This window comes from Arthrobacter sp. SDTb3-6 (assembly GCF_013376095.1).
Lineage (GTDB): Bacteria > Actinomycetota > Actinomycetes > Actinomycetales > Micrococcaceae > Specibacter.
The window spans coordinates 1-98,665 of record NZ_JAAMFN010000012.1 but is presented as its reverse complement, the minus strand read 5'-3'; the positions used below and the strand labels follow the sequence as shown (position 1 = coordinate 98,665).

79 protein-coding genes, 4 tRNA genes and 1 pseudogene are annotated in these 98,665 nt (G+C 68.5%); 47 read left to right on the top strand and 37 right to left on the bottom strand.

What is annotated here, in order from left to right; genetic code table 11:
* Nucleotides 1-11 precede the first annotated feature (11 nt).
* The gene (locus G6035_RS08145; RefSeq protein ID WP_371130917.1) at nucleotides 12-707 is read right to left on the bottom strand and encodes a DedA family protein; all 696 of its coding nucleotides are present in this window, start codon (nucleotides 705-707) and stop codon (nucleotides 12-14) included.
* Between the two features lie 129 nt (nucleotides 708-836).
* On the opposite strand from G6035_RS08145, the gene G6035_RS08140 reads away from it, so the two are divergent.
* Complete coding sequence (locus G6035_RS08140; protein WP_176616574.1) at nucleotides 837-1,832, top strand: exonuclease domain-containing protein; 996 nt, start codon at nucleotides 837-839, stop codon at nucleotides 1,830-1,832.
* A 117-nt stretch (nucleotides 1,833-1,949) separates the two neighbouring features.
* Complete coding sequence (locus G6035_RS08135) at nucleotides 1,950-2,495, top strand: DUF4395 domain-containing protein (protein ID WP_176616573.1); 546 nt, start codon at nucleotides 1,950-1,952, stop codon at nucleotides 2,493-2,495.
* 27 nt (nucleotides 2,496-2,522) lie between these two features.
* Here G6035_RS08135 and G6035_RS08130 read toward each other — a convergent pair whose 3' ends face one another.
* A complete protein-coding gene (locus G6035_RS08130) occupies nucleotides 2,523-3,632 on the bottom strand; it encodes an ADP-ribosylglycohydrolase family protein (RefSeq protein WP_176616572.1) in 1,110 nt (369 codons plus the stop codon).
* A 103-nt stretch (nucleotides 3,633-3,735) separates the two neighbouring features.
* Between G6035_RS08130 and G6035_RS08125 the strand changes: the two genes are divergently transcribed.
* From G6035_RS08125 to G6035_RS08100, 6 genes are all read left to right on the top strand, one after another.
* Nucleotides 3,736-4,092, top strand: coding sequence for a YidH family protein (locus G6035_RS08125; RefSeq protein ID WP_176616571.1), 357 nt, complete (start codon nucleotides 3,736-3,738; stop codon nucleotides 4,090-4,092).
* A 2-nt stretch (nucleotides 4,093-4,094) separates the two neighbouring features.
* The gene (locus G6035_RS08120; RefSeq protein WP_176616570.1) at nucleotides 4,095-4,499 is read left to right on the top strand and encodes a DUF202 domain-containing protein; all 405 of its coding nucleotides are present in this window, start codon (nucleotides 4,095-4,097) and stop codon (nucleotides 4,497-4,499) included.
* An 88-nt stretch (nucleotides 4,500-4,587) separates the two neighbouring features.
* Nucleotides 4,588-5,550: an aquaporin gene (locus G6035_RS08115; RefSeq protein ID WP_176616569.1), complete on the top strand. Its 963-nt coding sequence runs from the start codon at nucleotides 4,588-4,590 to the stop codon at nucleotides 5,548-5,550.
* Between the two features lie 60 nt (nucleotides 5,551-5,610).
* Complete coding sequence (locus G6035_RS08110; RefSeq protein WP_176616568.1) at nucleotides 5,611-6,780, top strand: exonuclease SbcCD subunit D; 1,170 nt, start codon at nucleotides 5,611-5,613, stop codon at nucleotides 6,778-6,780.
* Nucleotides 6,777-10,001 (top strand): AAA family ATPase, encoded by a 3,225-nt coding sequence (locus G6035_RS08105; RefSeq protein ID WP_176616567.1) that lies wholly within the window; start codon nucleotides 6,777-6,779, stop codon nucleotides 9,999-10,001. Before G6035_RS08110 ends, G6035_RS08105 begins: the two co-directional genes overlap by 4 nt.
* A gap of 110 nt (nucleotides 10,002-10,111) precedes the next feature.
* Entirely contained in the window at nucleotides 10,112-11,443 is a 1,332-nt protein-coding gene (locus G6035_RS08100; RefSeq protein WP_176616566.1) for an MFS transporter, read from the top strand.
* Between the two features lie 52 nt (nucleotides 11,444-11,495).
* Here the strand turns inward: G6035_RS08100 and G6035_RS08095 are convergent, their stop codons facing one another.
* From G6035_RS08095 to G6035_RS08075, 5 genes are all read right to left on the bottom strand, one after another.
* Nucleotides 11,496-11,801, bottom strand: a complete 306-nt coding sequence (locus G6035_RS08095; RefSeq protein ID WP_176616565.1) for a hypothetical protein — start codon at nucleotides 11,799-11,801, stop codon at nucleotides 11,496-11,498.
* A 253-nt stretch (nucleotides 11,802-12,054) separates the two neighbouring features.
* Complete coding sequence (locus G6035_RS08090) at nucleotides 12,055-12,732, bottom strand: phosphoribosylanthranilate isomerase (protein WP_371130915.1); 678 nt, start codon at nucleotides 12,730-12,732, stop codon at nucleotides 12,055-12,057.
* 43 nt (nucleotides 12,733-12,775) lie between these two features.
* Nucleotides 12,776-13,462, bottom strand: a complete 687-nt coding sequence (locus G6035_RS08085; RefSeq protein ID WP_176616564.1) for a phosphoribosyltransferase — start codon at nucleotides 13,460-13,462, stop codon at nucleotides 12,776-12,778.
* Between the two features lie 16 nt (nucleotides 13,463-13,478).
* Nucleotides 13,479-14,297: an alpha/beta fold hydrolase gene (locus tag G6035_RS08080; protein ID WP_176616563.1), complete on the bottom strand. Its 819-nt coding sequence runs from the start codon at nucleotides 14,295-14,297 to the stop codon at nucleotides 13,479-13,481.
* Between the two features lie 150 nt (nucleotides 14,298-14,447).
* Nucleotides 14,448-15,842: an amino acid permease gene (locus tag G6035_RS08075; protein WP_176616584.1), complete on the bottom strand. Its 1,395-nt coding sequence runs from the start codon at nucleotides 15,840-15,842 to the stop codon at nucleotides 14,448-14,450.
* 485 nt (nucleotides 15,843-16,327) lie between these two features.
* On the opposite strand from G6035_RS08075, the gene G6035_RS08070 reads away from it, so the two are divergent.
* The 5 genes and pseudogenes from G6035_RS08070 to G6035_RS08050 all read left to right on the top strand — a co-directional run bounded on the left by G6035_RS08070 (nucleotide 16,328) and on the right by G6035_RS08050 (nucleotide 22,373).
* A complete protein-coding gene (locus tag G6035_RS08070; protein WP_256127833.1) occupies nucleotides 16,328-17,095 on the top strand; it encodes an NUDIX domain-containing protein in 768 nt (255 codons plus the stop codon).
* Between the two features lie 55 nt (nucleotides 17,096-17,150).
* Nucleotides 17,151-18,473: pseudogene (gene nadA / locus G6035_RS08065) on the top strand (quinolinate synthase NadA); the annotation flags it as partial.
* 77 nt (nucleotides 18,474-18,550) lie between these two features.
* A complete protein-coding gene (locus G6035_RS08060; RefSeq protein ID WP_176616561.1) occupies nucleotides 18,551-20,317 on the top strand; it encodes an L-aspartate oxidase in 1,767 nt (588 codons plus the stop codon).
* On the top strand, nucleotides 20,314-21,216 hold the full coding sequence (gene nadC / locus G6035_RS08055) for a carboxylating nicotinate-nucleotide diphosphorylase (RefSeq protein ID WP_176616560.1): 903 nt from the start codon (nucleotides 20,314-20,316) through the stop codon (nucleotides 21,214-21,216). Before G6035_RS08060 ends, nadC begins: the two co-directional genes overlap by 4 nt.
* Before the next feature lie 2 nt (nucleotides 21,217-21,218).
* Complete coding sequence (locus G6035_RS08050) at nucleotides 21,219-22,373, top strand: cysteine desulfurase family protein (protein ID WP_176616559.1); 1,155 nt, start codon at nucleotides 21,219-21,221, stop codon at nucleotides 22,371-22,373.
* A 28-nt stretch (nucleotides 22,374-22,401) separates the two neighbouring features.
* On the opposite strand, the gene G6035_RS08045 is transcribed toward G6035_RS08050, so the two are convergent.
* Together G6035_RS08045 and G6035_RS08040 are read right to left on the bottom strand one after the other, a co-directional pair.
* On the bottom strand, nucleotides 22,402-22,932 hold the full coding sequence (locus G6035_RS08045; RefSeq protein ID WP_176616558.1) for a GtrA family protein: 531 nt from the start codon (nucleotides 22,930-22,932) through the stop codon (nucleotides 22,402-22,404).
* Nucleotides 22,933-23,018: 86 nt separating this feature from the next.
* Nucleotides 23,019-23,852, bottom strand: coding sequence for a fumarylacetoacetate hydrolase family protein (locus G6035_RS08040; RefSeq protein ID WP_176616557.1), 834 nt, complete (start codon nucleotides 23,850-23,852; stop codon nucleotides 23,019-23,021).
* Between the two features lie 51 nt (nucleotides 23,853-23,903).
* Between G6035_RS08040 and G6035_RS08035 the strand changes: the two genes are divergently transcribed.
* The gene (locus G6035_RS08035; RefSeq protein ID WP_256127831.1) at nucleotides 23,904-25,409 is read left to right on the top strand and encodes a M20/M25/M40 family metallo-hydrolase; all 1,506 of its coding nucleotides are present in this window, start codon (nucleotides 23,904-23,906) and stop codon (nucleotides 25,407-25,409) included.
* A gap of 113 nt (nucleotides 25,410-25,522) precedes the next feature.
* On the top strand, nucleotides 25,523-26,302 hold the full coding sequence (locus G6035_RS08030) for a hypothetical protein (RefSeq protein WP_176616556.1): 780 nt from the start codon (nucleotides 25,523-25,525) through the stop codon (nucleotides 26,300-26,302).
* On the opposite strand, the gene G6035_RS08025 is transcribed toward G6035_RS08030, so the two are convergent.
* The 6 genes from G6035_RS08025 to G6035_RS08000 form a co-directional block, all read right to left on the bottom strand.
* A complete protein-coding gene (locus tag G6035_RS08025) occupies nucleotides 26,277-26,786 on the bottom strand; it encodes a MarR family winged helix-turn-helix transcriptional regulator (RefSeq protein ID WP_176616555.1) in 510 nt (169 codons plus the stop codon). The genes G6035_RS08030 and G6035_RS08025 overlap by 26 nt on opposite strands.
* Nucleotides 26,783-27,907 carry an LLM class flavin-dependent oxidoreductase gene (locus tag G6035_RS08020; protein WP_176616554.1) on the bottom strand — a complete coding sequence of 375 codons (1,125 nt, stop codon included), beginning with the start codon at nucleotides 27,905-27,907 and terminating at the stop codon, nucleotides 26,783-26,785. The genes G6035_RS08025 and G6035_RS08020 overlap by 4 nt, the downstream gene beginning before the upstream one ends.
* Nucleotides 27,908-28,109: 202 nt before the next feature.
* Complete coding sequence (locus G6035_RS08015; protein ID WP_256127830.1) at nucleotides 28,110-29,045, bottom strand: endonuclease domain-containing protein; 936 nt, start codon at nucleotides 29,043-29,045, stop codon at nucleotides 28,110-28,112.
* Nucleotides 29,046-29,206: 161 nt separating this feature from the next.
* On the bottom strand, nucleotides 29,207-32,449 hold the full coding sequence (locus G6035_RS08010) for an efflux RND transporter permease subunit (protein ID WP_176616553.1): 3,243 nt from the start codon (nucleotides 32,447-32,449) through the stop codon (nucleotides 29,207-29,209).
* A gap of 55 nt (nucleotides 32,450-32,504) precedes the next feature.
* Nucleotides 32,505-34,004, bottom strand: coding sequence for a malate:quinone oxidoreductase (locus G6035_RS08005; RefSeq protein ID WP_176616552.1), 1,500 nt, complete (start codon nucleotides 34,002-34,004; stop codon nucleotides 32,505-32,507).
* A gap of 121 nt (nucleotides 34,005-34,125) precedes the next feature.
* Nucleotides 34,126-35,907 (bottom strand): ABC transporter substrate-binding protein, encoded by a 1,782-nt coding sequence (locus G6035_RS08000; RefSeq protein WP_371130912.1) that lies wholly within the window; start codon nucleotides 35,905-35,907, stop codon nucleotides 34,126-34,128.
* Nucleotides 35,908-36,028: 121 nt separating this feature from the next.
* On the opposite strand from G6035_RS08000, the gene G6035_RS07995 reads away from it, so the two are divergent.
* Nucleotides 36,029-36,110 (top strand) — tRNA-Leu (locus G6035_RS07995).
* A gap of 78 nt (nucleotides 36,111-36,188) precedes the next feature.
* Here the strand turns inward: G6035_RS07995 and bcp are convergent.
* Nucleotides 36,189-36,662, bottom strand: a complete 474-nt coding sequence (gene bcp / locus G6035_RS07990; protein WP_176616551.1) for a thioredoxin-dependent thiol peroxidase — start codon at nucleotides 36,660-36,662, stop codon at nucleotides 36,189-36,191.
* Between the two features lie 226 nt (nucleotides 36,663-36,888).
* Nucleotides 36,889-36,961: transfer RNA gene (locus G6035_RS07985), tRNA-Lys, on the bottom strand.
* Nucleotides 36,962-37,282: 321 nt separating this feature from the next.
* Between G6035_RS07985 and ilvD the strand changes: the two genes are divergently transcribed.
* The 6 genes from ilvD to metG all read left to right on the top strand — a co-directional run bounded on the left by ilvD (nucleotide 37,283) and on the right by metG (nucleotide 46,370).
* Nucleotides 37,283-39,022, top strand: a complete 1,740-nt coding sequence (gene ilvD, locus G6035_RS07980) for a dihydroxy-acid dehydratase (RefSeq protein ID WP_176616550.1) — start codon at nucleotides 37,283-37,285, stop codon at nucleotides 39,020-39,022.
* Between the two features lie 334 nt (nucleotides 39,023-39,356).
* Nucleotides 39,357-41,246, top strand: coding sequence for an acetolactate synthase large subunit (locus G6035_RS07975; protein WP_176616549.1), 1,890 nt, complete (start codon nucleotides 39,357-39,359; stop codon nucleotides 41,244-41,246).
* A gap of 2 nt (nucleotides 41,247-41,248) precedes the next feature.
* On the top strand, nucleotides 41,249-41,761 hold the full coding sequence (gene ilvN, locus G6035_RS07970) for an acetolactate synthase small subunit (protein WP_176616548.1): 513 nt from the start codon (nucleotides 41,249-41,251) through the stop codon (nucleotides 41,759-41,761).
* A 96-nt stretch (nucleotides 41,762-41,857) separates the two neighbouring features.
* Nucleotides 41,858-42,883: a ketol-acid reductoisomerase gene (gene ilvC / locus G6035_RS07965; RefSeq protein WP_176616547.1), complete on the top strand. Its 1,026-nt coding sequence runs from the start codon at nucleotides 41,858-41,860 to the stop codon at nucleotides 42,881-42,883.
* 177 nt (nucleotides 42,884-43,060) lie between these two features.
* Complete coding sequence (serA, locus tag G6035_RS07960) at nucleotides 43,061-44,656, top strand: phosphoglycerate dehydrogenase (RefSeq protein WP_176616546.1); 1,596 nt, start codon at nucleotides 43,061-43,063, stop codon at nucleotides 44,654-44,656.
* Nucleotides 44,657-44,795: 139 nt separating this feature from the next.
* Nucleotides 44,796-46,370 carry a methionine--tRNA ligase gene (metG, locus tag G6035_RS07955; protein WP_176616545.1) on the top strand — a complete coding sequence of 525 codons (1,575 nt, stop codon included), beginning with the start codon at nucleotides 44,796-44,798 and terminating at the stop codon, nucleotides 46,368-46,370.
* A 29-nt stretch (nucleotides 46,371-46,399) separates the two neighbouring features.
* Here the strand turns inward: metG and G6035_RS07950 are convergent, their stop codons facing one another.
* The 6 genes from G6035_RS07950 to G6035_RS07925 form a co-directional block, all read right to left on the bottom strand.
* Nucleotides 46,400-46,774 carry a hypothetical protein gene (locus G6035_RS07950; RefSeq protein WP_176616544.1) on the bottom strand — a complete coding sequence of 125 codons (375 nt, stop codon included), beginning with the start codon at nucleotides 46,772-46,774 and terminating at the stop codon, nucleotides 46,400-46,402.
* On the bottom strand, nucleotides 46,728-47,309 hold the full coding sequence (locus tag G6035_RS07945) for a hypothetical protein (RefSeq protein WP_176616543.1): 582 nt from the start codon (nucleotides 47,307-47,309) through the stop codon (nucleotides 46,728-46,730). The genes G6035_RS07950 and G6035_RS07945 overlap by 47 nt, the downstream gene beginning before the upstream one ends.
* A gap of 243 nt (nucleotides 47,310-47,552) precedes the next feature.
* Complete coding sequence (locus tag G6035_RS07940; RefSeq protein ID WP_176616542.1) at nucleotides 47,553-50,144, bottom strand: ABC transporter permease; 2,592 nt, start codon at nucleotides 50,142-50,144, stop codon at nucleotides 47,553-47,555.
* A gap of 3 nt (nucleotides 50,145-50,147) precedes the next feature.
* The gene (locus tag G6035_RS07935; RefSeq protein WP_176616541.1) at nucleotides 50,148-50,900 is read right to left on the bottom strand and encodes an ABC transporter ATP-binding protein; all 753 of its coding nucleotides are present in this window, start codon (nucleotides 50,898-50,900) and stop codon (nucleotides 50,148-50,150) included.
* Nucleotides 50,901-51,136: 236 nt separating this feature from the next.
* Nucleotides 51,137-51,841 carry a response regulator transcription factor gene (locus G6035_RS07930; RefSeq protein ID WP_176616540.1) on the bottom strand — a complete coding sequence of 235 codons (705 nt, stop codon included), beginning with the start codon at nucleotides 51,839-51,841 and terminating at the stop codon, nucleotides 51,137-51,139.
* Nucleotides 51,842-53,098 carry a sensor histidine kinase gene (locus tag G6035_RS07925; RefSeq protein WP_176616579.1) on the bottom strand — a complete coding sequence of 419 codons (1,257 nt, stop codon included), beginning with the start codon at nucleotides 53,096-53,098 and terminating at the stop codon, nucleotides 51,842-51,844.
* A 152-nt stretch (nucleotides 53,099-53,250) separates the two neighbouring features.
* Between G6035_RS07925 and G6035_RS07920 the strand changes: the two genes are divergently transcribed.
* From G6035_RS07920 to G6035_RS07905, 4 genes are all read left to right on the top strand, one after another.
* Nucleotides 53,251-54,303 carry a 3-isopropylmalate dehydrogenase gene (locus G6035_RS07920; protein WP_176616539.1) on the top strand — a complete coding sequence of 351 codons (1,053 nt, stop codon included), beginning with the start codon at nucleotides 53,251-53,253 and terminating at the stop codon, nucleotides 54,301-54,303.
* A gap of 164 nt (nucleotides 54,304-54,467) precedes the next feature.
* Nucleotides 54,468-55,577 (top strand): branched-chain amino acid aminotransferase, encoded by a 1,110-nt coding sequence (locus tag G6035_RS07915; RefSeq protein WP_176616538.1) that lies wholly within the window; start codon nucleotides 54,468-54,470, stop codon nucleotides 55,575-55,577.
* A gap of 434 nt (nucleotides 55,578-56,011) precedes the next feature.
* A complete protein-coding gene (locus G6035_RS07910) occupies nucleotides 56,012-57,853 on the top strand; it encodes a cell wall-binding repeat-containing protein (RefSeq protein ID WP_176616537.1) in 1,842 nt (613 codons plus the stop codon).
* 1,106 nt (nucleotides 57,854-58,959) lie between these two features.
* On the top strand, nucleotides 58,960-59,736 hold the full coding sequence (locus tag G6035_RS07905; RefSeq protein WP_176616536.1) for a fumarylacetoacetate hydrolase family protein: 777 nt from the start codon (nucleotides 58,960-58,962) through the stop codon (nucleotides 59,734-59,736).
* Between the two features lie 51 nt (nucleotides 59,737-59,787).
* On the opposite strand, the gene G6035_RS07900 is transcribed toward G6035_RS07905, so the two are convergent.
* Complete coding sequence (locus G6035_RS07900; protein WP_176616535.1) at nucleotides 59,788-60,051, bottom strand: hypothetical protein; 264 nt, start codon at nucleotides 60,049-60,051, stop codon at nucleotides 59,788-59,790.
* A gap of 295 nt (nucleotides 60,052-60,346) precedes the next feature.
* Here G6035_RS07900 and G6035_RS07895 point away from each other — a divergent pair, with 295 nt between their 5' ends.
* From G6035_RS07895 to G6035_RS07865, 7 genes are all read left to right on the top strand, one after another.
* Nucleotides 60,347-61,786 (top strand): amino acid permease, encoded by a 1,440-nt coding sequence (locus G6035_RS07895; protein ID WP_176616534.1) that lies wholly within the window; start codon nucleotides 60,347-60,349, stop codon nucleotides 61,784-61,786.
* 196 nt (nucleotides 61,787-61,982) lie between these two features.
* Nucleotides 61,983-63,482, top strand: a complete 1,500-nt coding sequence (gene gltX / locus G6035_RS07890; RefSeq protein WP_176616533.1) for a glutamate--tRNA ligase — start codon at nucleotides 61,983-61,985, stop codon at nucleotides 63,480-63,482.
* Between the two features lie 69 nt (nucleotides 63,483-63,551).
* Nucleotides 63,552-64,271, top strand: a complete 720-nt coding sequence (locus tag G6035_RS07885; RefSeq protein ID WP_176616532.1) for an HAD family hydrolase — start codon at nucleotides 63,552-63,554, stop codon at nucleotides 64,269-64,271.
* Nucleotides 64,272-64,399: 128 nt separating this feature from the next.
* A tRNA-Gln gene (locus G6035_RS07880) sits at nucleotides 64,400-64,471 on the top strand.
* Nucleotides 64,472-64,562: 91 nt separating this feature from the next.
* Nucleotides 64,563-64,638: transfer RNA gene (locus tag G6035_RS07875), tRNA-Glu, on the top strand.
* A 105-nt stretch (nucleotides 64,639-64,743) separates the two neighbouring features.
* Nucleotides 64,744-66,528: a dynamin family protein gene (locus tag G6035_RS07870; protein ID WP_176616531.1), complete on the top strand. Its 1,785-nt coding sequence runs from the start codon at nucleotides 64,744-64,746 to the stop codon at nucleotides 66,526-66,528.
* A complete protein-coding gene (locus tag G6035_RS07865; RefSeq protein ID WP_176616530.1) occupies nucleotides 66,525-68,135 on the top strand; it encodes a GTPase in 1,611 nt (536 codons plus the stop codon). The genes G6035_RS07870 and G6035_RS07865 overlap by 4 nt, the downstream gene beginning before the upstream one ends.
* A 32-nt stretch (nucleotides 68,136-68,167) precedes the next feature.
* Here the strand turns inward: G6035_RS07865 and G6035_RS07860 are convergent, their stop codons facing one another.
* From G6035_RS07860 to G6035_RS07845, 4 genes are all read right to left on the bottom strand, one after another.
* Nucleotides 68,168-68,698, bottom strand: a complete 531-nt coding sequence (locus G6035_RS07860; protein WP_176616529.1) for a DUF1697 domain-containing protein — start codon at nucleotides 68,696-68,698, stop codon at nucleotides 68,168-68,170.
* A 58-nt stretch (nucleotides 68,699-68,756) separates the two neighbouring features.
* On the bottom strand, nucleotides 68,757-69,884 hold the full coding sequence (locus G6035_RS07855; protein WP_256127829.1) for a S1C family serine protease: 1,128 nt from the start codon (nucleotides 69,882-69,884) through the stop codon (nucleotides 68,757-68,759).
* A 152-nt stretch (nucleotides 69,885-70,036) separates the two neighbouring features.
* A complete protein-coding gene (locus G6035_RS07850) occupies nucleotides 70,037-70,405 on the bottom strand; it encodes an SPW repeat protein (protein ID WP_176616528.1) in 369 nt (122 codons plus the stop codon).
* Between the two features lie 182 nt (nucleotides 70,406-70,587).
* The gene (locus tag G6035_RS07845; protein WP_176616527.1) at nucleotides 70,588-71,307 is read right to left on the bottom strand and encodes an IclR family transcriptional regulator; all 720 of its coding nucleotides are present in this window, start codon (nucleotides 71,305-71,307) and stop codon (nucleotides 70,588-70,590) included.
* Nucleotides 71,308-71,539: 232 nt separating this feature from the next.
* Here G6035_RS07845 and leuC point away from each other — a divergent pair, with 232 nt between their 5' ends.
* The 9 genes from leuC to G6035_RS07800 all read left to right on the top strand — a co-directional run bounded on the left by leuC (nucleotide 71,540) and on the right by G6035_RS07800 (nucleotide 84,361).
* Complete coding sequence (gene leuC / locus G6035_RS07840) at nucleotides 71,540-72,982, top strand: 3-isopropylmalate dehydratase large subunit (RefSeq protein ID WP_176616577.1); 1,443 nt, start codon at nucleotides 71,540-71,542, stop codon at nucleotides 72,980-72,982.
* An 11-nt stretch (nucleotides 72,983-72,993) separates the two neighbouring features.
* The gene (gene leuD / locus G6035_RS07835) at nucleotides 72,994-73,593 is read left to right on the top strand and encodes a 3-isopropylmalate dehydratase small subunit (RefSeq protein ID WP_176616526.1); all 600 of its coding nucleotides are present in this window, start codon (nucleotides 72,994-72,996) and stop codon (nucleotides 73,591-73,593) included.
* 420 nt (nucleotides 73,594-74,013) lie between these two features.
* Nucleotides 74,014-74,562 (top strand): MarR family winged helix-turn-helix transcriptional regulator, encoded by a 549-nt coding sequence (locus G6035_RS07830; protein ID WP_176616525.1) that lies wholly within the window; start codon nucleotides 74,014-74,016, stop codon nucleotides 74,560-74,562.
* Entirely contained in the window at nucleotides 74,559-78,530 is a 3,972-nt protein-coding gene (locus G6035_RS07825) for an ABC transporter ATP-binding protein (protein ID WP_371130911.1), read from the top strand. The genes G6035_RS07830 and G6035_RS07825 overlap by 4 nt, the downstream gene beginning before the upstream one ends.
* A gap of 151 nt (nucleotides 78,531-78,681) precedes the next feature.
* On the top strand, nucleotides 78,682-80,019 hold the full coding sequence (gene murA / locus G6035_RS07820; protein ID WP_176616524.1) for a UDP-N-acetylglucosamine 1-carboxyvinyltransferase: 1,338 nt from the start codon (nucleotides 78,682-78,684) through the stop codon (nucleotides 80,017-80,019).
* Nucleotides 80,020-80,057: 38 nt separating this feature from the next.
* Nucleotides 80,058-80,879 carry a 1-acyl-sn-glycerol-3-phosphate acyltransferase gene (locus G6035_RS07815; protein WP_176616523.1) on the top strand — a complete coding sequence of 274 codons (822 nt, stop codon included), beginning with the start codon at nucleotides 80,058-80,060 and terminating at the stop codon, nucleotides 80,877-80,879.
* A complete protein-coding gene (locus G6035_RS07810) occupies nucleotides 80,876-81,913 on the top strand; it encodes an NAD(P)H-dependent glycerol-3-phosphate dehydrogenase (RefSeq protein WP_176616522.1) in 1,038 nt (345 codons plus the stop codon). The genes G6035_RS07815 and G6035_RS07810 overlap by 4 nt, the downstream gene beginning before the upstream one ends.
* A 3-nt stretch (nucleotides 81,914-81,916) precedes the next feature.
* Entirely contained in the window at nucleotides 81,917-83,065 is a 1,149-nt protein-coding gene (locus tag G6035_RS07805; RefSeq protein WP_176616521.1) for a D-alanine--D-alanine ligase family protein, read from the top strand.
* Nucleotides 83,066-83,197: 132 nt separating this feature from the next.
* A complete protein-coding gene (locus G6035_RS07800; protein WP_176616520.1) occupies nucleotides 83,198-84,361 on the top strand; it encodes a methyltransferase in 1,164 nt (387 codons plus the stop codon).
* On the opposite strand, the gene G6035_RS07795 is transcribed toward G6035_RS07800, so the two are convergent.
* The gene (locus tag G6035_RS07795) at nucleotides 84,358-84,855 is read right to left on the bottom strand and encodes a DUF3515 domain-containing protein (RefSeq protein ID WP_176616519.1); all 498 of its coding nucleotides are present in this window, start codon (nucleotides 84,853-84,855) and stop codon (nucleotides 84,358-84,360) included. The genes G6035_RS07800 and G6035_RS07795 overlap by 4 nt on opposite strands.
* 79 nt (nucleotides 84,856-84,934) lie before the next feature.
* Between G6035_RS07795 and G6035_RS07790 the strand changes: the two genes are divergently transcribed.
* Together G6035_RS07790 and G6035_RS07785 are read left to right on the top strand one after the other, a co-directional pair.
* Entirely contained in the window at nucleotides 84,935-85,417 is a 483-nt protein-coding gene (locus G6035_RS07790; RefSeq protein ID WP_176616518.1) for a hypothetical protein, read from the top strand.
* A gap of 104 nt (nucleotides 85,418-85,521) precedes the next feature.
* Nucleotides 85,522-86,559, top strand: a complete 1,038-nt coding sequence (locus G6035_RS07785) for an LCP family protein (RefSeq protein WP_176616517.1) — start codon at nucleotides 85,522-85,524, stop codon at nucleotides 86,557-86,559.
* Between the two features lie 35 nt (nucleotides 86,560-86,594).
* On the opposite strand, the gene G6035_RS07780 is transcribed toward G6035_RS07785, so the two are convergent.
* The gene (locus G6035_RS07780) at nucleotides 86,595-87,773 is read right to left on the bottom strand and encodes a CaiB/BaiF CoA-transferase family protein (protein WP_176616516.1); all 1,179 of its coding nucleotides are present in this window, start codon (nucleotides 87,771-87,773) and stop codon (nucleotides 86,595-86,597) included.
* A 140-nt stretch (nucleotides 87,774-87,913) separates the two neighbouring features.
* On the opposite strand from G6035_RS07780, the gene G6035_RS07775 reads away from it, so the two are divergent.
* Nucleotides 87,914-88,756: an IclR family transcriptional regulator gene (locus G6035_RS07775; RefSeq protein WP_176616515.1), complete on the top strand. Its 843-nt coding sequence runs from the start codon at nucleotides 87,914-87,916 to the stop codon at nucleotides 88,754-88,756.
* Between the two features lie 69 nt (nucleotides 88,757-88,825).
* On the opposite strand, the gene G6035_RS20065 is transcribed toward G6035_RS07775, so the two are convergent.
* From G6035_RS20065 to G6035_RS07765, 3 genes are all read right to left on the bottom strand, one after another.
* On the bottom strand, nucleotides 88,826-89,389 hold the full coding sequence (locus tag G6035_RS20065; protein ID WP_256127828.1) for a VOC family protein: 564 nt from the start codon (nucleotides 89,387-89,389) through the stop codon (nucleotides 88,826-88,828).
* A 6-nt stretch (nucleotides 89,390-89,395) separates the two neighbouring features.
* The gene (locus G6035_RS20060) at nucleotides 89,396-89,710 is read right to left on the bottom strand and encodes a VOC family protein (RefSeq protein ID WP_256127827.1); all 315 of its coding nucleotides are present in this window, start codon (nucleotides 89,708-89,710) and stop codon (nucleotides 89,396-89,398) included.
* Nucleotides 89,711-89,911: 201 nt separating this feature from the next.
* Nucleotides 89,912-91,369, bottom strand: coding sequence for a cytosine permease (locus G6035_RS07765; protein WP_176616514.1), 1,458 nt, complete (start codon nucleotides 91,367-91,369; stop codon nucleotides 89,912-89,914).
* Nucleotides 91,370-91,586: 217 nt separating this feature from the next.
* Here G6035_RS07765 and G6035_RS07760 point away from each other — a divergent pair, with 217 nt between their 5' ends.
* Together G6035_RS07760 and hutU are read left to right on the top strand one after the other, a co-directional pair.
* A complete protein-coding gene (locus tag G6035_RS07760) occupies nucleotides 91,587-92,765 on the top strand; it encodes an acyl-CoA dehydrogenase family protein (RefSeq protein ID WP_176616513.1) in 1,179 nt (392 codons plus the stop codon).
* Between the two features lie 143 nt (nucleotides 92,766-92,908).
* Complete coding sequence (gene hutU, locus G6035_RS07755; protein WP_176616512.1) at nucleotides 92,909-94,588, top strand: urocanate hydratase; 1,680 nt, start codon at nucleotides 92,909-92,911, stop codon at nucleotides 94,586-94,588.
* Between the two features lie 85 nt (nucleotides 94,589-94,673).
* On the opposite strand, the gene G6035_RS07750 is transcribed toward hutU, so the two are convergent.
* The 4 genes from G6035_RS07750 to G6035_RS07735 form a co-directional block, all read right to left on the bottom strand.
* The gene (locus G6035_RS07750; protein WP_176616511.1) at nucleotides 94,674-95,663 is read right to left on the bottom strand and encodes an Lrp/AsnC family transcriptional regulator; all 990 of its coding nucleotides are present in this window, start codon (nucleotides 95,661-95,663) and stop codon (nucleotides 94,674-94,676) included.
* A 62-nt stretch (nucleotides 95,664-95,725) separates the two neighbouring features.
* Nucleotides 95,726-96,973, bottom strand: coding sequence for an amidohydrolase (locus G6035_RS07745; protein WP_176616510.1), 1,248 nt, complete (start codon nucleotides 96,971-96,973; stop codon nucleotides 95,726-95,728).
* A gap of 37 nt (nucleotides 96,974-97,010) precedes the next feature.
* Entirely contained in the window at nucleotides 97,011-97,736 is a 726-nt protein-coding gene (locus G6035_RS07740) for a hypothetical protein (RefSeq protein WP_176616509.1), read from the bottom strand.
* 21 nt (nucleotides 97,737-97,757) lie between these two features.
* Nucleotides 97,758-98,492, bottom strand: coding sequence for a DUF5058 family protein (locus G6035_RS07735; protein WP_176616508.1), 735 nt, complete (start codon nucleotides 98,490-98,492; stop codon nucleotides 97,758-97,760).
* Nucleotides 98,493-98,665: the final 173 nt, after the last annotated feature.

Genomic DNA, 98,665 nt, shown 5'->3' with positions numbered 1-98,665 from the left:
CCGGGCGGGCGCTAGGCCTTGGACGCCCTGCGGTTGGCGAGGAACGCCTTGGTGAGCTCGGTGATGATGGGGATGACGGAGACCAGCACGATGGCGATGAAGATCAGGTCGATGTTGTCCCCGACCCAGCTGTACTGGCCAAGCCAGAAACCGAGCAGGGTCACCCCGATGCCCCACAGCGCGGCGCCGATGGCGTTGAATCCGATGAAGGTGCGGTACGGCATTTTCGCCACCCCGGCGATGACCGGGACAAAGGTGCGCACGATCGGCACGAACCGGGCCAGGATGACGGCGCGGCCGCCGAACCGTTCGAAGAAGGCATGGGCGCGGGCCACATGGCTTTGCTTGAAAAGGCGTGAGTCCGGCTTGTTGAAGATGGCGGGCCCGGCCTTGTGCCCGATGAAAAATCCTGTCTGGTCGCCAATGAAGGCCGCCACGAAAATGCACAGGGCGAAGAACGGAAGGGGGATGTCCAGGGCGCCCGTAGCGACGAGCAGCCCGGCCGTGAACAACATTGAATCGCCCGGCAGGAAGAACCCCACCAGCAGGCCGGTCTCGGCAAAGACAATGCCGCAGACCAACAGGATGATCCAGGGCGCCAGCGCCGGGTCGCGCAGGAAGACGTCCGGGTTGAGCCAGGGGGGAAGGATGCTCAACGTGGGGGCAGGGCCGTGGCCCATAAGGGCGGGCAGGGCGAAGTCACCCAAGGCTGAAAGTATCATCGTTACAGATTACGGTACGGGCCGCACCGGGGCCCCGGTCCGTGGGCGGGAACACACCGCAGGCGCGCAGGAGGCGCGTCGGGCACCGGGCTCCGGGAGCGGTAGCCTTGAAGGGTGCCTGTGGACTTTACTGCCATCGATTTTGAGACCGCCAACGGATTTCGGGGATCGCCCTGTTCGGTGGGGGTGACCAAGGTCCGCGACGGGGTGGTGGTCGACGAGGCCTATTGGCTCATGCGCCCGCCGGCCGGCCACGACCACTTTGATGCGCGCAACATCGCCATCCACGGCATCACGCCCGACGACGTCCTGGGCGCCCCACGCTTCAAGGACGTGTTCGGCGAGGTGCGCGACTTCATTGGCGGCGATGCCCTGGTGGCGCACAACGCGGCGTTTGACCTTGGCGTGATCCGGTCCGCCTCGGAAGTGTCAGCCATGCCCGCCCCGGCCTTTGACTACGCCTGCACGGTGGTGCTCTCGCGGAAGAACTATTCGCTGCCGTCCTATTCGCTGCCTTACGTGGCCGAGGCGGCCGGCGTCCCGCTGGTCAACCACCACGACGCCACCGAGGACGCCCGTGCCTGCGCCGGGATCATGGTGGACATTGCCGCCCGGCAGGAGGCGTCGTCCGTGGCCGGGGTCTTTGCCGCGATGAAGCTTTCGATGCCGCACGTCGATTCCTGGGACCCCGCCACCGACCAGGTGTCCAAGGCGACCAGGTCGGCCCTGGAGAAACTGGCGGCGGGCGGTGCGGCGGCAGCCTATGGCGGCCGGCCCGGCCGCTCCGGCTGGTCCGTGGAAGGCCCCAACCCGGAACCCAACGCGGCCGCCGATCCGGCGCACCCGCTCTACGGGCAGACGGTGGTGTTCACCGGCAACCTGGGCCTGCAGCGGCCGGAGGCGAAGCTGCGGGCCGCACACCACGGTGCACGGTGCGCCAGCAGCGTGACCCGAAATACGACCGTCCTGGTGGTGGGCAGCGGCTTCGCAGCGGCCGACCTGCGCAGCGGCCGCGTGACGTCGAAGGCGGCGCGTGTGCTGGAACTGCAGCGCCGCGGCCAGGGCATTGAGGTGCTCTCCGAGGGCGAGTTCATGCAGATGGTGGGCTGAGCACGTGGCGGGGCGGGACCGGCCTGCGCCCCACGGGGAACGGCCGGGATGGACCGGTTCCGTCATGCTGCGCAACAATGCTGGAGCGCGCGGGACGGCTGGCCCTAGCCTTGAAGGATGACCGCCTTCAATGACCACCTTCCGTCCGCAACCGAATTCATCCAGGTGCCGCGGGCGGGGGGCCTGCGCCGGTTGTTTGCCTTCCCCAACCCGGTCAACGAATATGCCGCACGGTCCACAGCGGGAATCGTGGTGGCCCTGGCCCTGGCAGCATTGGTCTCCGGCCAGGCGTGGCTGGTGGCCGTCATCGCCGCGGGCTTCGTCCTGCGGCTGGCCTTCGGTCCGCGCATTTCGCCGGCGGCGCTTCTTTCCGTCAAGGTGCTCGCGCCGCGGTTCGGCCGGCCGAAACTCGTGCCGGGCCCGCCCAAGCGCTTTGCCCAGGGCATCGGCGCCGTACTGTCCATCGGCGCCATCGCGCTGTTGCTGTCCGGGGCGTCCCTGGCCGGCTGGACGCTGATTGTACTGCTCCTTGTGGCGGCCTCCCTCGAGGCGTTCGTGGGCCTGTGCCTGGGCTGCGCCATCTTTGGCATCCTTCAACGCCGGGGGCTCATTCCGGCCGGCATTTGCGAGGAATGCGCCAACTTCTCCTTCCGGAAGGCGTAGCCGGGCCCGTCGAAGCCAGGCTGCGCCTCAGGCGCCCACCGTCAGCTTGACCAGCTGCCCGGCCAGGTGCTGGATGAGCTGCGGGTCCTCGCACAGCTTGAGCCAGGCCAACGGAAGCGCCTCCTCCCCGTAAAACGCCCCCAGGATGTTCCCGGCGATGTGGCCGGTGGAGTCGCTGTCCCCGTCGTGGTTGACGGCCAGGCGCACGGCGGCCAGAAAGTGCTCCGGGGGTGACACGGCGCCGGGAGCCGTGGCCAGCACGGCATAAAGGGCGACGGCGAGGGCCTCCTCCGCCACCCATCCCAGCCCCAGCGCATCGGTGAGCTGCACGCCGGAGAGGGGAACGCCGTCGTGCGCGGCAAGGACGTCCGGGGCGGACAGGGCCAGGGCGGCGTCGAGCCGGGACAACAGCTCGGGGTCGGCGCCGGGCTCGGCATGGGCCCGGACGCCTGCGGACGCGGCCGCCTCGCGCAACCCCAGCCCGGCCACGGCCAGCATGTGGATCAGCCAGCTGAACGCGCCCGAACTTTGCCGGGCCGACGGGTGGCCGTGGGTCAGGGACGCGGCCTCGGAACTGATCTTGTACACGGTTTCCGCGGGGATGTTGGGGATCAGCCCGTAGGGGGCCGAACGCATGACGGTCCCGCAGCCCTTGGAATCGGGGTTGACCGGGCGGTGGACGGTGCCCATCTCGCCGCCGGACAGCCCCGTGATGCAGGCATTGCCGGGGTGGCGCCGGTGGTGGAGCACGCTTTGGGTGTCGATCCAGCGCGGCTGGGGCTCGGGGGCCGGCCCCGTGGCCTGGATGCCCTGGGTCTTCAGCCAGCGCAGGTAGGCCAGCCACTGGCAGGCATTGATGTCCGCGCCCACGCCGTCGTTGGCCCACTCCAGCACTTCCAGGAGCCCGTCCAGGGTGTAGAGGGTCATCTGCGTGTCGTCGGAGAAGTGCAGCGGCGGAGTTTCCTGGGACAGGTCCACCAACCCGGCGGCGCCGTATTTGGCCTGGATGTCCGCCAGCGAATCGAATTCCACGAGGTAGCCCAACGTGTCGCCGAGGGCGCCGCCCATGATCGTGCCGTGGACGCGGCGCCCGAAGTCGGCCGGGGGAGCGTTGGTGGGTTGCGGCTGGGAAGTCATGGTTCCAATTTACCGTCACCGGCGGCACGCGCACGGCCGGGGTGAGGTGTTGCGTTCAACAAGAGCCGGTAGAATTGGCCGGACCCCCAAAATTAGGAGACACATGCGCGAGCCTGCTTGGCGACGGACTGGAAAGACCCCCGACTACAGGTTTTCGCTGGCCAACGAGCGCACCTTTCTGGCCTGGGTCCGCACGGCCCTGGCGCTGCTGGCCGGGGCCGTGGCCATCGACCAGCTGGCGCCGGAAATCGCCCCCACGGTGGTGCGGATCATCCTGTGCCTGGTGCTGGCGCTGATCGGCGCCTCCCTGGCCGTTGTCAGCTACCGGCGCTGGGCGCACCAGGAACAGGCCATGCGCAACGACCAGGAACTGCCGCATTCCTGGCTGATGCTCGGGATGACGGTGGTGGTGTCGGCCGCCGCCCTGGTCTTTGCGATCCTGATCCTGACCCGGACCTGACCGTGGCGGAAACCACTGAACGGGCAACCCGGGACCCGGGGCTGCAGCCCGAGCGCACGGCACTGTCCTGGCGCCGGACCATCATGAGCATCATCGTCGCCGACCTCCTGATCTGGCGCGGCTTTTTTCACGCCCTCACCCATGAACACAGCGAGCCCGGCGGGCTCTTTCTCTCCGCCCTGCCCGCCCACGTCACGGGTCTGGGGGTGTGTGCCGGAGTGGCCAGCCTGACCACCGTCGTGCTGGTGTGCTGTGCGGTGGGCCGGATCAAGTCGCTGCACGCCGGCGTGGACCGCCACGACCACGAGGGCGGCATCGCAGCACCGGCACTTACCTTACGCACAGCATCGGCCGCTATAGTGGCTCTGGCGGTCGCGGCGATCTTCGCCATTGTCCTGGGGATGTAATTTTTCGATGGCGTGCATGGCCCGGGGCGGCGCAACCGCAGAACCGATGAATCCCACCGACGTTTCCCACCGAAGGACCTTCTTCACCATGAGCACTTCCGGTACGGCCCCGGCCACCGTGCAGCCCCGCCCGCTGAGCACCCACGTCTTCATTGAGGCGCTGGGCAGCTTCTTCATCGTCTTCGCCGGCATGGCCACCGCGCTGTTCAGTGCGTCAACGTCCACGGTGGCGTTTGGCTACGGGCTGGCCATGGTGGCGGCCCTGGTTGCCTTCGGCAGCGTCTCCACCGGCTATTTCAACCCCGTCTTTTCACTGGCGATGGCCGTTGCCGGCCGGATCAAGTGGCTGCACATGGTGGTGTTCGTGTTGGCGCAGGCCGTCGGCGCCGTGCTGGCCTCGGGCGTCATTTACGCGCTGGTCAATGTGCTCCCGTCAGAGTCCACGGGCGGCGTTTCCAAGGTGTTCGCAACCCTGTCCAGCGGCTTTGACTCGCACTCCCCGCTGAAGGTGCCCATGGTGGGTGTCATGATCGTCGAGCTGGTGGCCGCGGCCGTCCTGGTGGCCATCATCCTGGGCGCCACCCACGCACGCAATGCGACCGTCCTGGCCCCGGTCGGCATCGGCCTGGCCCTGGCCGTCACCATCACCATTGCCCTGCCCGTGGCCAACAGCTCGCTGAACCCGGCTGCCTCCACCGCGGCGGCGTTCCTGACCGATTCCTGGGCTGCGGGGCAGCTGTGGCTGTTCTGGCTGGCACCGCTGTTCGGCGCAGCGCTGGCCGCGGCCATCTACCGCACCTTTGCCCCGCAGTCCGCCGCCGCGTCCGCTGGAGCCGCGGATGAGGCGGCAGCGGACAATGCCGCTGGCGCCGACGCTGCAGCCAAGCCGGGGGCCATCGACTACAGTGCGCCTTCCGCCAGGGGCGTGGACGCTGCCGTGGACGGCGGCGTCCCGGCACCGGTTCCCGCAACGCCTGCCGCCGCCGCGGCTGTGGAGCCGGCCGCCGCAAAAAGTGACGCCCAGGACTTCTTTGACGCACCCAGCAAGTAGCGCCCTGCGCTGAACGGCGCACCGGCACCCGATGTCAGTGGCGTCGGCTAGCTTTGAACCATGAAGCTTTTGCACACCTCCGACTGGCACCTGGGCCGTTCCTTCCACGGCGTGGGCACCCTGCCGGCCCAGCGCCGCTTTGCCGACCAGCTGCTCGCCACCGTTGCGGCGGAAGGCGTGGACGTGGTCCTGCTGGCCGGGGACGTCTACGACCGCGCACTGCCCAATGTGGACGTGGTCAACCTCTTTGACGACATCCTGGCGCGGCTGAATGAGGCCGGGGTGCCGATCGTCATCACCAGCGGCAACCATGATTCCGCCACCCGGCTCGGCTTTGGCGGGCGCATCATGGAACGGGCCGGCGTGCACCTGCGTACCCGCCTCGCGGACCTCGCCACCCCGGCGCTTTTCCCGCTCGACGCCACCGGCCCCGCCGGACCGCAGCTGGCCGTCTACGGCATCCCGTACCTGGAACCCAGGCTGGTGGCCGTGGCGCTCGACGCCGAACCCGCCTCCCACTTCAGCGTCACCGAGGCGGCCCTGAAGCTGGTCCGCGCGGACCTGGCGGCGCGCCCGGAAGGGACGGCCGCCGTCGTGCTGGCCCACACCTTCGCCAGCGGCGGCATCACCTCCGCAAGCGAACGGGACCTGGCCGTGGGAGGGGTGGGCGCGGTGCCGCTGGACCTCTTTGACGGGTTCACCTACACAGCACTCGGGCACCTGCACGGGCGCCAAAGGCTGAGCGAAACCGTCCGGTATTCCGGCTCGCCGCTGCCGTACTCCTTTTCGGAGGCCGCCCACACCAAGGGGGCATGGCTGGTGGAGGTCACGGCGGACGGGCTCAAGGAGGTGCGGCGCGTCGACTGGCCGGCGGAACGCCCGCTGTCCGTGCTGCGGGGCACCCTGGCGGATCTGCTGGCGGACCCGCAGTGGGACGCCGCGGAGGCGCACTTCTGCCAGGTGACCCTGACGGACAACGACCGCCCGGCCAACGCCATGGAAGCGCTTCGCACACGCTTTCCAAACACGCTCGTGCTCATGTTTGAGCCGGAAAATGCGCGCGACCGGGGCTCGGAATCGTATAGCCAGCGCGTCTTGGCCGCCGTGGACGAGCTGGATTTGTGCTGCGGATTCCTTGACCACGTGCGGCACCGGCCCGCCAACGACGACGAACGAGGGCTCCTGCGCGATGCGCTCGCCTCCGTCCATGCCCAGGAGGCCGCACTGTGAGAATCCACCGTCTGGAAATGCAGGCGTTCGGCCCCTTCGCCGGCCGCGAGGTGGTTGACTTCGACGCGCTGGGGGCGCAGGGGCTGTTCCTGCTCAACGGGCCCACCGGCGCGGGGAAGACCAGCGTCCTGGACGCCGTGGCCTACGCCCTGTACGGCAGCATTCCGGGGGCGCGGAACAATGCCGTCAAGAGCCTGCGCAGCCACCACGCCGCCGAGGGCGTAGGCCCGGAAGTCGTGTGCGAATTCAGTGCCGGCGGCCGCCGCCTGGAGGTGCGGCGCAGCCCGGAATGGATGCGCCCGGCCAAGCGCGGCTCCGGCACCACCCGGGAACAGGCGAGCACGCAGCTGCGTGAATGGGCCGACGGCGAATGGGTCCCGCTGTCCCAGCGCAACGACGAGGCCGCCGGCGAGATCCAGCGGCTGCTGGGCATGAACATGGAACAGTTCACCAAGGTGATCCTGCTGGCACAGGGCGAATTTGCGGCGTTCCTGCGCGCCAACGCCAAGGACCGCGAGGAACTGCTGGAGAAACTCTTTGGCACCGAGGTCTACCAGGACCTGGAAGCGCAGCTGGCCGCCGAGTCCCGGGAGGCCGCAGCCCAGCTTGCCTCGGGCCTGGCAGCGCTGGCGGCCCAGGAGGCCCTGGCCCGCAGCCAGGCCGCCGCGGCCCTGGCGGAGGCGGGGCTGCCGGCGGATTCGGGCCAGGCTGCGGAAACGGGCCTTGCGGCCGGGACTGAGGGGGAAGCCGGGGGTGCCGCCGCGGAAGTCGGGCCTGCGGCGGCGGACGACACCGGGGACGATGCGGGGGAAGCCGCGGACGGGCGCAGCCTGGCATCCTCCGGTGCCGAGCTCTTTGGTTGGCTGGCCGAATCGCTGGAGGTTGCCGTCCGGAAGGCCAAGGCGGATGCGGAGGCGACGGCCGATGCCGCCCGGGCGGCTGCCGAGGCGGTCGCCACGGCGAAACAACGCCAGGACAGGCACGCCCTGCGGGACGCGGCCCTGGCCGGGCAGGCACGGCTGGCCGCCCTGGCCGGTGAGGCCGGCCAATGGCGGGAGTCGCTCAAGCGCCACCACGAGGCGGAGGTCCTGGCCCCTGTGGTGGCCGCTGCCACCACCACGGCCCGCACCCTGATGGCCGCCGACGCCGCCGGCGCGGCCGCCCGGGACGGCTTTGCAGCCAACCCGCTCGCTGCCCGACTCGCCGAGGACCTGGCCGGACAAGCCGCCACCGGCACCGGAACACAGGGTGCAGGGACGGACGCGGGCGAGGTGCCTGGCGCCGTGCCGGACCTTGCCCTGCCGGCACACGTGGAAAAGGCGCTGGCCGGGCAGCTGGCAGCCGTCACGGCGGCACTGCCCGGCGAACAGCGGCTGGCCCGCGTCACGGCAGACCTTGCCGCCGGGGAACAGGCACTTGCTGCCGCCACGGCGGAGGTCGCCCAACAACGCGATGGCGAAGCCGCCGGCAAGTCCCGCCTGGCTGAGGCCAAGGCAGAACTTGCCGCCCTGCGCGGCAGCGCAGTCCCCGTCGAACAGGCCCGGGAGCGGCATGAGGCAGCCGCCCGGCTCGTGGCCAGCATCGCCGCCCATGCAGCGCAGTCCGAGGTGGTGGCACGCCGCGCCGCCGACGACCTCGAGGTGCGCGAGGCGGCGCTGCGCGCCCGGCAGGCCTGGCTGGACGCCGTCGAACTGCGCCACTCCATGGCGGCCGGGGAACTGGCTATGCTGCTGGTGGACGGCGAACCGTGCCAGGTCTGCGGCAGCACGGCGCATCCGGCGCCGTCGGCCCTGGCCGGTTCCGGCCCGGAGGCAGCCAACCAGGAAAAGGCGGCCAAGGCCGCGAGCGACAAGGCCGACAAGCGCGCGGCGGCGTCGCACGCCGAACTCTCGCAGGCCCGGGAGGCGCTCGCCGTCCTGGCCGAGCGCGGCGGCGGCGGCGAGGCAGGGGAGGCCCGTGCCGCCGTCGTCCGGGCCAGGGAGACGCTGGACGCCGCCGCCGCCGCGGAGGCGCGGATTGTGGGGCTGGCCCGGGAAGCCGACACCGTGGAAACCGCCGTGGCCGCGGCGCAGGCGGCGCTGCTGGCCGGCACGCAGCGTGTTGCGACGCTTGCTGCGGGGAACGCCGCACTGGCTCGGGAAGCCGGGCAGCTGGAAGACGGGCTTGCCGCAGCCCGGGCCGGGTATGCGTCGCTGGCCGATCGGCAGCAGGCGGTGGAGGGGGCCCAGCAGGCCGCGTCGGCACTGGCGGAGGCACTGCGGCGCCAAATTGCTGCGGCGGAGGCGGCCGCCTCGGCCGGCCGGGCACTGGAGGCGGCGCTCGCGGAAGGCACCTTTACCGACGCGGCGCAGGTGCGCGGGGCGCTGCTGGCGAAGGAGGAGGCGGCCGCCCGTCGGGAGCGGCTCACCGCCTTTGACCGGGACGGCGCGCTCAACACGGCACAGCTGGAGCGGGCCGAGGTGGCCGAAGCCGCGCTCGAGGCGGCGCAGGGGCTTCAAGCCCCGACGGCGGGTGACCTGGCCGGACTGCAGGAAGAGGCGCAGCGCCGCGGCGACCTGGCCCAGACGGCGGCCGTGCGGCTGGGCCTGGCACGCCAGGCGGGGGAGCAGGTGGCTGAAACCGCCGCGGCCTTCGCGGCCCGGGAAGCACTCGTCGCGCCGCTGCGCGAGCGGGCCGCCCTGGTGGCCGGCCTGGCCGAGGCGGTCCGCGGCGGCGGGGACAACCAGCTGAAGATGACGCTGACCAGTTACGTGCTGGCCGCCCGGCTGGAGCAGGTGGCCATCGCCGCTTCGCTGCGGCTCTCCACCATGAGCGGCCAGCGGTACACCCTCAGCCACACGGATGCGAAGGCGGGCGGGAACCGCAAGTCGGGCCTGGGGCTGGAAGTGGTGGATGAATGGACACAGCGCAGCCGGGACACCGCCACGCTCTCGGGCGGTGAGTCCTTCATGGCCTCACTCTCGCTGGCGCTGGGGCTCGCCGACGTGGTCCAGCAGGAATCCGGCGGCCTGGACATCGAAACGCTGTTCGTTGACGAAGGCTTCGGCAGCCTGGACGAGGAGTCCCTGGACCAGGTCATGGATGCCCTCGAAGGGCTGCGGGACGGCGGCCGCGTGGTGGGCCTGGTCAGCCACGTGGCCGAGATGAAGACGCGCATTCCCGTGCATTTGCAGGTCACGAAGGGACGCAACGGCTCAACGCTGGCCCTCGGCGTGGTGTGAGCCGCCTGCGGGCGCCCGATGGTTGGCGGGGCCGGTAGAATGGGGCACGTATCTGGGTCGGGTGCACCGGGTGGCGGGACGGTGCACGCCCTTTGCTGACCGGATAAACCATGACCACCCCACACCCCTCCTCCACCGGCGCCCTGGCCGGGCCCCCGCCGGTGCCTCCCCACCAAGGGGGACCGGCCGGCAGCGGCCCCGCGAAAAAAGTGGGCCGCTACGGCATGCTGCCGCACCTGGCCGGAAACTCCTACATCCCCCTGGGCCTGTTTGCCCGCGTTCCGCTGGCGATGCTCACCATCGGCGTTCTCACGCTGGTGACGGCCATCAGCAATTCCTATGCCATCGGCGGTTTTGCCGCCGGCTCGGTGGGGGTCGGCGCCGCGATCGGCGCCCCGCTGCTCGGCTACCTGGCGGACCGGCTGGGCCAAAAACCGGTCCTGGTCGTCGCGGCGGTGGCGAACGCCGTGATCGTGGGTGCCGCCGTCGTCCTGGTCTATGCCACGGGGCAGTTCACGCCCGCCGCCACCTGGGCGGTCCTGGGGACCACGTTGCTGGCCGGGGCCAGCTCGCCGCAGGTGGGGCCGCTGTCCCGCGTGCGGTGGATGGCGCTGAGCCGAAGGCTGCCTGCGGAGCAGCGCGGGGCCATGGTGGACACCGCCCTGTCGCTGGAAGGCACCGCCGATGAGGTCACGTTCGTGCTCGGGCCCGCGCTGGTGGGACTGCTGGCCTCGCTGGTGGCGCCGTGGCTGCCGCTGGTGCTGGCCGCCGCCATGACCCTGGTGCTCGTGACCCTTTTTGCCGTCCACCCCACCCACGCAGCCGTGGCCGCCCGGAAGTCCGCGTCCGCCGGCAACGCCGGGTACGTCCCACAGGAATCGGTGAACTGGTTCAAGGTGGCCGTGCCGGTGGCGGGCATGCTCTGCATGGGGACGTTCTTCGGGGCCTCCCAGACAGCCTTGGCGGCCTTCACCGGCGTGCACGGCTCCGTCGACCAGGCCGGGCTCATGTACTCGGTCCTGGGTGCCAGTTCCGCCGTGGCCGCGTTGTCCGTGGCCTACTGGCCGGCCGCCTTCACGCACGCCTGGCGGTGGGTGCTGGCTGCCCTGCTCATGGCCGCTGCCTCGGCCGCCTTCTTCCTCCCGGACAGCCTCGGGATGATGATCGTCGTGTTGCTGCTGGTGGGCCTGCCGGTGGGTCCCACCATGGTGACCATCTTCACCGTGGGCAGTGTCATCGCCCCGCCCCAATGGATGGGCACGGTCATGACGGCGCTGGCCAGCGGCATTGTGGCCGGGACCGCGGTGGGTTCATCCATTGCCGGGGCGCTGGCGCAGTCCTCCGGGTATGCGGCCGCATTCATTGTGCCGGTCTCCGCGGCCGGAACGCTGCTGCTCCTGGGCCTCGTGACGGCCATGGTGCTGCGCCGCGGGAAGAAATAGCCCGCCCGTAATGCGTCGGGGTGCGCGCCGCCCGGAACTCCGGCACCGTGCGTCAGGAAGCCTCGTCGTAGCCCGTGTACTCGGCCATCGGGTGTGGGCGGGCGGCCACGGCGATGGCCGCCATGAATTCCGCCTTGAGGTCCGCTTCACTGACCAGATGGCCATAGATGGCGTTGCACTTGGAACAAAAGTACGTAATGTCAAGATAGCCGGCCGGGGCCCAGTGCTGGCGGCGGGCGGACTCGATCAAGATGAACGCGTCGGAGCCGCAGCGGTCGCACCAGATCGGATAGGCCGTCTCTTCCTCGACCATCCCGGCCAGCTTCGGACGGCCGGTTTTTTGGTTGTTGCCTCCCATGGTTCCTCACCCTTTTCCGGCAGGCGCAGGCATTTTTGGTGTTGATCATTTTAGACCTCCCGCCCCCCGGGGTCCATCGAAAATCCCTGCGGGCCCGAGGACAGCGCACACAGGATTTGCGAACCTGGTGCTGCGCCGGACGAAAGCATCCCGCATTCAGAGGTTCGGGCCGCCCTGGAAACCGGCCGGCGTCACGACGGTGGCCGGCGTGGACGCCGGCCGGCCTTCAGTGCAAAGCATGGGCGGCAATTGCCTAGGCCCCGGCCCGCACGGCCTCGATGAAGTCCCGGATGAGCCCGGTGTCCTTCACGCCGCGGCTGGATTCCACGCCGCTGGAAACGTCCACGCCCGCCGGCCGCACCACGGAGACCAGGTGCGCAACATTTCCCCGGGTGAGCCCGCCGGCCAGCAGCCAGAAGCCGCCGGGCGCCCCCGTTGCCAGGAGGCTGGGGTCAAAGGCCACGCCGGCCCCGGGTTCGACGGCGTCCAGCAGGATCCGCTCCGACTCCCACGCCCGCTTCTCCTCCGGGGCGAGGGCGCCGTACGCAGCGGCCGAAAACGCCCGCAGGGTGCGGAATCCTTCATCCTGGAGCCGCCGGATGTCGGCCAGCGATTCGTCGCCGTGCAGCTGCACGGAGGTCAGCCCCGCCCGGCGCGCCGTCGCAACGACGTCGTCGATGGGCTGGTTGCGGAACACGCCCACGGTTTCAACCCCGGGAGGCACGTCGCGGCCCAGCTGCAGGGCAGCGTCGGCGGTGACCGTCCTCGGGCTGCCGGGTGCAAAGACGAAACCCACGGCGTCGGCCCCGGCCTGCGTTGCCGCGGCAACGGTCTCGGGCGTCTGCAGCCCGCAAATCTTGATGTACATGCCTGGCATGGGCGAGGTCTCCTCCACGGTCCCCGGGGTGCCCAGTGCAGTCCGCGGGGTCACTGCCATGCTAGCGGGCCGGAGGGCAATGGAATGCCCGGGGCCGTTACCAGCCGCCCAGCAGTGCCAGGACCCCGGCGTCGCCCAGCTGCCCAAAGCGCAGGTAGGCCTCGCTGACGGCACGGAGGCCGGGCCACGGCTGGAGGCAGGCCACGCGGTCCGCAACCGTGAGAAGTTCAGCACATACTTTCTCCGGCGCCGCCGGGATGCAGGCCAGCACTTCCGCGGCACCCGCGTTGCGCATGAGGGTGACGGCGGCACGCATGGTGGCACCCGTGGCCAGCCCGTCGTCGCACAACAGAACGGTCCGCCCGGCGGCGGGATCCTGCGTTTCGGGGGCGTACAGCGCCTGCCGACGTGCCAGTTCGGCGCGTTCCTCCTGCTCCACCTGTTCGAGTTCCCGTGCGCCGTAGCCGTGGCGCCGCAACTCGTGGACGGTCTGTTCCAGGTGCACGGCTGCCGCGGCGCCGGCATAGGTGGCTACGGCCCCGAAGGCCACCTCGGGAGAGCCGGGCACCCCGAGCTTGCGGACCACCAGCACGCCCAGCGGCACCCCGAGCGCCCGCGCCACCCCTGCGGCCACCGGGACCCCGCCACGCGCCAGCCCCAGCACGAGGGGGCGGTCCAGGCCTTTCCCGCCCGGCGCCTCCAGCAGGGCCCGCCCCAGCCGGGTGCCGGCGTCGTCCCTGTCGAGGAACGGCTGCCACGGCTTCGGTTCTGCGGTGTAGTCCATGGCGGCGGTGCCCCGGCTACATCAGGAAGGCGATGGCGGCGTCCTTGAATTCGCGCGACGTCACGGCGTTTTCATGGGTCCGTCCGGCAATGATGCGCTGCTCGGCGCGGCCGCTGAGCCTGGCCAGCAGCGACATGGACTTGGCGCGTTCGTCCAGGTCGCCGGCCACCAGCAGGATGGGCATTTTCGGCACGGCGTCGGTGGGGTCGAACGGTTCCAGCTTGATGGCCTGGATCATGGCCAGCAGCGCGAAGATGTCATTGGAGGGGACCAGCTGGGCCATGTTCAGCAGCCAGGCAGTGGATTCGTCGGCGATGGGGGTGCCGTCGTTGAGGAAGTTTTGCGCGGCGGCCAGGTCAAAGTCGGCCAGGGGGTCGTGCGGGTTGGGGCCGCCGAGCACCATGCGGCGGACCAGCTCCGGCTGTGTGGCGCCAAACTCCCAGGCCAGCCGGGCGCCGAGCGAATACCCGATCAGGTCCACCCCGGAGGTGGGGTCGCCGTCGCGCAAGGGGCGCACGCCCTCGTCAATGAGCACCTGCAGCAGGTCCGCGCGGACCTTCCCCGGCGTGTAGGAATCCAGGTCCACCGGGGCGGTGCTCTGCCCGTGGCCGGGCAGGTCCACCGACAGCACGCGGCGCCCGGCGCGGTTCAGGGCGGCAACCCAGCCGCTTTTGACCCAGTTCAGGTCAATCGAGGAGGCGAAGCCGTGGATCAAAAAGACCGGGGGCAGGGGTGCCGGGGAGTCGGGGTCAAAGACGGCGACGTTCAGGCCGGCGCTGGCGCCTTCGATGTTGTGCAGGGCCGCAGCGGCCGGGTGCTTGCCAGGGGCGGACATGGTGACCTTTCCCGCGGTGGCGCGTGCCGCCGTCGTACCTCCACAGTAGCGAACCAAGGGACCCAATTTCGGAACGGCATGCGCACCGTTGAGCACACCGTCCACCTGAGACGGTAGTCACATTCCCGGGCGGAAGCAATCTCGGCCCGGTCAGCGGCGTGCCGCCACCGCCTGGCGGCGCCCCGCCAGCCAACAAACGACGGCGATTCCCGCCACGAGGGCGAATGTCCCGATCAGCTGCATGCGGCTTTGGGCGCCGAAGAAGCCGACGGCGAAAATGGCGGCGAGCAGGGCCAGGCCGATCCCGGTCAGGACGGGGAAGCCCTTCATGCGCAGGGGGAGCGCGGTGCCGTCGCGGTCGGCCCGGCGGCGAAGGACCAGCTGGGAGACCAGGGCGGTGCCCCACACGATCAGGCAGGTGGAGCCCACCAGGTTCAGCAGGGCGTCCAGCACCCGGCCCGGGAAGAGCAGTTCCAGGACGACGGCGGCGAATCCGAAGGCCACGGAAACCGCGACGGCGGCGAGCGGGACCCGGCGGGCACTGGTGCGGGCAAAGAACCGCGGGGCCTCGCCACGCTCCGCCAGGGAATAGACCATGCGGGAGGCGCCGTACAGGTTGGCGTTCAGGGCGGAGAGCAGGGCGGCGACGGCCACCAGCGTGATGGCGGTGCCGGCCCAGGAGACGCCGGCGGAGTCCAGCACGCCCGCGAACGGCGAATCGAGGTGCGTGGAATTCCAGGAGAGCACGGCGGCAATGACAAAGATGGATCCGATGTAAAAAACCAGGATCCGCCAGACCACGGTCCGCACGGCGATGGCCACGCTGCGGGCCGGGTTGGCCGTTTCGGCGGCGGCGACCGCCACAATTTCCGTGCCGCCGAAGGCAAACACCACCACGAACAGGCCCGTCGCTATGCCGGTGAGCCCGTTAGGGGCAAAGCCGCCGTGACTGGTGAAGTTGCCCAGGCCCGGGGACGTGGCACCGGGGATCCAGCCCAGCAGCAGGGCTGCGCCAAAGGCCAGGAACAGGACGATGGCGGCCACCTTCAGCAGCGCAAACCAGAACTCGAATTCGCCGTAGTTCTTCACGCTGGTCAGGTTGACGGCTGTGAACGCCACCATGAAGACGAGCGTCAGCGCCCAGACGGGGAGCACGGGCCAGACGGTGACCAGCAGGGATGCGGCGCCCAGGGCCTCGGCGGCAATCACCACCACCAGCTGCAGCCACCAGAGCCAGCCCACCGTGGATCCGGCCACGCTGCCCAGCGCCTTTTGTGCGTAGACGGAAAACGCGCCGGAGTTGGGGTTGGCCGCGGCCATTTCGCCCAGGGCCCACATGACCAGGATGATCAGCGTGCCGGCGGTGAGGTAGGAGATCAGGACGGCGGGGCCGGCCGCCTCGATGCCCTTGCCGGAGCCCAGGAACAGCCCGGCGCCGATGGCGCTGCCCAACCCCATCATGGTCAGCTGCCGCTGTTTGAGGGAATGGCCCAGGCCGGTGGTCGGTGGTGCGGTTTGCGTATCAGCGGTCGGCTGGGTGCTCATGGACGGGTCGGCCTTCTTCGGGGTGCTGGTTCGGTGCGGCACGGGCGGTGCCGGGTTTACGGGGCCGGCGTCACCGGTGCAGCAGTTTTGGTGGGGGCCGTTGGGCGGCCCTGCGCGGGCGGCCGGGCGGTGCCCTGCCAAGGGGTCATTATCCACCGGCCACCTGCCTGCTCCCAAGTCCGCGGGACGGGCGCGCCCCCGGACCGGTTGCCGCCGGTCCGGAAACCGCGGTGGCCGAAGCCACCCACACCCGCCCCGTGGGACGGAAGCCCTTTGATCACGGCGGCCCGCTGCCTGACGCCTGGGGGACGGTTCGACGGCGCACGTAAAACGGGCTGGCGGGGCTCAAACGCGCGTTAAATCCGCACAAGCAGCGCCGCCGAACTCCTGGTCCGGCCGGTGCCAGGCCGGCTGACAGGCAGCGACTTTTTCGCCAAAAAGTTTGTTTCAGCCGGCACGAGGCCGTAGAATCAGTTGTAGTCAACATGACTTTAACTAAGGAAGCGGGGCGCTACGGCATGGAACGGCAGCCTTTTGCCAGTGCGGCCAACGTCAGCGAACGGCTGGCCCAGCCACCGGCATTGGCAATATCGACCGTCATCTTTGCCCTGCGCCCCAGCGAAGCCAGCGGCCGGCCCACCCTGTGGCTGCCGCTGGTGCGCCGGATCCGCGAGCCGTTCCAGGGTTTGTGGGCGCTGCCTGGCGGGCCGCTGACCCAGGCGGAATCGCTGCAGGATGCGGCGGCACGCAACCTGCAGGACACCACCGGGCTGGCCCCGAGCTACCTGGAACAGCTGTACGCCTTTGGCGGCCTCCACCGCTCGCCGAGCCAGCGCGTTGTCTCGATCGTGTACTGGGCCATGGTGCAGCCCACCGAGGCGGAGATGGCGCAGGAGTCGGAAAACGTGAAGTGGTTCCGGGCCGACGGGCTGGAAACGCTCGCCTTCGACCACAACCAGATTGTTGACTATGCCCTTTGGCGGCTGCGCAACAAGATGGCGTACGGCCCCATCGCGTACCACCTGCTGGGCGAAACGTTCACGCTGGCCCAGGTGCGCGAGGTGTACGAGGCAGTCCTGGACCGCACCATGGACCCGGCAAACTTCCGGCGCCAGCTCAAGCAGACCGCCCACATTGAACCCACCGGCGAATACCTGCAGGGCGGCAAGCATCGCCCGCCCCGTCTCTACCGCTACACCGGAAACATCGCCGAAGACTCCCCGGCCCCCCATCCCCGCGCAGACAATGCGTGACTTGCGCCGTCCCACCCCTCCTTCCACGTTCCCGTCCCACCCCTTGGAGCACACCATGCCATCCGTCAACACCACCATCCAGCTCATCACCCGCAGCCAGGCCGAAGCGCCGGGCTCCGGGGCCAAAGGCAAGCCGGGCCGGGCCCAGGAAAGCTGCGACGACGCCCTGGCCCAGGGGCCCTGGGAGTTCGACCTGGCGGAGGCGCTCGCCGGCACGCCGGGTTACGGCCCCGGCGCCTCCAACGCGGACACCGCCCCGGCGGCCACCCCGCGCCAGGGCCAGCTGCCGCAGGAGTACAAGGACGCGTCCGACGACGAACTCACCGCGCGCATCCTGGCCGCCAAGGCCGAACTTGGCGACCGCGTTGTCATCCTGGGCCACTTTTACCAGCGCGACGAGGTGGTCAGGTTTGCCGATTTCCTGGGCGACTCCTTCCAGCTCGCCAACGCCGCAAAGGCCAGGGACGCCGCCGAGGCGATCGTGTTTTGCGGTGTGCATTTCATGGCAGAGACCGCGGACATGCTCTCCGGCGCGCACCAGTCGGTGGTCCTGCCCAACCTGGCCGCCGGATGCTCCATGGCCGACATGGCGGACGTGCCGTCCGTGGAGGCCTGCTGGGCCGAGCTGGAGAAGTTGTACGGCACCGAGCCGGATGCCGACGGCCGGGTGCCCGTCATCCCCGTGACCTACATGAATTCCTCGGCGGCCCTGAAGGCATTCTGCGGCGAGCACGGCGGGATCGTGTGCACATCGTCCAACGCCGCCACCGTGCTCGAATGGGCCTACGAACGCGGCCAGCGCGTGCTGTTCTTCCCCGACCAGCACCTGGGCCGCAACACGGCCAAGGCCATGGGCATCCCGCTGGAGCAGATGACGCTGTGGAATCCCCGCCTGCCCCTGGGCGGCAACACCGCCGACGTCATGGATAACGCCAAGGTGGTGCTGTGGCAGGGCTTCTGCTCCGTGCACAAGCGCTTCACGACGGCGCAGATCGACCAGGCGCGCGCCGACTTCCCCGGCGTGCGCGTCATCGTCCACCCCGAATGCCCCATGGAGGTGGTGGACGCCGCCGACGAATCCGGCTCCACCGACTACATCCTCAAGGCCGTCCAGGCCGCCCCGGACGGCAGCACCTTTGCCATCGGCACCGAAATCAACATGGTGAACCGGCTGGCCGCCCAGTACCCGCAGCACACCATCTTCTGCCTGGACCCCGTCATCTGCCCCTGCTCCACCATGTATCGCATCCACCCCGGCTACCTGGCCTGGGTGCTTGAGGGGCTGGTGCGCGGGGAGGTCCTGAACCAGATCACCGTCCCCGAGGCCACGGCCGTCAACGCACGGGTGGCGCTCGAACGCATGCTGGCCGCCAAGCCGCGGTCGGTGCAGGAACGCTCCGCGCGGCAGGCCGCATCCAGGACCCGGCAGCCCGCCACACAGGGAGCCCCGCGCGCATGAGTGCCCGCAATTCGCACCTGGCCGTGGTGGGCAGCGGCATCGCCGGCCTGTTCAGCACCCTGCTGGCTGCCGAAGCCGGGCTGCGCGTCACCCTGGTCACCAAGGGTGCGCTGGCGCAGAGCAACACCCACTTCGCCCAGGGCGGCATCTGCGCAGTGCTGGGCCCCGGCGACGCCGCCCCCGGGGACACCGTCGAGGCGCACATCGCCGACACCCTCAAGGCCGGTGCCGGCCAGTGCAACCCCGACGCCGTGCGCATCCTGTGCGGCGAGGCCCGCGCTGACATCGCCGCACTGGAGCGCTTCGGCGTGGTTTTTGACCGCGATGCGGGGACCGGGCGCCGGGCGCTGGGGCTTGAGGGCGCCCATTCCGCCGCCCGCATCCTCCATGCCGGCGGCGACGCCACCGGCGCGGCCATCGCCGACGGGCTGATCCGCGCCGTGCGTGACGCCCAGGAACTGGGCACGGTCACCATCCTTGAGTATTCCTTTGTCAGCGACTTGGTGCTCGACGCCGGTCGCGTCGCCGGGATCTCGCTGCTGACCCAGGACGGGGGGCGCCGAAAACTCCCGGCCGACGCCGTGCTGCTGGCCAGCGGGGGAGCCGGGCAGCTGTTCGACTTCACCACCAATCCGGCCGTGGCCACGGCCGACGGGCTCGCCGCCGCCTGGCGCGCAGGGGCGGCCGTTGCCGACCTGGAATACTTCCAATTCCATCCCACGGCCCTTGCCGTTGGTGGTCACTTCCTGGTCTCCGAGGCCGTCCGCGGTGCGGGTGCCGTGCTGCGTGACAGCACCGGGACCGCGTTCATGTCCCGGTACCACCCCGAGGCAGACCTGGCCCCGCGCGACGTGGTCTCCCGGAGCATCGCCGCGCACCTGTCAAGCATGGGTGCAGCCGCCGGCGAAACCGTCTTCCTGGATGCCACTGGCGTGGAGGACGTACACGGGGCAGGCTACCTGGCGCGGAGGTTCCCCACCATCGCCGCCCGGACCCGCGAACTCGGCTTTGACTGGACCAGCCAGTGGCTGCCCGTCACGCCCGCAGCCCACTACTGGATGGGCGGGGTGGCCACCAACCTTGACGGGCAGACGTCCCTGCCGGGGCTCTACGCGGCCGGCGAAGTGGCCTGCACCGGTGTCCACGGCGCCAACCGCCTCGCCTCGAACTCGCTGCTCGAAGGCCTCGTGTTTGGCCGGCGCGCAGTGGACTCCTTCGTGCAGTCCACGGCGCCTGGATTCGGCAGCGCGTGGGATGGTGCCAGCCCGGTGCCCGTGGGCCGCCCCCCGCGCCAGGAAGAAGTTGCCGTGGAAGTGCCAGACGGGGGAGGCCCGCCCGGCTGGCCCGGGCCGGCCCCTGTCCGGACCGCCGGGGCCCGGCCGGCGCCTTTGACGCGGCAGGCGCTGCAGCGCCTCATGGGAGCCCATGCCGGGGTGGTCCGCAATGCTGCCGGCCTCCAGGAGGCCGCGCGGCAGCTTGCCGCGTGGCGGCAGGAGGCAGCCGGCCTGGCCCGGCAGCCCGCCACTCAAGCCGAAGCCGAACTGGCCAACCTCCTCCTGGCGGCCGAACTGCTGGTCCGCGCGGCCCTGGCCCGCAGCAATTCAGCCGGCGCCCACTGCCGCAGCGACTTCCCCCAGGCCCCGGCGCCCGGGCGGAGCCCGCACCCCCAGGTCCAGGGCCCGCACGCCCCGGTGCGGCCCGCCAGCGGCGACGATGCCCACCTTCCCACCAGCCTTCCCGTCCTTGAAAGCGAAACAGTATGAACGCCGTCGACCTTGCCCCCACCGCCCCGGCCCCGCTGCCAACCCTGCCCGGCGCGATTGTGGACAACATCCTGCGCACGGCGTTTGTGGAGGACGCACCGTACGGCGACATCACCTCCGCCACGCTCCTGCCCGCCACGGCACGGGCCACAGCCTGGCTCGTGGCGCGGGAACCGGGCATCTTTTCCGGCGGGGACGTGTTCACCGCGGCCATGGTGATGCAGGATCCGGCTGCCGAGGTGGAACAGCTGGTCGCCGACGGCCAGCCGTTTGTGAAGGGCCAGCGGATCATGTCCGTCACCGGCCGGGCGCGGGCCGTGTTGACGGCCGAACGCATCGCGCTGAACCTCACCCAGCGGATGAGCGCCATCGCCACCCAGACCGCCGAATATGCCAAGCTCATCGAAGGCACCAGGGCCCGCGTCACCGACACCCGCAAGACCACCCCCGGCCTGCGCGCGCTGGAACGCTACGCGGTGCGCTGCGGCGGCGGGCACAACCACCGCTTCTCGCTTTCCGACGCCGTGCTGGCCAAGGACAACCACCTGGCGGTGCTCACCGGCGGCGACCCCGCCAAGTTGACGCAGGCGCTCGCCGGCGTCCGTGCGCAGCTGCCGCACACCGTCCACTTCGAGGTCGAGGTGGACAACATGGAGCAGATCGAACCGGTGCTCGCCGCCGGGGTGGACACCATCATGCTGGACAACTTCAGCAACGAAGAACTCGCGGCAGGTGTGGCGCTCGTGAACGGCCGGGCGCTGGTGGAGGCCAGCGGCAACGTCAACCTGGCCACCATCGCCGCGATTGCGCGCACGGGCGTGGACATCATCTCCGTCGGCGCCCTGACCCACAGCGTACGGGCCCTGGACCTGGGCCTGGACATCGCCATCGAGGCCTGACCATGATCTTCCTCGACGCCGCGGCCACCACACCGGTGCGCCGCGAGGTGATTGAGGCCATGTTCCCGTTTTTAACCAACCAGTTCGGCAACCCGTCCAGCCACCACGAACTGGGGGAGCAGGCCGCCTCCGCCCTGGCCGGCGCCCGCACCCAGGCGGCAGCCGTGCTGGGCTGCCACCCGGGCGAACTCACCTTCACCTCCGGCGGCACCGAGGCGGACAACCTTGCCCTAAAGGGCATTGCCCTGGCCGGCCGCGCCGCCGACCCGTGCCGGACCCGTATTGTCATCAGCTCCATCGAGCATCCGGCCATTGCCGAGTCGGCCGACTACCTCCGGCGAGTCCACGGCTTCACGGTGGACATGGTGCCCGTGGGGGCCGACGGCCTGGTGGACACGGCCGGCTTTGTGCGCCTGCTGGCCGGCGACGTGGCGGTCGCCTCGGTCATGTATGCCAACAACGAGGTCGGCACCGTCCAGGACATCCCGGCGCTGGCGTCGGCCGCCCGCGGGCTGGGCGTGCCGTTCCACACCGACGCCGTGCAGGCCGCAGGCTGGCTGGACCTTGACGTCCAGCGGCTGGGCGTCGATGCGCTGGCCCTTTCCGGCCACAAGCTTGGCGCGCCGAAAGGCGTGGGCCTGCTGTACCTGCGCGCCGGCGTGCCCTGCGAGCCGCTGGTCCACGGCGGCGGGCAGGAACGCGGCACGCGCTCCGGCACGGAAAACGTGGCGTTCGCAGTGGCCCTGGCCACCGCGCTGAGGCTCACGGAAGCCGGCCGCGACGCCGCCGCCGGCCAGGCCACGGCCCTGCGGGACGGCTTCATCGACCAGGTCCTGGCAAGGGTTCCCGGCGCGCAGCTGACGGGTCACCGAACCCGGCGGCTGCCGTCCGTGGCGTCGTTTTGCTTCCCCGGCACCAGCGGCGAATCGGTGCTGCTGGAACTGGAGCGGCGGGACATCGTGTGTTCGTCCGGCTCGGCCTGCGCGGCAGGCTCCGACGAGCCGTCAGCCGTGCTCACGGCCATGGGGTACGCGCGCGGGGTGGCCCAGACAGCGCTGCGGTTCAGCTTTGGGGCGGAGACCACGCAGGCCCAGCTGGCCACGGCCGCCCAGGAGCTCGAAGCCGCCATGGGGCGGATCAAGCGGCTGCGGGCATAAGCCGCGATGCCGCGGCAGCCCAGCCGGGTCAGTTGTGCAGCGGCACGGCGGTGGCGCCGTGGCGCAGCCGACGGAAAATCCAATAGCGCAGCAGCACGAACCGGGTCACGGCGGAGGCCACATTGCCCAGCACGATCACGGCAAGCTCAGTGGCCAGGGACGCTTTGGGCGAAACCGCGTGGAGGACCAACAGGCTGCCGCTGGTGATGCCGAGCGCCAGCAGCATGATCCACAGCCCGCGCCGCTGGTCCCGCCACCACAGGTGCAGGCCGGTGATGCCGAAGCTGATGCGCCGGTTCAACTCCGTGTTGAGCACCGAGCACAGCACCAGGGAGATGGCATTGGCCCACTGGGTGCCGAGGGGGTGGCGCAGCGCGGCAAAAATCAGCATGGAAACCACTGTGCAAATCACGGCAACGATGCCGAATCCGCGCAGCTGGTCGAGCAGGACGATGTGCTTCATCGCCGCCGGTGACATGGCCACTGGCGCTGTCCCGCCGGCTCCAGTGTTGGGACCTGGTTCCAGGGCTGCAGGTTCGCCCGGAGGTGTAGTTGCCATTTGTCACCAATACTGCCACTTGAGGTTGGGGCTGCCCAAAACGTTGCTTGTGTATTCGCTGTGAGAACGCCCTGCACAGGGCGCGGTCAGAGGCCGGCCACCACCGGATTGCACAGCTCCCCGATGCCGCCAATCCGGCACGCCACCTCGTCGCCGGGCACGATCCGGCGGCATTCGGCGGGGAATCCGGTGAGGATGGCGTCCCCCGGCTGCAGGGTCATGAAGCCGCTGAGGTAGACGAGGATCTCCTCCACACCCCAGCCGAGGTCGTCGGTGGACCCCTGCGCCAGTTCGGTGCCGTTGTGCACGATGCCGATGGGCTGGCCGCGGTCCTGGAGGCCGACCACGATCCACGGTCCCAGCGGGGTGAACGTGTCGGGGCTCTTGGCGCTCAGCCACAGTTCGTCGCTCTTCTGGGCGTCGCGGTCGGAGACGTCGTTGCCGATGGTGAAGCCCAGGATGGCCTCACGCGCATTGTCCAGGGTCAGGTTCCTCGCCGGCCTGCCGACGACGGCGGTCAGCTCGGCTTCGGGGTCCACGTACCCCGCCCCGGGGCGCAGCCTGATCGCCTCGCCGGGGCCGACGACGGAGCTGGCCGCCTTGTGGAACGCCTGCGGCGGCAGGGCCCGGCCGGGTGCCCCCGTGTTGTGGGCCATCCCGAACACGTTGGAGGGGGAGCACGGGGCCAGGAAGGTGAACTGGCTCTCGACAACCGTCGCCCCGGTGGTCCAGCCGGCCCGGGCCCGGCTGTTTTGGTTGGCGGGCGACGTGGGGAAGGGGGACTCGACCACGGTCCAGACGCCGCCTTCGGCGCTGGCGAAGTCCGCGGCATCATTGCGGACAAAGAACTGCTCCGGCAGTGGTCCCGCCTCTGCATCGAGGGGGCGGACACGGGCCAGGCGGTACGGGACGAAGGTCATGAGGACATCCTACCTCCTGTCGGGACGGGGACCGTGACCTAGACTTTGGCCATGGGACGCGTCAGCGCAAAGTCAGTGAACCGTGCCGTCGCCGCAGCGCTCGCGGCCGGTGCCGCCGGAACCGCAGCCGTCATGGGCGCGCGTGCCGTGCGCGCGGGCGCCGAAGCCCAGGCGGCAAAGACGGGGGAGCGTGCCGGGACTGCGCACCCGGACGCCATCGGAGCGGACTTCGCCCGGGCCGCCGCAGACCGGCTGGGCGAACTGATCCGCTTCCGCACGGTGTTTTCCCGCCGGCGGGACGAGATTGAACTGGATGAATTCACCGGCTTCATCGACGCCCTGGCCCGCCTCTTCCCCGGTGTGCACGCGCACCTGGAACGCGAGTTCGTCAATGGCCACGCCCTGCTCTTCAAATGGCCGGGTGCGGGGCCGGGGGCCGATGCCGCGCCGGCGGTGCTCATGGCCCACTACGACGTGGTGCCTGTGGACGCGCGCGACGCCTGGACCCATCCGGGGTTCTCCGGCCACCAGGACGGGACCCACGTGTGGGGGCGCGGCGCGCTCGACGACAAGGGCGCCGTCGTACTCATCCTCAGCGCCGTGGAGTCGCTGGTGCAGGAAGGCTTCACCCCGGCACGCGACGTGTACCTGTCCTTGGGCAACAACGAGGAAACCGCCGGGGACAGCGCCGCGGCGGCGGCATCGCTGCTGAACGGCCGCGGCGTCCGGCCCTGGATGGTGCTCGATGAAGGCGGTGCCGTGGCTGAAAACGCGTTTCCGGGGCTGGCGCCGCCGGCCGCGGTCGTCGGGGTCGCGGAAAAGGGTGTCCTGGACCTTGAACTGCTCACGCGCAGCCCGGGCGGACACGCCTCGACGCCGCCGAAAATGGGTGCCACAGCGCGCCTGGCCCGTGCCATCATGGCCCTGGAGGAAAACCCGTTTCCGCAGTCCATGCCGGGGCCGGTTGTGGAAATGCTGCGCAGGACCGGCGCCAACAGCGGCCTGGGCTTGCGGCTGGTGACGTCGAACATGTGGGCGTTCAAGGGACTACTGACGAAACTGTTTGACGCCCTCGGCGATGAAACCCGCGCCATGACGCGCACCACCGTGGCCATCACGGAACTTGAAGGCAGCCACGGCGCCAACGTGCTTGCGGCCACGGCCCGGGCCCATGCCAACATCCGCATCGCCGTCGGGGAGACCGTGGAAGGCACCCTCGAACGCGTGCGGCGCACCATCAACGACCCCGCCGTCGAGCTGAGGTTCCGCAGCGGCCACAGCCCTTCGCCGGTCTCCTCCTTCACCAACGCCCAGTTTGCACTCATTGCGCGCAGCGTCGGCGTCTCCTATCCGGAGGCGGTGGTTACGCCGTACGTGCAGACCGGCGCCACGGACTCCCGACATTTCGCCGCCATCTGCCCCGCCGTCTACCGCTTCTCCCCGCTGTTGATGGACGACGCCGACCGGGCCAGCCTGCATGGCATCGACGAGAAGGTGCGCATCGCCTCCCTGGGCGCCGGCGTGGTGTTTTACCGGGAGCTGGTCAAGGGCCTGTGAACCGACCCGGGCCTCCCCGGACGGCGACCAGGATGGCGCGCCGCCGACGCGGCCACGGCCGTGATGGCTAGTGTTGGTCCCGAAGGGGGGAAACGGACCTTTGAGGGGATGCAATGCAACGTTTTAGTGGAGGCAGGCAATTGCGGGCGTGGTTCCTGGCGGCCACGGGGCTGGCGGCCGCCCTGTCACTGGCAGCCTGCGGGGTGACGATCACCGCGGCCAGCCCCGCAGCGTCGGCCGGCGGAGACACCCAGGCCGGCCCGGCGCCGTCGTCCGCGGAAACCACGGGTGGCGCAGCCACGGGCAGCGCCACGTCAACGGCGGGGTCCACCGCCGCGCAATGGAAGACGTATACGGACCCGGCCCGGACCGTCAGCTTTGACCTGCCCGCCGCCTGGACCACGCAGCTGGTGCCCGGGAAGCCCGGCAAGGGCATCCGGGTCGAGGTGCGCGGCGGTTCCGGCGACCTCATGGCCACCCTGCAAACGCACCTCCCGGCGCCGGGCGGGACCTGCCCGGCCGCGGCGAAGCGGCCCTACACCGTGCTGGCCAGCATCCCGCTGCAGATTCCCTCGGACAACACGGGCGCGGCCGCCGTGGCCCCGCGCTTCGTCTACCGCGTGATCCAGGGCGGCACGCACTTTTACGCGTCATATGGCATCACCGACCAGGCGGGCGGGGCCGACAGGAAGGCCTGCCTGGTCCACAACACCGTCCAGTCGAACGCCCTGGGCGCCTACATGTTCGGCGACGTCCGGCAGTTCACCAGCGCCCTGGACGGGTCCGCCGGATTGCGTGCCTTTGCCACGATCGCGGACGCCCAGGCCTACATGCGCACCGGCGGCTACCTGGACATCCAACGGATGGTCACGTCGCTGAAGGTGCTGGACTGACCGCAGCGGCGGCCGCAGCCGTCCCGCCGGCCCGGAGTGCCACGGCGGAGCGCAACTTGCCGGTCAGCTCCAACAGCGTCTGCATTTCGGCGTCGCTGAGGGCCTCCTCCATGAGCTGCATGATGTTTTGCACATGCGCCCGCCCCACCTCCTTTTGCAGGGCCGCGCCCGCCTCGGTGAGCCCGATCAGCACACCCCGCCGGTCGTCGTCGGGCGTCCGGCGCTGCACCAGGCCGCGCGCCTCCAGCCGCTCCACGAGGCGGGAGATGCTCGGCTGGGTCAGCAACACGTTGTCGTTGAGTTCATTCAGGCGCAGCCAGCCCGTGGGGCAGCGCGAGAGGTTGAACAGGACGTCGTACTCGCGGCTGCCCACCTTCTTGAATATGGGTTCCTTGTGGAGTTCGCGCATCACGGCCACCTGCGAGCGCAGCAGCGATTCCCACGCCTCGGTGGCGAGGCGCCGGTGGGCTGCGGCGGAGATCATGCGCCCACACCGCCAGCCGTTTCATGCTCGAGGCCGGCGGCCTCCTTGGCTTCCTTTGCCGCCTTCCGGGCGGCGAACGTCGGGGCCTCCGGGATGTTGGCCGGGCGGTTCGCCGCAAACTCCTTCCGGAGCGTGGGGAGCACGTCCGAGCCGAAGAGGTCCAGCTGTTCCAGCACGGTCTTCAGCGGCAGGCCGGCGTGGTCCACGAGGAACAGCTGGCGCTGGTAGTCGCCGAAGTAGTCGCGGAACGCCAGGGTCTTTTCAATCATTTCCGCAGGGCTGCCAACGGTCAGCGGGGTCTGGGAGGTGAAGTCCTCCATGGACGGGCCGTGGCCGTAGACGGGGGCGTTGTTGAAGTACGGGCGGAACTCGTTGACGGCGTCCTGCGAGTTCTTCCGGATGAAGAACTGGCCGCCCAGGCCCACAATGGCCTGTTCCGGGGTGCCGTGGCCGTAGTGGGCGAAGCGATCCCGGTAGAGGTTGATCAACTGGATGTAGTGTTCCTTGGGCCAGAAGATGTTGTTGGCGAAGAAGCCGTCGCCGTAGTAGGCGGCAATCTCGGCAACCTGGGGCGTGCGGATGCTGCCGTGCCAGACAAAGGGGGCAACGCCGTCGAGCGGGCGCGGTGTGGCGGTGAAGCCGCGCAGCGGCGTGCGGAACCTGCCCTCCCAGTTCACCACTTCCTCATCCCAGAGGCGGCGCAGCAGGGCGTAGTTTTCCACCGTCAGCTCCACCGAATCCTGGATGTTCTTCCCAAACCAGGGGTAGACGGGGGCGGTGTTTCCACGGCCCAGGACCAGGTCCACGCGGCCCTCGGCAAGGTGCTGGAGGGTGGCGAAGTCCTCGGCGATCTTCACGGGATCGTTGGTGGTGATCAGCGTGGTGGTCGTGGAGAGGATGATCTTCTCCGTCTGCGCAGCGATGTAGCCCAGGATGGTGGTGGGGGAGCTGGGGTAGAACGGCGGGTTGTGGTGCTCACCGGTGGCAAAGACGTCCATGCCGACGTCCTCGGCATGCTTGGCGATGGTGGTGATGGCCTTCAGGCGTTCGTGCTCGGTGGGCGTCCGGCCCGTGGTGGGGTCCATGGTGATGTCGCCAACACTGAATATTCCGAACTGCATGGTGTGCTCCTTGGTCTCCCGGACGCGACCCGGGATATATATGCGTTTGCATCTAATATACGGTCCAACCCGGGGAAGGCCCAAAATGTTCCCGGGCCTCCTCCTGCAGCGGTTGGCACCTCCCCGCAGCATCCATGTTGCAGGTCCTGGACCGATTTCGGCGCAAATGGCCGGTTTTGACCCAAGAGCTGCAACACAGATCTTAGGAGGGCCGCCAGCCGCGTTCGTGGAGGGCCGCACGGACCTTGCGGACGGCTTCCTGGGCGTCGTTGGCCATGTGCCTCCTCATGATGCGCACTTCCTTCCAGCCCGCCCGGGCATAGTCCTCTTCCCGGGCGACGTCCCTTTCCACCTGCCGTGGATCGGCGTGCGTTGCTCCGTCGTATTCGACAGCGACCTTGTAGTCCCGGTAGGACTGGTCGGGTGTCCGTTCCACCCCGTCGGTGAGCCGGACGGCAACGTTGAGTTGGGGTTCCGGAAGGCCTGCCTGCCCACACGCCAGGCGGAGCCTGGTTTCCTGGGGCGAGTCGGAGCCGGTCCGGGCCAGGTGCAGCGCCTCACGTGCCTTCACGATGCCCGGCGTTCCCGGATGCCGTTCCAGGAGAACGGCGAGTTCCGTAAGGGTTGCGTAGGGCTCGCTGCGGCCTTCAAATACGGGCCGCGGGATACGGACAAGGTGGTCGGCAGCCACCACCAGTTCAGCAACTGCCATCTTGCGGGCGCAGTCCAGCCAAGTCCTTGTCCTGGTGGTGATCCACAGGCCGTCGAGAATGCAGACTTCGTCGTCTCGGAACATGGTGCGGTGGCCGGCCACCCCGCGCCGCCGCGCCGGGACGCGGGGGTACTGGCGGGAGATATGGATCGCCTTGCCGTCCTGACCGGGAAGGAACCCCGGAATGTCCCAGATGGCCAGCGCAGTGCCGTGGGAGGCGGCCGAATATCCGGTGACCACGGTATAGGGGCGCGTGAGGAGCGCCAGGGGGAGGTCGGCGTCGTTCTTCAAGGTCTTGATGCCGCGGCTGAGCGTGACCACGTCGCGGTGACACAGCTCGCCGTAGCTGCTTCCGGCCGCGCGCGCTTCCTCGAGGGTGAACGGGGCGGCCCGGAACATTTCGGGAAGACGGTCAAGCGCTGCCATGCCCCCAAGCATGGCAATTTCCGGCAGTGGGCGTTTAAGTTATCCACAACCGGGCCCCACCCGCCATCCATGTTGCAGCTCTTGGACGAAAATCCGCTGAAATGTCCCTTTTTGGGCCAGGATCTGCAACAAGGACAGGGGAGGGGCGGCCCGGGCGGGGTTTAGTCGAGGGCGGCGCGGCGGCCGCGGACCTTCGGGATGGCACCCGTGGTCCAGTCCTCGAACGCGGGCTGCGCCGGCGACGACGGGCCGCCGGGGCCGCGGCCGGGACCGGCAGCCGGCCGGTGCACCGTCTTCAGCGCCTTCAGCAGCTCACGCCTTTCCTTGCGGCCCTCCACGAGGCGGTACAGCACCGGCACCAGCACCAGCGTCAGGAGGGTGGAGGACACGAGTCCGCCCACCACCACGATGGCCAGGGGCTGGGAGATGAACCCGCCGCCGCCCGTCACGCCCAGCGCCATCGGCGTCAGCGCGAAAATGGTGGCCAGCGCCGTCATCAGGATGGGGCGCAGGCGCTGCCGGGCGCCGTGCTCAATGGCGTCGGCCACGTTCATGGCAGGCCGGTCGCCGGAGGGACGGCGGTACTGGTTGATCAGGTCAATGAGCACAATGGCGTTGGTGACCACGATGCCCACCAGCATCAACATGCCGATCAGGGACGCCAGGCCCAGCGGCACGCGCGTGATGAGCAGCAGCCCGATGGCGCCCGTGGCCGCAAAGGGAATGGAGACGAGCAGGATCAGCGGCTGCACCAGCGACTTGAATGCGGCCACCATGATCACGTACACGATGGCGATGGCAGCGAGCATGGCCAGCCCCAGCTGCCGGAAGGAATCGGCCTGCTGCGTGGCCGCGCCGCCGATCGTGGCAATGGCACCGGCCGGCAGTGTCACGGCATCGAGCTTCTTTTGCACCTCGGCGCTCAGCGAGCCCAGCGAGTTGGCTTCCGGCACCACGGAGACCGTGGCCGTCCGCTGGCCGTTGGAGGAGGTGATGGTCAGCGGCGTGTCCACCTGCTTCACCGTGGCGACGGAACCCAGCGGCACGGGCCCGGCGGCGGTGGGGATGACGGCCGCGGCGAGGTCCGCCACGGAGTCAAAGGTCCTGCCGGTGCCCACCTGGACCTTGTAGTCGGTCGTGTCGATGCGCACCGTCCCGGCCGGGATGGGGCTGACGGTGGCCGCCAGCAGCCCGGTGATCTGTGCCTCGTCCAGCCCCGCCGCGGCGGCCTTGGCCCGGTCCACGCTGACCTGCACCACTGGCTGCGCGCCGGAGAGGTTGCTGGAAACGGACTGCGCACCGGGCAGGCCGGCCATGGCCTTCACCAGGGTGTCGGACGCCGCCTGGAGTTCGGCGCCGGTGCCCGCCTTCACCATGACGTCCACCGAGTTTGAGGTGCCAAAGCCGCCGCCGGAGGCTCCCAGCGCAATGGTCCCGGCATCCTTGATGCGGGCCACGGCCTTCCGGACGGTGTCCTGCAGCTTCACCTGGTCGGCGTCGGGGTTCGTGATGACCTGGAAGGAGGCGCTAGATGCCCCCGAGGAAAGTAGCGAGGAGAAGCCGCCCGAGGCGTTGCCGACCGTGACCTGCACGTCCTGGACGCCGTCGATGCCAGCAAGCACGGCCTCGACCTTTTTCGCCGCGGCGTCGGTGACGTCCAGGCTGGTGCCCGCGGGCATCGCCTGGTTGACCGTCATGCTGTTCTGCCCGGTGTCGCCGAGCAGGTTGGTGGGCAGCAGCGGCGTCATGGCCAGCGTTGCTCCCAGAATGACGGCCCCGGCCAGCAGCGTGTAGACGGGGTGCTTTTGCGTCTTGGCAAGCACAGGCAGGTAGCCGCGCTGCAGCCAGGAGCTGCGTTCCTTCCCTTCCACGGCGCGAAGGAGCGCCTGCCCGGCGAGGGCGGTGCCGGCGTCGTCCGCGGTGCCGGCGGGGGACTTCAGGAACCAGTAGGCCAGCACCGGGACAATGGACAGCGACACCAGCAGCGAGGCCAGCAGCGCAAACGTCACGGTGAGGGCAAACGGGCGGAACAGTTCCCCGGCCAGGCTGCCCACAAACGCGATGGGCAGGAACACCGCCACCGTGGTCAGCGTGGACGCCGTGATGGCGCCGGCCACCTCGCGGATGGCGGAAAGGATGGCTGCCTTCTTGTCCTCGCCGTAACCCATGTGCCGCTTGATGTTTTCAATGACCACAATGGAGTCGTCCACCACCCGGCCGATCGCGATGGTCAGGGCGCCCAGGGTCAGGATGTTCAGCGAATAGCCCGTGGCCCACAGTCCGATGAACGTCACCAGCAGCGAGAGCGGGATGGAGATCGCCGTGACCAGGGTGGAGCGGACGGACAGCAGGAAAACCAGGATCACCACGACGGCGAAGCCGAGTCCCAGCAAGCCCTCCTGGGTGAGGTCGTGGATGGACTTTTCAATGAACGGCGCCTGGTCCAGGACGGTGGTGAACTTCGTGTTGTGGCCCAGGGAGGCCTGGATCTGGGGCAGCTGCGCGGCGATCTCATGCGAGAGCGTCACGGTGTCCGCCCCGGGTGTCTTGGTGATGGACAGTGCCAGCGTGGGCTTGCCGTTGGTGCGCGTGATGGAGGTGGTGGGATCATCCGCCAGCGCCACGCTGGCCACGGAGCCGATCGTGGGGGCCGTGGCCGCCTTGCCCCCGGACAGCGGCAGGGCCTTGATGGCGTCGAGCGAATCGACGGGGCTGCCGGCCTGGATGGGCAGCGTCAGCCCCTGGTTGCCCAGCGACCCGACGGGCACCAGCGTGCCGTTGTTCTTCAGCGCCTTCGTGATGGAGCCGGGGTTCAGCCCGGCCGCCGACAGCCTGGCTGCATTGGGCAGGATGGCAATGTGCTGGGTGTTGGCGCCGGTGACGTCGGCGCTGCGCACGCCGTCGATCTTCAGCAGCGCCGGCACCGCCAGGCGTTGCAGGCTGGTGTTCAGGGCTGCCAGGTCCTGGTCCGAGGACACGGCAAGGAACACGATCGGGAAATCGTCGATGCTGCCGGAAATGGGCTGCGGCTGCACACCATCCGGCAGTTTGGGGGCGACATTGGAAATGGCCCGGTCAATCTGGTTCCGGGCCCGGTCCAGGTTGGTGCCGTAGGCGAAGGACAGGTTGATCGTTGAGACGCCGCTGCGGGAGGTCGACGTGCTGCTCTCGAGGCCTTCGACGCCGTTCAGGGCAGCTTCCAGCGGGGCGCCGACCTGCTTGTCCACCACTTCCGGCGACGCGCCCGGCATGGCCGAGACCACGGTGATGCGCGGGAACTCGATGGAGGGGATCAGTTCCTGCTTGAGCGAACCGAGCGTGATCACGCCGAACACCACGGCGAAGACGGTGATCAGGGCAATCAGCGCCCGGCTGCCCAGCGACATCCGTGCCAAGCGAAACATCAATACACTCCCACTGCGTTATGCCTGGTCTGCCCGGCCCTGCCGGGCGGGAACGCTAGGCTGCGTCGGTCTGCAGCTGGAGGGACTCGGCCGTGGCGGCGAGGGTCTGCGCAAACAGCTCCGCGTTCTCATTGAGCTTGGTGCCGTAGGTGGGCATCATGCCACGCAGCGAATCCTGCCATTCGAGCTTGAACTTGCGCGGGAAGCAGCGCTGGAGCAGCTGCAGCATGATCGGCACGGCCGTGGACGCACCCGGGGATGCGCCCAGCAGGGCGGAGATGGTTCCGTCGGCCGAGGTGATGACCTCGGTGCCGAACTGCAGCACGCCGCCCTTCTTGGCGTCCTTCTTGATGATCTGCACGCGCTGGCCGGCTGTGATCAGCTCCCAGTCGTTGCCGTCGGCACCGGGGAAGTACTCGTGGAGCGCCTCCACCTTGCCGGCGTGGGACTTGGTGACCTCGCTGACCAGGTACTTCACCAGGTCCAGGTTGTCCTTGCCCACGGCGAGCATGGGGATGATGTTGCCGGGGCGGATGGAGCCGGGCAGGTCAAGGTAGCTGCCGGTCTTCAGGTACTTCGTGGAGAAGCCGCCGTACGGGCCGAAGAGCAGGGAGCGCTTGCCGCCCACGTACCGGGTGTCCAGGTGCGGGACGGACATGGGCGGGGCCCCCACGGAGGCCTGGCCGTAGACCTTGGCGCTGTGCTTGGAAGCGATGGCCTCATCCGTACAGCGGAAGAACTGGCCGGAGACGGGGAAGCCGCCGAAGCCCTTGCCCTCGGGGATGCCGGACTTTTGGAGCAGGTGCAGGGCCCCGCCGCCGCCGCCGATGAACACGAACTTTGCCTTGATGCGGCCGCGCTCCCCTGAGGAGGGGTGCTTGGTGTCGATGTCCCACTGGCCGTCGCCGGTCCGCTGGACATCGGTGACGGAGGTGTTGAAGTTCACCTCGACGCCGTTGTGGTCCATGTAGCCGATGAGTTCGCGGGTCAGGGCGCCAAAGTCGACGTCGGTTCCTTCGGCTGCACGGGTTGCGGCCACCACCTGCTGCGGGTCGCGGCCCTTCATCACCAGCGGCGCCCATTCGGCGATCTGTGCCGGGTCCTCGGTGTACTCCATGGAAGCAAACAGCGGGTTGCCGGCCAGGGCCTGGTGCCGGGTCTTGAGGAACTTCCGGTGCGGCTCGCCGATGACAAAGCTCATGTGCGGGACGGTGTTGATGAAGCCCCTGGGGGAGCCGATCATGTTGTTGTCCACCATGTGTGCCCAAAACTGGCGGGAGAGCTGGAACTGTTCGTTGATGTTCAGCGCCTTCGCCGGATCAACGGAGCCGTCCTTGGCCATCGGTGAATAGTTCAGCTCGCAGAGCGCGGAGTGGCCGGTGCCGGCGTTGTTCCAGGGACTGGAGGATTCCAAACCTGGCGAACCGAGCTGTTCAAACAGCACAATCTTCCAGTCTGGTTCGAGTTGCTTGAGCATTGCACCCAGAGTGGCGCTCATGATGCCGCCTCCGATGAGTACGACGTCAGCGTCTTTGGTGGTCGAAATGAAGGTCACAGTCAACTCCGAATAGAGGCTCTTCCTAGCGGTAGAAGCGTATCGCGGCAGGTGCTCCCAGCGTAAATCAAGGGAGCTGGGTCACACGGGAGGGGCCGGGCGCCGTACCCCACGCGGGGCGCTATTTGCCGGGGGCCAGCGTCACCTGGTTGAAGACTTCGTTCAGGACAGGGCTGAGCGGGTAGCTGGCAACCTTGTCGGAAAGGGCGATCGCGGAGATCGGGAACGCAATGGGGACGGCGGGGACGGAGGGGGCGATCAGTTTGTTGATGGCGTCGTAGGCGGCGACGCGTTCGGGCCCGTTGGGCAGGCTCCGGGCGCGGGTGATTTTTGAGACGAGTTGGGGGTCCTGCAGGCCGAGCTCGCCATTGGGGGCGCCAAAGAGCGGGCCCACGAAGTTGTCCGGGTCGGCGTAGCCGCCGTTCCAGCCCATGAGGCTCAGTGCGTGGTCGCCCGGGCGGGTGACGGCCTGGACGTAGCCGGCGTTCCAGGCGATCGGCACGGGCTTGATGTTGAAGCCGATGGCCGTCAGCTCGCGCGCAATTTCCGCATACACCTTTTCGGGGGTGGCCAGGTAGGTGCGGGTGGCGTCGGTGGGGTAGTAGAACTTGATTTCCTGGCCCCGGTAGCTGGATTCCTTCAGGAGCGCCTTGGCCTTGACGGGGTCGTAGGGGATGCCCGCCACGGCGTTGTTGAAGCCGCTGAGCTTGGGCGGGATGAACTGGCCCGCGGTGGCCGTGCCGGCGATGAAGAACTTGCCCACGATGGTGGTCTTGTCGATGCCGGCGGCGATGGCCTCGCGCACCTTGTCGTCCTTCATCACGGGGATGGCCTGGTTGATGCCCAGGTACATCACGGAGAACGGGTCGCGCTGGAGCACCTGCTTGCCGGCCTTGACCAGTTTGTCAAAGTTGCTTGGCGTCACCGGGTCGAACCCGTCCAGGGTGCCGTCCTCCAGTGCGGCGAGCCGGCTCACCGGTTCGTTGTAGGTGGTGAAGATGAGGGTGTGGATCTGGCCCTTTTTGCCCCAGTACTTCGGGTAGGCGGTCATGGTGACGCTGCCCTTGGCCGAGGAGGTGAACATGAACGGTCCCGTGCCGACAGGGTGCAGGGCGTACCGGGACACCTTGTTGCCGTTAAGCGTCCGGTCCAGGATGTTTGCCGTGCCTTTCGCCAGTGCCGTGGGGGAGGAGATCGCAAACGAGGGAAGCGTGAGGGCCTGCAGGAAGCCTGTCAGCGGCCGCTTCAGCTGCAGGGTCATCTCCAGCGGCCCGTCCACGGTGCAGCCGCCGTACAGCGAGTCGTTGGGCTGGTCTGAAAAATCGCGGAAAACCTGCTTGAACATGGTGCCGGAACCGTCGCCGCGGACATTTTTTGGGAAGGTGTACCAGCGCTGGAAGTTCTTGCAGACGGCCTCCGCGTTGAACGCCGTCCCGTCCTGGAACGTGACGCCGGGGCGCAGCTTGAACTGGTAGCTGAGCCCGCCGTCGGACTCCTTCCACGACGTCGCCAGGCTTGCCGCCGGCGCCCCCGTGACGGGGTCGACCGTCACGAGCCCCTCCAGGACCTGCCGCGTCACCCGGTAAGATTCCGTGTCCGCCACCAGCGCCGGATCCAGGCCCGCCGGGTCCGCGCCCGTGCCGAAGCGGAAGGTCACGGGGGCCGCATTGGCGCTGTCTTGCCCCGTGGCGCTCGGGCCCGGTGACGGCGCCCCCGAGCAGGCAGTCATGCCCAGCAGGACGACGGCGGCCAGCGCCGCCGCGAGCAGGCCTCGCGTGCGCGGGTGCTGACGCCCCGCCCTGCCCGCGGCCCGGTGCGGCGTGCGTCGGCTCGGCGTGCGTTGCGTGCGGGCCTGAAGTGGCACGTGGGGGTTCTCCTTGCCGCAGGGTGTTCCGTCAGCCACTCATCCTAGTTGCTCAAGCCCGGCAGCGGCAGGCTGCGGGCTGGAGCCGTGGTTGCGGGTGTGACGGGCCGGGGGGATTGCCGGGTAGTATTGTGCAGGTCTTTACCGCATGTATTTGCCGGCGCGAGTGGTGGAATTGGTAGACACGCAGGTTTTAGGTACCTGTGCCTTCGGGCGTAGGGGTTCAAGTCCCCTCTTGCGCACACATTGATCACTGCCGTTGCCGGCCTTGCGGCCGCGCCAGGATCGCGAAACGGGCGGGCCGGAGGGCCGATTTTCGATCAGGCGTCGATCTTCAAGTCACGGCGCAGCTTGGCGACGTGGCCGGTGGCGCGGACGTTGTACTGTGCCAGTGCCACCTTCCCGCTGCCGTCGACCACGATCGTGGAGCGGATCAGCCCCTGGTACGTCTTCCCATAGTTCTTCTTCTCACCCCACGCAGCGTAGGCGTCCGCAACGGCATGGTCCTCGTCGGACAACAGCGGGAACGTGAGTTCCTCCTTGGCTGCGAACTTGGCCAGCTTGGCGACGGGATCGGGGGAGATGCCCAGCACCTGGTAGCCGGCCGACTTCAACGACGCCAGGTTGTCGCGGAAGTCGCAGGCCTCCTTGGTGCACCCCGGCGTTGCCGCGGCGGGGTAAAAGTAGACCACCACGTTCTGGCCCGTGAAGTCCTGCAGTGCCGTGGTGCCGCCGTCGGCATTGGGCAGGCTGAAGGCCGGGGCGGTGTCGCCGGGGACGAGGCGTTCGGTCATGGTGGCTCCTGGGGCGGTGTGTGGACGGGCGCCGCAAGGGAACGCGGCGGGATGTTCACTTCAGCCTAGGCCAGTTGCCGTGGACCCTTAAATTCGCGGCGGGCCCCGCGTTCGGCGGCATCGGAGGCCACCTGCCCGGGCAGCGGCCGGGCGGCGCTCGCGCACCTGGCGGGGAAAACAAAACGGCCCCGGTCCGCCTAAGCGGACCGGGGCCGTCTTTCAACTGTGCACCCCTCGGGACTTGAACCCGAAACCCATTGATTAAGAGTCAATTGCTCTGCCAATTGAGCTAGAGGTGCATCTTCTGGCCGCAGCGGTTCACGCCGGTTTGTGTCCGTTGTGTTCCCTGCAACGACATGAAACACTACATGGTTTTTGGGCGGGTGTGAAATCGAAAAGTCCGTTTGCGGCACAGATCACAGGCGGCCGGGTCAAAATCCCGGGAAAGACGCGGTTTTTTGGCGGCCAGGACACGAATTTCCGCGTTGAAACCGGCACGGCCGCCCCATGTCCCCTCCCGAGCCCTTCCGGCGGTCTTCCCTGCCCTTCCCCGGCCCTTCCTGAGGGACGACCCGCGGCAAAGGCTGGCCGGGACGTGATCCCCGTCATAGACTGCCCCCATGAGCGTGGATGCCAATTCAGCAGAAGAAGTTGTCCGGACCGCAGAGGGCAAGCCGGACATCAAGCCCCGCAGCAGGGTCGTCACCGACGGGATCCACGCCGCCCCGGCGCGCGGCATGTTCCGCGCGGTGGGCATGGGCGACGACGACTTCCGCAAGCCCCAGATCGGCGTCGCCAGCTCCTGGAACGAAATCACCCCCTGCAACCTGTCCCTGAACCGGCTGGCCCAGGGCGCGAAGGAAGGCGTCTTCGCGGCGGATGGCTTCCCCATGCAGTTCGGCACCATCTCCGTCTCGGACGGCATCTCCATGGGCCACGAGGGCATGCACTTCTCCCTGGTCTCCAGGGAGGTCATTGCCGACTCCGTGGAAACGGTCATGATGGCCGAGCGCCTGGACGGCTCGGTGCTCCTGGCCGGCTGCGACAAGTCCCTGCCCGGCATGCTCATGGCCGCGGCCCGCCTGAACCTGGCCAGCGTATTCCTCTACGCCGGCTCGATCATGCCCGGCTTTGCCAAGCTGGAGGACGGCACGGAAAAGGAAGTCACCCTGATTGACGCCTTCGAGGCGGTCGGTGCCTGCGCCGCCGGCAGGATGAGCATGAAGGACCTGGACAGCATCGAACGGGCCATCTGCCCCGGCGAAGGCGCGTGCGGCGGCATGTACACGGCCAACACCATGGCCTGCATCGGCGAGGCCCTCGGCATGTCGCTGCCGGGCTCGGCCGCCCCGCCCAGTGCCGACCGCCGCCGCGACATGTACGCCCGCAAGTCCGGCGAGGCCGTGGTCCACCTGCTGGAGAAGGGCATCCGTGCCCGCGACATCATGACCAAGGAAGCCTTTGAAAACGCCATCGCCGTGACCATGGCCTTCGGCGGCTCCACCAACGCCGTCCTGCACCTGCTCGCCATTGCCCGCGAAGCCAGGGTGGACCTGACCCTGAAGGACTTCAACCGCATCGGCGACAGGATCCCGCACCTGGGCGACCTGAAGCCCTTTGGCCGCTACGTCATGTTCGACGTCGACAGGATCGGCGGCGTCCCGGTCATCATGAAGGCACTGCTCGACGCCGGGCTCCTCCACGGCGACGCCCTCACCGTCACGGGCAGGACGGTGGCGGAAAACCTTGCCGACATCAACCCGCCGGACCCCGACGGCAAGGTGCTGCGCGCCCTGGACAACCCCATCCACAAGACCGGCGGCATCACCATCCTGCACGGCTCGCTCGCCCCGGAAGGCGCCGTTGTCAAGAGCGCCGGCTTTGACCTGGATGTGTTCGAGGGAACCGCCCGCGTGTTTGAACGCGAGCAGGGCGCCCTGGACGCGCTGGACAGCGGCGAAATCCAGGCCGGGGACGTCGTCGTCATCCGTTACGAAGGCCCCAAGGGCGGCCCGGGCATGCGCGAGATGCTCGCCATCACCGGCGCCATCAAGGGAGCCGGGCTCGGCAAGGAGGTGCTGCTGCTGACGGACGGGCGCTTTTCCGGCGGCACCACCGGGCTGTGCATCGGCCACGTGGCCCCGGAAGCGGCCGACGGCGGACCCATCGCCTTTGTGCGCGACGGCGACAGGATCCGCGTGGACATCGCCGCCCGGTCGTTCGACCTCCTGGTGGAGCCCGTCGAACTGGAGGGACGCAAGGTGGGGTGGCGGCCGCTGCCGGCCAAGTTCACCACGGGCGTGCTGGCCAAGTATGCGAAGCTTGTCAACAGCGCCTCCACCGGCGCCTACTGCGGGTGATTCCACAGAGTGGACCATGCGTCCACATGCTGGAATCACGGGGTATGCTGTTTGACACCTCCGGCGGCAAAAGGAAAGACTACAGACATGAACATGTTGCTCGTAGTCGTCATTAGCTAGCGCGTGACGCAAAATGGCCACACCATAAGGCCATGACCCTCTGACAAACCAGTGAAGAGAACGTCGCAACACGTGCAAACCCCTCGATGAGAGCCTGACGGCTGAGGGGTTTTTTTGTTTCCACCACAGTATGGCAACTCGTAACACTGCGTAAGCGACCCGAAACGCAAGCCATGGAAGTACCAAGAACACGAGTTCCGCAAAGGAAGAACCGATGAGTAAAGGAAAGCCCGCCAGCCCTGCGCTGATGGCCACCAAGTCCCACGGACATGGTGCCACGGCAGGAAGCAGCTCAGGAGCAGTCAGCCCGGCCAGCCCGGCCACCGCCGTCGTCGGCCCCAACAACGTTGTGGCGCCCGTACAAATGACCGGCTCCGAGGCACTTGTCCGTTCACTTGAAGAGCTGGGCGTCAAGGACGTCTTCGGGCTTCCCGGCGGAGCCATCCTGCCCACCTATGACCCCCTCATGGCCTCCTCCCTCAACCATGTCCTGGTCCGCCATGAACAAGGTGCCGGGCACGCGGCCCAGGGCTACGCCATGGTCACCGGCCAGGTCGGCGTGTGCATCGCGACCTCCGGTCCGGGCGCCACGAACCTGGTCACACCCATCATGGACGCCCACATGGACTCGGTGCCGCTCGTGGCCATCACCGGCCAGGTCTCCAGCTCCGTGATCGGCACGGACGCCTTCCAGGAAGCCGACATCGTCGGGATCACCATGCCGGTGACCAAGCACTCCTACCTCGTCACCGACGCCCAGGACATTCCGCGCATCCTGGCGGAGGCGTTCCACCTCGCCTCCACCGGCCGGCCCGGCCCCGTCCTGGTGGACGTCTCCAAGGACGCCCAGCAGGGCCAGATGACGTTCTCCTGGCCGCCGGTCATCGACCTGCCCGGGTACCGGCCCGTGTTCCGCGGCCACTCCAAGCAGCTGCGCGAGGCCGCCAAGCTGATCCGCGAGGCCAGGAAGCCGGTGTTGTACGTGGGCGGTGGCGTCATCAAGGCGCACGCCGCCAAGGAACTCATGGAGCTGGCCGAGCTGACCGGTGCGCCCGTGGCCACCACCCTGATGGCCCGGGGCGCGTTCCCGGACTCGCACCCCCTGCACGTGGGCATGCCGGGCATGCACGGATCCGTCTCGGCCGTGACGGCGCTGCAGCAGTCGGACCTGCTGATCACCCTGGGCGCCCGTTTTGACGACCGCGTTACCGGCGTGCTGAGCAGCTTCGCCCCGCATGCCAAGGTGATCCACGCAGACATCGACCCGGCGGAAATCTCCAAGAACCGCACGGCCGATGTCCCGATCGTGGGCTCGGTCAAGGAGATCATCCCGGACCTCACCGCCGCGGTGAAGGCCGAGTTTGAGGCCGGCGGAACCCCGGACCTCAGCGACTGGTGGGCGTTTTTGGGAAACCTGCGCGAGACCTACCCGCTGGGCTGGACCGAACCGGAGGACGGCCTCATGTCCCCGCAGCGGGTCATCTCCCGCATCGGCGCGCTGACGGGCCCGGAGGGCGTGTACGTGGCCGGCGTCGGGCAGCACCAGATGTGGGCCGCACAGTTCATCAAGTACGAGCGCCCGCATTCCTGGCTGAACTCCGGCGGCGCCGGCACCATGGGGTATTCGGTGCCCGCAGCCATGGGCGCCAAGGTCGGCAACCCGGACCGCGTGGTCTGGGCCATTGACGGCGACGGCTGCTTCCAGATGACCAACCAGGAACTGGCCACCTGCCGGATCAACAACATTGCGATCAAGGTTGCCGTCATCAACAACTCCTCGCTCGGCATGGTGCGCCAGTGGCAGACCCTGTTTTACAACAGCCGCTACTCCAACACCGACCTGAACACGGGCCATGACTCCATGCGCGTGCCGGACTTCGTCAAGCTCGCCGACGCCTACGGCTGTGTGGGCCTGCGCTGCGAACGGGTCGAGGACATTGACGCGACGATTGAAAAGGCGCTCGCCATCAACGACCGCCCCGTCGTCATTGACTTCGTGGTCAGCCCCGACTCCATGGTGTGGCCAATGGTCCCCTCAGGCGTCAGCAACGACCAGATCCAGGTGGCCCGCAACATGACCCCGGTGTGGGAAGAAGAGGACTAGACATGACACGCCATACCCTTTCCGTCCTGGTTGAGGACAAGCCCGGCGTCCTGACCCGCGTGGCCAGCATGTTCGCCCGCCGCGCCTTCAACATCAATTCCCTGGCCGTCGGTCCCACCGAGGTCTCCGGGGTGTCCCGGATGACCGTCGTGGTCGACGCCGACGGGGACCTGATTGAACAAGTCACCAAACAGCTGAATAAACTGGTCAACGTCATCAAGATTGTTGAACTCGTTTCAGAGAACTCCGTGCAACGGGACCACATCCTGGTCAAGGTACGTGCGGATGCCGCCACGAGGCTGCAGGTCACCCAAGCCGCAGACCTCTTCCGTGCCTCGGTCGTCGACGTGTCCACCGACTCGCTCACCATCGAAGCCACCGGCCACCCGGACAAGCTCACGGCACTGCTCAATGTGCTCGAGCCCTTCGGCGTCCGCGAGATTGTGCAATCCGGCACCTTGGCCATCGGACGGGGATCCCGTTCCATGAGCGACCGGGCACTTCGCGCCTCCTAGCGCAGCGCTTCCCAGCGCACCGGCGGCCGTCCGCGGCCGCCACGCAAACGTAGTGAAAACACAGCAGCACCCAACAATTATTCAAGGAGTTACACAGTGACCGACATGTTCTACGACGACGACGCAGACCTCTCCATCATCCAGGGTCGCAAGGTCGCCGTCATTGGCTACGGCAGCCAGGGCCACGCACACGCACTGAGCCTGCGCGATTCCGGCGTCGACGTGCGCGTCGGCCTCAAGGAAGGCTCCAAGTCCCGCGCCAAGGCCGAGGCCGAGGGCCTGCGCGTCCTCAGCGTTGCCGACGCCGTCAAGGAAGCGGACCTGATCATGATCCTGACCCCGGATCAGGTACAGCGCTTCGTGTACGCCGAGGAGATCGCCCCGAACCTGAACGCCGGCGACGCACTCTTCTTCGGCCACGGCTTCAACATCCGCTACGGCTACATCCAGCCGCCGGCCGACGTCGACGTCGCCATGGTCGCACCCAAGGGCCCGGGCCACATTGTGCGCCGCGAGTTCGAGGCAGGCCGCGGCGTGCCGGACCTGATCGCCGTCGAGCAGAACCCGTCCGGCAAGGCCCGCGAACTGGCGCTGTCCTACGCCAAGGGCATCGGCGGAACCCGCGCCGGCGTCATCGAGACCACCTTCACCGAAGAGACCGAAACCGACCTGTTCGGCGAGCAGGCAGTTCTCTGCGGCGGCGCCTCCCAGTTGGTGCAGTACGGTTTCGAGACCCTTACCGAGGCCGGCTACAAGCCCGAAATCGCCTACTTCGAGGTGCTGCACGAGCTCAAGCTCATCGTTGACCTGATGGTTGAGGGCGGCATCGCCAAGCAGCGCTGGAGCGTTTCCGACACCGCAGAGTACGGCGACTACGTCTCCGGCCCGCGCGTCATTACCCCCGACGTGAAGGAAAACATGAAGGCGGTCCTGGCGGACATCCAGAACGGCGCCTTCGCCAAGCGCTTCATCGACGACCAGGACGCCGGCGCCCCCGAGTTCAAGGCGCTGCGCAAGAAGGGTGAGGACCACCCGATCGAGGCCACCGGCCGCGAGCTGCGCAAGCTGTTCTCCTGGATCAAGTCCGCGGACGACTACACCGAAGGTTCCGTCGCCCGCTGACACGCATCCTCCGGGCGTGTGACGTGCATCGCTTGCGTCGCCGCCACCGCCGAATGTTACGGCCAAGGAAGCCGGACTCCCATAAACTGGAGTCCGGCTTTTTTGTTGATTCGCTTCGCAAAAAACCAGCCACCAAAATCCCCACCAGAACATACCCGAGAGCTAAAGAGGTCACAGGTGAGCGCCACCAAGCCAGTCGTACTCCTCGCAGAGGAACTTTCACCCGCCACGGTCGAGGCACTGGGCCCCGACTTTGAAATCCGCCAGACGGACGGGTCCGACCGGTCCCAGCTGCTCACCGCCATTGAGGACGTGGACGCCATCCTGGTCCGCTCCGCAACCCAGGTCGACGCCGAGGCCATTGCGGCCGCCAAGAAGCTGAAGGTCATTGCCCGTGCCGGTGTGGGGCTGGACAACGTGGACATCAAGGCCGCAACGCAGGCCGGGGTCATGGTGGTGAATGCGCCGACGTCGAACATCGTCTCCGCCGCCGAACTGACCATCGGCCACATCCTCTCCCTGGCCCGCCACATCCCGGCCGCCAGCACCGCCCTGAAGAACGGCGAGTGGAAGCGCTCCAAGTACACCGGCACGGAACTGCTGGAGAAGAAGCTGGGCATCATCGGCCTGGGCCGCATCGGCGCCCTGATCACCGAACGTGCCAAGGCCTTCGGCATGGAGATCATTGCCTACGACCCCTATGTGACCTCCGCCCGCGCCGCCAGCCTCGGCGTGCAGCTGATGGGCCTGGACGAGCTGCTGGAGCAGTCCGACTTCGTCACGATCCACATGCCCCGCACGCCGGAGACGCTGGGCATGATCGGCACCGAGGCGTTCGCGAAGATGAAGAAGAGCGCCTACGTCATCAACGTCGCCCGCGGCGGCCTGGTGGACGAGGCCGCGCTCAACATCGCCCTGCGCGACGGCGAAATTGCCGGTGCCGGCATTGACGTCTTCGTCAAGGAACCTGCCACGGACGTCGACTTCCTGGGCCTGGACAACGTCATTGTCACCCCGCACCTGGGCGCCTCCACCGGCGAAGCCCAGGAAAAGGCCGGCGTCTCCGTGGCCAAGTCCGTGCGCCTGGCCCTGGCCGGGGAACTGGTGCCCGACGCCGTCAACGTCGCCGGGGGCGTCATCGCCGCCGACGTCCGCCCGGGCATCCCGCTGATCGAGAAGCTGGGCCGGATCTTCACCGCCCTGACCCACGCCTCCGTGACCCAGATCGACGTCGAGGTGGCCGGCGAAATTGCCGCCCTGGACGTCAAGGCCCTGGAACTCTCCGCGCTCAAGGGCGTGTTCAAGGACGTCGTCTCCGAGCAGGTGTCCTACGTCAACGCCCCCGTCCTGGCCGAACAGCGCGGCATCAACACCCGCCTGATCACCACGCTGGAATCCGGCGACTACCGCAACGTGCTCACCATCCGCGGTGCGCTCTCCGACGATTCGCAGATCTCCGTGGCGGGCACCCTGACCGGGCCCAAGCAGGTCCAGAAGATCGTGGGCATCAACGGCTACGAGCTGGAAATCCCGATGAGCGACCACCTGCTGGTCATCTCCTACGCGGACCGCCCGGGCGTGGTCGGCACCCTCGGCCGCCTGCTCGGGGAAAACAACGTCAACATCGCCGGCATGCAGGTGGCCCGCCACAGCGAAGGCGGCCAGGCCCTGGCCCTCATCACCGTCGACAGCGCCGTCCCCCAGGGCGTGCTGGAGGCCATCAAGGAAGGCATCGGCGCCACCGTGGCCCGCGAGGTCGACCTGGAAGACTGACGCCGGGCCTGCCGGGACCCGTACGACGGCGGCACCCGGGTGGGACGAACATCCCACCCGGGTGCCGCCGTCGCACGTTAACGCCCCGGGCGCCGGACACGAAGCGGCGAAACCGGCTGCTTCACGGTAAATTCGTAGGGTGACATCTACTGACTCGGCCAAGACGCCTTACTACCTCACCACCGCCATCACGTACCCGAACGGCGTCCCGCACATCGGGCATGCCTACGAGTACATCGCCACCGACGCCATGGCACGCTTCAAGCGCCTGGACGGGTTTGACGTGATGTTCCTGACCGGCACGGATGAGCACGGCATGAAGATTGCGCAGGCGGCCGAGAAGGAGGGCATCACGCCCAAGGAGCTCGTGGACCGCAACGCGGCCATCTACAAGGCGGCGCACGCGGCGCTGGGCATCACCTACGACCGCTTCATCCGCACCACGGACGCCGACCACTATGCGGCGTCGCAGGCCATCTGGAAAAAGATGGAAGAGGCCGGGGACATCTACCTGGGCAAGTATGAGGGCTGGTACTCCGTCCGCGACGAGGCCTACTACGGCGAGGACGAGACCGAACTGCGCGGGGACGGCAAGCGCTACTCCAAGGTCACCGACACCGAGCTGACCTGGACGGAGGAGGAAAGCTACTTCTTCCGCCTCTCCAACTACCAGGACCGGCTGCTGGCCCTGTACGCCGACCAGCCCGACTTTGGTGCCCCGCGCACCCGCTTCAACGAGGTCATCAGCTTCGTCAAGGGCGGGCTGGAGGACCTCTCCGTCAGCCGCACCACCTTCGACTGGGGCGTCCCCGTGCCCGGCAACGACAAGCACGTCATGTACGTGTGGGTCGACGCGCTGACCAACTACCTCACCGGCGTCGGCTACCCGGACACGGAATCGGAATCGTTCAGGAAGTACTGGCCGGCGGACGTGCACGTCATCGGCAAGGACATCTCCCGCTTCCATGCCGTGTACTGGCCGGCCTTCCTGATGTCCGCCGGGATCGAACTGCCCAAGCGCGTCATGATCCACGGCTTCCTGCACAACAACGGCGTGAAGATGTCCAAGTCGCTGGGCAACGTGGTGGCGCCGGCCGACTGGGTGGCCCAGTACGGGCTCGACGCCGTGCGCTTTTTCCTGCTCCGCGAGGTCCCGTTTGGCGCGGACGGCTCCTACAACCACGAAGCCGTGGTGGGCCGCATGAACCACGACCTCGCCAACAACCTGGGCAACCTGGCCCAGCGGTCCCTGTCCATGGTGGCCAAGAACTGCGGCGGTGTGGTGCCGGTGCCCGGTGCCTTGACCGAGGCCGACGAGGCGATCCTCGCCGCCGCCGGCGCCCTGCTGGAACAGTCCCGCGCCGCGTATGGGGTGCAGGACTTCCACGGCTCACTGGAGAAGATCTGGCACGTCCTCGGCGACACCAACGCCTACTTTGCCGACCAGGCGCCGTGGGTGCTGCGCAAGACGGACGTCCCCCGCATGGAAACCGTGCTGTACGTGACCCTGGAGGTGCTGCGGATCGTCTCGATCCTGGTCCAGCCGGTCATGCCGGACGCCGCCGCGAAGCTGCTGGACATGTTGGGCCAGGGCACTGCCCCGGACGACGCCGTCCGCCAGTTTGCTGCCATTTCCGTGCCCTTGGTGCCCGGTACCGTCCTGCCCGCCCCGGCGCCGGTCTTCCCGAAGTACGAGGAGCCGGCCGAGGCCTAGTGTCCGCCACCCGGAATTGCCGTGGCACGTCATTTCCGGGGCAGCCCGGCTCGGCGCAACAAGTGGATGAACTGCTGACGGTTCATCATTTCGTCCCATTCCCAACGGACAAACCCGACGCCCTGGGCGCGGATCTGGTCCTCACGGGCCTTTTCCTTCATCACCCGTTGCTGGATGGACAGGCCTGCACCCCCGTCGGCGCGGAGATACTTGCCCTTGCCTTCGAATTCGCCGACGACCCGTTGTTCCTCAAACCAAAAGTCGACTTTTGCCTTTCTGCGGTCACGCAGGACAAACGGCTGTTGGAGCACTGGTGCGGGAAATCCGAATTGGAACATCTTGGCGCGACTGATGGATTCACCTGCAGACCCGGACAGGTCCGAGGCGAAGTTGATGACCGCCAAGGTTCGTTCGCGGGCAGCCCTGCTGCCGAGACGGCCGGCGGCCGCGCAGATCGTCCACCGAAACGGCCTGTCCCTGTGGACCGTCAGTTTCCCGTGACAGCCCATGGAGGTCGGGCACGGAGCCGGCGGCCATGAATTCGTTGACAGCCTGGCCGGCCTCGGGGGATCGCCGGGCGGAGTCGCAGACAGCGACCGCAAAAGGGAACGACAGCCCCTTGACCAGTGCCACGGTGGTGGTCAGCTTGTCGGTGGGCAGGAACGGACCGCACTGGACGACGCCGTTGGTCAGCGATCCAAGGTGACGGATGACCCCGTTGTTGTTGCGTCCGCTGGTGGCGGTCTCCGTCACCACGTGCAGCTTTGACGGCAGTCCGACAATCCACAGTCCCCCTAGGCGTGCTGCGGTTGCATGACACAGGACGGGTTGGCGCGGTGCCAGCGCCTGGAACGCCGCAGCCCGGAGCCCATATTGCTGCGCCGGACTGGAACTGTTCCAGTCGTCGGATTTCGTGTAGACGCCCCGACGGATGCGCACCGGCTATCCCTTGTTCTTTAGCTGGGCGAGCTTCCTGGAGTCCTGTCCCACCAGTCTCAAATCCGCCGGAAGGATCAGGCGCGGTTTGTTCATGCCTCCCAGCGTGTCATCAGGGTCTGCGCCACGAAAGGGGCAATCCGGGATCTGTGGATAACCCTCGGCTCGCCTGCACCAGCTGAAATTTGGTCCAGCTGCAGTAATTGCCGCGGTGACAGGCGGCCGCGGGCACCCCCGCCGCCCGCGTCAGTCCACGGCCAGGCCTTCGACGGGGGAGAGCCGGGCCGCGCGGCGGGCCGGAACCACCGAGGCCAGCAGCCCCGCGGCGGCGGCCACGGCCACCACCAGCAACACCTGGGCCCATGGAACCACCGGCACCACGGTGGTGAAGCTGCCCAGGGCGGACTGCGCCCCGAGCCAGCCGTACACCACGCCCAGGACGGAGCCGATGACGGCGGCCACCCCGGCAATGAGCACCGCCTCCAGCGCCAACATGCCGCGAAGCTGGCCCCGGGTCAGGCCCAGCGCCCGCAGCAGCGAGTTCTCGCGGGTCCGTTCCAGCACTGACAGCGACAGCGTGTTGGCTACCCCGATGAGGGCGATGACAATCGCCACGGCCAGCAGGCCGGTCACCACCAGCAGCAGCGTGTTGATGACCTGGTTGAACATGACCTTCTCGAGCACGGCCCCGTCCACCTGGTTTTCGTCAACGTGCAACGCCGAGGCGATGTCCGCGCGCAGGGCCGTGATGGCGGTCCCGTCCAGTGAGGGGGACACCTTGATCCATACCTGGTCGGCAGCGCCGGCCAGTACAGGGCTGCCGGCGGCCGCGGCGGGGAAGTCGCTGAGCGGGACCAGTGCGGCGATCCCGCCGGTGGTGGAAGTGTGCACCGTGAGCCGGGTGGTCGTTTTGCCGTCCACCAGCGATGCGCCCGCAGCCTTGGTGCCCTTGGGCAGCACCACGGTGCCTGGTGCGGGCCGGTTCGCCGGGTTGCCGAGCAGCCGTGCGGCGTCCGCGGCGGAGATGCCATAAGCCGGGTATTGCCGGCCGCCGGCTGTGACGGTGCCCACCACCTTCAGCTGGGCCACGGCCTCAACGCCGGGGAGGGTGGCCGCCTTGGCCAGTTCGGCGCCGGTGAATGCCGGCGCGCCCGGCACCGCCGCGGCTGCCATGTCGACGGGGAAATGGTCGGCCAGCTGCGATTCGAAGGCCTGCCGCGCGGTGGCTGCGCCCGTCATCATCATGGTCACGAGCGTGACGCCGATCAGCAGTGCGGAGGCCGTGGCGGTGGTCCGGCGCGGATTCCGCACCGCGTTCGCGGAGGCCATGGTGCCGGGGACGCCCGCGGGCCGGGCCAGCCTGCCGGCCATCGACACCAGGCGCGGCACAAACAGCGTCGCCGCCAGGATGAGCCCCACGAATGACGCCGCCCCGGCAGGCACGGCCAGCAGCAGGTTGGAACCGAGCCCGCCGGCCACCAGTCCCGCACCTCCGACCAGGATCAGCGCGATGCCGATCCCGAGGCGCACCCGCCCGGCCGCGTTGTGGACGGAGGCGTCGTCGGCCGGCCGCAGCGCCGCCAGCGGCGCCACCCGCGTGGCCGAGCGGGCGGGGACCAGCGAGGCCGCCACCGTCAGCAGCGTCCCCACCACCAACCCGGCAATGATGGACGACGCCGGAACCCCCAGGGTGGCAAAGGCGTAGTCGGGGTTGTGGCGCAGCAGGCCGACGACGACGGCCATGGTCCCCACCGCGGCCAGCACGCCGAGCACCGATGCTGCCAGGCCCACCACGAGGGCCTCGAGGATGACGGAGGAGCGAACCTGCTTCCGGCTTGCGCCCACGCAGCGCAGCAGCGCCAGCTCGCGGGTGCGCTGGGCGACGAGGACGGAGAAGGTGTTGGAAACCACCAGGCCGGAGACCAGCAGGGCGACGGCGGCAAAGGCGAGCAGCACGATCGTGAGGTGGTCGGTCCCGCCCGTGAAGGACTTGACGGTGGCCGTGGTGAGCTCCTGCGGGGTGACCACCTGGCCGGCCGGCAGCCTCAGCGCCTGCTCCAGCGCGGTGGTGGCAGTGGCCGTGTTGGTGCCCGGCACCAGCTTGACCGCAATGGTCGTGTAGTGGGTGTCGGGGCCGGATACGGCGTCCAGGGTGGCGGCCGTGGCCGCAAACTGCGCCAGGCCGGAGAGCTGGGGATCGGCGGAGGCCGCCATGACCCCGGTGACGGTCGCCTTCACCGCGTGCGAGGCGGCGGGCAGGGCGGAGTCCGGCTCGGCGGAACGGGCTGCCCCGGACGTGCCGGAACCGGAGACGCCGGAACCGGACGCTCGGGCCTCGGCCTTCAGGCGGCCTTCCTGGTGGGCCGCCGCGACGGGGGTTCCGCCCAGGGTCACGGTGCTGCCCACGGCCAGGTGGCGGGCCGCTGCGGTCTTGGCGTCGACCGTGACCTGGCCGGCCGCCGTCGGCCATGAGCCGCTGACCAGCGCCAGGGGCTCCAGGGCAGGGGAGGCGGGGAGGTTGCGCAGCACGCCCGCCAGCGTGGCGGTGCCGGCCGAGACCGGCACCATCTCCTGGCGGAGCGGGTAGCTGGCGGCGACGCCGGGCGTGCGGGCGGCTGCTGCGGCGGACGCGGCGGTCAGCGGCACGGAGGCGGTGGCGGAGGCGACCAGGTCCGCCTTGGCGTAGGACTGTCCCAGGCTCGCGGTCAGGGAGGCCGTGGCGGAGGAGTTTACCATGAGCGTGGCGGAGAGAAAGGCGACGGCCAGCAGCACGGCCAGCATGATGGCGATGAACCGCCGTGAATGGGTCTTGAGCTGGCTAAAGGCTACCTGCAGCATGTCCTATGCCCCCAGGGATGCGAGGGAGGCAAGCACGGTCTCGGCCGTGGGGTTCTCCAGCTCGCCCACCAGGGCGCCGTCGTTCATCAACACCACGCGGTCGGCGTAGGAGGCGGCGACGGGGTCGTGCGTGACCATGATGATGGACTGGCCCATCTCGCGGGAAGAGCGGCGCAGCATGCCCAGCACCTCGGCGCCGGAGCGGGAGTCGAGGTTGCCGGTGGGCTCGTCGCCGAAAATGACGTCGGGGCGGGTGAGCAGGGCGCGGGCCACGGCGACACGCTGCTGCTGGCCGCCGGAGAGCTCGTGCGGCTTGTGCGCCAGCCGGTCGGTGAGGCCCAGCGTGGAGGTGACGGAGGTGAACCATTCCTTGTCCACCTTGCCGCCGGCGAGCGCCACGGGCAGGGTGATGTTGGCTTCCGCGGTGAGCGTGGGGACCAGGTTGAAGGCCTGGAACACGAAGCCGATCCTGTCCCGGCGCAGTTGCGTCAGCGCCTTGTCGTTGAGCGCCGTGAGTTCCGTCTCGCCGAGGTGGATGGTGCCTGCCGTGACGGAGTCGAGCCCGGCCAGGCAGTGCATGAGCGTGGACTTGCCGGAGCCGGAGGGGCCCATGATGGCGGTGAACCGGCCCGCCGGGAAGTCCAGGTCAACGCCCTTGAGCGCCGCCACCTCGGTCTCGCCCTTGCCGTAGGTCTTGCGCAGCCCGCGGGCCTGGACCGCCAGGGTCCGCCGGTTTTGTTCGGTAGTGATCGTCATGGCTCCAGCCTATTTCCGCCTGGGGTGGCGGCGGATCGGAGCGCGGGTGGAGATCGCAGGCATGTTCGCCCCCGCCACCTCCTCCCAAGGGATGACCCGCCCGCGGCACCCCGGGCCTGCCTCCCTGCGACGCTCGGTTGCAATCGGGGCAAAAACGGCCAACGCTCCCTCACTGGGTGCGGGAGCGTTGGGCAAAAACGCCCCGATTGCAACCGAGCGTTGGTGGGTGGGTGGGGTCAGCCGGGGGACACTATGCCTGTCTCGTAGGCGATGACCACCACCTGGACGCGGTCGCGGGCGTTCAGTTTTGCCAGGATGTGCCCCACATGGGTCTTGACGGTGGCCTCGGAGACAAAAAGCTGTCCGGCGATTTCCGGGTTGGACAGCCCCTGGGCGATCAGCACAAACACCTCGTGCTCCCGCGCCGTCAGCCCCGCCACGGCGGCGGCGTGCGCGTCGTTGGCCGGGCTCGGCGCCGCCAGCAGGGGCGCCACGTGGTCCAGGAGCCGCCGGGTGGTGGACGGGGCGATCACGGCGTCGCCGCGGTAGACGGTACGGATGGCACCGAGCAGTTCTTCCGGCGGGGCGTCCTTCAGCAGGAAGCCGCTGGCCCCGGCCTGGATGGCGGCCAATGCGTATTCGTCCAGGTCGAAGGTGGTCAGCACCACGATCTTCAGCCCGGAAAGCCACGATCCGGCGGGTGCGGCCTTGACCCGCTCCACCAGCCGCCGGGTGGTCTCGATCCCGTCCATGCCGGGCATCCTGACGTCCATGAGGACCACATCGGCGGCCGTCGCGGACAGCGCGGCCAGGGCCTCGACGCCGTTGCCGGCCTCCACCACCGCGGAAAGGTCCGGCTGGGAATTGATGAGCATGCCGAGTCCGGAGCGGATCAACAGCTGGTCGTCCACCAGCGCCACGCGGATGGGCGGATGTGTCATTTAAGCCTCCGAATAGGGAATGAATGCGGCAATGCCGAAGCCGCCGCCAGCGAGCGGCTTGGCCTCCAGCGTCCCGTCGTACAGTTTCACACGTTCGCCCATTCCGCGCAGTCCGTTGCCGCCCGGGGACCGCGGGGAGGCGGGCAGGGCTGGGAGGGAGGTGCCGGCGTCGTGCGCGCCTCCCGTGTCCGCCAACGACGCCGAGGCACCCCTCCCGTTGTCCCGCACCGACACATCCAGGCCGCGGGCGCCCCAGTGGAGCGCCACTGCCGCCTGGACGTTGGGCCCGGCGTGCTTCATGACGTTGGTCAGGCCCTCCTGGACCACCCGGTAGGCGGTGAGCTCGGCCCCCGCCGGCAGCGTGCGGCGCGCCGATCCGGTGGTCTCTGAGGAGACCGCCAGGCCGGCGGCGCGGACACCGAGCAGCAGTTCATCGAGTTCCGACAGGCCGGGCAGGGGCCGCATGGAGGCGTCAGCGCCCCCGCGCAGCACGCCCAGCAGGCGCCGCATTTCCTGCAGCGAGGACCGTCCCGTCCCGGCGATGGTGGCGAGTGCGGCGGGCGCGGCCTCAGGATGGGCTGCGGCGGCGTACAGGGCGCCGTCGGCCTGGGTGATGATGACGGAGAGGGAATGGGCCACGATGTCGTGCATCTCGCGGGCGATGCGGGCGCGTTCGTCGCCGGTGGCCAGTTCGCGTTCCTGCTGGGCCTCGATCTCCAGGCGGTGCGCGCGGTCCTCCAGTGCCTGTTCCCGCAGCCGTTTGGTCCGGGTCAGGTCCCCGGCTGTCCAGCTGAACAGGACGAGCACCCAGATGCCCAGGACCAGCACGGCGCCATAGGGCATCGAGGCCAAGGAGGACGAGGTGAGGTTGGCGAAAAAGCGGGTGACCAGCAAGATGGCGCCCAGCATTGCCAATGCCAGCCCGCCCAGGCTCGCCCAGCGCGGGGCGAAGGCCGCCAGGGCGTACAGCACGATCGGCACCGCAATGTCTGCGGGCATGGGCTGCACCGCCAGCGCCCACTGCAGGATGGCCGCGGCGGCAACGAACGCGCCGGCGGCGAGGGTGCGGGTGCGCCGCCAGGCCAGCGGAACGACCAGCGCGGTGCCGAAGACGACGGTCGCCGTGAGGTGGGCCATGCCCGGGCCGGCGCCCGGACGGGCCATCCCCAGCGGCATGGCCACGAACCACAGCACGGCCATGGAGACGAGGTCCACGGCGAACCGGTGCCGGCGGAACCAGTCGTAGACGGAATGCATGATCACGCCTTCCACTGTAGGCGGGCGGCGGCTGTCCGGCGTCCTGCCAGGGGTGGAGCCGGGCCACGCCGATGGACCCGGCGGCCCCGGCTGGTGTCTCATAATGTGGGACCGCTTGCCCATCATGTGGATGGTTTCGCTAGTCTGGAGCCATGAGCGCATCAATTGACATTGCAGTTATTGGCGGCGACGGCATCGGCCCGGAGGTCACCGCGGAGGCCGTCAAGGTCCTGAAAAAGGTCACGGCCGCCGAGGGTGTGGGGCTTAAGCTGACCGAGTACAAGCTCGGCGCCGAGCACTGGCTGGCCACCGGCGAGACGCTGCCGGAGGAAACCATTGACGCCCTGCGCGGCCACGACGCGATCCTCTTTGGCGCGGTCGGAGCGGCCCCCGGCGACACGTCCATCCCCTCCGGGCTGATCGAGCGCGAGATGCTGCTCAAGCTGCGCTTCAGCCTGGACCACTATGTGAACCTGCGCCCGTCGCGCCTGTACGACGGCGTGGCCTCGCCGTTGGCGGACCCCGGCGCCATCGACTTCGTGGTGGTCCGCGAAGGCACGGAGGGGCCCTACGTCGGCAACGGCGGCTCGCTCCGGAAGGGCACCGCGCACGAGGTTGCCACCGAGGTCTCCGTCAACACCGCCTACGGCGTGGAGCGCGTGGTGCGCGACGGCTTCCGCCGCGCCAGCGAACGCCCCCGCAAGAGGCTCACGTACGTGCACAAGCACAACGTGCTGGTCCACGCCGGGCACCTGTGGAAGCGCACCGTGGAGGCCGTCGCCGCGGAGTTCCCCGACGTCACCGTCGACTACCTGCACGTTGACGCGGCCATGATCTTCCTGGTCACCGACCCCGCCCGCTTTGACGTCATTGTCACCGACAACCTCTTTGGCGACATCATCACCGACCTCGCCGCCGCGGTCAGCGGCGGGATCGGCCTGGCCGCCTCCGGAAACCTCAACATGGACCGCACCGCGCCGTCCATGTTTGAGCCGGTCCACGGTTCCGCCCCGGACATTGCCGGCCGGCAGAAGGCGGATCCGACGGCAGCCATCCTCTCCGCGGCGCTGCTGCTGCACCACCTCGGACACCAGGCCGCCGCCGGGCGCATCGAGGCGGCCGTCGCGGCGGACATTGCCACACGCAACCCGGCGTCCCCCCGCACCACCGGCGCCATCGGCGACGCCATCGCCCAGGCCGTCTGACGGCGTCGTGCCGGCGGACGCCGCGCCGGACGGGCAGGGGTACGCTTAACACCTAGAGTGAATGCACCGTAACTGAAAAAGTCGGCGCAGGAACACGCATTTTTCGGCACCAACGCCGCCCAGGCTGGAATCACCGACGGCGGGCACAACCATGTGGAGGAAGCATGACCCAGACAGCGCAGCTGGCATTCACCCGGCAGCTGACCACCAACCCGAAGAGCGCCGCCGAGCGTGACGCCGTTTTGGCCAACCCCGGTTTTGGCGACTTCTTCACCGACCACACGGCTGTCGTGGACTACAAGGTGGGTGCCGACGGCCGGGGCGGTTGGAGCAACGCGCGCATTGAACCCTACGGCCCCATCGCCATGGACCCCGCCTCCGCCGTGCTGCACTATGGGCAGGAAATCTTCGAGGGCCTGAAGGCGTACCGGCACGCCGACGGTTCGGTCTGGACGTTCCGCCCCGAGGCCAACGCCGCCCGCTTCAACGCCTCCGCCCGCCGCCTGGCCCTGCCCGAACTGCCCGCCGAGACGTTCATTGAGTCCCTGCGCCAGCTGGTTTCCGCAGACCTGGACTGGGTGCCGACGCAGGACGGCGAATCGCTGTACCTGCGCCCGTTCATGATCGCCACCGAGGCGTTCCTGGGCGTCCGCCCGGCCCGCGAGGTCTCCTACCGCGTCATCGCCTCCCCGGCCGGCAACTACTTCGGCGGCGAGCTCAAGCCCGTCTCCATCTGGCTCTCCACGAACTTTGCCCGTGCGGGTGCCGGCGGCACCGGCGAGGCCAAGTGCGGCGGCAACTACGCCGCGTCGCTGGCCGCGCAGATCGAGGCCGAGGCCCAGGGCTGCAAGCAGGTGCTCTTCCTGGACCCGTTCAACGACAACGCCATCGAGGAACTCGGCGGCATGAACATCTTCTTCGTGTTCAAGGACGGCCGCCTGGTCACCCCGGAGCTCAACGGCCACATCCTGCACGGCATCACGCGCTCCTCCGTCATGCAGCTGGCGGCGGACCGCGGGCTGAAGGTGGAGGAACGCAAGATCACCATCGACGAATGGCGTTCCGGGGTGGCTTCCGGGGAGATCACCGAGGCGTTTGCCTGCGGCACGGCGGCCGTGATCACCCCCATCGGCGAGCTGAAGTCGTCCGAGGGCACCATCGCCTCGCCCGGTTCCGGTGCCGGCGAGGTCACCATGGCCATCCGCGAGCAGCTGCTGGGCATCCAGACCGGCCAGCTCGAGGACCTGCACGGGTGGCTGACCCGCCTGGCCTGACCCCTCCCTCCGCAACTGGGTCGCAGTTATTACCATTTTTCCTCCGTTTTCCGGGGTTTTTCGGTAACAACTGCGACCCAGTTTTTTTATGCACGACGCCGGGTGTCCGGCTTGCGCGGCATCGTCGCCACCGGTGCGCGCGGCTGCGCCATGTCGCTCCGCCGTGCCGCGCGGGGACGTCAATTGATGCGACCAGCTGCCAATCCGTGGTTTCTTTTTTGAAATTGCCGTAGATTATGCTCAGTTGTTTTGCTGCCACGTTGTGGATTCCGGCTGCGGCGACGGACATTTATTATATTGGGCGCTCCGTGGGTATGCATCGAGTATGGAACATTAATGTTGGTGTGGGGCTGGCGGCAGCATTTGGGCTTCTGGCGGCCGGCCTGGCGCCGGCCGGTGCGGCCTCATTGCCCGCGACGGCCAGCCCTACGTCATTGACGGCCATAGGCCCCGATGTCCAGCTGGGTTCAGTTTCCGGCAGCCTGTGGAAAACGCATCTGGCAGTCACCCCGGACGGGAGAACTGCCTATGCTGCGTCCGGCAATGTCAGCAACACCATCGGAGTGTTCAGCATCCCCGGGAACAAGGCCGTCGCCTCCGTCTCCCTCCCTGCCAATGCCGGCTCGCTGGTCGCCAGCCCCGACGGGTCCCGAATCTATGCCAGCCTCACGGGCGGGAACGGCATTGCCGTCATTTCGACGGCGGACAATTCGGTGGTCTCCACCATCGCGCCGGGTGGGACCGGCTCCAATCCGGACCTGGCCTTGACGGCAGACGGGAAAACCCTCCTGGCGCTGGATGGCGTCAACAAGTCGTTGAACTTCATTGACACCGCGGCGTCCGCGCCGGGCGGGGCGTTGTCCTTGGCAACCGAGGCTGAACTCTTCCGGGTGTGGACCACCCCGGACAGTACACAGGCCTACATTGCCACTGGCAGCGGCTACAACGCGCAGGGCGTTCGCACCTTTGACATTGAAGTCATGGACCTGGCGACGCGGACGGTGCTCCGCAGGGTCCCCTCATGTCCCTTTGTACGGGCCATAGCCTTCAGCCCCGACGGCCGGAAAGCCTACGTTGGCTGTGAAACCGGTGAAGTTTCCGTGTTGGATACGGTCGGTGGAACTGTGGCCAAGTCGCTGAGACCGGGATTCAAGGTGCAGTATGCCCAGCTTGGGGGCAGCGGCACCAAGGTCCTGGTTGCCGGGGCCGTTGACAACAGGGTTGCGGAAATTGACATCGCTACGGACACAGTGACCGGCACAGTCTCGACAGCCTCACAGATCCTGGGACTTGCCGTGCCGCGGGCGGGCACCAACGCATATGTGGTGCGGCGCGAAGGCCAAACGCTGACCATGCTCTCCCCAATGACGGTGACTAATGCGCGCCCGGCTGTTTTCACGGACCGCATCTTTGGTGCCGACCGCTATGAGACTGCTGTCGCCGTTTCACGCGAGTATTTTGTGGGCGCCGGTACCGTTTATGTTGCCACGGGGGAGCAGTTTGCCGATGCACTGGCTGCCGCGCCGGCTGCCAACAAGGAGTATGCACCCTTGTTGCTAACCCGGAGCCGCAGCCTGCCCCCCGTGGTCCAGGACGAGATCATCCGGCTCAAACCCGGCAAGGTCGTGGTGGTTGGCGGTGAAGGGGCAGTGTCGGCCGCAGTTTTCCAGGATTTGAAGAAACTGGTCCCCAACACCATCCGGCGGTCGGGGGCGGACCGCTACGCCACGGCCCGGGCCGTGGTTGCGGGCGCATTCCCAAGCGCACAATCGATTGCCTTGGTAACGGGTGCGGATTACCCCGACGCACTGTCCGCGGCCGCGTTGGGCCCGGTCCTTCTCGTGCCGCCCGGGACCACACGCCTGGACGTCTCCACCATGACCCTTCTGGGGCAACTCAAGGCCGCCTCCGTGTATATCGTAGGTGGTTCCGGCGTCGTATCCACCAGCATCGAGAAGCCCCTGCGGGACAAATTCATCCAGGTCTACCGCTTCGGTGGCACGAACCGCTTTGAAACCAACCAGCTTGTGAACGCCGCGTCGTTTGCTCCTGCGAGCGACCGCACGTATTACGTCTCAGGCTGGAACTTCCCTGACGCGCTGACCATTTCCGCCGTGATGGCAAGCCACCAGGGCCAGGCTTACATGGTTCAGCCCAACTGCCTCCCGGCGGGCGTCCTGAAGGAGGTTTCGGGCACCACTGCCGCCACGCGGGTGACATTGCTCGGTGGCTCAGCAGTCGTGGGCGATGCCGTCGCGTTCGGTCAGGGCTGCTGACGGCAGATGGTCGCCGCACGGACCTTGCACATCGAGGGCCTGCGTGGACCATCATTGTCCCCGGCGGGCACAGGATGATCGTTCATCCCTCATGCCAGGAAATTCGAACGGGGGTCAATGACCGCAAAAAGGTGGAACCGCGCAGTTTTTCAGCGCTCCGCCGATGTCGGGATGCCGGCAACCGGGACTGTGGCGATTTTGCCGGCCGGATCCTCGATTTCTCTCGGCCACCATGTACTGGCGTGCGGTGTCCAACGCCACGGTGGAGTCTGCACGGAAGTATCGCGCCTACGTGCTGAATATCCCTGATGCTGGCGGATAGGCAACCGCAGCCGGCACCTGGCCGGGTCTTTGGCCTGCGGCGCCAACCGCCGGTGTTGCCTCGGGCGCGAACCATGCCCACGCCCGGTCAGGCGGTGCCTTGGCTGCAAAAATGACGGCCCTTGATTCTCCTGATTGCTCCGAGCGGGTTGGTTGCTGCCATGACGAATGAGCTGCGCCGGCCGGCAACGTCGGAGCCTGGCGTCACGGGCGCCAGCGCCACGGCCCGCTCCTTAATCCGGCTGGCGTGACAAGGTTGTTAACAGAAGCAAGTTGTCAACAGAAGCAAACCGCACGGGGCCGTAGTGGTGGGCATGGCCACGATGACGCACCGTCGCCGTGTCAATTTCATTGTGACCGGAAAGGCGTCAACGCTGAATTGGACGCCACGCCCGGCCAACGGGATCGGCAATTATGCCGGAACAATTGTCATTGGCGGGTACGACAGGTCGGGACCAACCATCAGGTTGCACATCACCCCTGACAGGCCATGGACCATATCGCCATGGACCATATCGGTCGCCAGTGTGCCGGCCCCACCCACTGACGGCACGCAAAACGTGAGTGGAAAAGGCGACGCAATTTTCAATTGCATCGGGAACGCAGGGACTGCCAGGCCGGGGCATAACTGGACGGGTAAATTAATTCTGAGCATGACACGCATCGACGGCAGCTGGAGCGCCGCAATGGGATAGCGGCAAGAAACAGGTTCAGTACAATATTGTCGTTTCCCCGAGACGGTCAAATGCCATGGGGAAACCTCATTCTGGAATAGACTGACACACATGCGCATAGCCCGTTTTGTAGTCGACAATGACCCGATGTACGGCCTGGTGGAGGGGGAGTCCGGCAGTGAAGTTGTCACTGTCATCAAGGGCGATCCCTTTTTCAACGGCGTGGAGCGGACCACCATCAGGTACCCGCTGGAGGACGTGCGCCTTGTGGCCCCGATCATCCCGCGCAGCAAGGTGGTGGGCGTGGGCCGGAACTTTGCCGAACACGCCCGTGAGCTGGGCAACGAGATTCCCGTCCACCCGCTGCTCTTCCTCAAGCCCAACACGTCGGTGGTGGGTCCCGGGGAGCCGGTCGTCATGCCGGCATTCTCCGAGGAAATCTCCTACGAGGCCGAGCTGTGCGTCGTGATCGGGCGCATTTGCAAGGACGTGCCGGAGGAGCGCGCGGATGAAGTCATCTTTGGCTACACCTGCGGCAACGACCTCACCGCGCGCGACGTCCAGAAGGGCGATGGCCAGTGGGCCCGCGCGAAGGGCTTTGACACGTCCGCCCCGCTGGGCCCGTGGATTGAAACCGAGCTGGACCCCGAAGAGCTCCGCATCCAGGGCTGGCTGAACGGCGAACTCCGCCAGGACGGCAACACCAACCAGATGGTCCGCAGTGTCCGCGAGCTGGTCTCGATCGTCTCGCGCGCGTTCACCCTGCTGCCCGGCGACGTCATCATGACCGGCACCCCCGCCGGAGTCGGGCTGGTCACGGACGGTGACCGCTACGAGATTGAAATTGAGGGCATCGGCCGCCTGTCCAACCCGATTGTCCGCCGCTAGGGCGATGCCCCTGTCCCGCGTACGACGCCGGGCCCTCCTTCGGCGTTGAGGTCACCGTTGGTGCCCGGCGGCCGTGTCGATGGCTGCCGCGTGCCCGGCCCATTGGTCCGAGGCAGGCAGGATTCCCGTCCACCCCAACAACAGGTAGCCGAATCCCGTCACGCACGGTGCGAGGGGAGTGGCGCCAAGGGACAGGAGGTCCTGCGCGCTGCCGGCCCGCCCGGGCAGTTCCGTGGGCACCGCGACCATGAAGTACCCCAGCAGGGCGGCATTGATGCCGGCGGAAACCAATCCGGCCGAGACCGCCGTCGGCACCCTGCGGCTGACCGCCGGGGAGGCGAAGGAACTGTTTCTCTTGGTGGAAAGGTCGTGAAGGAGGCGCGCTGCACCTGAATCCCGGCGATGCCGGTGTCACGACCTGGGAGTACACGTTCGTGGCTGTCCGCGAAGACCTCTGAGGGGCAATCCTTGGCGGGATGCCTGTGGTCCGCACCACGGCGGCGTGACCGGCGTCGTAGTACCATTGACAAGTCCTTTGCGCCCCCACCCGCCGCCAACGCGTGATCTGGGGGCTTTTTGCAGGGCACCCGCCGATCGTAAGGACTTTCGCGTGTCACAAAACGCCACCGACACTGCCGCGCCCGCGGCCGGATCCATCACGGGGGAGGGCTACCAGCGCACGCTGTCCCGGCGCCACGTGACCATGATCGCCATGGGCGGGGCCATCGGCGTCGGCCTGTTCATGGGTGCCGGCGGCCGGCTGGCCTCGACCGGCCCGGCGCTGATCTTCTCCTACGCCATTGCCGGCGCCATTGCCTACCTCCTGATGCGGGCACTGGGCGAGCTGGTCATGTACCGGCAGACCTCCGGTTCCTTTGTGTCCTATGCGGGCGAGCTGTTCGGCAGGAAGGGTGCGTACCTGTCCGGCTGGATGTACTTCATCAACTGGGCCATGACGGGCGTGGCCGAGCTGATCGCCATCGGCCTGTACTTCCAATACTTCTTCCCCGGGGTCCCCGTTGAGGCCAGCGCCCTGTGCGCACTGGCACTGCTCGTGGCGGTGAACCTGCTCAGCGTCAAGGCCTTTGGCGAATTTGAGTTTTGGGCCTCGTGCCTGAAGGTGGCCGCCATCGTGATGTTCCTGGTGGTCGGCACCGTCATGGTTGCCATGAACGCCCAGGTGGGCGGCCAGCATGCCACCGTCAGCAACCTCTTCAGCGCCCACGGCGGCATGTTCCCCCAGGGCGGGCTCGTCATGATCCTGGTGCTGAACGCCGTCATCTTTGCCTACAACGCCATTGAACTGGTGGGCATCACGGCCGGCGAGATGGAGGACCCCGCCCGCGAGGTGCCCCGCGCCATCCGAGCCGTGGTGGTCCGCATCGTGATTTTCTATGTCGGTTCCGTGACGCTGCTGGCGATGATCATGCCCTCGGACCACTACAAGTCCGGTGAGAGCCCCTTTGTCACAGTGTTCGCCTCCATGGGGCTCGGCTGGGTGGGCTCCGTCATGAACTTTGTGGTCATCACCGCAGCCCTGTCGTCCTGCAACACGGGCCTGTACTCGATCGGGCGCATCTTCCGCACCATGGCCAACAACGGGCACGCGCCGCAGTGGCTGACCAAGATGTCCGCGCGCCACGTGCCCTACGCCGCCATCCTGGCCATCGCCGCGGTCTACGTTGTCGGCGTGGGGGCCAACGTGCTGCTCGGTGGAACGCACGCCTTCGACCTCGCCCTCAACACCGCCTCCATCGGCGTGATCTTCACCTGGGGCTCCATCTTCGCCAGCCAGATCATGCTGCGGCACAAGAAGGGCAAGGTCTCCAAGCTGCCCATGCCGGGATCGCCCTGGACCAGCTGGGCAGGCCTGGCGGCGCTGCTGGCCATCACCGTGCTGATCGGCTTTGACACCATGACCGGGCCCGACGGCGCCGTCTTCCACCTGGGCCTGTGGACGCTCTGCGCCATCCCGGTCTTCGCCGCGATGCTGTGGTTCGGCTGGCGGTTTGTGAAGGACAACGAGCCCGCGAACGAGCTGTTCACCTGACCCTGCGGCATGTGGCGATTCGCGGCCGAGCCGTCACTTGTGGCGGCTTTGACGCTCCATGGCCGCCACGAGTGACGGGTCGTGGCGGCTTTGACGCTCCATGGCCGCCACGCGTGACGGGTCAGTGCCCCGCAGGCAGGCCTCCCGGCATCGCGGGCGCCAGGTGGTTTACTTCAAGGTCTAAACTGGGAACATCATGACTAACGCAGCCCAAATCCCCACTGTCACCGCTGAAACCCCCGTCCGGGTACGGTTTTGCCCCTCGCCCACCGGAACGCCCCACGTCGGGCTGATCCGCACGGCGCTGTTCAACTGGGCATACGCCCGCCACACCGGCGGCAAGCTCATTTTCCGCATCGAGGACACTGACGCGAAGCGGGACAGCGAGGAAAGCTTCCTCCAGCTGTTGGACGGGCTCAACTGGCTCGGCATCGACTGGGACGAGGGCGTGGAAAAGGGCGGCCCGGACGCGCCCTACCGCCAGTCCCAGCGCGGGGACATCTACCAGGACGTGATTGCCAAGCTGGTGGCCGGCGGGCACGTCTATGGGTCCTATTCCACCCCGGAAGAGGTGGAGGCGCGCCACAAGGCGGCCGGCCGGGACATCAAGCTGGGCTACGACAACTTTGACCGCGACCTCACACCGGAGCAGATCGCCGCGTTCAGGGAAGAGGGCCGCAAGCCCGCGCTGCGGTTGCGCATGCCGGATGCGGACATCACCTTCAACGACCTGGTCCGGGGCGAGATCACCTTCAAGGCAGGATCAGTCCCGGACTACGCCCTGGTCCGTCCCAACGGCGCGCCGCTGTACACGCTGGTGAACCCGGTGGACGACGCCCTCATGGGTGTCACCCACGTGCTCCGCGGCGAGGACCTGCTCTCCTCCACCCCCCGCCAGGTGGCCCTGTACGCGGCCCTGTACGACGTGGGCGTGGCCAAGTACATGCCGCTGTTCGGCCACCTGCCCTACGTCATGGGTGCCGGCAACAAAAAGCTCTCCAAGCGCGACCCCGAGTCGAGCCTGTTCCTGCACCGGGACCGGGGCTTCATCCCCGAGGGGCTGCTGAACTACCTGGCCCTGCTGGGCTGGTCGCTCTCCGCCGACCGGGACATCTTCACGGTCGAGGAGCTCGTGGCCAACTTCGACATCCACGACGTCCTGGGCAACCCCGCCCGCTTCGACATCAAAAAGGCCGAGGCCATCAACGGCACCCACGTGCGCATGCTCGAGCCCGCCGACTTCCGCAACCGACTGGTCCCGTACCTGCAGGCCGCCGGCGTGGTGGGGGAGACCCTGACCGACCGTGAGAATGAGATCCTCACCGAGGCCGCCCCGCTGGTCCAGGAACGCATCACCCTCCTGGGCGAGGCCCCCGAGATGCTCTCCTTCCTGTTCAAGAATGACGACGCCGTTGACGTCGCCGACGACGCCCGCAAGGGCCTCCCCGAGAACCTCACGGAGGTCCTTGACACCGCGCTGGCAGCGCTGGAAACCGTCGCCGACTGGACGGCCGGGAACATCCAGGCCGCCCTCCGGGAGGCGCTGGTTGAGGGCCTGGGCGTCAAGCCGCGGCTGGCCTTCGGCCCCGTCCGCACGGCCGTGTCCGGCCGGCGCATTTCCCCGCCGTTGTTCGAGTCGATGGTCATCCTGGGCAGGGACTCCTCGCTGGCCCGCCTCAAGGCCTTCCGGGGCTAGGGCTTGGACGCCAGCGCTACGCACAACACCCCTGTTCGGGGCGCCCCCGCGGCCCCGGTCAGGGGTGTCTTGTTTGACATAGACGACACCCTGGTCGACCTGCATGCGGCCATGAAGGACGCCATGATTGCGGCGAGCCGGCCGCTGCTGCCGGACTTCGGCGCGGCGGACTGGGACGGCTTCGCGGCGCTGTACATGGCGGATGTGCACAGGTACTACGACCGTTATGTGGCCGGCGAGTTCACGTTCAGCGAGCAGCGCGGTTTGCGGGCCCGTGCCGTGTTCGCGCATTTCGGCACGCCCGGCTTCGACGCCCGTGCGGAGCAGGACTGGATCGAGGACTTTGAACAGGCGCAGCCGCACCACATCAGGGCCTACCCGGACGTGGTGCCGGCCCTGGACGCGCTGGATGCTGCCCGCATCCCGTACGGCGCCGTCAGCAACAATGTCCACGACTACCAGCGCGCCAAGCTGGACCACGCCGGGCTGCAGCGCATCTCCATCCTGGTGGGAATCGACACGGTCAACGCGGCCAAGCCGGAACCGAAGGTCTTCTGGGAAGGCTGCCGCCTGCTGGGCACCGGCCCGGCGGAAACGCTGTACGTGGGGGACAACTACCTGGTCGACGGTGAAGGCTCCGCCGCGGCGGGCCTGCAGGCCGTCTGGCTGGACCGGAAAGTTGCGGGTGCACCGTCGGGCAGTGCCGCAGGATGCGGGGCGGCGGAGGGCATCCGCACGGTGGCCGGACTCGGGGAACTGGGCGCACTCACCGGCCCGCGGCGGCTGTGATGCACGCCTCGGCCCGAATGCGCCGCCCGGTTTTGGTGTCTGGCGAAGTCTCAGGTATAGTTTTATCCCGGCGCGAGGGCCGCTGAAGGACCGGGGAAACCCGCGGATTTCACGGCAGAACGTGCCTTTGGGATATGGTGTAATTGGCAACACATCGGTTTCTGGTACCGACATTCTAGGTTCGAGTCCTGGTATCCCAGCGCTTGTAAAAGCTGCCTTTTCGATTGGCATGCAAGGCAAAATTCGGGTAACGTTTCCGGAGTTCGCAGAGCAATAAATCGAATGTATTAGGGCCCCATCGTATAGCGGCCTAGTACGCTGCCCTCTCACGGCGGTAACGCGGGTTCGAATCCCGCTGGGGTCACCAGCAAGGCCGGGAAACCACAGGTTTCCCGGCTTTTTTGCATGCCCCGCCCCTTTTGCTTTCCGTGCCTTTGGTTTGTCTTGCCCATTGAACTGGCATGATGAAGCAGTGAGCCCAACCAATTCAGGCAATGCCACGGACAACGGCGCCGGCGCCCGCGTGCAGGACGCCGCGGTTTCGCTGCTGGAGCAGGTACGCGGCGAACTTGCATCGCTGCAGCTTCCGCTGGAGCTCCCGGGCGCGGCAGACGCCCGCCGGACCGCCGCCCGTGCCGCCGGGCAGTTGGACGACTACATCCTGCCGCGCTACCGCAGCCTGGACGCCCCGCTGCTGGCCGTCGTCGGCGGTTCCACGGGGGCCGGCAAATCGACGCTGGTCAACGCCCTGGCCGGGCACCCCGTCACCCGGGCCGGCGCCATCCGCCCCACCACCCGCCAGCCGGTGCTCCTGCACCACCCCGCGGACGCCGCCTGGTTCACGTCCACGCGCGTCCTGCCCACGCTGGCCCGCATCCACGGCGCACTGGCCGGTGCCGGCACGCCCGCCACCCGGGCCGGCGCCACGCCGGACCCTTCGGCGATGCAGTCCCTGGTCCTCGTGGCCGACCAGGCGGTGCCGGAGGGCGTGGCCCTGCTGGATGCCCCGGACGTGGACTCCGTCGCCGACGGCAACCGCCAGCTTGCCTCCCAGCTGCTCGCCGCCGCGGACCTGTGGCTGTTCGTCACCACGGGCAACCGCTACGCCGACGCCGTGCCGTGGAAGCTGCTGGTGGACGCAGCCTCGCGCGACATCCTGGTGGCCGTGGTCCTCGACCGTGTCCCGCCCGGCGCCGAGGACGAGGTCGCCGCGGACCTGCGCGCCATGCTCACCCGCGAGGGGCTCGCGGAGTCGAAGCTGTTTGTGGTGCCCGAGACCGCACTGGACCCGCTGGGCATGCTCCCGCCCGCCGGCACCGCCCCCATGGCCGCCTGGCTGGGGGACATCGCTGCGGACGCCGCCGGCCGCGCGGAAATCGCCCGCCGCACCCTCAATGGCACCGTCCGCTCCCTGTCCGGCAAGGTGTCGGCCCTGGCGGAGGCGGCCCGCGACCAGGACGACGCCGGCCGGCAGCTGTCGGACGATGTCACCGCAGCGTTCACCGACGCCCAGGCACGGATTTCCAAGGCGACCAGCGGCGGTTCCCTGCTGCGGGGGGAGGTACTGGCCCGCTGGCAGGACTTCGTGGGCACCGGCGACTTCTTCCGGGCCCTGGAAAACGGGATCGGCCGGGTCCGGGACCGGATCGGCGCCTTCTTCCGGGGCCAGCCGCCGCCGGCGGTGAAAGTGGAGGCAGCCATTGGGATGGGCCTGCGGGCCGTCATCGTCGATCAGGCGTCCCATGCCGCCGAGGACGCCGACCAGCGCTGGCGTGCCGACCCCGCCGGGCGGGCACTGCTGGGCACGGACGACCTTTCCGGAACCACGCCGGGGTTCCCCGCCGAGGTGGCCGCCGAGATCCGCGCCTGGCAGGGTGACGTGCTGGCGATGATCCGTGCCGAGGGGGCGGCCAAACGGTCGCAGGCCCGCTGGCTGTCCTTCGGGGTGAACGGGCTGGGCGTGGTGCTGATGATCACCGTCTTTTCGCTCACCGGGGGACTGACGGGCGCCGAGATCGGGATTGCCGGGGGCACCGCCGTCGTCGGCCAAAAAGTGCTCGAAGCCGTGTTTGGCGAGGATGCCGTGCGGCGCCTGGCCCACGAGGCCAGGCAGTCGCTGGAAACGCGGTGCACGGCACTGCTGGAACACCAGCAGCAGCGCTTCCTGGAGCGGATCGGGCCGGTGCTGGACGGCACGGCGGCGGACCGGCTGGAGGGGCTGGCCGTGGAACTGGCGAAACTGGGGGAGGGCGCATGAGCCGGCACCGCAACGCACGCACGGAATCGGCCCTGGCAGGCAGGCTCGCGGCGCTGAACGAGGCGCGGGAACTGGGCGAAGGCCGCCTGGACGACGCCGTACTGCAGCGGGTGTACGACGTGCTGGAGCGGGCCTCTTCACGGCGCTCCCTCAGCGCGGAGCACACCGTGGTGGGATTTTTCGGGGCCACCGGCAGCGGGAAGTCGTCCCTGTTCAACGCCGTGGCGGCAACGGACGCCGCCCGCGTGGCCGTCCGCCGGCCCACCACCAGCGAAGCCCTGGCCATGGTGTGGCAGCCCGACGGCAGCGCGCCGCTGCTGGACTGGCTGGAGGTGTCCGAGCGGCGCGGGGGCGGCCCGGTGCCCGGACTGACGGACGGGGGCGGCGGCCTGGTCCTCCTGGACCTGCCCGACTTTGATTCCGTGCACCGCGGCCACCGCGAAACCGCCGAGCGGCTGGCCGGGCAGGTGGACGTGCTGGTCTGGGTGGTCGACCCGCAAAAGTACGCCGACGCCGCGATCCACAACGACTTCATCCGGCCGTTTTCCGCGCACACCGCCGTCACGCTGGTGGTGCTGAACCAGGTGGACCGCCTCGCGTCGTCCGAGGTGAAGCCGGTGGTGGCATCGCTGTCCTCCATCCTGGACCGCGACGGCCTGGGAAAGGTCTCGGTGCTGGGCGTTTCCGCGGTGACCGGCGAGGGCGTGGACCGGCTGCGCCGCGAGGTGGCCGCCGTCGTGAAGGCGAAGCAGGCACAGTCCGCCCGGCTGGCAGCGGACGTTGCCGTCGCGGCGGGCCACCTGGAACAGGCGGCCGGTGCCGGTGTGGCCGCCGGGGTCCGCCAGCAGGACCGCACGGCCCTGGCGGCCGGGCTGGCGGATGCCGCCCATGTGGACACGGTGGTGTCCGCCGTGCGCACCTCCTACCGGCTGGAGGCCGTGAGGCGGACAGGCTGGCCCGTGACGCGGTGGATGTCCCGGTTCCGCAAGGACCCGCTGCGCCGCCTGGGACTGCGCCGGGAAGGGCCCGCCGAGGTGAACCGGACATCGCTGCCGCCGGCAGGTGCGGCGGGACAGGCCCGGCTCGATTCGGCCGTGCGCGACTTTGCCGACGCGGCCAGCGACGGCGCTGCCGGGCCCTGGCGCGCGTCGATCCGGGCGGCCGCGCGCAGCAACCGCGAGGCGCTGCCCGACGCGCTGGACCAGGCCGTGGCCTCCGCAGACCTGAATGCCACCAAGCGGGCCTGGTGGTGGCCGGTGTTTTCGGTTGTCCAGTGGCTGGCCCTGCTGGTGGCTGTGGGCGGACTCGTGTGGCTGGGCGTGCTGGCGGCCCTGGGCTATTTCCAGCTGCCGGTCCCTGAGGTTCCGCGTGAGCAGGGCTGGCCGCTGCCCACCCTCATGGTTGCCGCCGGCGTGGTGGCGGGCATCCTCCTGGCCGTGACGTCCAAGTTCCTGTCCGCAGCGGGTGCCCGGGGCCGGGCTGCCTTCGCACGGCGCCGGTTGCGCGGCGGCATTGCCGATGTGGCGCAGTCACTCGTGGTGGGCCCCGTGGAAGCCGAAACAGCGCGTTACGCCAGGTTCCAGGAAGCCCTCAACGCGGCCCGGTGACAGGGTGCACGGGGGCCGGGCCTGTCTGGCCCCTACCCCAGCGCGTCGCGGCACTTGAGGAGCGTGCGCAGGTTGCGGGTCGTCGTCGTGCTTTTGTTTTTTGCCTTGGCGGTCAGCTTGCTGAACGGCGAGTCGAGGGTGCCTCCGACGGGTGCCGGCCAGGCGAGTGCCTCGGGCGAGAGCCTGGCCAGTTCGACGCCGGCGAGCCCGCCTCCCAGCGTTTCCAGCTCGTCGAGGATGGCAGGGTCGGAGGAGAGCGTGACGTAGCTGTGCCGGGCCTTGTTGTCCGGCGGGAAGGGACAGGCCTCGATGATGGCCGCCAGGCGGTCGCGGTCGAGGACCACCACCCGGGCGTCGTAGCCGAAGCGGTCGCGCAGGCACACCTCCACCAGGTCCTTCAGCTCCGGTGCCGTGGCCTCGGCTGCGCACACGAAGTTGCCGGAGGCGAGCAGCGTCTTCACGCCCGTGACGGGCAGGGGCTCCAGTGCCAGGCGGAGATCGGCCATCTTGATGTTGATGCCGCCGACGTTGATGCCGCGCAGGAACACCGCGTAGTTGCTCATGGCAAAAACCCTACCGTCCCGGCCACCCCAGGTGGGGCGGCCGGGGTGGAACGGGCCGCTACTGTGTCGCGGCGGGCGTGTTGCCGAGCGTCACCTCCAGCGTTGTGGTGGTGCTGCCACGCTGCACGGTGACGTTGATCCGCTGGCCCGGCGAGTCGGCGCGCAGGGCCGCCACGAGGTCCGTGACGTCGTTGACCGGGGTGCTGCCCACGCGGGTGATGACGTCCCCGGGTTTCATGCCGGCCGCGGCGGCCGGGCCGCCGGAGGCGACATTGATGACCAGGGCTCCGTTCGTCGTTGGCAGCCTGAATTCCTGTGCGGTTTGGGGGGAGATGTCGCTGAGGCTGACGCCGAGGAAGGCGTGCTTCACCGTGCCGTTCTTCAGCAGCTGGTCCGCCACCACGGTGACGGTGGAGGCCGGGGTGACAAAGCCGATCGCCACGGCCCCGGAGCTTGGCGGCAGGTAGGCCTCGGACAGGCCGATGACCTGGGCCTGCCCGTTGCTGACCGCGCCCCCGGAATTGCCGGGCGAAATGGGTGCGTCGGTCTGGATGAGGTTGATCATGCCTTCGGGTGCCTCGGACGACGGCGGGATGTCACGGTGCAGCCCGGAGATGATCCCGGCCGTCACGGTGTTGTCCAGACCCAGCGGGCTGCCGATGACCACGCACAGGGAGCCAACCACCGGCGGCGTTGACGCGAACGTGGGCACCGGCAGTCCCGTGCGGTCGGCGCGGATCACGGCGACGTCGTCCACGTTGTCCACACCGAGCACCCGGGCGGACGCCTGCTTGCCGTCCGCGAACTGCACCTGGACGGTGGTGAACGGTTGCTTCTGCGAGTCCTCAACCACGTGGGCGTCGGTGACAATGGTGCCGTCGCTGCGATAAACCACCCCGCTGCCGAGGCCGACCTGCGTTTGGATGGTGACGACCGCCGGTTCAATCTTCTGGACAATGGCCGGCACGGCCGGCAGGCCCTCGTTGGCTGGACCGCTCCCGGTCCCGGTTGCCGGCGCCGACGCTGACGGCGGGCCTGACGCCGGACTTGACGGCGCGGGGGCCGTCGCCCCGGATGGCGGGGCCGATGCGTTGTTGTGGGTGGTGACGGCGGTGCATCCGGCCGTGCCGGCCATGAGGCCGGCGGCCATGACGGCCGCAAATATGGTGCGGCCAATGGTTTGCATGGCCGGCTCCTCTCGGCCCCGGGCGTGCCCGTGCCTGAACGGAAGCGGTTTCCCGGCAACGGTTTCAGGGGCAAAAATGGTTCAGGAGCCACACCGGGCTCCTGAATCAAATCAATCTGGCGGCGGCTGCGCTGGGCGCAGCCGGGTTTCCGCTATGCCCCGGTGGGGGTGTGGTGGTGCGTGTGCTGGCGGGCCTCCACGCTCAGCGGGGCAGCCCATAGGGAAGCGGCCAAGGAGATGAGGCCAAGGGTCCATGCCGTGGTTGCCGTCCCGGAGACGGCCGCGAAGCCGAACATCCACGGTGAAACAATCATCAGCAGCCCCAGGGCCACCTTGACGTACTCCATCACTACCAGGTCAGGCATTGCCAGGCTGATCAGTGCGGCAATGACCATCGCCGCTCCAAGGACCATCAATGCGCTGGCGCCTGCCACCGACGACATGCTGGAAAATGCGGCAAATGCGGCAACAACACCCGCGCCGAGCGTTACCCAGTCCTGCCAACGAGTCCAAGCCTTCATGGATCTCATCCTCCTACTATTCAGGTTGCCTTTTGTGTGACTTCAAGGTTCAACCTTTCCTACACTTCCGTTCTACGCTTGATCGCACCAAGGATCAATGGGTCGCTTCCGGGGCCGGTGGGAAGGCGCCACGGACCGCGGATCGGACTCCGCCGCGGGGCTGGTGCGGCCCGCGGTGCGGACTATTCGGCGCTCTTGCGCAGGGCTTCGGTCAGGATGCGGGAAGCATTGCAGACCACCTCGGCGTGCAGTCGCCCGGGCTGGCGGGTGAGGCGTTCAATGGGTCCGGAAATCGAGACGGCGGCGATCACGCGGCCGGACGGGCCACGCACCGGGGCGGAGACCGAGGCGACCCCGGGCTCACGTTCGCCCAGGCTCTGGCCCCACCCACGGCGTCGTACGCCGGCCAGCACGGTGGGGGTGAAACGGGCGTTGTGCAGGCCCTCGAGCAGGCGTTCGTGGTCCTCCCAGGCGAGCAGTACCTGTGCGGCCGAGCCGGCCTTCATGGTCAGCTGCGTGCCCACGGGGATGGTGTCGCGCAGGCCGATGGGGCGCTCGGCGGAGGCCACGCACACGCGGGAGTCGCCCTGGCGGCGGAAGATCTGTGCGCTCTCGCCGGTGGAGTCGCGCAGCTGCAGCAGGACGGGGCCGGCGGCGGCAATGAGCCGGTCCTCGCCGGCCGCGGACGCCAGCTCCACGAGCCGGCTGCCCAGCACAAAGCGGCCCTGCATGTCACGGCTGACCAGCCGGTGGTGCACCAGTGCCAGCGCCAGCCTGTGCACGGTGGGGCGGGCCAGGCCGGTGGCCGCGACCAGCTGCGCCAGGGTGGTGGGGCCGGCCTCCAGTGCATCAAGCACCAGGGCTGCTTTATCGATGACGCCAACGCCGCTAGAATTGTCCATGTAATGATATTGACGTCTCAGCATGTGAGATGCAAATCGGCGGGCTGGCATCCGCACGGGCAACGCTGCGACAGTGGAAACATACAAACCACCGAGCACTGTCCACGCCTGCAGATTCCATGGGCGGGACGGGCCCAACCGAGGAAGGGAGCTGGCCGTGACCGAGGCAACCACACCCGATGCACAAGGCTCAGCACAGACGCCGTCGGCCCCGCGCAGGGCTGCGAAGACGCTGGCGGAAAAAGTTTGGCGGGACCACGTGGTCAAGCAGGGCGAGGGTGCGGGCGACGCCGCCCAGCCGGACCTCCTTTACATCGACCTCCACCTCGTCCACGAGGTCACCTCCCCGCAGGCCTTTGAGGGGCTGCGCCTGGCCGGCCGCCCGCTGCGCCGCCCGGACCTGACCATCGCCACCGAGGACCACAACACCCCCACGCTGGCCATCGACAAGCCCATCGCAGACCTGACCAGCCGCACCCAGATCCAGACGCTGCGCAACAACTGCAAGGAATTCGGCGTCCGGCTGCACTCCCTGGGGGACGCCGAACAGGGCATCGTCCACGTGGTCGGCCCGCAGCTTGGGCTGACCCAGCCGGGCATGACAGTGGTCTGCGGCGACTCCCACACCTCCACGCACGGGGCCGTCGGCGCGCTCGCCTTCGGCATCGGCACCTCCGAGGTGGAGCACGTCATGGCCACCCAGACCCTGCCGCTGAAACCGTTCAAGACCATGGCCGTCAACGTCGAGGGCACCCTGCGCCCCGGCGTCAGCTCCAAGGACATCATCCTGGCGATCATCGCCAAGATCGGCACCGGCGGCGGGCAGGGCTACGTCCTGGAATACCGCGGCTCGGCCATCCGCGCCCTGTCCATGGACGCCCGCATGACCATCTGCAACATGTCCATCGAGGCCGGTGCCCGCGCCGGCATGATCGCCCCCGATGAAACCACCTTTGAGTTCCTCAAGGGCCGCCCCCACGCACCGGCCGGCGCCGATTGGGATGCCGCCGTCGAGTACTGGAAGTCGCTGGCCACCGAGGGCGACGCCGAGTTTGACGCCGAGGTGTTCCTGGACGCCAACAGGCTGGAACCGTTTGTCACCTGGGGCACCAACCCCGGCCAGGGCGTTTCCCTGAACGACGCCGTTCCCTCACCCGAGTCCTTCGGCGACGAGAACGCAAAGGCGGCCGCCGAGCGCGCCCTGGCCTACATGGACCTCGAGGCCGGCACGCCCATGAAGGACATCCGCGTGGACACCGTCTTCCTGGGCTCGTGCACCAACTCGCGCATCGAAGACCTGCGCGCGGCGGCGGACATCATCCGCGGCCGCGAAAAGGACCCCAACGTGCGCATGATGGTGGTCCCGGGCTCGGCCCGCGTCCGCCTGGAGGCCGAGGCGGAGGGCCTGGACCAGGTGTTCCTGGACTTCGGAGCCGAATGGCGCTTCGCCGGCTGCTCCATGTGCCTGGGCATGAACCCGGACCAGCTGGAGCCGGGCGAGCGCTGCGCGTCCACGTCCAACCGCAACTTCGAGGGCCGGCAGGGCAAGGGCGGGCGCACCCACCTGGTCTCGCCCGTCGTCGCGGCCGCCACTGCGGTACGCGGCACGCTGAGCTCGCCGTCGGACCTTGAGCCTGCCGCTTCCGCGTCCACATCCGCCAGCAACGTAGCGTAAGGAGCTCATCCATGGAAAAGTTCTCCACCCACACCGGCATTGGTGTTCCGCTGCGCCAGAGCAACGTCGACACCGACCAGATCATCCCCGCCGTCTACCTAAAGCGCATCACCCGCACGGGCTTCGAGGACGCGCTTTTCGCCAGCTGGCGCAAGAACCCGGAGTTCATCCTCAACCAGGAGCCGTTCAACGCCGGATCCGTGCTGGTGGCCGGCGCGGACTTCGGCACCGGTTCCTCCCGTGAGCACGCCGTCTGGGCGCTGAAGGACTACGGCTTCAAGGCCGTGCTGTCCTCCCGCTTTGCCGACATCTTCCGCGGCAACTCCGGCAAGCAGGGCCTGGTGGCGGCCGAGGTGGCCCAGGACGACATCGAGCTGATCTGGAAGGTCCTCGAGCATGCCCCGGGCACCGAAGTCACCGTTGACCTGGTGGCCAAGATGGTCACGGCCGGCTCCGTTGTGGCACCGTTCCAGATCGACGACTACACCCGCTGGCGCCTGCTCGAGGGCCTGGACGACATCGGCCTGACACTGCGCGACGAACCGGCCATCACGGCCTTCGAGGCAACCCGGCCGTCCTTCAAGCCGACCACGCTGCCTGCCAAGAGCTGACTTCCGGCCCCGCAGCACCCGGGCTCGGGCCGGCTCCACGCCGTCGGCAGGACAGCCGTGGCGGGTTGACGCCGGCACCGGGCGGGATCGGCGTTCGACCGTACACTTCTGGCGGCCAACTCCACGAGTTGGCCGCCAGAAGTGTACGTTCGGGAGCCAGGTGCCCAGTGGGACCTGCCCAGGGCACTGTCAGTACGGCCGCGGCGGTGCAACTCCTGCGGGCTGGGCCCCGCGCCCGGATTCGGCGGTGCAGCTCCTGCGGGCTGGAAGCTGCCTGGCCCGCTTTACCTGAACCATCGAAAGTGCCCGCCGATGGGCCACGGTGCGCCTTTTGGGCACCGTCCCGGCCGCCGGGCGTTCCCGGCAAATTCACAGCCAAAAAATGGTTCGATGCCCGAACAAAGTGCCTACGCTTGAGGGATGGCGGAAGAGCTTGAAATCAAGGGTGGCCCCGATGCGGCAGTCGCGGCGGTGCGGGCCGTGGTGCGGGTGTCCAGGCTGTTGGAGCGCTCGCTCTCGGAGCTGAGCCTGCCGCACTACCGCATCCTCGCGGCGTTGTCCGCAGGCGAGGAAATTGCCTCCCGGGTGGCCGCGCGACTGGCACTGGGCCGGCCCGCGGTCAGTGCCGCCGTGGCCGCCCTGGCCGGGCGCGGCCTGCTGGTGCGCGTCGACGTGGCGGGCGACCAGCGGGCGGCCGCCCTGCAACTAACGGGGGAAGGCTGGGCGGCGCTCGCCCGCGCCGACGGGTCCATGGCCGCCGCCCTGCGCGAAATTGCCGACGCGAGCGGCCACCCCGAACAGCTCCTCGACACCATGGGCCTGCTTAACGACGCCGTCAGCAGGGTTTATGCCGGGCACCGCAAGACGGCTGTGCCTGCCGCAAAGCCGGCCCCTGCCGGAAAGCCCGCGCCGGCAAGAAACCCCGCGCGCGCCGGAAATCCCGCGCCGGCTGCAAAGGCCGCACCGTGACCCAGGTACGGGACCGGGGCCCGCACGGAGACGGTGCCGAACGCCCGGCCGGCGCCAGTCCGACGCCAGGCCGGAACCCGAAACACGGCCACAACCCGGACGGCGGCCACAACCCGGACCAAAACCGGCCACGGCCGAAGACCTCACCCGGCTGGATCCGCCGGCTCTGGGGCTACCTGCTCCGCCACAAGCTGGACATGGTGCTGGCGGTTTCCGCGGCCGTGATCGGCAGCGCCTGCCAGACGGTGGTGCCGCTGGTCACCCGGCAGATCGTGGACAATGTGATCCTGACGCGCAGCTCCCCGCTGCTGTCGTGGCTGGTGCTGCTGATCGGGCTCGCGGCGGCGACGTTCGGCTTTTCCTACATCCGCCGCTACCGGGGCGGCCGCGTGGCCCTGAACGTCCAGTACGACCTCCGCAATGACATGCAGGCGCACCTGCAGTCCATGGACGCCACGCATCTGGACACGATGCCCACGGGCCAGCTTGTGGGCCGCGCCAACTCGGACACCGCCCTGGTCCAGGGCCTGCTTGCCTTCCTGCCCATCATGAGCGGGAACCTGCTGATGTTGCTGCTGTCCATGGGCGTGATGCTGTACCTCTCGCCCGTGCTGGCCATCATCAGCCTGGTCATGGCGCCGGCGCTCCTGGTGGTCTCCTACCGCATGCGCTGGCGGATCTTCCCGGCCACCTGGGATGCGCAGCAGCGCGAGGGCGACGTCGCGCAAATCGTCGACGAGGCCGTCAACGGCGTGCGGGTGGTCAAGGCGTTCGGCCAGGAACGGCATGAGATCGACCGCATGGCGCGCGCCGCCGGCACCCTGTACGGCTCACAGATGCGCGCCACCCGGCTGCAGGCCCGCTACCAGCCGCTCCTGCAGGCCATCCCGTCCCTGGGCCAGGTGGCCGTGCTGGCGGCCGGCGGCTTCATGGTCCTGCACCAGCAGATCACCCTCGGCACGTTCCTCGCATTTTCCACCTACGTCGCCCAGCTCATGGCGCCCGCCCGCCAGCTCGCGGGCCTGTTGACCATCGGCCAGCAGGCGCGTGCCGGCGTGGAGCGGATCTTCCAGCTGCTGGACCTGCGCCCAGGCATTGCCGACGCCCCGGACGCCCGCGCCGTCCCGGACCTCCGCGGCGCCATCGAGTTCCGCGATGTGCGTTTCACGTACGACGCCGGCTCCCGTCCCGTGCTGGACGGGGTCACCTTAAGCGTGGCCCCGGGTGAGCGGGTGGCCCTGGTGGGTGCCAGCGGCAGCGGAAAATCAACCGCCACCCTGCTGGTCCCGCGCTTTTACGACCCCGCCTCCGGGCAGGTGCTCGTGGACGGGCAGGACGTCCGGGGGCTCACGCTGCATTCGCTGCGCCGCCGGATCGGCACGGTCTTTGAGGAAAGCTTCCTGTTCTCCGACACGGTCCGGGCCAACATCGCCTATGGCAGCCCCGACGCGACCGACGAGCAGATCGAGGCGGCGGCGCGCACCTGCCAGGCCCACGGGTTCATCGAGGGGCTGCCGGCCGGCTACGACACCATGGTGGGCGAGCGCGGCCTGGTCCTCTCCGGCGGGCAGCGGCAGCGGATCGCGCTGGCCCGCGCGCTCCTGGCCGGGCCGCGGATCCTGATCCTCGACGACGCCACCAGCGCCGTGGATGCCCGCACCGAGGAAGCCATCCACGCCGGGCTGCGTGAATCCACCGGCGGCATGACGGTGCTGCTCGTGGCGCACCGGCTCTCCTCGCTGCACCTGGCCGACCGCATTGTGGTGTTCGACGGCGGGCGCATCACGGCGGCAGGCACGCACGACGAACTGCAGGAATCGAGCGCGCTGTACCGCACGCTGCTGACAGGCCTGGCCGAACTCGAGACGGCAGCGCAGGGCGACCCGGCCGGCGTCGTGCCCGAACTGCGCGGCGTGACGGCCGCGGCGTGGGGCACGGCCCCGGCCCCGGAGAAGACGCGCTCGGTCCGGTCGATCGGCGCCCCAAGCCTGGGCGGCGGGCTGGGCCGCGGCGGCGGTGGGGGCTGGCGGCGGAGCCTGGCACCCACGCCGGAACTGCTGGCGCGGGTGGCGGCGCTGCGGCCCGTCAAGGACTCGGCGGTGCCGGACCTGGCGCGGGAGACCCGGCCGGATCCCAGGTTCAGCCTGTGGCGGCTCATGGGTGAATTCCGCCGGCCGCTGCTGCTGGGCCTGCTGTTGGTGGTGCTCGACGCCGTTGCCTCCCTGGTGGGGCCGGTCCTGGTGCGCACCGGCATCGACCAGGGCGTCAACCGGGGCGTGGCGGCCGTCCTCGTCGCGGCGTCGGCCATCTACCTGGTGGCCACGCTGGCGGACCTGTTCATTGAAATTGGCGAAACGTTCATCACCGGGCGCACCGCGCAACGGGTCATGCTCTCGCTCCGGCTGCGCATCTGGGCGCAGCTGCAGCGCCTGTCCCTGGACTACTACGAACGGGAAATGGCCGGGCGCATCATGACGCGCATGACCACCGACGTGGACCAGTTTGAGTCGTTGATCCAGAACGGGCTGCTCTCGGCGCTGGTGGCGTTCGTGACCTTTGCCGGGGTGGGGACGGCCCTGGTCCTCTTCAACGCCGAACTGGCCCTGTGCGTGTTCGCCGTGGTGGTGCCGCTGGCCATCGCCACGGTGATGTTCCGGCGCCGGGCCGGCAGGCTGTACGACCAGTCACGCGAACGCATTGCCGTGGTGAACGCAGACTTCCAGGAAAGCCTCTCCGGCGTGCGCGAAGCCCAGGCCTTCGTGCACGAGGACGCCACCGGCAGGCGCTTCCGGGCGCTGGGTCAGCGGTACCTGTCCTCCCGGCTGGCGGCGCAGCGGCTCGTGGCCCTGTACTTCCCGTTCGTGGCCTTCCTCTCCGCCGTGGCCGAGGCGATTGTGCTGGGCGTGGGCTCGAACATGGTGGTGGCCGGGGCGTTGAGCACCGGGGCGCTGATCGCGTTCCTGCTCTACATCAACATGTTCTTCTCGCCCATCCAGCAGCTCTCGCAGGTGTTCGACGCCTGGCAACAGACCCGCGTGTCGGTGCTGCGGATCTCCGAACTGATGAAGCTGGAAACCCTGACGCCCAACGACCCCGGGCCGGTGCCGGTCCGCGGCGCCGGTGTGGCGGGCGTGGACATCGCGGGGGCGCTGTCCCTCGAGGGCGTGCACTTCAGCTACCCGGCGGCACCGCCCCGCGCCGTCCGGGAGCTGCGCGGCCCCGCCGATCCACGCAACCTCCGCCCGGACTACGCCCATGCGGTGAAGCCGCCGGAGGCGATCCGCGGGCTCAACCTGGACATCGCCCCGGGGGAGACCGTGGCCCTGGTGGGCGAGACCGGGGCCGGGAAGTCAACGGTGATGAAGCTGCTGCTGCGCTTTTACGATCCGCAGGCCGGCAACGTCCGCGTGGACGGCACCGCGCTTCGCCGCCTTGACCTGCCCGGCTACCGCCACCGGCTCGGCTACGTGCCACAGGAGGCCTTCCTGTTCACCGGCACCGTCCGCGACAACATCGCCTACGGCCGGCCCGGCGCCGGCGACGAGGCGGTGGAGGCCGCTGCCCGGGCCGTGGGGGCGCATGATTTCATCGCCGGGCTCGACGGCGGCTACCGGCACGAGCTGGCCGAGCGCGGGCGCTCGCTGTCCGCCGGGCAGCGCCAGCTCCTTGCCCTGGCCCGGGCCGAGCTCGTGGACCCGGCCATCCTGCTGCTGGACGAGGCCACCTCCAACCTGGACCTGGCCACGGAGGCGAAGGTGACGGCGGCCATGCACCGGCTGGCACGCGGCCGCACCACCGTGGTCATCGCGCACCGGCTGCAAACCGCGCGGGCGGCGGACAGGATTGTGGTGCTGGCCCACGGGCGGATCGCCGAGTCCGGCACGCACCATGAACTGATGGTGCAGGACGGGCTGTATGCGGCCATGTGGGAAGCGTTCGAACCCGGCACCGCGGAGCTTGGGCCCTGAGCTGCCCACGGTGTGACGCCGGACGCTCCTTCCGGACGCGCCCGTGGCGCCGTTTCGGCATACCCCCGGATGAAACTATGCTTGGTTGAGGCTTCCCGCGGTAAGGGGAACGCCGAGGGGGAGTCGAACTGGTACAAAAGGATGTGTATTCATGAGCAGGATTCTGACGGTCCGTGGAGGTGTCCCGCTCAAGGGACGGGTGCAGGTGCGCGGTGCCAAGAACCTGGTGCCCAAGGCCATGGTGGCGGCGTTGCTGGGCAATGCCCCGTCCACGCTCCGCAACGTCCCCGAGCTCAAGGACGTGGAGGTTGTCACGTCGCTGCTGCAGATTCACGGTGTCACCGTGGTGAAGGATCCGGTCACGGGGGACCTGACCATGGACCCTTCCAACGCCAAGAAGGCCTCCAGCTCGGAAATCAACACCCACGCCGGGGACTCCCGCATCCCGATCCTGCTCTGCGGCCCGCTGATCCACTCCATCGGCCACGCCTTCATCCCCGACCTGGGCGGCTGCAAGATCGGCGACCGGCCCATCGACTACCACCTGGATGTGCTGCGCAAGTTTGGCGCCGTGGTGGACAAGACCGGCACCGGCATTCTCATTTCGGCCCCCACCGGGCTGAAGGGCACCAAGATCTCCCTGCCCTACCCGAGCGTGGGTGCCACGGAACAGGTCCTGCTATCCGCCACGAGGGCCGAGGGCGTCACCGAGCTCAGCGGCGCGGCGACCGAGCCGGAGATCATCGACCTGATCGCCATCCTGCAAAAAATGGGCGCCATCATCGCCGTCCAGGCGGACCGCATCATCCGCATCGAAGGCGTGAAGGAACTCACCGGCTACGTCCACACCGCCCTGCCGGACCGCAACGAGGCGGCCTCCTGGGCCTCGGCCGCGCTGGTGACCGGCGGCGACATCTACGTCGAGGGCGCCAGGCAGCGGGACATGATGACGTTCGTGAACACCTTCCGCAAGATCGGCGGCGGCATGGACATCCAGGACGACGGCATCCGCTTCTACCACCCCGGCGGCGACCTGAAGCCGCTGGTGCTGGAAACCAATGTGCACCCCGGCTTCATGACCGACTGGCAGCAGCCGCTTGTCGTGGCGCTGACGCAGGCCCAGGGCGTGTCGATCGTGCACGAGACCGTGTACGAAAACCGTTTCGGCTTCACCAAGGCGCTGACCCGCATGGGCGCGAACATCCAGCTGCACCGCGAATGCCTGGGCAGCGTGCCGTGCCGCTTTGGCCAGCGGAACTTCATCCACTCTGCCGTCATCTCCGGCTCCACCCCGCTCAAGGGCGCCACCATTGACATCCCGGACCTCCGCGGCGGCTTCAGCCACATGATCGCGGCGCTCGCAGCCCAGGGCACCTCCACGGTGACCGGGATCGACATCATCAGCCGCGGCTACGAACGCTTCACCGCCAAGCTGGACGGGCTCGGCGCCGACTTTGACGTCCACGACGCCAAACAGGCGCTGGTTTAGGGATGGGCACAACCAAACGCCCGTTCAAACCGAAAAACATGTCGTGGTCCATGCGGCTGGTTTTTGCCTTCATGGCCGGGATTGCCCTGCCCATCATGAATGGGCTCACGGGCAAGGAATGGCGCGGGCTGGAGAAGCTGCCCGCCCGTGAAGGCTTCATTGTGGTGCCCAACCACTGCACGGAGATTGACCCGATCGTGGTGGGCCACATGCTCTACAGCCAAAACATCATGCCGCACTTCCTGGCCAAGGACGGGCTGTTCCGCACGCCCCTGCTCGGGTCCCTCCTCAGGAGCTCGGGCCAGATCCCGGTGGAGCGCAGCGGTGTGGGCGCCGGGAAGTCGCTCGACGTCGCCAGGCAGGTCCTGGCCGACGGCGGTGCCGTGATCATCTACCCCGAGGGCACCCTCACCCGCGACCCCGGCCTCTGGCCGATGAAGGGCCGGACCGGGGCTGCCCGGCTGGCCCTGGGCACCGGCGCCAAGGTCATCCCCGTGGCGCACTGGGGCGCCCAGGAAGTGTTCCCGCGCTACGCCAAGGGCTTCAAGATCTTCCCGCGCAAAAACACGCGCGTGGTGGTGGGCGACCCCGTCGACCTCAGCGCCTTCGCCGGCCAGGCAGGCGACAAGGCCACGCTGGAAGCCATGACCGAGGTCATCATGGCCGACATCACCGCCCTCCTGGAGGGCCTGCGCGGCGAAAAGGCCCCGGGCGGGCGGTGGGACCCCGCCGCGCACCACCAGTCCATGCACGGCCGGTTCGTTGAGCGCGGGGCGAAGCCCGCCGAAAACAAGCCGGCCGAAAATACGGCTCCCGGGCAAAACGACGCCGGCACAACAGAAACGGGGGACGCCCGGTGAGCTACGTGGATGGCACGGCACCGGCCAAAATCGCGGTGTTGGGTGCCGGCAGTTGGGGAACCACGTTTGCCAAGGTCATGGCCGATGCGGCGCAGGGCACGGACCGGAAAATAGTGTTGTGGGGGCGCCGGCCGGAGGTGGTGGAGCAGGTCAACCGCCAGCACCGCAACCCCCGCTACCTTTCCACCACGGAGCTGCCCGGGAACATCAGCGCCTCCACGGATGTCGGGGAGGTCCTCGAGGACGCGGAGCTCGTGGTGCTGGCCGTCCCCGCCCAAACCCTGCGCGAGCAGCTGCGCGGGTGGGCCGGGCACCTGGCGGGGAACGCCGTCGTCGTGAGCCTGATGAAGGGGCTGGAGCTGGGAACGGACCAGCGGATGTCCCAGGTGATCGAACAGGAACTGGGCCTCAGCAAGGACCGGGTGGTGGTGGTGTCCGGGCCCAACCTGGCCATGGAGATCGCCCGGCAGGAACCCACGGCCTCGGTGGTGGCGTGCGCGGAGGAGAACACGGCCAAGTGGGTCGCGGCCCTGTGCACGCCGCCGTACTTCCGCCCGTACACGGTGGACGATGTGGTGGGCGTGGAGATTGGCGGGATCGTCAAGAACGTGATTGCCCTGTGCGTGGGCATCTGCGAGGGCAAGAAGGTCGGCGACAACACCAAGGCCACCGTCATCACGCGCGGCCTGGCGGAAACCACGCGGCTGGCGCTGGCACTCGGCGGGAAGGCGGAGACGCTGGCCGGGCTGGCCGGGCTCGGCGACCTCGTCGCCACGTGTTCGTCGTCGCTGAGCCGCAACCACACGGCCGGGCGCATGTTGGGCGAGGGACTGACGCTGGATGAGGTCAACAACCGCATGACGCAGACGGCCGAGGGCATCAAGTCCGGCCGCGCCGTGAAGGACCTGGCCGCCAAGGTGGGCGTTGACATGCCCATCACCAACGCGGTGGTTGCCGTGCTGGAAGGTAAACTGACTGTCGACGACCTCGGGCCGCTGCTGCTGGCCCGCGAATTGAAATCCGAAGGCGACTAACGCGTGAGCACTCCAGCAACAACCCCTTCCACAGCTGCGCCCGCCCGCATCCGGGTGGCGATCCTGTTTGGCGGGCGCTCCAGCGAGCACGCCGTCAGCTGCGTCACCGCTGCCGGCGTTTTGGGCGCCATTGACAGGACCAAGTACGACGTCGTTCCCATCGGCATTGCAAAAAGCGGCCAGTGGGTGTTGGCCGGGGATGACGTCGCCGGCTGGTCGCTGACCGGTGGCAGCCTGCCTGAGGTGGCGGCCGGGGGCAGGTCGGTTTCGCTGGCCCACCTGGGCGGCGGCCACCAGCTGGTGGTGACCGAGTCGTGCAGCGTGCCCGAGGAACTGGGCTCCGTGGACGTGGTGTTCCCGCTGCTGCACGGGCCGTGGGGCGAGGACGGCACCATCCAGGGGCTGCTGGAACTTTCCGACACCCGGTATGTGGGCGCCGGCGTGCTGGCGTCCGCGATCGGCATGGACAAGCACTTCATGAAGGTGGTGTTTGCGGCGGCCGGGCTGACGGTGGGCCCATATGTCGCCGTGACGGACCGTGACTGGACCGTCAACCCGGAGCGTGTGCGCGAGCGCGTGGCCGCGCTGGGCTTCCCCGTTTTCGTCAAGCCGGCCCGGGCCGGCTCCTCCATGGGCATCTCCAAGGTGGATTCCATGGACGGGCTCGACGCCGCGATCCTTGCCGCCCGGGAACACGACCTCAAGCTGGTCATCGAGGCCGGCATCGTGGGCCGCGAAATTGAAATCGCCGTCCTTGAAGGCCGGGGGAGCGATGCCCCGCGCGTTTCCCTGCCGGGCGAGATCGCCATGGTGGACGGCGCGCACCACCGGTTCTACGACTTTGAGGCCAAGTACGTCCAGGGCGGCGCCGTGAACCTCAGCTGCCCGGCGGACATGCCGGAGGCGGACATCGCCCGCGTCCGCGAGCAGGCGGCCCGCGCCTTTGACGCCGTCGAAGCCGAGGGGCTCTCCCGCGTTGACTTCTTTTACACGGCCGACGGCGGGCTGGTCATCAACGAGATCAACACGATGCCCGGCTTTACCCCGAGTTCCATGTACCCGCAAATGTGGGCCGCCTCGGGGCTGTCCTACCCGGAGCTGATCGACGAACTGCTGCAGCTGGCCCTGACCCGGAAGACCGGCCTGCGCTGAGCCCGGTGCCCGGAGACTGAGCCGGCCGAAGTCCGGGCCCGCCGAAATCGGGGCCTGCCGAAATCGGGCGTCTCGAAATCCGGGTGCGTCGAGACCCATCCCAGCCAGCCAACCCCAGGAGCGCCCCACAGCATGAGCACCGAACCGACAGCCGCCGCCCACGCCACGGTCACGTGGACGCGGGACGGCGCGGAGCACACCGCGCTGTGGCACTCGGCCAACGGTGCCAAGGCGCCAAGGACCGTAGTGGCCGTTGATGACGCCCTGACCGCCGACGACGCCTACCGCCTCGCTGCCCAGGGCACGGCCATGCTGTGGACCGGCGACTACCACAACGCCCGCCAGCTGCTCTCCGCCCTGGCCCGCCGGCTGCCGGACGGCACCAGGAAGCACAAGCACCGCGGCGAAACCGTGGCCGAAGCGTTCTACCGCTACCGCCAGTCCCGCTCCCAGCGGGCCCGGGTGCTCGGCCTGCTGCTGGTGCCGCTGGAGGCGGGCCCCGCCGTCGCACTGCGCCGCGCCCCGGACATTGCCGGGGCCTGGCTGGCCGCCGCCGGCCCCGTCACCGGGCCGGCGGTGGTGCCGTTGCAGGACGTGCTCGGGGCCATCGGGGCCTGGGAATGGCGCCGGAACGGGTTGTTTGTCGAAGCCCTGGATGCCGTGATTTATCCGCACTATGGGACGTTTGCCCCCATCCGCAGCGAATACCTGGATTTGGTGGCGCAGGCCGGGCTGCCGTCGCGGGAGCTGGCGTTCGACATTGGCACGGGCACCGGCGTCCTGGCTGCCATCCTGGCCCGGCGGGGCGTTGCAAGGGTCATTGCCACGGACAGCGAGCCGCGGGCCATCGCGTGCGCTGCGGAAAACCTGGAACTGCTGGGGCTGGCGGGCCGGGTGGAGCCGCTGCTGGCCGACATGTTCCCCGCCGGCCGGGCGCCCTTGATTGTCTGCAATCCGCCGTGGCTGCCGGGGACGCCCCACACTTTGTTGGACAACGCCGTCTATGATCCCAAGAGCCGCATGCTCAAGGCCTTCCTGAACGGCCTGGCGGACCACCTGGAACCCGGGGGCGAGGGCTGGCTGGTCATCTCCGACCTCGCCGAACTCCTGGGCCTGCGCTCCCGCGACGAGCTCCTGGACTGGATCGAGGCGGCCGGGCTCGTCATCAGGGACAGGCTGGACACGCCGGCGAAACACCCGCGCTCCATGGACCGCAACGATCCCTTCTTCGACGCCCGCTCACGCGAGACCACCTCATTGTGGAAACTTGGCGCGGCCCGGACGCAGGCCTTCTAGCCCGCCTTCGCGCTGGGGAGGTTCTCCACATCGGCCGGGCCCACGCACGCGCGCACCTTCGGCAGCTTGTCGGCTGCGTTGGAGAGTTCGGCCAGCACGGAGCTGGAAGCGATCTTGTTCGGGTCGATGGTCACCTCGGCGGCGGGGTTGCGCCCGTAGGTCGTCATGGTCCAGTCCGGGTCACCTTCCTTGATGATCCAGTCGACGCCGTTGACCCCGACGCACCTGGCGGTGGTGGGCCCGGGAACTTCGACGCCACACCGCAAGATGACCAGCGACGGGTTGCCCCAGGCGGCGGTGGCCTGGCTGGTGGTGGTGCGGCGCTGGGCGCCTGCCAGGGTGTCCGGCAGGGAAACCATCATGGGGGCACAGGCAGGGTTGTTGGAATCCGTGGCGGCAGCCACGCCCACGGACGGCGCACAACCGGTCAGGACCAGGAGGGCGGCGGCTGCACAGGGCACAGCGGACCGCCAGGACGGGGATTTCAAACGCATGGATCAAGCCTAGCCCGGGAAACTGGGAACCCCCGCCGGAGACTGTACGGTGCCCGTAAAAGGCGCGGATAATGAAACCATGGGCAGGGTCGAGGACGCGGCGGCGCGGCGGGGGCGCGGGTTGCGCCGGGGTGCCTTCCTTGCGGTCATGCTGCTGCTGGCGCAGTACCTGCTGGGGATGGTGGTGAACCTCTTCGTGCATGTCCCCAAGGTGCATCCCGGTGCCAACGCCGTCGAATACTTTGGCGGCGTGACGGCAGGCGTCGCCTGGGCCCTGGCCCATGGCGGAGTGTGGCTCGCCCTGCACGCCGGGCTGGGGGTGGTCCTGGTGCTGACCGCCATCGGCCTGGTCGTCCAGGCGGCCCGAGCTGGGCGGCGCAGCCATCTGGCACTCACCATTGTGGCCGGCGTCCTGGTCCTCGGCGCCGGATTCAATGGCGGCAGCTTCCTCAACTACGGGGAGGATGTCAGCTCCCTCATCATGGCGACGTTGTGGGCCCTGGCGACGGCATGCTACGTGACACTGCTGAGGTTGCCGGCCGTGGCCCGGTCGGGCGGGTAGCGCCGGCCGCATTCGCGCCGGAAATGTCACGGGCGGGCAACAACGGGGCGGCATCCATCCACATTGACGGCACGTTCGCCACCTTGCGGTGGGATGATGCTGCCATGAGCGAACACATGGCTGCGCCGGTCCCTGCCCGGCACCGACGCAAAACCGGACGCAACGTGCTGCTGTTCCTCCTGGCCCTCCTGGTGGCGGCCGCGGTGGTTGCCGGCCTGTTCGTGTTCAACCTGGCCCACAGCTATGACACCAAGACGCAAAAGATCGCGCAGGCGTTCCCCAGCGGGACGTCCCGGCCGGTCAAGCCCACGGAGGGCCCGGCGTCGAACGCCATGAACATCCTGATCTTGGGCAGCGACACCCGCGCCGCCCCGCTTCAACAGTCCGAGGAGGGCCAGCCTTCGGACCAGCGCTCGGACACCATGATGTGGGTGCACATCCCGGCGGACCGCAAGCACGTCTACCTGATGTCGATCCTGCGGGACACATGGGTGGACATTCCCGGGCACGGGCAGGCCAAGATCAACGCGGCCATGTCCTACGGGGGAGTGCCGCTGGTGGTGCAGACGCTCGAGGGGCTGTTCAGGAACCGGATCGACCATGTGGCGATCGTGGACTTTCAGGGCTTCAAGGCGATCACCGATGCCTTGGGCGGGGTGGAGGTCAACGTGCCCGTCGGCTTCAAGGCCTACACGACGGGCATGACGTTCAAGGCGGGACCGCAAAAGCTCAACGGGGACCAGGCACTTGCGTTCGTGCGGGAGCGCCATGCCTTTGCCGACGGCGACTACCAGCGCGTCAAGGACCAGCAGATCTTCCTCAAGGCCGTCATGAACACCATCCTGGCCCCGGCAACCCTGGCCAACCCGGTCAAGGCCACGCGCCTGGTGGACCAGGCCTCCCCGTACCTCAGCGTGGACAAGGGTCTGGATTCGGCCACCGTGGGCGCGCTGGCCCTGGGCCTGTACGCGGTGCGCGGCCCGGACGTGGTGTCCTTCACCCTCCCCACGCTGGGCACCGGGACCAGCCCGGACGGCCAGTCAATCGTCCTGAAGGACGACGCCGCCATCTCGGCCATTGCGAAGGCCCTCACCGACGATTCACTCGGGTCATACCTGGCGGCGGCCAAGCTCGGCGGTTGAGTCCCCGCTGGCCGGGCGCGTCGAGACCCGGTGCCTTAGCGGCCCGTGCGCACGGGTCCGGAAAGCCATCGGTCAACCATGCCGTTGTGCTGGCCCAGGGTGGGTGCGGGCGAAGGCGCCACGGAACCCTTCAGGCGCAGGGGGGACGCCAGTGTCCGGAAGCCGTCGGACTCCGTGGCGACGGCGCCGCGGTGGGCCGCGTGCTCACTTTCGAGGGCTTCGTTGACCGTGTGCACCTTCGAGACCGGAACGTGGTGGGCGGAGAGCAGCTCGATGGCCTCCTCGGCGGTGTATGACTGCAGCGCACCTTCGAGGGCGGCCCGGAACTCACCGGGGAATCCGTTGCGGCGGGTCTGCTCGCTGAACCGTTCGTCCGCCAGCCACTCCGGGCGGTCCAGGGCCGCCGTCAGGCGCGGGAACAGCCGGTCGCCCGCGATGGCAATGGCAATGGAACCGCGCCCGGTCGCATAGGTGCTGAACGGCGTGGACATGGCGTGGTCGTTGCCGCACGCCACCGGCCTCCCGCCGTGGAGTGCGCGCATGCCCACGGATTCCAGGACCGAGACGAGGCTGTCCAGCATGGCCACGTCGATGTGCTGGCCGCGGCCGGTGTGGTGACGTTCGTTGATGGCGGCCAGTGCCGCGATGGCACCGTAAAGGCCCGGGATGACGTCGCCAATGCTGATGCCCACACGGGTGGGATCCCCGCCCCGAAGGCCCGTGATGGACATGAGTCCGCTCATGGCCTGGGCGATCAGGTCGTAGGCGGGTGCCTTTTGCAGCGGCCCGTCCTGGCCGAAACCGGTGATGCTGACGATCACCAGCCGCGGGTTTTCCGCCATGAGGTGTTCGGCGGACAGCCCGAGCCGGTCCATGACGCCCGGGCGGAAGTTCTCGATGAGGACGTCGGAGCGCCGTGCCAGCTCCAGCAGTCGGCCGCGCCCTCCGTCGTCCTTAAGGTCCATGGTGACCCCGTACTTGCTGCGGTTGAACAGGCGGTAGTAGGCGGATTCGCCGTTGTACCAGGGGCCGAAATGGCGGGAGTCGTCGCCGTCGGGGCTTTCCACCTTGATCACCTCCGCGCCGAGGTCGGCCAGGATCATGGCGCAGAACGGGCCGGCCAGCACCCGGGAGAGGTCCAGGACGCGCAGGCCCTCAAGGGAGCCTGGGTGCCCGGGCCCGGCGGCGGGGGAGCGGTTCTCTGTGGCGGTCATGGCTGGCACTGTCCTTTGCAACGGTGGTTCGGCGCGCGGGCCGGAAGTCTGTCCTCCCCATCCGACCATCGAAAGGCGGCCCGGAACACGGTGGTGCCGGTCAATGCGTCTGTGATCACAGACGGCGCTACCATGGTGGGATGAACGCCCCACAGCCCGCGGCGCAGGTGCCTGCCGCCAAGAACGTCCTCTCCGTGCTGCGTTACGTTGCCTCCCAGGGCGGCCCTGTGGGCGCTGCGGCCATTGCGCGCGATGTGGAACTGCCCCGCTCCACGACCTACCACCTGCTGGCGGCCCTCGTGGACGACGGCTTTGTGGTGCACCTGCCGGAGGAGCGCAAGTATGCGCTCGGCGTGACCGCCCACGAGCTCGGCACCGGCTACTCGCGCCAGGCGCCGCTGCAGCGCATCGCCCGGTTCCCGATCGCCCAGCTCGTGGCCCGCACCCGGCGCACCGCGCACCTGGCCGTCATGCACGGGCGCGAGGTCATCTACGTGATTGAGGAACGGGCCAAGCGGCAGCGTGAGCTGGTCACGGACGCCGGCGTCCGCCTCCCCGCCCACCTGACGGCCAGTGGCCGGGCCATGCTCGCGTCCATGTCCGCCGCCCAGCTGGCCGCGCTGTACCCGGGACCGGAGGCGTTTCCCACCCGCTACGAGAACGGCGTCCACTCCGTGGAGGCGCTCAACGAGATCCTCGAACGCATCCGCGAGCGCGGATTCTCCTGGGAACAGGACGAGGTCACCGACGGCTTCTCCAGCCTGGCCGTGGCCGTGGTGGACCGCAGCGGCTATGCCGTGGCCAGCGTGACGCTCACCGTGGCCAACCGGCCGGCGTTGTCCCCTGCCGCGGCCGCGCGCAATGCCGCGGAAGGCGTTGTGCCGGAGCGGACCGTGCAGCTGGAGGACCTGGCCGACCAGTGGCTGCCGGACGTCAAGCGCTGCGCGGCGGAAATCTCGCGGCGGCTGCGGCCCAGCGGCTGACGCCGCCCCGGGGCAGCGAAAAAACACCGGGCACCCCGGTGTTGCGGCCGGCCCAGTGGCCGCGGACGCTCACAGTTCGGCGATGATGATTTTCTTCATGTCCAGCATCCGCTGGTAGGCGCCGGGTTTTTGCATCAGCTCGCCCATGTTGTCCGGCACGATCTGCCAGCTCACGCCAAACCGGTCCACCGACCAGCCGCATTGCTCGGCCTCGGGCACGGCGGAGAGCACCTCCCACAAGGCGTCGATCTCCTCCTGTCCTGCGCAGTTGACCTCCAGTGAAAGCCCCGGGGTGAACGTGAAGTCGTGGGCCGTGCCGCCATCCATGGCGGAGAACCATTGGCCGGCCAGTCGGAACTCGGCAAACATGACGGCGTCCGGATCTGCCGGTTGGGGCACAAGCATGCCGGTGCCCGAATCCGGGAGAAGGCCGGTATAGAGGTCGATCGCCTGCCGGGCCTGGGCGGCGGGGCCGGTAAAAAGGAACTGTGGCATGAGCATCGGCCGCCGCTCTGCCCCCGGGTCGGCCAGCATGAGCTGCCAGTTGACCCCGAATCGGTCCTCGACCCAGCCGTACAGTTTGCTGAACGGGTACGCGCCCAGGGGCATGCGCACCTCGCCGCCGTCGGCCAAGGCGTCCTAGATGCTGTGGATGCGGGTGCGTGCCTGGTCCCCGCCGCCGTCGACGAGCCGTGGATCCACGTTCAGGATGAAGGACAGCGCAGGTGTTGGGCGGAATTCGTTTCCGGCGTTGATGAGGCGGATCTGGTAGCTGCCCACTGTCACATCCACAATGAGGGGCCGGCCGGCATAGCCGCGTTGGAAGTCGGGCAGGTCGTCCATCGGGTAGCTCATGGTGACCGCCGACGACGTTTCCGGCAGCACCGCGGAGTAGAACGCGCCGGCTTCCGCCGCGTTGCCCTGGCACCATACGTTGGGCACGATCCGTTGCATGATTCCTCCTCGTGGAAAACTCCAGCATGGCACGGCCGCAGCGTCCCTTCAAGGATGTTTTTCGGACCAAGGGGGTCGCTGCCTGGCCGCCGGGAAATCGGACCGGTGCGAACATTCTGCGCGGACGCGGCAGCGGCCGTCACCGTGGTGGCGGCCGCTGCGATGGCGCCGGGGTCGTGCCCCCGGGCCGGTGCCTTGGTGCTACGCGGAGGTCACTGCCACCGGGTCGGCGTCGAGGTCCTCCGGGTACACCATGGCCGCCGGCGGGCGCTGGAACCTGCGGGCCACCGGGTAGTAGACGGCGGCGGTGACCACCAGGCCCACGAGCCAGGAGATGTCGGCGCCGCCCAGCAGCGGGGTGATGGGGCCGGTGTACATGGTCTGGGCCAGGAACGGGATCTGGACCGCCACGCCGAGCAGGTAGGTCAGCAGTGCCGGGACGTTCCAGGCGCCGTAGCGGCCCTTGGGGTCGTACAGGGCCGGGACGTCGACCTTTTCCTTGGAGACCAGCCAGAAGTCCACCAGGTTGATGGAGCTCCACGGGATGAAGACCATGAGCAGCAGCAGGACGAAGTTCTTGAAGTTGTCGATGAAGTCCGCCGAGGCGGCAATGGCGATGATGACCGAGACGGTGATGAAGCCGATCACGTAGGCAAAGCGCACCCACGGGGCGAAGCGCAGCTGGCGGGTGAACGCGCTCACGGACGTCAGGATCGTCATGTATCCGCCGTAGGCATTGAGCGTGTTGACGGTCAGCTTGCCCACCACGATCACGATGTACATCAGGATGGCGATGGCCCCGCCGCCGGACAGCTCGCCCACGAAGGCCACCTGCCCGTCCAGGAACCCATGGCCCTTGGGCATGGCAATGGCGGCAAACAGGGCGCCGAGCGTCATGGACCACTGGGAGCCCAGCACGGCGCCGGCGAAGCAGGAGAAGAACGTCTTGCCGGCGTTGGTCTTGGCCGGCAGGTAGCGGGAGTAGTCGGCCACGTAGGGGCCGTAGGTCAGCTGCCAGCCGGCGCTGAGGGAAATGGCCAGGAGGAACGTGGGGAAGGCGAAGCTGCCCACCCCCATGACGGCGCCGACGTCGTGCTTGGTGAACAGCATGACGGCCAGGTAGGTGAAGCCGAGGACGCCCACAATGGTGGAGAGGCGGCCGAGCATGTGGATGTACTTGTAGCCCAGCGTGGCCACGAGCACCGTCAGCGCGCCGAAGATGACGACGCCGACGGCGGGGTGCCCGGTGGGGATGACCTCCGACACCGCCTGCCCGGCCAGGACGGCGCCGGTGGCCGCGAAGCCGAGGTACATGACGATGACCAGGACCAGGGGGATGACTGCGCCGAAAACGCCGAACTGGGCGCGGCTGGAGATCATCTGCGGCATGCCCAGCTTGGGCCCCTGGGCGGCGTGCAGGGCCATGACCGTGCCGCCGAGCAGGTTGCCGATGAACAGGCCGATGATGCCCCAGAAGGCGTCGGCGCCGAAGATCACCGAGAGGGCGCCGGTGACGATGGCGGTGATCTGCATGTTGGCGCCGAACCACAGCGTGAACTGGCCAAACGGCCGGCCGTGGCGTTCGCTGTGCGGGACGAAGTCGATGGAGCGGCGCTCCACCACCGGTCCCGACTTTTTCACTGTTTCAATCCTTGACATGGCGTTCCTCTGTTGGGAGCTGGGAAGTACGTGGCGGGATGTTGAATTGCCCTGCTTAATCTGAGCACGGCCCGGGCCCGGGCCGAGATGGGCTTCACGAATCACGTCTGTGATCACAGACAAAGAAGTGGTTTCTGTGATCCGCGCCATCCGCGTCCCGGCCGTGCGGCTATGTTCGAAAAAGACACCCCAACCAACCTTTCGGAGGAACAGACCCATGAGTTCGCCAGCCGAGCTGCCCTACGCCGACGCCGACTTCCTTTACTTTGAACGCCTGCTCCCCGCCCATGAGCTGGCCCGCCTGAACACCATCCGTGACTGGATGGAGGCCAACGTGCGCCCCATTGCCCGCGAGTACTGGGGCCGCAGCGAATTCCCCGTCCACCTCATTCCGGGCGTTGCGGAGCTGGACATGGTCAGCCCCGTCCGCCGCCAGGGCCATTCGCACCTTTTGGCCGGCATGGTCACGGCCGCCATCCACCGGGTGGATGCGTCCTTCGGCACCTTCTTCAGCGGCCATGACGGGCTGTTCACCGGGTCCATCGAACTGCTGGCCTCCGAGGAACAAAAGGCCGCCTGGCTGCCGGACATCTACGCGCTGCGGAAGACCGGCGTCTTTGCCATCACCGAGCCGTTGGCGGGCTCCGATGTAGCCGGCGGCACCACCACGACCGCCGTCCGCGACGGGGACCATTGGATCCTCAACGGGGAAAAGCGCTGGATCGGCAACTCCACCTTCTCCGACTACGTGCTGGTGTGGGCGAAGGACACCGCCGACGGCCAGGTCAAGGGCTTTCTGGTGGAGACCTCCTCGCCCGGCTTCAGCGCCACCGTGATCGAGAACCGCATTGCCCTGCGCGCGGTCCAGAATGCCGACATTGTCCTGGCGGACGTCGTCGTGCCCCACTTCAACAAGCTGGCGGGCGCCAACAGCTTCCGCGACACCAACAAGGTGCTCAAGACGACCCGTGCCACGGTGGGCTGGCAGGTCGTGGGCATGCAGCTGGCCGCCTTCGACGTGGCCCGCAAGTACGCCGTGGAGCGCCGGCAGTTCGGCAGGCCCATTGCCGGCTTCCAGCTCATCCAGGAGCAGCTGGTCACGATGCTCTCCAACGCGCAGGCCTCGATGGGGATGATGGTGCGGCTGGCGCAGCTGGAGGATGCAGGCACCACGCGCAACGAACATTCCGCGCTGGCCAAGGCCTTCGTCACCAAGTGCATGCGCGAGACCGTTGCGCTGGGGCGCGGGATCCTGGGCGGGAACGGCATTTCAGTGGACTACGAGATGGCCAAGGTCTTTTGCGACGCCGAGGCGATCTACACCTACGAGGGCACCTATGAGATCAACACGCTCGTGGCGGGCCGGGCGATAACGGGGATTGCCGCCTTCGTGTAGGGCCTCCGCCCGGGGCGCCCGCACTGTCTTGGATCACAGACACCTGGCCTGTCGAAAGCCTAGGATCGCAGGGCCGTCGGGGGTTGGATGGAACTAAGGGAAATCCCACACGGAATTTTGAACCAACAGCTAAGGAAACCATCATGGCAACGATGCATGACCCCTCCCGCACCATCCGCGCAGCCCGCGGCACCGAGCTCTCGGCCAAGTCGTGGCAGACCGAGGCGCCGCTGCGCATGCTCATGAACAACCTGGACCCCGAGGTTGCCGAGCGCCCCGAGGACCTGGTGGTCTACGGCGGGACCGGCCGCGCCGCCCGATCCTGGGAGGCCTATGACGCCATCGTCGCCACGCTGAAGACGCTCGACGACGACGAAACCCTCCTCGTGCAGTCCGGCAAGCCCGTCGGTGTTTTCCGCACCAACGTCTGGGCCCCGCGCGTGCTGCTGGCCAACTCCAACCTGGTGGGGGACTGGGCCACCTGGCCCGAATTCCGCAAGCTCGAGGCCGAAGGCCTGATGATGTACGGCCAGATGACGGCCGGCTCCTGGATCTACATCGGCACCCAGGGCATCCTGCAGGGCACCTTTGAGACCTTTGCCGCGATCGGCGAGAAGCGCTTCGGCGGAACCCTGGCCGGCACGCTGACCCTGACCGGCGGCTGCGGCGGCATGGGCGGGGCCCAGCCGCTGGCCGTCACCCTGAACGGCGGCGCGTGCCTGATCGTGGACGTGTCCGAGGAGCGCCTGCAGCGCCGCGTGGGCAAGCGTTACCTGGACGAGGTGGCTCCCTCGCTGGATGCCGCACTGGAGAAGGTGCTGGCCGCCAAGGAAGCCAGGACCCCGCTGTCCGTGGGTGTTGTGGGCAATGCCGCCGAAGTGTTCCCGGAGATCCTGCGCCGCCACAAGGCCGGGGAATTCACGGTGGACATTGTCACCGACCAGACCAGCGCGCACGATCCGCTCTCCTACCTGCCCACCGAATACACGGTGGCGGAATGGGCTGCCGAGGCCGAGGCAGACCCGGAGGGATTCACCAAGAAGTCCCAGAACGCGATGGCCCGCCACGTCCAGGCCATGGTGGAATTCCAGGATGCCGGCGCCGAGGTGTTCGACTACGGCAACTCAATCCGCGACGAGGCGCGCAAGGGCGGGTATGAGCGGGCCTTTGAATTCCCCGGCTTTGTCCCGGCCTACATCCGCCCCCTGTTCTGCGAGGGCCTGGGCCCGTTCCGCTGGGTGGCACTCTCCGGCGACCCGGAGGACATCCGCGTCACCGACGAGGCGCTGAAGGAGCTGTTCCCCGAGAACGCCCACCTGCACCGCTGGCTCGACGCCGCCGCCGAGCACGTTGAGTTCGAGGGCCTGCCGGCACGCATCTGCTGGCTGGGCTACGGCGAACGTGCCAAGGCCGGCGTGCTGTTCAACGAGCTGGTGGCCTCCGGCAAGGTCAAGGCCCCGATCGTCATTGGCCGCGACCACCTGGACTCCGGCTCCGTCGCCTCGCCCTACCGCGAAACCGAAGCCATGAAGGACGGCTCCGACGCGATCGCCGACTGGCCGCTGCTCAACGCCCTGCTCAACACCTCCTCGGGCGCCACCTGGGTCTCCATCCACCACGGCGGCGGCGTTGGGATCGGCCGCTCCATCCACGCCGGCCAGGTGTCCGTCGCCGACGGCTCCGCCCTGGCCGCGGAAAAGCTCTCGCGGCTGCTGACCAACGACCCCGGCATGGGCGTGATCCGCCACGTCGACGCCGGCTACGAACGCGCCGTCGAGGTGGCCGCCGAGCGCGGCGTCCGCATCCCGATGCAGGAGCAGTAGCCCCTCACCAGGTAGGTCGCAGTTGTTACCGTTTTCGGCGGGTTTTCACCGCAAAAACTGTAACAACTGCGACCTACCTGCTTAATCACACGGCTACGGGCGGCAGCTGCCCACCAATGTAAACAACGGTGCTGCGCTTGAAGATGTCCACGTAGAGCGAGGAAGTGAACCGTTGCACGCCGTCGAGTGCGCCGAACTCCGCGATGACGTCCTTGAGGTGGCCAAGGGTGGGCACGGCCGTCTGCACCAGGAGCCGGTCGCCCACGGAGGCGGCCCAGCGCGTTGTCGGGTGGCCGGCCACGTGCCGTCCCACGGCCGGCAGCTGTGCCGCCGTGCACGCCATTTCCAGCAGGGCTTCGACGGGGTATCCGAGCATGGCCGCGTCCAGGACAGCGCGGATGGTCACGGCCCCGGAGGCGATGAGTGCTTCAACCCGCCGGCCGGCCGTGGCCTTGGAGATTGACAGTGCTGTGGCCAGCTCTTCATTCGTGGACCGCCCGTTCGCGCGCAGCAGGTCGATGATGGCGCGGTTGGTGTCGTCGATCCGGGCACGGTCGGTGGCGGCGAACCGCGTGATGAGCTGGGGCTGCTCGGCTGCGTATAGGGCGTCATATTGATCAACGGTGAGCAGGTCGGGGGCCCAGCCGGAGACGGTGCGGTGGTACTCCAGGACCGGTTCAAGCGAGAAGTCCCGCACCCCGTCGCGTGCGGCCACTTCGCCATACAGTATTTGCCCCAGGTCCCCGGGCCGGGCAAACATTTCCACGATGCACTCACTGGATCCGGCCAGGCCGGAGACCCAGTGCGTGTCGGGGCGGCCGGCCAGCCAGGCGCCGATGGACCGCAGTGCCGCCGGTTCAACCCGGACGCGGAGCATGTACAGGTCCACGTTGTCGAGGGCGAGCGGGTTGGGGAATGACTGGACCCGGACGTTCCCCGAGGCCAGCAGCCGGTTGCCGCGCCGGGCCACGGTCCGTTCCTGCTGCCCCAGCACGTCCGCAATGAGCCGCCAGGGCGCCCTGCCGTTGCGGAGCAGGGCCGCCGTGATCTGCCGGTCGAGTTCGTCTAATTCCATGGATGCATCATTCCATGCGGGGTCGGCCGGCGGCGGCACGGGGCCGCTGGCGGCCCCGGCGGCTACTTGCCGAGGTGGTCGAGCAGCACGGCAAGTGCGGCGCCCGTGCCGTTCGTGACCGCAAGCCCGGCGTCGGGGGCGAAGTGCGGGGAGTGGTTGCCCGCCGGTGCGGCGCCATTGGCGAACGCCTCCCGGGGGAAGGCGCCGAAGGCCCAGAAAACGACCGGGACGTCGATGGCGTCGCCCAGCCATCCAGCATCTTCCGAACCCATGCCCAGGGCGCTGTCGATGACGGCGTCGGGGCCGAATGCGGCCGTGAGCGCGCGCGTGGCACGGGCGGTGTTTTCGGCGTCGTTGAACAGGCGCGGGAAGCTGTTGATTTCTGTGATCTCCGGCTCGGCAATGCCGGAGGCCGCGGCCTCCGCTGAGATGATCCGGCGGACGGCGGCAATGACGGTGTTGCGGACCTCCTGCTCCGGCGTGCGGATGTTCAGGGTGAATTCGGCCGTCTTGGGGATGATGTTTTCCTTCAGGCCGGCGTGGAAGGTGCCGACCGTGACCACGGCCGGCGTCATCGGCGCGACTTCGCGGGAGACGACGGTCTGCAGCCGCATGACCATGGCCGCGGCGGCGACAATCGGGTCCCGGGACTTCTCCGGCTGTGAACCGTGCGCCTGGCGGCCCCGGACGGTGACCCGCAGCGAATCTCCGAGGCTGGCCATGTTGCCGGCGCGCAGCCAGAACGTGCCGCCTGCGGCCGGCATGACGTGCTGGGCCAGCACCACGTCGGGGCGCGGCGCACGGTCCCACAACCCGTCGTCGACCATGGCCCTGGCCCCGCTGGCGGTTTCCTCGCCGGGCTGGAAGAGGAACACCACCGTTCCCGCCCACGTCTCGCGCGCGTCCACCAGGTACGCGGCGGCAGCGAGTGCGGCGGTGATGTGGGTGTCGTGGCCGCAGCCGTGCATGGTGGGGGCGTTGGAACCGTCCGGCAAGGTTCCCGTTGAGCGGCTGGCGTAGTCGAGGCCGGTCTCCTCGGCGATGGGGAGCCCGTCGGTGTCGGCGCGGAATCCGATGACCGGGCCCTCACCGTTCCTGAGCAGGCCGACGACGCCGGTGCCGCCGCAGCGGAAGTGCTCGATGCCGAGTTCACTCAGGCGTGCCTCAATGGTTTCCGCGGTCCGCTGTTCGCAGGAGGAGAGCTCGGGCGTGCGGTGGAAGGCCTTGTACATCTCGATGTGTTCGGTGAGGAAACTGTCCGGGACATTGATGCCCGTGGCGAGGGCGACGGTGGTTGCGGTACCTGGCATGGTGGATTCTCCTGTTGGCTGTGCTGGGTTGGGGGTGCTAGTGGCCGACGGACACCGGGGCCGGCGGCTGGACGGTGTCGCGCTTGCGGGCAAACCAGGCGATGAGGATCGCGCAGACCACCGAAATAGCCGTCGCATAGTTGGTGAGCTGCGGAGCGGCGTGGACGGCGCCGAACACCACGACGGCGGCGACAAGGCCGGCGATGATGGTGGTGCGCAGGGTCTTCATTGCAATGATGGTCTGGACGGTCACGGCGCCAAACACCGCAGCAAGGATGTAGAGGCGGGCGACGCTGATCAGTCCCGGCGGCAGCAGCCCGAGGAGCCAGGTGCCGAGGATGCCGACGAACACCACCAGCGACAGCAGGTGCACGAACGCGGCCCCGATGATGGCCGCGCCGGCGATGAGCTCGGCGCGGCGGGTGCCCGGCTTCTCGCCGAGGTCGCTCTGGGCGATGATCGCCGACGGCAGCAGCTTGTTGGCGATGTTGCCGATCATGAACGCCTGGTACATCGCGGAACGCCCCAGGATCGGGTAGTACGAGATGGGTTCGACAATGGCGATGATGCCGAACGTTGCAAAGACGATGCTGAAGGCGTTCCACACCTCAGCGGCCGTGATGCCAAGTCCTGTGCCGAAGGCGACGAAAAGGGCGGCCCCGAGGGAGATGAGGAATCCGAGCCCGAGCGTGATCGGGCCCCAGATGGAGGTGGTGCGGTCGAACTGGGCGAGCCCGCCGAGGGTGCTGGTCTGGGAAGACATGGGGTTTCTCTTTCGGTTCTGCTACTTGGCGGTGAGGAAGTAGGCGACGGCCAGGGAGACGAGGATGGCGATGCCCAGACCCCATTCACGCAGCCAGGGCTTCTTGAAGTATTTCGCCGCGGCCAGGCACAGGCCCATCACGGCCGCCGAGGCGAGCACCGTGACGATGTGGGTGCCGGACTTGGTGGTCTCGGCGAAGGCGAGGGTGAAGAACGCCGCGAGGATGGCCGCGCCCGGCACCACGGTCATGACGGCGGGGTTGACGTTGCGCAGCCGCTTGTCGCCCTTGGCGAGGATCGGGGTGAGAATGAGCGCCGTGACCATCCAGACCAGGCCGCCAAGGGTCATGGCCGCGAAGCCGATCGCGAAGACCTTTTGCGTGTAGCTCGGACCGCCCAGCCCGGCGCCCTGTGACTGGGCGGCGAGGCCGGCGGCGGCGACGTCGAAGGCCGCTGAGCCGACCAGGCCGATGCGGGTCAGCACGGCCGGAGTGCTGAACAGCGGCAGCAGGGAAATGGCCACGAGCGCCACGGCGAGTGAAGGGCCGATGGCCGCGATGCCGCCGCGGCGGACCGAGCTGGTGACCTGGCCGTCCGTGAGGTTGGCGGCGGGCGCGGCCTTGCGGATGGCCCGAAGGTAAATCAGGGACTGCAGGATGATGACGGCAAAGACGGCCGCAGCAGCGATCCAGAGCACCGGGTGGAACGATATGGGGGTGATGTCTGTCGACCCCGGGTTGACGGCAGAAAATGGCATGGCAGCTCCTTCGCTCCAGGTGACCAAATAGTTCAAACGTGACGAGGGTCACTGCTATTTATTGCATCAGAATGACAGTTCTGTCCAAAAGAGTCAAATTGTGGCGGACTTTTGTCCACATGTCATAACGGCGGGCAGGATTCCCGCCCGCGCGGTGCCCCAGCCTTCGTTTC

Coding starts and splice junctions, on each gene's coding strand:
- G6035_RS08135 (WP_176616573.1), top strand. CDS start 1,950: ATGACCGCCTTCAATGACCACCTTCCGTCCGCAACCGAATTCATCCAG.
- G6035_RS08125 (WP_176616571.1), top strand. CDS start 3,736: ATGCGCGAGCCTGCTTGGCGACGGACTGGAAAGACCCCCGACTACAGG.
- G6035_RS07800 (WP_176616520.1), top strand. CDS start 83,198: ATGAGCACCGAACCGACAGCCGCCGCCCACGCCACGGTCACGTGGACG.
- G6035_RS08030 (WP_176616556.1), top strand. CDS start 25,523: ATGCAACGTTTTAGTGGAGGCAGGCAATTGCGGGCGTGGTTCCTGGCG.
- G6035_RS08100 (WP_176616566.1), top strand. CDS start 10,112: ATGACCACCCCACACCCCTCCTCCACCGGCGCCCTGGCCGGGCCCCCG.
- G6035_RS07760 (WP_176616513.1), top strand. CDS start 91,587: ATGAGTTCGCCAGCCGAGCTGCCCTACGCCGACGCCGACTTCCTTTAC.
- G6035_RS07830 (WP_176616525.1), top strand. CDS start 74,014: ATGGCGGAAGAGCTTGAAATCAAGGGTGGCCCCGATGCGGCAGTCGCG.
- G6035_RS07940 (WP_176616542.1), bottom strand. CDS start 50,144: ATGCTGCAGGTAGCCTTTAGCCAGCTCAAGACCCATTCACGGCGGTTC.
- G6035_RS07790 (WP_176616518.1), top strand. CDS start 84,935: ATGGGCAGGGTCGAGGACGCGGCGGCGCGGCGGGGGCGCGGGTTGCGC.
- G6035_RS07935 (WP_176616541.1), bottom strand. CDS start 50,900: ATGACGATCACTACCGAACAAAACCGGCGGACCCTGGCGGTCCAGGCC.
- G6035_RS08115 (WP_176616569.1), top strand. CDS start 4,588: ATGAGCACTTCCGGTACGGCCCCGGCCACCGTGCAGCCCCGCCCGCTG.
- G6035_RS07850 (WP_176616528.1), bottom strand. CDS start 70,405: ATGAAGGCTTGGACTCGTTGGCAGGACTGGGTAACGCTCGGCGCGGGT.
- G6035_RS07775 (WP_176616515.1), top strand. CDS start 87,914: ATGAACGCCCCACAGCCCGCGGCGCAGGTGCCTGCCGCCAAGAACGTC.
- G6035_RS07930 (WP_176616540.1), bottom strand. CDS start 51,841: ATGACACATCCGCCCATCCGCGTGGCGCTGGTGGACGACCAGCTGTTG.
- murA (WP_176616524.1), top strand. CDS start 78,682: ATGAGCAGGATTCTGACGGTCCGTGGAGGTGTCCCGCTCAAGGGACGG.
- G6035_RS08025 (WP_176616555.1), bottom strand. CDS start 26,786: ATGATCTCCGCCGCAGCCCACCGGCGCCTCGCCACCGAGGCGTGGGAA.
- bcp (WP_176616551.1), bottom strand. CDS start 36,662: ATGACCGAACGCCTCGTCCCCGGCGACACCGCCCCGGCCTTCAGCCTG.
- G6035_RS08040 (WP_176616557.1), bottom strand. CDS start 23,852: ATGACCTTCGTCCCGTACCGCCTGGCCCGTGTCCGCCCCCTCGATGCA.
- G6035_RS08015 (WP_256127830.1), bottom strand. CDS start 29,045: ATGGCAGCGCTTGACCGTCTTCCCGAAATGTTCCGGGCCGCCCCGTTC.
- G6035_RS08070 (WP_256127833.1), top strand. CDS start 16,328: ATGACTTTAACTAAGGAAGCGGGGCGCTACGGCATGGAACGGCAGCCT.
- G6035_RS07975 (WP_176616549.1), top strand. CDS start 39,357: ATGAGTAAAGGAAAGCCCGCCAGCCCTGCGCTGATGGCCACCAAGTCC.
- hutU (WP_176616512.1), top strand. CDS start 92,909: ATGGCAACGATGCATGACCCCTCCCGCACCATCCGCGCAGCCCGCGGC.
- ilvN (WP_176616548.1), top strand. CDS start 41,249: ATGACACGCCATACCCTTTCCGTCCTGGTTGAGGACAAGCCCGGCGTC.
- G6035_RS08045 (WP_176616558.1), bottom strand. CDS start 22,932: ATGGCAACTACACCTCCGGGCGAACCTGCAGCCCTGGAACCAGGTCCC.
- G6035_RS20060 (WP_256127827.1), bottom strand. CDS start 89,710: ATGCAACGGATCGTGCCCAACGTATGGTGCCAGGGCAACGCGGCGGAA.
- G6035_RS08085 (WP_176616564.1), bottom strand. CDS start 13,462: ATGGACTACACCGCAGAACCGAAGCCGTGGCAGCCGTTCCTCGACAGG.
- G6035_RS07920 (WP_176616539.1), top strand. CDS start 53,251: ATGAGCGCATCAATTGACATTGCAGTTATTGGCGGCGACGGCATCGGC.
- G6035_RS07845 (WP_176616527.1), bottom strand. CDS start 71,307: ATGGACAATTCTAGCGGCGTTGGCGTCATCGATAAAGCAGCCCTGGTG.
- G6035_RS07795 (WP_176616519.1), bottom strand. CDS start 84,855: ATGCGTTTGAAATCCCCGTCCTGGCGGTCCGCTGTGCCCTGTGCAGCC.
- G6035_RS08050 (WP_176616559.1), top strand. CDS start 21,219: ATGATCTTCCTCGACGCCGCGGCCACCACACCGGTGCGCCGCGAGGTG.
- G6035_RS08080 (WP_176616563.1), bottom strand. CDS start 14,297: ATGTCCGCCCCTGGCAAGCACCCGGCCGCTGCGGCCCTGCACAACATC.
- G6035_RS07785 (WP_176616517.1), top strand. CDS start 85,522: ATGAGCGAACACATGGCTGCGCCGGTCCCTGCCCGGCACCGACGCAAA.
- G6035_RS08020 (WP_176616554.1), bottom strand. CDS start 27,907: ATGCAGTTCGGAATATTCAGTGTTGGCGACATCACCATGGACCCCACC.
- nadC (WP_176616560.1), top strand. CDS start 20,314: ATGAACGCCGTCGACCTTGCCCCCACCGCCCCGGCCCCGCTGCCAACC.
- G6035_RS08095 (WP_176616565.1), bottom strand. CDS start 11,801: ATGGGAGGCAACAACCAAAAAACCGGCCGTCCGAAGCTGGCCGGGATG.
- G6035_RS07905 (WP_176616536.1), top strand. CDS start 58,960: ATGCGCATAGCCCGTTTTGTAGTCGACAATGACCCGATGTACGGCCTG.
- G6035_RS08075 (WP_176616584.1), bottom strand. CDS start 15,842: ATGAGCACCCAGCCGACCGCTGATACGCAAACCGCACCACCGACCACC.
- gltX (WP_176616533.1), top strand. CDS start 61,983: ATGACTAACGCAGCCCAAATCCCCACTGTCACCGCTGAAACCCCCGTC.
- G6035_RS07750 (WP_176616511.1), bottom strand. CDS start 95,663: ATGGAATTAGACGAACTCGACCGGCAGATCACGGCGGCCCTGCTCCGC.
- G6035_RS07855 (WP_256127829.1), bottom strand. CDS start 69,884: ATGCAAACCATTGGCCGCACCATATTTGCGGCCGTCATGGCCGCCGGC.
- G6035_RS07735 (WP_176616508.1), bottom strand. CDS start 98,492: ATGCCATTTTCTGCCGTCAACCCGGGGTCGACAGACATCACCCCCATA.
- G6035_RS08130 (WP_176616572.1), bottom strand. CDS start 3,632: ATGACTTCCCAGCCGCAACCCACCAACGCTCCCCCGGCCGACTTCGGG.
- G6035_RS07765 (WP_176616514.1), bottom strand. CDS start 91,369: ATGTCAAGGATTGAAACAGTGAAAAAGTCGGGACCGGTGGTGGAGCGC.
- G6035_RS07780 (WP_176616516.1), bottom strand. CDS start 87,773: ATGACCGCCACAGAGAACCGCTCCCCCGCCGCCGGGCCCGGGCACCCA.
- G6035_RS07925 (WP_176616579.1), bottom strand. CDS start 53,098: ATGCATTCCGTCTACGACTGGTTCCGCCGGCACCGGTTCGCCGTGGAC.
- G6035_RS08060 (WP_176616561.1), top strand. CDS start 18,551: ATGAGTGCCCGCAATTCGCACCTGGCCGTGGTGGGCAGCGGCATCGCC.
- leuD (WP_176616526.1), top strand. CDS start 72,994: ATGGAAAAGTTCTCCACCCACACCGGCATTGGTGTTCCGCTGCGCCAG.
- G6035_RS08035 (WP_256127831.1), top strand. CDS start 23,904: ATGGGACGCGTCAGCGCAAAGTCAGTGAACCGTGCCGTCGCCGCAGCG.
- G6035_RS08010 (WP_176616553.1), bottom strand. CDS start 32,449: ATGTTTCGCTTGGCACGGATGTCGCTGGGCAGCCGGGCGCTGATTGCC.
- G6035_RS07740 (WP_176616509.1), bottom strand. CDS start 97,736: ATGTCTTCCCAGACCAGCACCCTCGGCGGGCTCGCCCAGTTCGACCGC.
- G6035_RS07915 (WP_176616538.1), top strand. CDS start 54,468: ATGACCCAGACAGCGCAGCTGGCATTCACCCGGCAGCTGACCACCAAC.
- G6035_RS07745 (WP_176616510.1), bottom strand. CDS start 96,973: ATGCCAGGTACCGCAACCACCGTCGCCCTCGCCACGGGCATCAATGTC.
- G6035_RS08110 (WP_176616568.1), top strand. CDS start 5,611: ATGAAGCTTTTGCACACCTCCGACTGGCACCTGGGCCGTTCCTTCCAC.
- G6035_RS07815 (WP_176616523.1), top strand. CDS start 80,058: ATGTCGTGGTCCATGCGGCTGGTTTTTGCCTTCATGGCCGGGATTGCC.
- G6035_RS07860 (WP_176616529.1), bottom strand. CDS start 68,698: ATGAGCAACTACGCGGTGTTCCTGCGCGGCATCAACGTCGGCGGCATC.
- ilvD (WP_176616550.1), top strand. CDS start 37,283: ATGAGCGTGGATGCCAATTCAGCAGAAGAAGTTGTCCGGACCGCAGAG.
- G6035_RS07865 (WP_176616530.1), top strand. CDS start 66,525: ATGAGCCGGCACCGCAACGCACGCACGGAATCGGCCCTGGCAGGCAGG.